This window comes from Streptomyces sp. NPDC057854, assembly GCF_042797055.1.
Lineage (GTDB): Bacteria > Actinomycetota > Actinomycetes > Streptomycetales > Streptomycetaceae > Streptomyces.
Window position 1 is genome coordinate 1 of record NZ_JBHVMF010000025.1, and the last position, 112,991, is coordinate 112,991.

Annotated in this window: 104 protein-coding genes, 2 tRNA genes, 1 pseudogene and 1 riboswitch (1 of these 108 running past the window's edge); of the genes and pseudogenes, 49 read left to right on the forward strand and 58 right to left on the reverse strand. The window is 71.6% G+C overall.

The annotated features are described in order from the left end of the window. Nucleotides 1-182: 182 nt before the first annotated feature. From ACFVQZ_RS29480 to ACFVQZ_RS29500, 5 genes are all read right to left on the reverse strand, one after another. The gene (locus tag ACFVQZ_RS29480; RefSeq protein WP_030493738.1) at nt 183-860 is read right to left on the reverse strand and encodes a class E sortase; all 678 of its coding nucleotides are present in this window, start codon (nt 858-860) and stop codon (nt 183-185) included. A 36-nt stretch (nt 861-896) separates the two neighbouring features. Further along, a complete protein-coding gene (locus ACFVQZ_RS29485) occupies nt 897-2,120 on the reverse strand; it encodes a class E sortase (protein ID WP_383627728.1) in 1,224 nt (407 codons plus the stop codon). After that, nucleotides 2,117-2,755, reverse strand: a complete 639-nt coding sequence (locus ACFVQZ_RS29490; RefSeq protein ID WP_030493740.1) for an aminodeoxychorismate/anthranilate synthase component II — start codon at nt 2,753-2,755, stop codon at nt 2,117-2,119. Before ACFVQZ_RS29490 ends, ACFVQZ_RS29485 begins: the two co-directional genes overlap by 4 nt. Further along, a complete protein-coding gene (locus ACFVQZ_RS29495; RefSeq protein WP_030493741.1) occupies nt 2,752-2,913 on the reverse strand; it encodes a hypothetical protein in 162 nt (53 codons plus the stop codon). Before ACFVQZ_RS29495 ends, ACFVQZ_RS29490 begins: the two co-directional genes overlap by 4 nt. Before the next feature lie 109 nt (nt 2,914-3,022). Then, the gene (locus tag ACFVQZ_RS29500) at nt 3,023-3,802 is read right to left on the reverse strand and encodes a DUF881 domain-containing protein (protein ID WP_383627731.1); all 780 of its coding nucleotides are present in this window, start codon (nt 3,800-3,802) and stop codon (nt 3,023-3,025) included. Nucleotides 3,803-3,942: 140 nt separating this feature from the next. Here ACFVQZ_RS29500 and crgA point away from each other — a divergent pair, with 140 nt between their 5' ends. Next, nucleotides 3,943-4,197 carry a cell division protein CrgA gene (crgA, locus tag ACFVQZ_RS29505; RefSeq protein WP_030493743.1) on the forward strand — a complete coding sequence of 85 codons (255 nt, stop codon included), beginning with the start codon at nt 3,943-3,945 and terminating at the stop codon, nt 4,195-4,197. A gap of 327 nt (nt 4,198-4,524) precedes the next feature. On the opposite strand, the gene ACFVQZ_RS29510 is transcribed toward crgA, so the two are convergent. Together ACFVQZ_RS29510 and ACFVQZ_RS29515 are read right to left on the reverse strand one after the other, a co-directional pair. After that, on the reverse strand, nt 4,525-5,391 hold the full coding sequence (locus tag ACFVQZ_RS29510) for a rhomboid family intramembrane serine protease (RefSeq protein WP_030493744.1): 867 nt from the start codon (nt 5,389-5,391) through the stop codon (nt 4,525-4,527). Nucleotides 5,392-5,414: 23 nt separating this feature from the next. Then, nucleotides 5,415-5,933: a peptidylprolyl isomerase gene (locus tag ACFVQZ_RS29515; protein ID WP_030493745.1), complete on the reverse strand. Its 519-nt coding sequence runs from the start codon at nt 5,931-5,933 to the stop codon at nt 5,415-5,417. A 237-nt stretch (nt 5,934-6,170) separates the two neighbouring features. Here ACFVQZ_RS29515 and ACFVQZ_RS29520 point away from each other — a divergent pair, with 237 nt between their 5' ends. Further along, nucleotides 6,171-6,923: a DUF5324 family protein gene (locus ACFVQZ_RS29520; RefSeq protein WP_383627734.1), complete on the forward strand. Its 753-nt coding sequence runs from the start codon at nt 6,171-6,173 to the stop codon at nt 6,921-6,923. Between the two features lie 97 nt (nt 6,924-7,020). On the opposite strand, the gene ACFVQZ_RS29525 is transcribed toward ACFVQZ_RS29520, so the two are convergent. Continuing rightward, entirely contained in the window at nt 7,021-7,386 is a 366-nt protein-coding gene (locus tag ACFVQZ_RS29525) for a DUF6344 domain-containing protein (RefSeq protein WP_030493747.1), read from the reverse strand. A 299-nt stretch (nt 7,387-7,685) separates the two neighbouring features. Here ACFVQZ_RS29525 and ACFVQZ_RS29530 point away from each other — a divergent pair, with 299 nt between their 5' ends. From ACFVQZ_RS29530 to ACFVQZ_RS29540, 3 genes are read left to right on the forward strand one after another with little or no spacing between them, the layout of a single operon-like run. After that, complete coding sequence (locus ACFVQZ_RS29530; RefSeq protein ID WP_383627736.1) at nt 7,686-8,885, forward strand: NAD(P)/FAD-dependent oxidoreductase; 1,200 nt, start codon at nt 7,686-7,688, stop codon at nt 8,883-8,885. Nucleotides 8,886-8,925: 40 nt separating this feature from the next. Next, on the forward strand, nt 8,926-9,825 hold the full coding sequence (locus tag ACFVQZ_RS29535) for an RNA polymerase sigma-70 factor (RefSeq protein ID WP_383627738.1): 900 nt from the start codon (nt 8,926-8,928) through the stop codon (nt 9,823-9,825). Between the two features lie 24 nt (nt 9,826-9,849). Beyond that, a complete protein-coding gene (locus ACFVQZ_RS29540) occupies nt 9,850-10,257 on the forward strand; it encodes a hypothetical protein (protein ID WP_383627740.1) in 408 nt (135 codons plus the stop codon). Nucleotides 10,258-10,341: 84 nt separating this feature from the next. Here ACFVQZ_RS29540 and ACFVQZ_RS29545 read toward each other — a convergent pair whose 3' ends face one another. Further along, on the reverse strand, nt 10,342-10,929 hold the full coding sequence (locus ACFVQZ_RS29545; protein WP_030493751.1) for a TetR/AcrR family transcriptional regulator: 588 nt from the start codon (nt 10,927-10,929) through the stop codon (nt 10,342-10,344). A gap of 212 nt (nt 10,930-11,141) precedes the next feature. Between ACFVQZ_RS29545 and ACFVQZ_RS29550 the strand changes: the two genes are divergently transcribed. The 7 genes from ACFVQZ_RS29550 (at nt 11,142) to ACFVQZ_RS29580 (ending at nt 17,160) form a co-directional block, all read left to right on the forward strand. After that, nucleotides 11,142-11,918, forward strand: a complete 777-nt coding sequence (locus ACFVQZ_RS29550; RefSeq protein WP_383627742.1) for an AfsA-related hotdog domain-containing protein — start codon at nt 11,142-11,144, stop codon at nt 11,916-11,918. Beyond that, complete coding sequence (locus tag ACFVQZ_RS29555) at nt 11,911-12,603, forward strand: HAD family hydrolase (protein ID WP_383627744.1); 693 nt, start codon at nt 11,911-11,913, stop codon at nt 12,601-12,603. The genes ACFVQZ_RS29550 and ACFVQZ_RS29555 overlap by 8 nt, the downstream gene beginning before the upstream one ends. 92 nt (nt 12,604-12,695) lie before the next feature. Continuing rightward, entirely contained in the window at nt 12,696-13,316 is a 621-nt protein-coding gene (locus ACFVQZ_RS29560) for a hypothetical protein (RefSeq protein WP_383627746.1), read from the forward strand. Further along, entirely contained in the window at nt 13,313-14,143 is an 831-nt protein-coding gene (locus ACFVQZ_RS29565) for a hypothetical protein (protein ID WP_383627748.1), read from the forward strand. The genes ACFVQZ_RS29560 and ACFVQZ_RS29565 overlap by 4 nt, the downstream gene beginning before the upstream one ends. Before the next feature lie 101 nt (nt 14,144-14,244). Further along, nucleotides 14,245-14,976: an SDR family NAD(P)-dependent oxidoreductase gene (locus ACFVQZ_RS29570; protein ID WP_383627750.1), complete on the forward strand. Its 732-nt coding sequence runs from the start codon at nt 14,245-14,247 to the stop codon at nt 14,974-14,976. 47 nt (nt 14,977-15,023) lie between these two features. Continuing rightward, a complete protein-coding gene (locus ACFVQZ_RS29575) occupies nt 15,024-16,001 on the forward strand; it encodes a DMT family transporter (protein WP_383627752.1) in 978 nt (325 codons plus the stop codon). Nucleotides 16,002-16,101: 100 nt separating this feature from the next. Then, nucleotides 16,102-17,160, forward strand: coding sequence for a 3-oxoacyl-ACP synthase III family protein (locus ACFVQZ_RS29580; RefSeq protein ID WP_383627754.1), 1,059 nt, complete (start codon nt 16,102-16,104; stop codon nt 17,158-17,160). Between the two features lie 84 nt (nt 17,161-17,244). Here the strand turns inward: ACFVQZ_RS29580 and ACFVQZ_RS29585 are convergent. Next, nucleotides 17,245-17,317 (reverse strand) — tRNA-Ala (locus ACFVQZ_RS29585). Nucleotides 17,318-17,445: 128 nt separating this feature from the next. Between ACFVQZ_RS29585 and ACFVQZ_RS29590 the strand changes: the two genes are divergently transcribed. Together ACFVQZ_RS29590 and ACFVQZ_RS29595 are read left to right on the forward strand one after the other, a co-directional pair. Continuing rightward, nucleotides 17,446-17,997, forward strand: coding sequence for a DNA-binding protein (locus ACFVQZ_RS29590; RefSeq protein ID WP_030493753.1), 552 nt, complete (start codon nt 17,446-17,448; stop codon nt 17,995-17,997). 52 nt (nt 17,998-18,049) lie between these two features. After that, the gene (locus tag ACFVQZ_RS29595; protein WP_383627756.1) at nt 18,050-19,489 is read left to right on the forward strand and encodes a serine/threonine-protein kinase; all 1,440 of its coding nucleotides are present in this window, start codon (nt 18,050-18,052) and stop codon (nt 19,487-19,489) included. A 4-nt stretch (nt 19,490-19,493) separates the two neighbouring features. On the opposite strand, the gene ACFVQZ_RS29600 is transcribed toward ACFVQZ_RS29595, so the two are convergent. From ACFVQZ_RS29600 to dnaA, 13 genes and pseudogenes are all read right to left on the reverse strand, one after another. After that, nucleotides 19,494-20,825: a hypothetical protein gene (locus ACFVQZ_RS29600; RefSeq protein ID WP_383627758.1), complete on the reverse strand. Its 1,332-nt coding sequence runs from the start codon at nt 20,823-20,825 to the stop codon at nt 19,494-19,496. A gap of 22 nt (nt 20,826-20,847) precedes the next feature. Continuing rightward, a complete protein-coding gene (locus ACFVQZ_RS29605; RefSeq protein WP_383627760.1) occupies nt 20,848-22,752 on the reverse strand; it encodes a VWA domain-containing protein in 1,905 nt (634 codons plus the stop codon). A gap of 277 nt (nt 22,753-23,029) precedes the next feature. Then, the gene (locus tag ACFVQZ_RS29610) at nt 23,030-23,164 is read right to left on the reverse strand and encodes a DLW-39 family protein (RefSeq protein ID WP_208809277.1); all 135 of its coding nucleotides are present in this window, start codon (nt 23,162-23,164) and stop codon (nt 23,030-23,032) included. Between the two features lie 160 nt (nt 23,165-23,324). Continuing rightward, a tRNA-Ile gene (locus ACFVQZ_RS29615) sits at nt 23,325-23,398 on the reverse strand. Nucleotides 23,399-23,520: 122 nt separating this feature from the next. Continuing rightward, entirely contained in the window at nt 23,521-24,081 is a 561-nt protein-coding gene (locus tag ACFVQZ_RS29620) for a DUF3566 domain-containing protein (RefSeq protein WP_030493757.1), read from the reverse strand. A gap of 105 nt (nt 24,082-24,186) precedes the next feature. Beyond that, nucleotides 24,187-26,781, reverse strand: a complete 2,595-nt coding sequence (gene gyrA, locus ACFVQZ_RS29625) for a DNA gyrase subunit A (protein ID WP_030493758.1) — start codon at nt 26,779-26,781, stop codon at nt 24,187-24,189. Between the two features lie 41 nt (nt 26,782-26,822). Beyond that, complete coding sequence (gyrB, locus tag ACFVQZ_RS29630) at nt 26,823-28,853, reverse strand: DNA topoisomerase (ATP-hydrolyzing) subunit B (RefSeq protein ID WP_030493759.1); 2,031 nt, start codon at nt 28,851-28,853, stop codon at nt 26,823-26,825. A gap of 324 nt (nt 28,854-29,177) precedes the next feature. After that, nucleotides 29,178-29,738, reverse strand: a complete 561-nt coding sequence (locus ACFVQZ_RS29635) for a DciA family protein (RefSeq protein ID WP_030493760.1) — start codon at nt 29,736-29,738, stop codon at nt 29,178-29,180. Then, nucleotides 29,735-30,856, reverse strand: coding sequence for a DNA replication/repair protein RecF (gene recF / locus ACFVQZ_RS29640; protein WP_030493761.1), 1,122 nt, complete (start codon nt 30,854-30,856; stop codon nt 29,735-29,737). The genes ACFVQZ_RS29635 and recF overlap by 4 nt, the downstream gene beginning before the upstream one ends. A gap of 59 nt (nt 30,857-30,915) precedes the next feature. Beyond that, nucleotides 30,916-31,791: a phosphogluconate dehydrogenase (NAD(+)-dependent, decarboxylating) gene (gene gnd, locus ACFVQZ_RS29645; protein WP_030493762.1), complete on the reverse strand. Its 876-nt coding sequence runs from the start codon at nt 31,789-31,791 to the stop codon at nt 30,916-30,918. A 180-nt stretch (nt 31,792-31,971) separates the two neighbouring features. Beyond that, entirely contained in the window at nt 31,972-33,102 is a 1,131-nt protein-coding gene (gene dnaN / locus ACFVQZ_RS29650; protein ID WP_030493763.1) for a DNA polymerase III subunit beta, read from the reverse strand. A 537-nt stretch (nt 33,103-33,639) separates the two neighbouring features. After that, nucleotides 33,640-33,909, reverse strand: a pseudogene (locus ACFVQZ_RS29655) (hypothetical protein); the annotation flags it as partial. 147 nt (nt 33,910-34,056) lie between these two features. Further along, a complete protein-coding gene (gene dnaA / locus ACFVQZ_RS29660; protein WP_081958963.1) occupies nt 34,057-35,835 on the reverse strand; it encodes a chromosomal replication initiator protein DnaA in 1,779 nt (592 codons plus the stop codon). A 356-nt stretch (nt 35,836-36,191) separates the two neighbouring features. On the opposite strand from dnaA, the gene rpmH reads away from it, so the two are divergent. The 9 genes from rpmH to ACFVQZ_RS29705 all read left to right on the forward strand — a co-directional run bounded on the left by rpmH (nt 36,192) and on the right by ACFVQZ_RS29705 (nt 42,876). Beyond that, nucleotides 36,192-36,329 (forward strand): 50S ribosomal protein L34, encoded by a 138-nt coding sequence (gene rpmH, locus ACFVQZ_RS29665; protein WP_015659252.1) that lies wholly within the window; start codon nt 36,192-36,194, stop codon nt 36,327-36,329. Between the two features lie 20 nt (nt 36,330-36,349). Beyond that, the gene (gene rnpA / locus ACFVQZ_RS29670) at nt 36,350-36,721 is read left to right on the forward strand and encodes a ribonuclease P protein component (protein WP_043222725.1); all 372 of its coding nucleotides are present in this window, start codon (nt 36,350-36,352) and stop codon (nt 36,719-36,721) included. Beyond that, nucleotides 36,718-37,044, forward strand: coding sequence for a membrane protein insertion efficiency factor YidD (gene yidD / locus ACFVQZ_RS29675; RefSeq protein WP_030493766.1), 327 nt, complete (start codon nt 36,718-36,720; stop codon nt 37,042-37,044). The genes rnpA and yidD overlap by 4 nt, the downstream gene beginning before the upstream one ends. Before the next feature lie 3 nt (nt 37,045-37,047). Continuing rightward, complete coding sequence (yidC, locus tag ACFVQZ_RS29680; RefSeq protein ID WP_030493767.1) at nt 37,048-38,331, forward strand: membrane protein insertase YidC; 1,284 nt, start codon at nt 37,048-37,050, stop codon at nt 38,329-38,331. 41 nt (nt 38,332-38,372) lie between these two features. After that, a complete protein-coding gene (locus ACFVQZ_RS29685; RefSeq protein ID WP_030493768.1) occupies nt 38,373-38,885 on the forward strand; it encodes a R3H domain-containing nucleic acid-binding protein in 513 nt (170 codons plus the stop codon). A gap of 118 nt (nt 38,886-39,003) precedes the next feature. Beyond that, on the forward strand, nt 39,004-39,720 hold the full coding sequence (gene rsmG, locus ACFVQZ_RS29690) for a 16S rRNA (guanine(527)-N(7))-methyltransferase RsmG (protein ID WP_030493769.1): 717 nt from the start codon (nt 39,004-39,006) through the stop codon (nt 39,718-39,720). 238 nt (nt 39,721-39,958) lie between these two features. After that, nucleotides 39,959-41,038, forward strand: coding sequence for a ParA family protein (locus ACFVQZ_RS29695; protein ID WP_081958964.1), 1,080 nt, complete (start codon nt 39,959-39,961; stop codon nt 41,036-41,038). Then, nucleotides 41,035-42,093 carry a ParB/RepB/Spo0J family partition protein gene (locus ACFVQZ_RS29700; RefSeq protein WP_383627766.1) on the forward strand — a complete coding sequence of 353 codons (1,059 nt, stop codon included), beginning with the start codon at nt 41,035-41,037 and terminating at the stop codon, nt 42,091-42,093. Before ACFVQZ_RS29695 ends, ACFVQZ_RS29700 begins: the two co-directional genes overlap by 4 nt. A 165-nt stretch (nt 42,094-42,258) precedes the next feature. After that, complete coding sequence (locus tag ACFVQZ_RS29705; protein ID WP_383627768.1) at nt 42,259-42,876, forward strand: GNAT family N-acetyltransferase; 618 nt, start codon at nt 42,259-42,261, stop codon at nt 42,874-42,876. A 101-nt stretch (nt 42,877-42,977) separates the two neighbouring features. On the opposite strand, the gene trxA is transcribed toward ACFVQZ_RS29705, so the two are convergent. The 7 genes from trxA to ACFVQZ_RS29740 form a co-directional block, all read right to left on the reverse strand. After that, nucleotides 42,978-43,310: a thioredoxin gene (gene trxA, locus ACFVQZ_RS29710; protein WP_030493773.1), complete on the reverse strand. Its 333-nt coding sequence runs from the start codon at nt 43,308-43,310 to the stop codon at nt 42,978-42,980. Nucleotides 43,311-43,353: 43 nt separating this feature from the next. Next, on the reverse strand, nt 43,354-44,319 hold the full coding sequence (gene trxB / locus ACFVQZ_RS29715) for a thioredoxin-disulfide reductase (protein ID WP_030493774.1): 966 nt from the start codon (nt 44,317-44,319) through the stop codon (nt 43,354-43,356). A gap of 217 nt (nt 44,320-44,536) precedes the next feature. Continuing rightward, on the reverse strand, nt 44,537-45,484 hold the full coding sequence (locus ACFVQZ_RS29720; protein WP_383627770.1) for a hypothetical protein: 948 nt from the start codon (nt 45,482-45,484) through the stop codon (nt 44,537-44,539). Continuing rightward, the gene (gene sigM, locus ACFVQZ_RS29725) at nt 45,481-46,182 is read right to left on the reverse strand and encodes an RNA polymerase sigma factor SigM (RefSeq protein ID WP_030493776.1); all 702 of its coding nucleotides are present in this window, start codon (nt 46,180-46,182) and stop codon (nt 45,481-45,483) included. The genes ACFVQZ_RS29720 and sigM overlap by 4 nt, the downstream gene beginning before the upstream one ends. 27 nt (nt 46,183-46,209) lie before the next feature. Next, complete coding sequence (locus tag ACFVQZ_RS29730; protein ID WP_383627773.1) at nt 46,210-47,904, reverse strand: protein kinase family protein; 1,695 nt, start codon at nt 47,902-47,904, stop codon at nt 46,210-46,212. A 117-nt stretch (nt 47,905-48,021) separates the two neighbouring features. After that, the gene (murJ, locus tag ACFVQZ_RS29735) at nt 48,022-50,310 is read right to left on the reverse strand and encodes a murein biosynthesis integral membrane protein MurJ (protein ID WP_383627775.1); all 2,289 of its coding nucleotides are present in this window, start codon (nt 50,308-50,310) and stop codon (nt 48,022-48,024) included. A gap of 45 nt (nt 50,311-50,355) precedes the next feature. Continuing rightward, a complete protein-coding gene (locus ACFVQZ_RS29740; protein WP_383627777.1) occupies nt 50,356-52,776 on the reverse strand; it encodes a DUF6049 family protein in 2,421 nt (806 codons plus the stop codon). A gap of 237 nt (nt 52,777-53,013) precedes the next feature. On the opposite strand from ACFVQZ_RS29740, the gene ACFVQZ_RS29745 reads away from it, so the two are divergent. Continuing rightward, complete coding sequence (locus tag ACFVQZ_RS29745) at nt 53,014-54,456, forward strand: CCA tRNA nucleotidyltransferase (protein ID WP_030493780.1); 1,443 nt, start codon at nt 53,014-53,016, stop codon at nt 54,454-54,456. Between the two features lie 68 nt (nt 54,457-54,524). Here the strand turns inward: ACFVQZ_RS29745 and ACFVQZ_RS29750 are convergent, their stop codons facing one another. The 3 genes from ACFVQZ_RS29750 to ACFVQZ_RS29760 all read right to left on the reverse strand — a co-directional run bounded on the left by ACFVQZ_RS29750 (nt 54,525) and on the right by ACFVQZ_RS29760 (nt 57,674). Beyond that, nucleotides 54,525-55,784, reverse strand: coding sequence for an MFS transporter (locus ACFVQZ_RS29750; protein WP_383627779.1), 1,260 nt, complete (start codon nt 55,782-55,784; stop codon nt 54,525-54,527). Between the two features lie 84 nt (nt 55,785-55,868). After that, complete coding sequence (locus ACFVQZ_RS29755) at nt 55,869-56,951, reverse strand: inositol-3-phosphate synthase (protein ID WP_030493782.1); 1,083 nt, start codon at nt 56,949-56,951, stop codon at nt 55,869-55,871. 48 nt (nt 56,952-56,999) lie between these two features. Further along, the gene (locus ACFVQZ_RS29760) at nt 57,000-57,674 is read right to left on the reverse strand and encodes a helix-turn-helix transcriptional regulator (RefSeq protein ID WP_030493783.1); all 675 of its coding nucleotides are present in this window, start codon (nt 57,672-57,674) and stop codon (nt 57,000-57,002) included. A 421-nt stretch (nt 57,675-58,095) separates the two neighbouring features. On the opposite strand from ACFVQZ_RS29760, the gene ACFVQZ_RS29765 reads away from it, so the two are divergent. Together ACFVQZ_RS29765 and ACFVQZ_RS29770 are read left to right on the forward strand one after the other, a co-directional pair. Then, the gene (locus tag ACFVQZ_RS29765; RefSeq protein ID WP_051787648.1) at nt 58,096-60,954 is read left to right on the forward strand and encodes a transglycosylase domain-containing protein; all 2,859 of its coding nucleotides are present in this window, start codon (nt 58,096-58,098) and stop codon (nt 60,952-60,954) included. Nucleotides 60,955-61,173: 219 nt separating this feature from the next. Further along, nucleotides 61,174-62,736 (forward strand): glycosyltransferase family 87 protein, encoded by a 1,563-nt coding sequence (locus tag ACFVQZ_RS29770; protein ID WP_383627782.1) that lies wholly within the window; start codon nt 61,174-61,176, stop codon nt 62,734-62,736. Nucleotides 62,737-62,761: 25 nt separating this feature from the next. Here the strand turns inward: ACFVQZ_RS29770 and ACFVQZ_RS29775 are convergent, their stop codons facing one another. The 3 genes from ACFVQZ_RS29775 to ACFVQZ_RS29785 form a co-directional block, all read right to left on the reverse strand. Beyond that, on the reverse strand, nt 62,762-63,793 hold the full coding sequence (locus tag ACFVQZ_RS29775) for an alanine racemase (protein ID WP_030493786.1): 1,032 nt from the start codon (nt 63,791-63,793) through the stop codon (nt 62,762-62,764). A 94-nt stretch (nt 63,794-63,887) separates the two neighbouring features. After that, the gene (locus ACFVQZ_RS29780; protein WP_030493787.1) at nt 63,888-65,006 is read right to left on the reverse strand and encodes a peptidoglycan bridge formation glycyltransferase FemA/FemB family protein; all 1,119 of its coding nucleotides are present in this window, start codon (nt 65,004-65,006) and stop codon (nt 63,888-63,890) included. 117 nt (nt 65,007-65,123) lie between these two features. After that, entirely contained in the window at nt 65,124-65,438 is a 315-nt protein-coding gene (locus tag ACFVQZ_RS29785; RefSeq protein WP_030493788.1) for a hypothetical protein, read from the reverse strand. 240 nt (nt 65,439-65,678) lie between these two features. Between ACFVQZ_RS29785 and rpsF the strand changes: the two genes are divergently transcribed. The 4 genes from rpsF (at nt 65,679) to rplI (ending at nt 67,396) form a co-directional block, all read left to right on the forward strand. Beyond that, nucleotides 65,679-65,969, forward strand: coding sequence for a 30S ribosomal protein S6 (gene rpsF, locus ACFVQZ_RS29790; RefSeq protein ID WP_004950685.1), 291 nt, complete (start codon nt 65,679-65,681; stop codon nt 65,967-65,969). A gap of 72 nt (nt 65,970-66,041) precedes the next feature. Next, nucleotides 66,042-66,629 carry a single-stranded DNA-binding protein gene (locus ACFVQZ_RS29795; protein WP_030493789.1) on the forward strand — a complete coding sequence of 196 codons (588 nt, stop codon included), beginning with the start codon at nt 66,042-66,044 and terminating at the stop codon, nt 66,627-66,629. A 65-nt stretch (nt 66,630-66,694) separates the two neighbouring features. Continuing rightward, nucleotides 66,695-66,931, forward strand: coding sequence for a 30S ribosomal protein S18 (rpsR, locus tag ACFVQZ_RS29800; protein WP_005315025.1), 237 nt, complete (start codon nt 66,695-66,697; stop codon nt 66,929-66,931). An 18-nt stretch (nt 66,932-66,949) separates the two neighbouring features. Then, nucleotides 66,950-67,396, forward strand: a complete 447-nt coding sequence (gene rplI, locus ACFVQZ_RS29805) for a 50S ribosomal protein L9 (protein ID WP_030493790.1) — start codon at nt 66,950-66,952, stop codon at nt 67,394-67,396. Nucleotides 67,397-67,507: 111 nt separating this feature from the next. Here the strand turns inward: rplI and ACFVQZ_RS29810 are convergent, their stop codons facing one another. Beyond that, the gene (locus ACFVQZ_RS29810; RefSeq protein WP_383627786.1) at nt 67,508-68,845 is read right to left on the reverse strand and encodes an MATE family efflux transporter; all 1,338 of its coding nucleotides are present in this window, start codon (nt 68,843-68,845) and stop codon (nt 67,508-67,510) included. 443 nt (nt 68,846-69,288) lie between these two features. Here ACFVQZ_RS29810 and dnaB point away from each other — a divergent pair, with 443 nt between their 5' ends. Both dnaB and ACFVQZ_RS29820 read left to right on the forward strand, forming a co-directional pair. Next, nucleotides 69,289-70,776: a replicative DNA helicase gene (dnaB, locus tag ACFVQZ_RS29815; protein ID WP_030493792.1), complete on the forward strand. Its 1,488-nt coding sequence runs from the start codon at nt 69,289-69,291 to the stop codon at nt 70,774-70,776. 44 nt (nt 70,777-70,820) lie between these two features. Continuing rightward, nucleotides 70,821-72,203: a serine hydrolase domain-containing protein gene (locus ACFVQZ_RS29820; RefSeq protein ID WP_383627788.1), complete on the forward strand. Its 1,383-nt coding sequence runs from the start codon at nt 70,821-70,823 to the stop codon at nt 72,201-72,203. A gap of 115 nt (nt 72,204-72,318) precedes the next feature. Here the strand turns inward: ACFVQZ_RS29820 and ACFVQZ_RS29825 are convergent, their stop codons facing one another. Genes ACFVQZ_RS29825 through ACFVQZ_RS29835 form a run of 3 tightly spaced genes read right to left on the reverse strand, consistent with a single transcriptional unit; the run spans nt 72,319 to nt 74,167 of the window. Beyond that, nucleotides 72,319-72,771: a GNAT family N-acetyltransferase gene (locus ACFVQZ_RS29825; protein WP_030493794.1), complete on the reverse strand. Its 453-nt coding sequence runs from the start codon at nt 72,769-72,771 to the stop codon at nt 72,319-72,321. 18 nt (nt 72,772-72,789) lie between these two features. Continuing rightward, the gene (locus tag ACFVQZ_RS29830) at nt 72,790-73,248 is read right to left on the reverse strand and encodes a MarR family transcriptional regulator (RefSeq protein WP_030493795.1); all 459 of its coding nucleotides are present in this window, start codon (nt 73,246-73,248) and stop codon (nt 72,790-72,792) included. Nucleotides 73,249-73,303: 55 nt separating this feature from the next. Continuing rightward, on the reverse strand, nt 73,304-74,167 hold the full coding sequence (locus ACFVQZ_RS29835; RefSeq protein ID WP_383627791.1) for a GNAT family N-acetyltransferase: 864 nt from the start codon (nt 74,165-74,167) through the stop codon (nt 73,304-73,306). Nucleotides 74,168-74,366: 199 nt separating this feature from the next. On the opposite strand from ACFVQZ_RS29835, the gene ACFVQZ_RS29840 reads away from it, so the two are divergent. Beyond that, nucleotides 74,367-75,599, forward strand: a complete 1,233-nt coding sequence (locus ACFVQZ_RS29840) for a globin domain-containing protein (RefSeq protein WP_383627793.1) — start codon at nt 74,367-74,369, stop codon at nt 75,597-75,599. On the opposite strand, the gene ACFVQZ_RS29845 is transcribed toward ACFVQZ_RS29840, so the two are convergent. The 4 genes from ACFVQZ_RS29845 to ACFVQZ_RS29860 form a co-directional block, all read right to left on the reverse strand. Beyond that, the gene (locus ACFVQZ_RS29845) at nt 75,531-76,010 is read right to left on the reverse strand and encodes an NUDIX hydrolase (RefSeq protein ID WP_030493798.1); all 480 of its coding nucleotides are present in this window, start codon (nt 76,008-76,010) and stop codon (nt 75,531-75,533) included. The two genes, ACFVQZ_RS29840 and ACFVQZ_RS29845, sit on opposite strands and share 69 nt — an antisense overlap. A 151-nt stretch (nt 76,011-76,161) precedes the next feature. Continuing rightward, nucleotides 76,162-77,322 carry a cystathionine gamma-lyase gene (locus tag ACFVQZ_RS29850; RefSeq protein WP_383627795.1) on the reverse strand — a complete coding sequence of 387 codons (1,161 nt, stop codon included), beginning with the start codon at nt 77,320-77,322 and terminating at the stop codon, nt 76,162-76,164. 4 nt (nt 77,323-77,326) lie between these two features. Then, nucleotides 77,327-77,845 carry a low molecular weight protein-tyrosine-phosphatase gene (locus ACFVQZ_RS29855; RefSeq protein WP_030493800.1) on the reverse strand — a complete coding sequence of 173 codons (519 nt, stop codon included), beginning with the start codon at nt 77,843-77,845 and terminating at the stop codon, nt 77,327-77,329. 9 nt (nt 77,846-77,854) lie between these two features. Continuing rightward, on the reverse strand, nt 77,855-78,232 hold the full coding sequence (locus ACFVQZ_RS29860; protein WP_030493801.1) for a phage holin family protein: 378 nt from the start codon (nt 78,230-78,232) through the stop codon (nt 77,855-77,857). 50 nt (nt 78,233-78,282) lie between these two features. On the opposite strand from ACFVQZ_RS29860, the gene ACFVQZ_RS29865 reads away from it, so the two are divergent. The 4 genes from ACFVQZ_RS29865 (at nt 78,283) to ACFVQZ_RS29880 (ending at nt 80,685) form a co-directional block, all read left to right on the forward strand. Further along, a complete protein-coding gene (locus ACFVQZ_RS29865) occupies nt 78,283-78,600 on the forward strand; it encodes a cupin domain-containing protein (RefSeq protein ID WP_030493802.1) in 318 nt (105 codons plus the stop codon). Between the two features lie 237 nt (nt 78,601-78,837). Then, nucleotides 78,838-79,056 (forward strand): DUF5326 family protein, encoded by a 219-nt coding sequence (locus ACFVQZ_RS29870; protein WP_383627798.1) that lies wholly within the window; start codon nt 78,838-78,840, stop codon nt 79,054-79,056. Nucleotides 79,057-79,341: 285 nt separating this feature from the next. Beyond that, complete coding sequence (locus ACFVQZ_RS29875) at nt 79,342-80,106, forward strand: IclR family transcriptional regulator (RefSeq protein ID WP_383627800.1); 765 nt, start codon at nt 79,342-79,344, stop codon at nt 80,104-80,106. Nucleotides 80,107-80,244: 138 nt separating this feature from the next. Next, on the forward strand, nt 80,245-80,685 hold the full coding sequence (locus ACFVQZ_RS29880; RefSeq protein ID WP_030493805.1) for an SsgA family sporulation/cell division regulator: 441 nt from the start codon (nt 80,245-80,247) through the stop codon (nt 80,683-80,685). A gap of 127 nt (nt 80,686-80,812) precedes the next feature. Here the strand turns inward: ACFVQZ_RS29880 and ACFVQZ_RS29885 are convergent, their stop codons facing one another. After that, nucleotides 80,813-82,237, reverse strand: a complete 1,425-nt coding sequence (locus ACFVQZ_RS29885) for a YibE/F family protein (protein ID WP_081958966.1) — start codon at nt 82,235-82,237, stop codon at nt 80,813-80,815. A gap of 71 nt (nt 82,238-82,308) precedes the next feature. Continuing rightward, nucleotides 82,309-82,459: riboswitch (TPP riboswitch) on the forward strand. On the opposite strand from ACFVQZ_RS29885, the gene thiC reads away from it, so the two are divergent. Further along, nucleotides 82,453-84,228: a phosphomethylpyrimidine synthase ThiC gene (thiC, locus tag ACFVQZ_RS29890; protein ID WP_383627803.1), complete on the forward strand. Its 1,776-nt coding sequence runs from the start codon at nt 82,453-82,455 to the stop codon at nt 84,226-84,228. Its footprint overlaps the riboswitch before it by 7 nt. A gap of 62 nt (nt 84,229-84,290) precedes the next feature. Here the strand turns inward: thiC and ACFVQZ_RS29895 are convergent, their stop codons facing one another. The 3 genes from ACFVQZ_RS29895 to ACFVQZ_RS29905 all read right to left on the reverse strand — a co-directional run bounded on the left by ACFVQZ_RS29895 (nt 84,291) and on the right by ACFVQZ_RS29905 (nt 87,881). After that, nucleotides 84,291-84,905, reverse strand: a complete 615-nt coding sequence (locus ACFVQZ_RS29895; protein ID WP_107645405.1) for a hypothetical protein — start codon at nt 84,903-84,905, stop codon at nt 84,291-84,293. Nucleotides 84,906-85,073: 168 nt separating this feature from the next. Continuing rightward, nucleotides 85,074-86,432, reverse strand: a complete 1,359-nt coding sequence (locus ACFVQZ_RS29900; protein WP_383627805.1) for a metallophosphoesterase — start codon at nt 86,430-86,432, stop codon at nt 85,074-85,076. A gap of 342 nt (nt 86,433-86,774) precedes the next feature. Then, nucleotides 86,775-87,881: a LacI family DNA-binding transcriptional regulator gene (locus tag ACFVQZ_RS29905; protein ID WP_081958967.1), complete on the reverse strand. Its 1,107-nt coding sequence runs from the start codon at nt 87,879-87,881 to the stop codon at nt 86,775-86,777. A 391-nt stretch (nt 87,882-88,272) separates the two neighbouring features. Here ACFVQZ_RS29905 and hisC point away from each other — a divergent pair, with 391 nt between their 5' ends. Next, the gene (gene hisC / locus ACFVQZ_RS29910) at nt 88,273-89,370 is read left to right on the forward strand and encodes a histidinol-phosphate transaminase (RefSeq protein WP_030493811.1); all 1,098 of its coding nucleotides are present in this window, start codon (nt 88,273-88,275) and stop codon (nt 89,368-89,370) included. A gap of 61 nt (nt 89,371-89,431) precedes the next feature. On the opposite strand, the gene ACFVQZ_RS29915 is transcribed toward hisC, so the two are convergent. Further along, nucleotides 89,432-89,806 (reverse strand): cyclophilin-like fold protein, encoded by a 375-nt coding sequence (locus ACFVQZ_RS29915; protein ID WP_030493812.1) that lies wholly within the window; start codon nt 89,804-89,806, stop codon nt 89,432-89,434. A gap of 203 nt (nt 89,807-90,009) precedes the next feature. On the opposite strand from ACFVQZ_RS29915, the gene ACFVQZ_RS29920 reads away from it, so the two are divergent. From ACFVQZ_RS29920 to ACFVQZ_RS29935, 4 genes are all read left to right on the forward strand, one after another. Then, nucleotides 90,010-91,527: a cytochrome ubiquinol oxidase subunit I gene (locus ACFVQZ_RS29920; RefSeq protein WP_030493813.1), complete on the forward strand. Its 1,518-nt coding sequence runs from the start codon at nt 90,010-90,012 to the stop codon at nt 91,525-91,527. Nucleotides 91,528-91,545: 18 nt separating this feature from the next. Beyond that, entirely contained in the window at nt 91,546-92,547 is a 1,002-nt protein-coding gene (cydB, locus tag ACFVQZ_RS29925) for a cytochrome d ubiquinol oxidase subunit II (protein WP_383627808.1), read from the forward strand. A gap of 81 nt (nt 92,548-92,628) precedes the next feature. Next, the gene (gene cydD / locus ACFVQZ_RS29930) at nt 92,629-96,177 is read left to right on the forward strand and encodes a thiol reductant ABC exporter subunit CydD (RefSeq protein WP_383627837.1); all 3,549 of its coding nucleotides are present in this window, start codon (nt 92,629-92,631) and stop codon (nt 96,175-96,177) included. Nucleotides 96,178-96,197: 20 nt separating this feature from the next. Further along, nucleotides 96,198-97,913 (forward strand): GAF domain-containing protein, encoded by a 1,716-nt coding sequence (locus ACFVQZ_RS29935; RefSeq protein WP_030493816.1) that lies wholly within the window; start codon nt 96,198-96,200, stop codon nt 97,911-97,913. Between the two features lie 32 nt (nt 97,914-97,945). Here ACFVQZ_RS29935 and ACFVQZ_RS29940 read toward each other — a convergent pair whose 3' ends face one another. Further along, nucleotides 97,946-98,836: a Cof-type HAD-IIB family hydrolase gene (locus tag ACFVQZ_RS29940; protein ID WP_030493817.1), complete on the reverse strand. Its 891-nt coding sequence runs from the start codon at nt 98,834-98,836 to the stop codon at nt 97,946-97,948. A 171-nt stretch (nt 98,837-99,007) separates the two neighbouring features. On the opposite strand from ACFVQZ_RS29940, the gene ACFVQZ_RS29945 reads away from it, so the two are divergent. Continuing rightward, complete coding sequence (locus ACFVQZ_RS29945; protein WP_383627811.1) at nt 99,008-99,910, forward strand: LLM class flavin-dependent oxidoreductase; 903 nt, start codon at nt 99,008-99,010, stop codon at nt 99,908-99,910. 37 nt (nt 99,911-99,947) lie between these two features. On the opposite strand, the gene ACFVQZ_RS29950 is transcribed toward ACFVQZ_RS29945, so the two are convergent. From ACFVQZ_RS29950 to ACFVQZ_RS29970, 5 genes are all read right to left on the reverse strand, one after another. Then, nucleotides 99,948-100,400: a hypothetical protein gene (locus ACFVQZ_RS29950; RefSeq protein WP_383627813.1), complete on the reverse strand. Its 453-nt coding sequence runs from the start codon at nt 100,398-100,400 to the stop codon at nt 99,948-99,950. A 44-nt stretch (nt 100,401-100,444) separates the two neighbouring features. After that, nucleotides 100,445-100,987 carry an RNA 2'-phosphotransferase gene (locus ACFVQZ_RS29955; RefSeq protein WP_383627815.1) on the reverse strand — a complete coding sequence of 181 codons (543 nt, stop codon included), beginning with the start codon at nt 100,985-100,987 and terminating at the stop codon, nt 100,445-100,447. Nucleotides 100,988-101,082: 95 nt separating this feature from the next. Further along, entirely contained in the window at nt 101,083-102,006 is a 924-nt protein-coding gene (locus ACFVQZ_RS29960; protein ID WP_383627817.1) for a MerR family transcriptional regulator, read from the reverse strand. A gap of 145 nt (nt 102,007-102,151) precedes the next feature. Continuing rightward, nucleotides 102,152-103,951, reverse strand: a complete 1,800-nt coding sequence (locus tag ACFVQZ_RS29965; RefSeq protein WP_383627819.1) for an SDR family oxidoreductase — start codon at nt 103,949-103,951, stop codon at nt 102,152-102,154. Further along, the gene (locus ACFVQZ_RS29970) at nt 103,951-104,796 is read right to left on the reverse strand and encodes a M24 family metallopeptidase (RefSeq protein WP_030493823.1); all 846 of its coding nucleotides are present in this window, start codon (nt 104,794-104,796) and stop codon (nt 103,951-103,953) included. The genes ACFVQZ_RS29965 and ACFVQZ_RS29970 overlap by 1 nt, the downstream gene beginning before the upstream one ends. 297 nt (nt 104,797-105,093) lie before the next feature. Between ACFVQZ_RS29970 and ACFVQZ_RS29975 the strand changes: the two genes are divergently transcribed. From ACFVQZ_RS29975 to ACFVQZ_RS29990, 4 genes are read left to right on the forward strand one after another with little or no spacing between them, the layout of a single operon-like run. Then, nucleotides 105,094-106,059, forward strand: a complete 966-nt coding sequence (locus ACFVQZ_RS29975) for an ABC transporter ATP-binding protein (protein WP_383627839.1) — start codon at nt 105,094-105,096, stop codon at nt 106,057-106,059. Further along, a complete protein-coding gene (locus ACFVQZ_RS29980; RefSeq protein WP_030493825.1) occupies nt 106,056-106,958 on the forward strand; it encodes a membrane protein in 903 nt (300 codons plus the stop codon). The genes ACFVQZ_RS29975 and ACFVQZ_RS29980 overlap by 4 nt, the downstream gene beginning before the upstream one ends. Continuing rightward, complete coding sequence (locus ACFVQZ_RS29985; protein WP_030493826.1) at nt 106,955-107,866, forward strand: ABC transporter ATP-binding protein; 912 nt, start codon at nt 106,955-106,957, stop codon at nt 107,864-107,866. Before ACFVQZ_RS29980 ends, ACFVQZ_RS29985 begins: the two co-directional genes overlap by 4 nt. 16 nt (nt 107,867-107,882) lie before the next feature. Next, complete coding sequence (locus tag ACFVQZ_RS29990) at nt 107,883-108,602, forward strand: ABC transporter permease (RefSeq protein WP_030493827.1); 720 nt, start codon at nt 107,883-107,885, stop codon at nt 108,600-108,602. 17 nt (nt 108,603-108,619) lie between these two features. Here the strand turns inward: ACFVQZ_RS29990 and ACFVQZ_RS29995 are convergent, their stop codons facing one another. Both ACFVQZ_RS29995 and ACFVQZ_RS30000 read right to left on the reverse strand, forming a co-directional pair. Beyond that, complete coding sequence (locus tag ACFVQZ_RS29995; RefSeq protein WP_383627841.1) at nt 108,620-109,858, reverse strand: CynX/NimT family MFS transporter; 1,239 nt, start codon at nt 109,856-109,858, stop codon at nt 108,620-108,622. 59 nt (nt 109,859-109,917) lie between these two features. Continuing rightward, on the reverse strand, nt 109,918-110,613 hold the full coding sequence (locus ACFVQZ_RS30000; RefSeq protein ID WP_383627820.1) for a FadR/GntR family transcriptional regulator: 696 nt from the start codon (nt 110,611-110,613) through the stop codon (nt 109,918-109,920). A 154-nt stretch (nt 110,614-110,767) separates the two neighbouring features. On the opposite strand from ACFVQZ_RS30000, the gene lpdA reads away from it, so the two are divergent. Continuing rightward, complete coding sequence (lpdA, locus tag ACFVQZ_RS30005) at nt 110,768-112,171, forward strand: dihydrolipoyl dehydrogenase (protein ID WP_030493830.1); 1,404 nt, start codon at nt 110,768-110,770, stop codon at nt 112,169-112,171. A 274-nt stretch (nt 112,172-112,445) separates the two neighbouring features. On the opposite strand, the gene ACFVQZ_RS30010 is transcribed toward lpdA, so the two are convergent. Continuing rightward, nucleotides 112,446-112,991, reverse strand: partial view of an HAD family hydrolase gene (locus ACFVQZ_RS30010; RefSeq protein WP_030493831.1) — the 3' portion only. It continues 261 nt past the right edge of the window; 546 of the gene's 807 nt are visible here — the last part of the coding sequence; its start codon lies beyond the right edge, outside the window; the stop codon is at nt 112,446-112,448.

The window sequence follows — 112,991 nt, forward strand, 5'->3', positions numbered from 1 at the left end:
CCGCCCTCTGGGCATCAGTGACAGACAACGGCGGAATCTTCGGACCCGGACGACTCATGCCCAACTAACGACGAATCTCCGACTCAGGTCACTAGCCCCGCCTCGCGCGTACGAAGGGGAGAGCCCCGGAGTCCTGTCACAGGTACAGGAATCCGGGGCTCTCCCCTTCTGTCGCTCGCGGCTCAGCGGAGTTCGGCCGGCGGGGTGCGGTTCGCGTCGACCTTCTCGGTGCGGGCCAGTTCGCCCCAGACGATGAAGCGGTAGTCCGAGGTGTACATCGGGGTGCAGGTGGTGAGGGTGATGTACCGGCCGGGCTTCGTCTTCCCGGACTCCTTCGGGACCGGCTGGAGGACGTCCACGTTGTACTTCGTGGTCTCCGGGAGGGTCTTGTACACCTTGTAGACGTACCAGGTGTCCTTGGACTCGAAGACGATCGGGTCGCCGTTCTTCAGCTTGTGGATGTTGTGGAACTTGGCGCCGTGGCCGTCGCGGTGGGCGGCGAGGGTGAAGTTGCCCTCCTCGTCCTGCGGAAGGGCGGACTTGACCGGCTCGGTGTAGTAGCCGGCGACGCCGTTGTTGAGGACGGAGCTCTCCGTGCCGCGCTTCACGAGGATCTCGTCGCCGCCGAAGGCGGGGACGTGCAGGAAGCCGAGGCCGCCCTTGGTGTCGAGGGCACCGGGTCCCTGGTCGGCCCATTCGCCGCGGACCTGGGCGCCTTCCTTGTCGGCGGCGCGGTCGGCGAGGACGTTCGTCCACCACAGCGAGTAGACGACGAAGAGTCCGAGCACGAGGCCGGCTGTGATGAGGAGTTCACCGAAGACGCTGATGATCCCGGCGATCCGGTTGCGCGCACGTGACACTGGGTCGGCCCTCGTCCCTTCTGGAGGTGTGGGGTCTCAGCCTACGAGCGCGCTCGGCTTTCCCTTGCTGCGCGGCCGTTCCTCGACCAGCTTTCCCCAGACGATCATGCGGTAGGTGCTGGTGAACTCGGGCGTGCAGGTGGTCAGGGTGATGTACCGGCCGGGTTCGGTGAAGCCGGAGCCCTTGGGGATCGGGTCGATGACGGCGATGTTGGAGGGCGCGGTCTGCGGCAGGATGCTCGCCATCGCGTAGGTGTAGTAGGCGTCCTGGGTCTCGACCACGATCGGATCGCCGGGCTTGAGGCGGTTGATGTAGCGGAACGGTTCTCCGTGGGTGTTGCGGTGGCCGGCGACCGCGAAGTTGCCCTGCTTGTCGGAGGGCATGGCGGTCTTCAGCTTGCCCTCGCCGTAGTGGCCGACCATGCCCTTGTCGAGGACCTTGGTCTTGTCGATGCCCTCGGCGACGGGGACGACGACGTCGAGCTTGGGGATGTGCATGATGGCGAAGCCCTCGCCGGGGGCGAAGACGTCCGGCTTGGACTCGCCCTTGGCCCAGGTGTCCTCGATCCGTTCCTTGGCCTGGTTGGTCTCCTGGCCGGCGAGGACGTTCGTCCACCACAGCTGGTAGGCGACGAAGAGGAGCATGACGACGCCGAGGGTGATGAACAGCTCGCCGACGACGACGCCGACGCTGTCCTTGGCCGCCTTCGCCTCGCGGGCGGCCCGGCGGGCCTCGACGCGGGTGAGGGGGCGTGCCGGGGCGTCGCCACCGGTTCCGGCGGCCGGTGCGGCGGCCTTGCGGGGCTTCCCGCGGCCCTGCTTGGCGGCGGCCCGGCGCCGCTCGGCCCGTCCCGGCCCGGGAAGGGTCTCCACGGGCCGCGGCGCCTCCTCGACGACCTCGGGCAGCTGCTGGGTCTCCCCGGCCCCGTACGCCTCACGTATGGGCTCGTACGCGGCCTCCCGCGCGGCCTCGGGGACGTGCGGCGCGTGTGGCACCCGCGGGGCCTGCGGGGCGGGGGTGGCGTGGGGAGCCTGCGGGGTCCCGTACGCGTACGGCGCCCGGTCGGCCGCGTACCCGCCGTCGTAGCCCTCGTAGCCCTGGTGCGGGGCCTGGGCGTACGGCTGCGTCCCCTCCTGGTACGGGTGGGGATACGGCTCCTGCTGCCCGTACCCGTACGGCTGCGGGGCTCCCTGCTCCTCGGGTATCGGCTCGTCTCCCGGCTGCCCCGAGGGCCGGAACCACGGCGAGCCCGTCGTCACGCGACGGCCTTGCCCACCACCGGCGCGAGCCCCGCCGACCGGCCGACCGCTCCCTCGTCTCCGCACTGCTCCAGCCAGTTGGCGAGCATCAGGTGGCCGTGCTCGGTGAGCACCGACTCGGGGTGGAACTGGACGCCCTCGACGGGCAGTTCGCGGTGGCGGAGGCCCATGATGATGCCGTCCTCGGTCCGCGCGGTCACTTCGAGCTCGGCGGGGAGGTCGGCCGGTTCGGCGGCCAGCGAGTGGTAGCGGGTGGCGGTGAACGGCGAGGGGAGGCCGGCGAAGACGCCCTTGCCCTCGTGGAGGACGGGGGAGGTCTTGCCGTGCAGCAGCTCGGGGGCGCGGTCGACGACGCCGCCGTAGGCGACGGCCATGGACTGCATGCCGAGGCAGACGCCGAAGACCGGCACCCCGGTGGCGGCGCAGTGCCGGACCATGTCGATGCAGACGCCGGCCTGCTCGGGGGCGCCCGGGCCGGGCGACAGCAGCACGCCGTCGAAGCCGTCCTGCGCGTGGCTCAGCTCCACCTCGTCGTTGCGGAGCACTTCGCACTCGGCGCCGAGCTGGTACAGGTACTGCACGAGGTTGAAGACGAAGCTGTCGTAGTTGTCGACGACGAGAATTCGCGCGCTCACTGGCCGTCCACCGTCACATCGTTGAACGGAAGCAGAGGCTCCGCCCAGGGGAACACGTACTGGAAGAGCACGTAGACGACCGCGAGGACCAGCACGACCGAGATCAGCGCCTTCACCCAGGCGTTGCCCGGCAGATGCCGCCAGATCCATCCGTACATGACGTCCGACGCCCCTTCCGTTCGTTACGGGCACCAGAGTACGGGGCGCGGGGGGCGCCGTGGGGAAGCTGTCCGAAGCCTGTGGACAACCGGGCTCGGGCGGCGCTGCTCAGGCGGCGGGCTCGGCGTAGTGGAGGTCGACGGCGCCGGTGTAGCCGGGGAGGGTCACGTTCTTGTGGTCGTCGACCTTCCAGCCGAGCCCGTACGCCTTCACGTAGAGCTGGTAGTTCTGGAGCGCCGGCGAGTCGGCGAGGGCCTTGTCGAGCTTCCCCCGGTCGCCGACGGCGGTGATCTTGTACGGGGGCGAGTAGACGCGGCCCTGGAGGATCAGGGTGTTGCCGACGCAGCGGACCGCGCTGGTGGAGATGAGCCGCTGGTCCATGACGCGGATGCCCTCGGCGCCGCCCGCCCACAGGGCGTTGACGACGGCCTGGAGGTCCTGCTGGTGGATGACCAGGTCGTTGGCCTGCGGTTCGGGGTAGCCGGGGGCGGCCTGGGCACCGGGCGGGGCGTCGTTCAGGGTGACGGTGAGGCCGGCGCCGGAGACCTCGGCGGTGCCCGCGGCGGCCTCCAGGGCCTTCAGCCTGCGGTCCTCGGCGGCGGTGGAGCCGTCGTCGCGGGCGGCCAGGGAGTCGACCTCGCCGCGCAGGGCGGCGGTGGTCTCGTCGAGGCCGGCGTTCTTGTGGCTGCGCTCCTCGATGAGGTCGGAGAGCCGCAGCAGGGAGCCGTCGGTGCGGAGGTTGGTGCCCTTGGCGGTGTTGAAGCTCGTGACGAAGAGCAGGCCGGCGAGGGCGAAGACGGCAAGGGTCAGCAGCCGGACGGGGCGCCACCTGGAGGTGCGGCCCGGTCCGGCGGGGGGTTCGCCCGGAGTGCCGGCGGAATTGCTCAACGTACCCTGATCCCCTTCTGCGCCGCGGAACCACTACGCTAACGGACGCCCGGGGGGCGCAGTCGAGCTGCTACGTCACATCCCGGCGCCAGCCACAGTTCCCTGCGCGGTCACGCAGCGCATCGACAGGAGAGTCCCTCGTGCCGAAGTCACGGATCCGCAAGAAGGCCGACTACACGCCGCCGCCGGCGAAGCAGGCCGCCAACATCAAGCTGACGAACCGCAGCTGGGTCGCTCCGGTGATGCTGGCGCTGTTCGCCATCGGCCTGGTGTGGATCGTGGTCTTCTACGTCACCGACGGTTCGCTTCCGATCGAGTCGATCCGGAACTGGAACATCGTGGTCGGCTTCGGTTTCATCGCCGCCGGGTTCGGTGTCTCCACCCAGTGGAAGTGAGCCCGTAGCGGCGGGGAAGCGAGCCGCGGCGACGGGCGCTTAGCGGGTCCGCCCGGCTGCCGTCAAGCTCACCCCAGAGTTTATCCACAGCGTTGTGCACAGCACTGGATAACTTACGAAGATCTGTGGATAACTCGCACCGGGTTGACGCCGGTATGACCGCGAGGACCGCCTCAGTATCGACGGACACCCCCTGCCTCCCGGGAGAAATCCCAGGTCAGAGGCAGGGGGCTCCGTCACACCCAGGGTGGTGGGGAGAACCCGCCGCACACTGTGGATAACTCTGGGGAAAGCTCTTCTCCCCAGCTCGTCCACAGGCCTCTGCGCTCAGGTGAGCGCCATCGTACGGGCCACGACCACGCCCGCCTCGATCAGCAGCAGCAGTCCACAGGCGCCGTACTGGATCAGCTCCCGGCGGGCCCGGGGCGCCTGCACGAGGACGTACGTCAGCACGAGACCGGCCACCAGTCCCCCCACGTGCGCCTCCCAGGAGATCCCCGGACGGGTGAATGTCAGCAACAGGGACAGGGCCACGAAGAGGGCCACCGGCCGCATGTCCTGACGGCGCCGGCGGGCCAGCACCACCCACGCCCCGATGAGGCCGTAGACGATGCCCGAGGCCCCCAGCGAGGGCTGGTTCGGCGCCGCGACCGTGTAGGCGAGGACCGATCCCGCCAGGCCGGTGATCAGGCACAGCAGCGCGTACCGGGACCGGCCCAGCTCGGGCTCGACGATCCCGCCGATCACCCACAGGCCCAGCAGGTTGAAGAGGATGTGCCACGGCTCCTGGTGCAGCACCGTGGCGGTGAGGAGCCGGTACCACTCGCCGTCCGCGACGCCCACGACCTCGCCGAGCAGCGGGTTGTACGCGTACCCGATCAGCACCAGCTCGTCCACGAACCGGTCGCCGAGGATCAGCACCGGCAGGTAGACGGCCGCGCAGATCCCGATGAGGACCTTGGTGACCAGCCGGTCGTCCGTCCGGACCCGGCCGCCGGCCAGCGTCCGCGGCCGGTTCGCGTCCGCCGCGTGCCCGGTGCCGGACCCGCCGCGGACGCAGTCGGGGCACTGGAAGCCGACCGAGGCCGAGACCATGCACTGCGGACAGATGGGCTTCTCGCAGCGGGCGCACCGGATGCCCGTCTCGGTGTCGGGGTGGCGGTAGCAGGGCTGGAGTCCGGCCTGCGCGTCCATGGGCGGGGTCCCGTCCTTCCCGGTCAGCGCTGCTCGATCACCACGGACTCGACCACCACGTCCTCCAGCGGCCGCTGGGTCTGCGGGTCGGTGGGCACGGCCGCGATCGCGTCCACGACGGCCCGGCTCTTCGGGTCCACGACCTCGCCGAAGATCGTGTGCTTGCGGTTCAGCCAGGTCGCCGGGCCGACCGTGATGAAGAACTGCGAGCCGTTGGTGCCCGGCCCCGCGTTCGCCATCGCCAGCAGGTACGGCCGGTCGAACCACAGCTCGGGATGGAACTCGTCCGCGAACTCGTACCCCGGGCCGCCCGTGCCCGTGCCCAGCGGATCGCCGCCCTGGATCATGAAGTCGCCGATGACGCGGTGGAAGACCGTGCCGTCGTAGAGGGGGTCGGAGGAGACCCGGCCGGTGCCCGGGTGGGTCCACTCGCGCTCGCCCGAGGCGAGCTCGACGAAGTTGCGCACCGTCTTCGGCGCGTGGAACGGCAGCAGGCGCACCTCGATGTCGCCCGCGCTGGTCTTGAGGATCGCGTGCGGCATCGCCACGGTCCGCCCCTCCCTGATCGTGCGTCACGCCGCGGAACGGAACGCCTCACGCGCCGGCGGCTCTGGCGAGTCGATCCTCGCATGCCCCGGTACGGCCGTCGGCATGCCTCGCGTCCCTCGCATGCCCCGGATGCCCGCCCCGCATGCCGGACCGCGCTCCGGCAGGCATGATGCCGAAAAGGATGGAAAGGCGAAAACCCGACATCGCTCGCCACCGAGGAGGAGGAACCCGTGACTCGCATGGACAGCGTGCGCGCCGCTACGGATTCGGCGAAGGAGAGCGTCCTGCACGCCGCGGACGTGGTGGCGCCGTACGCCGGCACGGCCAAGGACCAGGCCGCGCACTATGCGCACGAGGCGCGGGCGCGGCTCGCACCCAAGGTGTCGAGCGCCGCTCGGCAGGCCCGTGCACAGGCCCGCGCGCAGTACGCGGCGCGGGTGGCGCCGCACGTGCCGCCGCGGGTCGACATGGCCGCGCAGCGCGCCGCGGCCCGGACCCGCTCGGTCGCCCATCAGGTGACGGACTACACCGTTCCGCGCGTCGAGCACGCGGTCGCCGCGACCGGTCCCGTCCTGGGGGAGGCCGGGTCGCGTACGCAAGCCGCCTGGTGCGCGCTGCGCGGCCAGGTGACGCCGGACGACGTCCGGAAGATCGTGAGGAAGCATGAGCGCCGGGCCAGGGCCGGGCGTCTGGTCAAGGGGCTCGCCGTGTTCGGCGTGCTGGTCGGCGGCGCGTTCGCCGCCTGGAAGTGGTGGGACAAGCAGTCCAACCCCGACTGGCTGGTCGAGCCGCCGGCTCCCACGGAGGTGGACGAGGGCTCGGGCATGCCGTCCGCGTCGGAGGTCTACACGGGCGCGGAGGCCGAGGCCGGTTCGGGCGTGGTCACGGAGGCCGGGAGCGACGTGGAGGTCGAGACCGGGACCGTGGCCGGGATCGAGGCGGAGACGGAGACCGAGTCGACGGAGCCCGACGAGCGCCGCTGACCTGGGGTCGTTCCGTACGAGGGCGGTCTGCACGGGGTGGATCGGTCCGGGCTGCGGGGCCTGAGGTGCGGGGAGCGAGGTGTGGTCTCCCCGCACCTCAGGCTGCCGTCGCGAGCGCCAGCTCCGTCAGCGCCGCCGGCTCGGCCGCGAGCGGGGCGGCGGGGCGCAGCTGCCGGACGGCGGGCGAGGAGCCGTGCGCCTCGGCACCGATCCGCTGCTTGATGGTGGGCGGCAGCGAACCGCGGCGGGCGGGTGCCCACGGTTCCGCCTGCCGCTGTGCCACGACGGTCGCGGCGCGCTCCGCGGCGGCGGGACGGGCGGCGGGGGCGGCCGGCTCCTCGGGCTGGGTCACCGGGGCCTGGCCCCGGGCGGCGGCGGGAGCCGCCAGGCCGACGGAGGCGAGCAGGGCGAAGAGGACGGAGATGAAGGCGGTCCAGAACTGCTTGACCTTGGCGGTGGCCATGGCCCCTCACTTTCGTGTACGCGGCGTTCAGATGCTTTGAGCGCTTCCCGAATGGTTCCTCTCGGGTTGCGCGCTTTTCATACCTTCCTCATGATCTGTACCGGGCCCGGGTTTCGGCGGAGCGACGCCGCCGCCGCGCAGTTCTTCCGATGAACACCACCCGTCCGGCCCAGAGCCGCCTCCCGCCCCCCTCCCCACCCCTGCCTCCGTGATGCCCGTCACACCCCTGTCACAGGCGACGGCCCCGCGGTGTCTTGAAGTCGCACCCCTGAGGACGGGGCGCACGGAGGAGGGACATCATGGGCCGCACCACCGAAGTGGTCGTGATCGGCGGCGGATACGCCGGGGTCATGGCCGCCAACCGACTCACCCGGCACGACGACGTGACCGTGACGGTGATCAACCCCCGTCCGTCGTTCGTCCCCCGGCTCCGGCTCCACCAGCTGGTCGGCGGCAGCCACCCCGCGGTCATGGAGTACGAGGAGGTGCTGACCGGACGGGCCCGGCGCGTGGTCGACTCCGTGGCCCGGATCGACGCCCCCGCGCGCGTGGTGACCCTGGCGTCCGGCGGCACCGTCCGCTACGACCACCTCGTGTACGCGGTCGGCAGCACGGTCGCCCGGCCCGACGTGCCCGGCGTCGCCGAACACGCCCACCACGTCGCCGAACTGGAGGCCGCCGAGCAGCTGCGCGCCGCCGTCGCGGCGCTGCCCGCCGGGGTCCCCGTCACCGTCGTCGGCGCCGGCCCCACCGGCATCGAGACCGCCGCCGAACTCGCCGAGGGCGGCCGCCCGGTGACGCTGGTCTGCGGCGGGCTCCTCGGCCCGTACCTGCACCCCAGGGCCCGGCGCTCGGCCGCCCGCCGGTTCGCCGCCCTCGGGGTCACCGTGCTGGACGGGCCCGGCACGAAGGTCACGGAGATGACCGCGGACACCGTCCGCCTCGCCGACGGCCGCACGGTCACCGGCGGACTCGCCGTCTGGACCGCCGGCTTCGGCGTCCCCGGCCTCGCCGCGCGCAGCGGGCTGACCACCGACGCCGACGGACGGCTGCTCACCGACGAGACGCTCACCAGCGTCGACGACGAGCGGATCGTCGCGGCCGGGGACTGCTCCGCCCCCTCCGGCCTGCCGTTCCGGATGAGCGCCTACGTCGCCGGCTGCCTCGGGGCGCACGCCGCCGACACCGTCCTCGCCCGGATCGCGGGAGAGCAGCCCGAGCCCGTCGACCTGGCGTTCAACGCGATGTGCCTCAGCTTCGGGCGCCGCACCGCGATCTTCCAGATCGCCCACAAGGACGACCGGGCGATGGCACTCTACGTCGGTGGGCGTGCGGGGGCGAAGCTCAAGGAACTCGGCTGCACGCTCAGCGTCAAGCACCGGACGGCGGAGGCCCGCGAGCCCGGTGCGCACTCCTGGCCCAAGGACGGAAAGCACCGGCCGCGGCTGCTGCGGGAGCGCGCGGTCCGCACCGCGGACACCCCCGAGCCCGCGGCCTGACCGCCGGCACCGCACACCGACGACGGGGAGAGACAGCGGCATGACGAGCGCGCACGGCACGGACCCGGCGACCGAGACCTTCGTCGCCCACCGGAACCTGCTGTTCACGGTGGCCTACGAGATGCTCGGCTCGGCCGCCGACGCCGAGGACGTCCTCCAGGAGACCTGGCTCCGCTGGACCGGCGTCGACCTGGAGCAGGTCCGCGACCGGCGGGCGTACCTGGTCCGCATCACCACCCGGCAGGCCCTCAACCGGCTGCGCACGGTGCAGCGGCGCCGCGAGGCGTACGTTGGGCAGTGGCTGCCCGAACCGCTGCTGACGACACCGGACGTGGCGGAGAACGTCAAGCTCACCGAGTCGGTGTCGATGGCGATGATGCTGGTCCTGGAGACCCTCACCCCCACCGAGCGGGCCGTCTTCGTGCTCCGCGAGGTGTTCCAGGTGGAGTACGAGGAGATCGCGGCGGCCGTCGGCAAGACCCCGGCCGCCGTCCGCCAGATCGCGCACCGCGCCCGCAAGCACGTCGACGCCCGCCGCCCCCGCACCACGGTCTCGGCACGGGAGGCACGGGCGGTCGTGGACTCCTTCCGGCGGGCCCTGGAGACCCGCGACCCGCAGGACTTCCTGGCCCTGCTCGCCCCCGACGTCGTCCTCGTCGGCGACGGCGGCGGGATCAAGAAGGCCGCGCTGCGTCCGGTCGTCGGCGCCGACAAGGTCACCCGCTTCTACCTGGGCGGCTCCGACAAGGCCGGGGTCACGATCACCACCGAGCCCACCGTCGTCAACGGCTCCCCGGCGCTCGCGGTCCTCCTCGACGGCGAGCTGGACGGGGTCATGGCGATGCGCGTGGAGTCCGGCCTGATCACCGGCCTCTACTACGTGCGCAACCCGGAGAAGCTGACCCACCTCACGGCCGAGACCCCCCTCACCCTCCGCTGACCTCGTTCCGGGAAGGACCCCGAGATGCCCGCACCGAGCACCGCACCCGCCTCCGCCCCTTCCCGCGCGTACAACACCACCCTGAAGGTGGCCCTCGCGCTCCAGACCCTGGCGCTCCTGTTCCAGGCGGGCACGGCCGGCGCCCTGCTCGTCTCCTCCCAGGGCGCCCTCCTCCACGACGCCGGCTCCCGGGTGATGTACGGCGCCTCGATGCTGTACGTGATCGCCGCGGTCGTCGCCTGGCGGCCCGGCGGCGGCAGCCCCCGCCCGATCCTGTACGCGTCCGGGCTCCTCGTCCTGGCCTCGGCGCAGGTCGCCCTGGGCGTGGCCCACCTCCCCGAGTACCACGTGCCGCTGGGCGTCGTGATGGTCGCCCTCAGCACCCTGGACCTGGCCCGCGCCCTCACGACCGACCCCAGACCCGCACGCTGACCGCCGGCCCCGGGAAGCCCCTCCGCGGCCGGAGGGGCTTCCGCGTCCCCCGGAACGGTCCCGCGCCGCTCAGTCCCTGGCCGCTCAGTCCCGCGCCGCCGTCGCGTCGACCACCGCGGCTCCCTGCCGCACCAGGGAGGCCCGCAGCGCGTCCGGATCGCCGCCCTGGGACGTGAGCAGGACCCGCTGCTGCTCGGCGACGAAGGGCCACGTGGCGATGGCGATCAGGGTGAGGACGAGGTGCGCCGTCTCGCAGCGCCCGATCTCCCCCAGGGCGACGCTCAGCTTGCCGCACTTCTCGCGGTAGTACGCCGACCGCTCCTCCTGGCCGGGGAAGTCCTGCCCGCCGTAGTGGAGCCCTTCCCAGGCGATGAGCCGGGCCAGCGTGGGGTCCTTGGCGTGGTAGTCGAAGATGTCGCCGACGTAGCGCCGCGCGGCCTCCAGGGTCTCGGGGACCGGGACGTGACGACCGAGATCCTCGTAGGCCGCGCTGATGACGGCGGCGAACAGCCCTTCCTTGCTGCGGAAGTTCGCGTACAGGCGCTGCTTGTTCACCCCGGAGGCCGCGGCGATCCGGTCGACGCGCGCCCCGGCGATCCCGTGCCGGGCGAACTCCGCGCGGGCCGCGTCCAGGAGCTTCCTGCGGGTGATCTGGCTCTTCTCGGTCTGCATGCCGACCCACTATAGACATCAAACCAACCATCTAGTTAGTTTCAACAACAAGCAAAAAACCAACTAGATGGTTGCACTCGCCTCGCCGATCTTCGTAACGTCATCCCCACCGCAGGGGATGCGCAGCCGCAAACGGCGGTCCGCTTCTCCAACGTCCCTCTGCCAAGGGGCGGTTCGCGGTGTCCTGATGCTGCTAGGAGGGGGTTCTGAGCATGTCCACTACGGTTCGCGTGATCGTGGTCGTCGGGGACCGGTTCGCCGGTTTCGCCGCGCAGGAGGACGTGGTCACGGTGTCGCAGTTCCTCACGGAACTGCACGCCGGCACGTTCGAGGAAGGGCCCGAGCACGTGGTCCGCGCCGGCCAGGGGGTCGGGCGCTTCGAGTGGAACCTGGTGCGCGAGCGGGTCCGCACCCACGGACTGGAGCACCGGGTGCGGCTCGTGCTCCAGGAGGCGGAGCTCGCCACCCGCGCGGAGTGCCACAAGCGCAGCGAGCCCAACGCGCTCATAGCCGATCTGCGCCGTGTGGACGAGACGCTGTTCCATGCGTCCTTGCGACTGCACAACGACAACGAGCTGCTGCTGGACCACCAGACGGGCCAGCACGTCCAGGGCATGGTGGCGGTCGAGGCGGCGCGCCAGATGTTCCTCGCCGTCACCGAGCGCTACTTCGCCGCGGCCCACGGCGGGCGCCGGTACTACTACGTCATCGAGTCCCTGAACACGGACTTCGAGAACTTCCTGTTCCCGCTCGACGCGCAGATCGAGTACCGCGTCCTCACGTCGGACGTGAGCGACCCCGAGCGGCTGTCGTTCGCGGTGGAGGTGAGCCTGCTCCAGGCCGGCCGCAGGGCGTCCCTGTCGCGCATCACCTTCAGCGCCTTCGACGAGCGGGTGCTGAAGCCGAAGGAGCACCGCCGCGCGGCCCACGCCGTCGCCCACACCGTCGCGGACACCCCCGTCGACGCGAGGGAGCCCGTCGGTGTCTGAGAACGGAAACGGTGCCGCCCCCGAGGCCGCCTTCTTCGACGTCGACGAGACCCTGATCTCGGTGAAGAGCATGTTCCGGTTCCTCGACTTCTACCTGGAAGCCCGGGGAGAGGGGCCGGACACCTATCGGCGGCTGGCCGGCGAACTGCACCGGATGGCCGAGCTCGGGGCCGCGCGCGAGAACGTGAACCGCGCCTACTACCGGCTGTACGTCGGTGAGCCGGAGCGCCGTCTGGCACGCCTCGGCGCCCAGTGGTTCGCCAGGGAGAGCCGGGCCCAAGACTTCTGGCTGCCGGAATCCGTCGCCGAGCACGACCTGCTGCGGAAGCGCGGCACCCGGACCGTACTCGTCTCCGGGTCCTTCTTCGCCTGCCTCGACCCGATCGCCGAAGCCCTGGGCGCGACCGACGCCCTGGGCGCGCCGGTGACCGTCCGCGGGGGACTGCTGACCGGTGAGGTCGGCACGCCGATGATCGGCCAGGGCAAGGCACACGCCGCCCGGGACTGGCTGGCGCGCCACGGGCTGTCCCCCGCCCGCTGCGCGGCGTACGGAGACCACACCAGCGACCTGCCCCTGCTGGAGGCCGTCGGCACGCCGGTGGTGGTGGGCGACGAGCCGCAGATGGCGCGGCTGGCCGAGCGGCGGGGCTGGCGCCGGCTGCCGTACGCCCGCGCGGCGGCCTGAGCCGCCTCCGGCCGCGCACGCCGGCCCGAGAACCCTTCACCCGTTTTTTCACCATCAGTCCTCACGCAAACCATCCTCATGAGGGAGTACGCATGTCCGCTTCGCTGATCGTCACGTCCGAACTGTCCGTCAAGCCCGACCGCGCGGACGAAGCCGCTGCCGCCTGGCTCCGTCTGCACGCGGACGCCCCGGCCCGCGACCGCGCCCTGTACCGGGGCCTGGACGGGACGTCCCTCCTGGAGTTCACCGCGCTGTCCGCGGTCGCCGACGTCGAGGCGCTCCGGCCCGAGTGGCAGCGGCAGTTCGAGGGCCTCGCCGCGTACGCGGAGGGCGACTTCTCCCGCGAACTCCTGGAGTTCGTCGAGGCGCCCAAGCCCACGGACCGGGAACTGCCGCAGACGCGCTACGTCCAGATGCGGCACGTCGAGGTCAAGCCCGGCCAGTACCAGGCGTACCGGGCCTGGCGGGAGGCGACCATCTTCGACGTGGTGCGGGGCCACGACGACGCCGAGGTCTTCCTCGCCTACCACTCCCTGCTGAGCAGCGCCCCGGGCGTCATGTTCGTGTCCGGCTTCGACTGCCCGCCGGAGCAGTACAACACCGCCTTCACCTCGCCCCGCTACCAGGAGATCGTCCAGCAGGCCGGCGACCGGTACATCACCGGCGGCGACCGCGGCCTGTACACGAAGTTCTACGAGCGGGTGGAGCGGTGAGCCGCAGCCGCTCCTACGACCTGAGCGTCACCACGCAGGGACCGGCCTACCCGCCCAGCGAGGTGATGGACGAGAACGGCGACTTCGTCGTCATCGGCCGGCTCAACACGCCGTCCGGACCGCGCTGGGGGCGAGCTGTCGTCTCGGCGGCCAGCCCGGTGCCGCCGCTGGGCGAGGACCTGCCGTACACGGTCGTGCGGGAACTGCCGGAGCAGCTGGACGAACAGGACCGGCAGATGGAGCTGTACACCCTGCCGCTGCCGCTGCCGTGCAACAACTACCCGATGCTGTTCGCCCCCGAGCAGCGCCCGGACGCCCACTCCGTCGAACGCCCCAGTTACCCGCTGCACCGCGCGCCGATCCCCGACCTGCGGGAGGCCGACGGCCCGCGGCTGCGCGAACCGATCACCCTGGGGCAGTGGGTCAAGGCGCGGGGGCAGCTCGACGTCGAGGTGACGCCGGACGCGCGCCAGGCCCGCTTCACGTTCGCGTTCACCGGTCTGATCCCCGACAGCGTGTACACGGTGATGTCGCTGCGGGAGCGCGACCTCGACCCGGCGGGACCGACCCGCCCCGGCCCGCTGGGCGTGCCCAACGCCTTCTACAGCGACGGGAACGGCATGGGCCGCTACCAGGCGACCCTGCCCAACCCCTTTCCCGCACCGGGGACCCCCGGCGCGAACCGGGTCATCAACGTGGTGGTGCTGTGGATGAGCTACCAGCAGAACTACGGCGGCGCCATCGGCCACTTCGGGCTGGGCGGTGACATCCACGCCCAGCTCAAGCTGCGCGGACCGCACTTCGGCGAGTTCACGACGCGCGACTGACCCGCCGTGGCCGCGGGGTTCCCTCCTGCGGCCACGGCCACCCCGGCTCCCGCCTCTCTCCTCTCTCTCCCTCTCCCTCTCACGACACGAAAGAGTTCGTCATGCCCTCCCTCACTGGCCGTACGGCCCTCATCACCGGCGCGGACCGCGGCATCGGGCTCGCCCTGGCCCGGCGGCTCGGCGCGGAAGGCGCCAACCTCGTCCTGCACTCCCACGACGCGGAGAGCCTCCGGGACACCGTCGCGCGCGAGCAGTGGCCCGCCGAGCGCCTCCACACCAGCGTCCTGGACGTGGCGGACGCGGACGCCGTCCAGGCCGCGGTGGCCGAGGCGGCCGACCGCTTCGGCGGCATCGACTACCTGCTCAACGTCGCCGGCATCGTGCGCTTCGGCGGCATCGAGCGGTGCACCGTCGACGAGTGGCAGCAGACCCTCCAGACCAACCTGACCGGCTACTTCCTCATGGCCCGCAGCGTGCTCCCGCACATGCGCGAGGCCGGCTCCGGCGTCATCGTCAACATGTCGTCCATCTGGGGACGGCGCCCCGCACCGGCCACCCTGGCCTACTCCGTGTCCAAGTACGGCGTGGAGGGTCTGACCAAGTGCCTGGCCGAGGAGGCCCGCCCCTGGGGAGTGAAGGTCTCCAGCCTGGTCCTGGACAAGGTGGACACCGGCTTCCGCGACGCCATGGCCGAGCACGTCTCGTACGACGGCGAGCAGCGCGAGCGGATGCTCTCGGCGGACGACGTGGCCGACGCCACCTGGTCCATCCTCACCAGCTCGTCCCGCGCCCACCCGTCGTCCATCGAGCTGGACGCCTGGCGCTGGGTCTGACCCGTCCTCCTCCCGCGATCACCACGACTCCTGGAGTTCCCCCAGCCATGTCTTCTTCCAAGACCCTGAGCGGCGTGACGGGCGGCCTGGCCACCGCGCTGGCCTGGGGCGGCATGTTCGCCGTCGCCCAGTCCGCCTACCACCACCTGGACCCCTTCCACCTCACCGCCGCCCGCTTCGCCCTCGGCGCCCTGATCTTCCTCGCGCTCCTCGCCCTCAAGGAAGGGAGGACCGCGTTCCGGTACGAGGGCACCCTGGGCAAGCTGTGGATCCTCGGCACCGTGGGGTTCGCCGGCTTCAACCTGCTGACCTACGTCGGACTGCAGTCCATGCCCGCGCAGAGCTCGTCCCTGGTCGTGGCCACGATGCCGCTGGTCACCGTGATCGTGCTGTGGATCAGGACCAGGAAGGCCCCCGCGCCCCTGGCCCTCGCCTTCGTCGTCCTCGCCCTGATCGGTCTGACCATCGTCCTCGGCAACGGCAACCCGCTCACCGTGTTCTCCGGCGGCCTGGGCACCGGCGGGCTGCTCACCTTGATCGGCGTCGTCTGCTGGGTCGTCTACACCACCAGCGCCTCGCAGTTCCCCACCTGGTCACCCCTGCGCTACACCGCGCTGAGCTGCCTGCCCGGCACCGTCAGCATCCTGGTCGTCACCGCCGTCAGCCAGGCGGCGGGCTGGACCGGCAGCTTCGGCCCCGGCGACTACGCCGCCGCCTGGTGGCAGATCCTGTACGTGGCGATCCCCGCCACCGCCGTGGCCATCCTGACCTGGAACATCGCCAACCGGAACCTCGGCCCGACCAACGGGGTGCTGTTCATCAACCTCGTCCCCGTCACCGCGTTCGTCGTCTCCGCCTTCCAGGGCCACACCCCCACCGGAGCGGAACTGACCGGCATCTGTCTGGTGATCGCGTCCCTGATCGGCGCCAACATCGCCACCCGCCGGCACCTCGCCCGCGCGGGGACCGCCCCCGTCGCGGCGCGGCCCGCCGACCAGGCCACGGCCCCCGCCGCCGGCCGCTGACACCTCTCGCTGCGGGCGGGGCGGTGCGCAGCACCGCCCCGCGGCCCACCGGTCGCCGCCCCGCGGACCGCACATCCGGTGCACGGAAAGGTACGCACTCATGACCTGCAACAGCTCACCCTGCGTCTCCGGCGTCTGGTACACCCAGGGCGGCGAGCTCGAATCGCCCGCTCCCGCGACGCGCCGCCACGGCATCCTCGGCACAGGCTCCTACCTTCCCTCCCGCACGGTCGACAACGGCGAGATCGCCGCCGCCACCGGCGTCAGCGAGGAGTGGATCCTGCGCAAGACCGGCATCCGGGTCCGCCACTACGCGGCCGACGACGAGGCCACCTCCGACCTCGCCGCGCACGCGGCCCGGGCGGCCCTGGCCGACGCCGGCATACGCCCCGCGCAGCTCTCCTACATCGTGGTCGCCACCTCCACCCCCGACCACCCCCAGCCCGCCACGGCCGCGATCGTGCAGCACCTGATCGGCGCCGACAACGCCGCCGCCTTCGACATCAACGCCGTGTGCACCGGCTTCCTCTTCGCCCTCAACACCGCCGCCCGTGTCGTCCCCGAGGACGGGTACGGGCTCGTCATCGGCGCGGACGTCTACTCGCGCATCATCAACCCCACCGACCGCCGCACCGCCGTGCTCTTCGGCGACGGGGCGGGAGCCGTCGTCATCGGCCCCGTGGACGAGCCCGGCGGGATCGTCGCCACCACCCTGCGCACCTTCGGCGACCTGCACCGCACCATCGAAGTGCCCCTCGGGGGCAGCCGCTCGCCCGCGCGTCACCACGCCCCCGACGACCCCGCGCACTACTTCGCCATGCAGGGCCGAGCCGTCCGCGACTTCGTCACCGAGCAGCTCCCCGTGGCGGTCAAGGAGATCCTCCACCACAGCGGGACCTCCCCCGCCGACGTCCACCACTTCATCCCGCACCAGGCCAACGGCCAGATGCTGAGGGAGATCGCACCCACGATCGGTCTCGACGCCGCCCGCCACCACATCGTCGTCGAGGACACCGCCAACACCGGCGCGGCCTCCGTCCCGGTCACCCTGGACCTCGTCCACCGCCGCGGCGACCTCGGCCGGGGCGACACCGTCCTGCTGAGCGCCTTCGGCGGCGGCATGTCCATCGGCGCGACGCTCCTCAGGTGGGCCCGCTGACGCCGACCGGCGCACCCTGGGGAAAACCCGTACGAGAAAAGCCCCTCCGGCCGCGTTTACGCAGGTCAGAGGGGCTATCGTTTGTGGAGCCTAGGGGAGTCGAACCCCTGACATCTGCCATGCAAAGACAGCGCTCTACCAACTGAGCTAAGGCCCCGGAACGAGGACAGCCTACCGGTTCCGCGCCTGTCCCGGGCAAAAGGTGGGGGCTCCCGGTGAACGACCACTCTCCGTAAGATGCTGACCGAGGTTCGCAGTGGCGAACCGCAGGGATGGGGAGAAGTGATGGACGCAGCGCAGCAGGAAGCCACGGCAAGAGCCAGAGAGCTTCAGCGCAGTTGGTACGGGGAGCCGCTGGGGGCGCTCTTCCGTCGGCTGATCGACGATCTCGGGCTCAACCAGGCCAGGCTGGCCGGGGTGCTCGGGCTCTCCGCGCCCATGCTGTCCCAGCTGATGAGCGGCCAGCGAGCCAAGATCGGCAACCCGGCCGTGGTCCAGCGCGTCCAGGCCCTCCAGGAGCTCGCCGTGCAGGTCGCCGACGGCAGCGTCAGCGCCGCCGAGGCCACCGACCGCATGGACGAGATCAAGAAGTCCCAGGGCGGTTCCGTCCTCACCGGCACCAGCGGGCAGACCGCCAACGGCTCCGGCGCACCGACCGTGCGGCGCGTGGTCCGGGAGATCCAGTCGCTGCTGCGCTCCGTGGCCGCCGCCGGCGACATCATCGACGCCGCCGACTCCCTCGCCCCGCACCACCCGGAACTGGCAGAGTTCCTCCGGGTCTACGGCGCCGGGCGCACCGCCGACGCGGTCGCCCACTACGAGTCCCACCAGAACTGACACGGCACACACGACGGACGACTGACGACGGACGGGGAGCGGGCGCAGCGCGATGGGTGAGGTCTTCGCCGGCAGGTACGAGCTGATCGATCCGATCGGGCGGGGCGGGGCCGGCGCGGTCTGGCGCGCCTGGGACCACCGGCGCCGCCGCTACGTGGCGGCCAAGGTGCTCCAGCAGAGCGACGCGCACACGCTGCTCCGCTTCGTCCGCGAGCAGGCGCTGCGGATCGACCATCCGCACGTGCTCGCCCCGGCCAGCTGGGCCGCCGACGACGACCAGGTCCTCTTCACGATGGACCTGGTCGCCGGCGGTTCGCTCGCCCACGTCATCGGCGACTACGGGCCGCTGCCGCCCCGGTATGTGTGCACGCTTCTCGACCAGCTGCTGTCGGGGCTGGCGACGGTGCACGCGGAGGGGGTCGTGCACCGGGACATCAAGCCGGCCAACATCCTGATGGAGGCCACCGGTACGGGCCGTCCGCACCTGCGGCTGTCGGACTTCGGCATCTCGATGCGCAAGGGCGAACCGCGGCTCACCGAGACCAACTACGTGGTGGGCACGCCCGGTTACTTCGCGCCCGAGCAACTCCTCGGCGCCGAGCCCGACTTCACTGCGGACCTGTACGCGGTGGGCCTGGTCGCGCTGTATCTGCTGCACGGCACCCGCCCGGACTCGCAGGCGCTGGTGGAGCACTTCCTGACGCACGGGACCCCGCCGGCGCCCGACAGCGTCCCCGAGCCGCTGTGGCAGGTCCTGGCCGGGCTGCTCCAGCCGGACCCGCAGGCCCGCTTCCGTACGGCCACGGGCGCGCGGAAGGCGCTGAACGCCGCCGCGGAGATGCTGCCCGAGCCGGAGGGCGGCGAGGAGCCGGTCGAGATCTTCGACCAGCTCGGCCCGCTGCCCGCCGGTTTCGGCCCCGACGGCCCGGTCGCCCGCCCGGTCCAGGACACCCCGCCACCGGCCCAGGACACGCCGCCGGCCCCGCAGGTCCCCGCCGCCACCCCGGTCCCGGCCGCCACCGCCCCGGCCCCGGCCGCCCCGGTCCCGGCCGCCACCGCCCCGGCCCCGGCCGCCCCGGTCCCGGCCGCCACCGCCCCGGCCCCGGCCGCCCCGGCCCCGCAGCCACAGCAGCAGCCGCACACGCAGCCGCCCACGCCGCCCCTCCACGACCCGTACCGGCAGCCCTACCAGCAGCCCCAGCAGTCGCCCCACCAGGACCAGCAGCACAACCCGTACCGGCAGCCGGTGCCCGGGCCCTCCGAGACGGGCAGCTTCCACCTGCCCCCGCCGGTCGCCCATCCCGTGCCCCCCTTCGACCCCGCGGTGCCGCCGACCCAGCCGCAGCGGCACACCCCTACTGATCCATACACCGGACAGCCCGTTCAGGTTCCCGGACGGCGACCGGGACCGCCCCCGAAGGTGGCGGTCCCGGTGCTGCTGCTGGCGCTGGTGTCGCTGGCGGTCGGCTTCTGGGCGCTGACGCAGGTCTGACGGATCAGCGGGCCGCCCGGCGGGCCATCAGGGTCCAGGCGCCGAGCCCGACGAGCAGGACGGTGCCGAGGCCGAGGCCGCCCGCGGCAAGCCCGACCATCAGCGTGTCCCCGCCGGCCGCCTCGTCGGCGCCGGCACCGCTCGCCGCCGCCTCCCGGTCGTCGCCCGTCACCTGGAAGATGCCCGGGTCCGAGGCGTAGGCGGGCGCGGCCTTCTTCTCGCCCCTGACGTTGACCCGCAGGATCAGCGGCAGGGCCTCGTTCCCGTACTCCTCGGCGATCTCGGGGCTGAGCGTGGCGGTGAGGTAGTACCAGCCGGCGAACCGCATGCCGCTGGTGGCGGTCTCGGACGAACCGCGGTTCTCGTGGGCGACGGGCCGCTGCGGGGCGAGGGCCGCGGTGGCCGGGTCGCCGCTGTAGCTGACCGTCTGGAGGTCGACGTAGCCGCGCGCCGGGTTGTCGAGGCCGAGCGCGAGCGCGTTGCTGACGGAATCGTCACCGGCGGTGCTGCTGCCCAGCTCGGCGGTGGCGAAGATCTGCTGGCCCCAGTCGACCGGCACCCGCCAGAAGAGCGTCTGGCCGGGCCGGATGTCCGCCCGCCACTCGCCCTCCCGGAGCGAGACGGCCGCGTGGAAGCCGTCCCCGCCCTGGCGGACCTGCGGCCCTCCGGCGGGCGGCCCGGGCGTCCCGGACGGCCAGGACTCGGGCAGCTTGTCCGGGCCGTTCTCGCGCAGCAGCGGCTCGGTGACGTGCTGGAGCTCCAGCTCCCAGTCGTCCGGGGCGGAGGTGGCGTCCGACTCGCGCTCGACGAGCACGTAGTACGTCCCGGCGTCCTGGCAGGCGGACTCGTCCGGGTCGACGATCCGGCGCGCGTACCCCGCCAGCGGGCGGACGTGGTCGCCGGTGGCGAAGTTGACCTCCTGGTAGCCGCACTGCGTGCCGCTGCCGTCCTGGATCTCGATCCGGAAGCCGTCGCCGTACGCGGCCTTGCCGCCCGGCTTGGGGACGGCGACGGCGGAGACGTACGAGTTCTTCGTGGTGTCCAGGTTGAGCCGGTAGTAGACCTTGCCGTCCTTCTTGAGGGTGTCCCGGTACGTCCTGCCGGGCTCCAGCACGTCGGCGTCGGCGCTGGACGCGGCGCCCTCGATCCGCTGCCCCGCGGGGTCGAAGGCGTACGCGGGCAGGGCAGGCCCTTCGGCCGCCCACGCGGGCAGCGCGGTGAGCGTGCCCACCGCGGCGGCGGCCGTGAGGAGCGCCGCGGCCTTCCGTGTCCTGGCCGCGGTCCTCCCCCGCCGTCCGGTCCCTGCCCCGGCCGTGGCCCCCGCCTGCGTGCTCACGCGCTTCTCCTCGTCGTGTCCGTCATCGCGCCCGGCCCCGGGCCCGCCGGACGCCGAGGACGACCCCCGTGAGCAGGAGGAGCGCCCCGCCGCCGACCGCCAGGGCCGTCGTGCCGGACCATCCTGCCCCGCTCGTGCCCCCGGTGTCCGCACCGGGGGCGGATTCGCCCCCGGCCGCCGGCGCCTCGGGGGCCACCACGCGCGCGTGGTGCTCGGGACCGGCCTTCTCCTCGCCGAGGACGCCGATCCGCAGGACGAACCCGATCTCGGGGTCGCCGGGGATGCGGGCGGCGTCGGCGCCGAGGGTGACGGCGATGTAGTGGGCGCCGGGGAGGTGGACGGCGGTCACGTTCGGGTCGGGCTCGTAGCGGTTGCTCCAGGCGACGGGGACCGTGGCCATGCGCAGCTCGGCCGGTTCGCCCGTGTACGCGGTCCGCGAGGTGAAGCCGGAGCCGGTGCCGACCGGGTGCCGGGTGGGCGTGTACACCTCGGTGGCGACGTAGGAGCGGACGGTCGTGCCGGTGCCGGCGGCGGCCGGTACGTTGCCGAACTCGACGTCGTAGCGCAGCTGTCGGCCCCAGCCGACGGGCACCTTGTACCAGCGGGTCTGGGCGGGCAGCAGCCGGTCGCGCCAGGCGCCGGCCGAGAGTTCCGCGGCGTCGTTGAAGCCGGTTCCGCCGTGGACCTCGCGCGGCTCGCCCGAGCGCACCGGGGCGTCGAGCCCGGCGCCGTACTCGGGCTCCGACTGCGCGGGCACGGTCCCGGCCGGCAGCGGCTTCTCGACGTCGAGGAGCAGCTCCAGCGGCCAGCGGGCGGCGTCCGAGCCGGGCTTGCTGGTGCGCTCGACGGTGAGCCAGTAGCGGCCGGGCCGGTCGCAGGCGGAGTACCGCTTCTGGGTGGGGACGCGGGCGACGGAGGAGGTGAGCGGCACCGCGCCCTCGTCCTGGTGGAAGATCTCGCTCCGGGTGCCGCAGGAGCCCTCGTCGCCGATGGAGGAGAGCCAGACGACGCTGGTGGTGATCTTGTCGACGGTGTCGACGGCGGAGCCGGGCTGCGGGACGGCGGTGGCCGAGAAGTGGGCGGTGGAGTCGGCGTCGAGGTCGGTGGCGTAGTAGCGCTTCTCGCCGGGGCCGATGCTGTCGAGGTACTGCCCGGGGGCGAGATCGGGCGCGCCGGAGCGTCCGGGGGTGCCGCGCACCGGGGTGCCGTCGAGCCGGTAGCCGTCGGCGGAGAGCCGGGCGGCGCGCTGGAGCTGGCGGGCGAGGGCGTCAGCGTCGGGGGCGTCGTAGTAGCGGCCGTTGCCGGCCTCGGCGACGCACTCCAGCTGTTCGCGGGCCTTGCCGGCGACCTGGAAGCCGACGGCGTCGACGCGCAGGCCGATGCCCTGGCGGGCGAGCTCGGCGGCGACCTCGCAGGGGTCGGGGGTGCCGCAGGTGTCCTCGCCGTCGGAGACGAGCAGGATCGTGCGGGTGGCGGGGGCGCCTCCGGCGGGCTTCGGCAGGTCCTCCGCGGCCTTGCGGAGGGAGAGGCCGATGGGGGTGTCGCCCTTGGGGGTGACCGCGGCGACGGCGGCCTTGAGGCCGGCCCGGTCGAGCGGGGCGACGGGCCGGGCGAGGCGGGTGTCGTCGCAGCCGCTCGCCTTGTCGGCGCCGTAGACGCGCAGTCCGGTGGGGTGGCCGTCGGGGAGGCCGTCCACGACGGTCCCGAGGGCGTCCCGGGCCGCCGCCATCCTCGTACGGCCTCCTGAGCCCGGGCCGCCGACCGGCTCGGCCATGGAGCCGGAGGAGTCCAGCACCATCACCAGGGCTCCGCCGGGGGCGGTCCCGGGGCCCTCCTCGGCCGCCGCCTGCGGTGCCGGGCCGAGCAGCAGCGCGAGGACGCCGGCCAGCGCGCCTCCCGCCGCGGTCCTTCGTCGTCCTGTCGTCACGGTGTCCCCCTGGACGTCCTCGGCCGCGAACGGACGCGTCCCTGTTCCCTTACGGACGGGTGCTTGTCCCCCTACGGACGCGCACTCGCTCCCGTACGGACGCGCCCTTGTTCGCGAGCACTCAACTTTGCCATCGCAAGCTAATGATTTGCTCAGGCGAATTCAAGGACTTTCTGTCACGACCGCGCAACAGCCCGTCCCGCAGGTGGGGTCCGGAAACGCCGAGATCCCGGTCGCGCGAGGCGCGGCCGGGATCTCGGTTTCAGATGGGTGGGTCTCAGACACCGGAACCGGACGGCACGGAGTCGGTCGCCTCCGTCCACAGGTCCTGCTCGGCGCGATCCGCCTGGATCTGGCGGTACACGAGGAGCCCGCCGATGGCGGCCAGTGCGACCAGGAGCAGCTTCTTCACCGCGCGACCTCGTCTTTCGTTGACGTAGGAGACTTCTGACGCCCACTCTACACATCGACCGATACCGATCGGTGACCTGTGCGAGCGCCAAACGTCACACACAAACCCGCCGCAACGAGAACGACCCGGACGGAGGAACCGTCCGGGTCGTTCTTCTGTGTGGGGCTAACAGGATTTGAACCTGTGGCCTCATCCTTATCAGGGATGCGCTCTAACCAACTGAGCTATAGCCCCGCCGCGCTTCTCGGTGTTTCTCCGTCGCGCTGACTCCTGAACATTAGCGCACGTGGGGGCCAGTCCCAAAATCGCCCGGAGCGGCAGGCTCCGGAAGGGCGCGGCACCGGCCCCCTCGCGGGCTACTCGTCCTCGGCCAGGGTCAGCTCGACGCCGCCGACGAACCCGGCGGACAGGTTGTAGATGAACGCGCCGAGCGTCGCCAGCGCGGTCATCAGGACCACGTCGATCACCGCGATGACCGAGGTGAACATCAGGACCCGCGGCAGCGACAGGAACGACTGCAGGTCGAAGCCGTTGGACTCGTTCGAGCCCGTCGCCTCGCTGATCGTCCCGCCGACCGTCGAGAAGACGCCCATGGCGTCCATGACCATCCACAGCACGGCCGCCGCGACGACCGTGCAGATGCCCAGGGCGATGGAGAGCAGGAAGCTCACCTTCATGACCGACCACGGGTCGGCCTTCGCGACCCGGAGCCGCGCCTTGCGGGTGCGCGGCGTCGTGCGCGCGCCCGTCCGGGGCCGCCGCACCGCGCCGCCGCCCTGGGTCTGGCCGCCGCCCTGCGGGCCGTCGTAGGCCCGCGGCGGGTGGTACGCGCCCGCCGGTGCCGCCGCCGGGCGCTCGCCCGGCAGGGCACCGTTGTAGGCCTGGTAGGGGGGCTGCTGCCCCCGAGTGTCCGTCACCGCAACCCCCTGGGAGTCCGTGGCCGAGCCACGTGCGCCGTGCGCTCCAGCACCTGCAGAAGCTCCGGCGGCCGCCGATCCGGCGCCCGTGGCTCCACTCACGCTCTACTCCTCGTGATCCCCGGCCGCGGGCTCCGTGCCCCCGACCGATGCCTCGGCCTCGGATGCCTCCAGGGCACCCTCGGCGTCGTCGACCTCTTCGTCCTCGCTGCCGGCCTCGGCGTTCCGTGCGATGCCGACGACGGCATCGCGCTTGCCCAGGTTGATCAGCTGGACGCCCATGGTGTCACGGCCGGTCTCCCTGACTTCGTTGACTCGCGTGCGAATCACACCGCCGGACAGCGTGATGGCGAGGATCTCGTCGGTCTCCTCCACCACCAGCGCGCCCACGAGCGAGCCGCGGTCCTCCACGATCTTGGCGGCCTTGATGCCGAGGCCGCCGCGGCCCTGGACGCGGTACTCGTCGACGGGGGTGCGCTTCGCGTACCCGCCGTCGGTCGCGGTGAAGACGAACGTACCGGGCCGGACGACATTCATCGAGAGCAGTTCGTCGTCCTCGCGGAAACTCATGCCCTTGACGCCCGAAGTGGCGCGTCCCATCGGACGCAGCGCGTCGTCCGTCGCGGTGAAGCGGATCGACTGCGCCTTCTTGGAGATCAGCAGCAGGTCGTCCTCGGCGGAGGCCAGCTCGGCGCCGATCAGCTCGTCGTCGCTGCCGTCCTCCCGCTCCCGCAGGTTGATGGCGATGACACCGCCGGAGCGCGGCGAGTCGTAGTCCTTCAGCGCGGTCTTCTTCACCAGGCCGGAGCGGGTCGCGAGGACCAGGTACGGCGCGGCCTCGTAGTCGCGGATCGCCAGGATCTGCGCGATCTGCTCGTCCGGCTGGAAGGCCAGCAGGTTGGCCACGTGCTGGCCGCGGGCGTCCCGGCCGGCGTCCGGCAGCTCGTACGCCTTGGCCCGGTAGACCCGGCCCTTGTTGGTGAAGAAGAGCAGCCAGTGGTGGGTGGTGGAGACGAAGAAGTGGTCGACGATGTCGTCCTGCTTCAGCTTCGTCCCGCGCACGCCCTTGCCGCCGCGCTTCTGCGAGCGGTAGTCCTCGGTCTTGGTGCGCTTGACGTAGCCGCCACGCGTGATGGTGACGACGATGTCCTCCTCGGCGATGAGGTCCTCGATGGACATGTCACCGTCGAAGGGCACCAGCTTGGAGCGGCGGTCGTCGCCGAACTTCTCGACGAGGGCGGCGAGTTCCTCGCTGACGATGGCCCGCTGCTTCTCCGGCGAGGCCAGGATCGCGTTGTACTCGTTGATCTTCGCCTGGAGCTCGTCGTGCTCGGCGATGATCTTCTGCCGCTCCAGGGCGGCGAGCCGGCGGAGCTGCATCTCCAGGATCGCGTTCGCCTGGATCTCGTCGATCTCCAGCAGGCCCATCAGGCCCTCGCGCGCGACCTCGACGGTGTCGCTGCGGCGGATGAGGGCGATGACCTCGTCGATCGCGTCGAGGGCCTTGAGGAGGCCGCGCAGGATGTGGGCGCGCTCCTCGGCCTTGCGCAGCCGGAACTTCGTCCGGCGGACGATGACCTCGATCTGGTGCGTCACCCAGTGGCGGATGAACGCGTCCAGGGAGAGGGTGCGCGGCACGCCGTCGACGAGCGCCAGCATGTTGGCGCCGAAGTTCGTCTGGAGGTCGGTGTGCTTGTACAGGTTGTTGAGGACGACCTTGGCGACCGCGTCCCGCTTGAGGACGATGACCAGGCGCTGGCCGGTCCGGGACGAGGTCTCGTCGCGGACGTCGGCGATGCCGCCGATCTTGCCGTCCTTCACCAGGTCGGCGATCTTCTGCGCGAGGTTGTCCGGGTTGACCTGGTACGGGAGCTCCGTGACCACCAGGCACTGGCGGTTCTGGATCTCCTCGACCTCGACGACCGCGCGCATGGTGATGGAGCCGCGGCCGGTGCGGTACGCCTCCTCGATGCCCTTGCGGCCGACGACGAGCGCGCCGGTCGGGAAGTCGGGGCCCTTGATGCGCTCGATGAGCGCGTCGAGGAGCTCCTCGTGGCCGGCCTCGGGGTGGGCCAGGTACCACTGGGCGCCCTCGGCGACCTCGCGGAGGTTGTGCGGCGGGATGTTGGTCGCCATGCCGACCGCGATGCCGGCCGAGCCGTTGACCAGCAGGTTCGGGAAGCGCGACGGGAGGACCGTCGGCTCCTGGTTGCGGCCGTCGTAGTTGTCCTGGAAGTCGACGGTCTCCTCGTCGATGTCCCGGACCATCTCCATCGACAGCGGCGCCATTTTGCACTCGGTGTAGCGCATGGCGGCGGCCGGGTCGTTGCCCGGGGAGCCGAAGTTGCCGTTGGAGTCGACGAGCGGCATCCGCATCGACCACGGCTGGGCCAGGCGGACCAGCGCGTCGTAGATGGAGGTGTCGCCGTGCGGGTGGTACGTGCCCATGACGTCGCCGACGACGCGGGCGCACTTGTAGAAGCCCTTCTCGGGCCGGTAGCCGCCGTCGTACATCGCGTACAGCACGCGCCGGTGGACGGGCTTGAGGCCGTCCCGGACGTCGGGCAGCGCGCGGGACACGATGACGGACATCGCGTAGTCGAGGTACGAGCGCTGCATCTCGGTCTCGAGCCCGACGGGCTCGATGCGCAGCACCGGCTCTTCTTCTTCGGTGGTCACAGGGGGGTTCTCGTCGGCCATTGCTGGTCGTCAGTCCTTTCGTACGGTCAGCTGAGACCGACTCAGATGTCGAGGAAGCGAACGTCCTTGGCATTGCGCTGGATGAAGGAGCGCCGGGCCTCGACGTCCTCGCCCATCAGCACCGAGAACAGGTCGTCGGCCTGGGCGGCGTCGTCCAGGGTGACCTGGCCGAGCACCCGGTGCTCGACGTCCATGGTGGTGACGCGCAGCTCCTCGGCGTTCATCTCGCCGAGACCCTTGAAGCGCTGGATCGAGTCTTCCCTGATCCGCTTGCCGTTCTGCTTGCCCAGCTCGACCAGCGCGTCGCGCTCGCGGTCCGAGTAGGCGTACTCGAAGTCGTCCCGGCCCCACTTGATCTTGTAGAGCGGCGGGCGGGAGAGGTACACGTGCCCGTGCTCGATCAGCGGCCGCATGAAGCGGAAGAGGAAGGTCAGCAGCAGGGTGTTGATGTGCTGGCCGTCGACGTCGGCGTCCGCCATCAGGATGATCTTGTGATAGCGGAGCTTCTCGATGTCGAAGTCCTCGTGGACCCCGGTGCCGAAGGCCGAGATCAGCGCCTGGACCTCGGTGTTCTGCAGGATCTTGTCGACGCGGGCCTTCTCGACGTTCAGGATCTTGCCGCGGATCGGCAGGATGGCCTGGTACATCGGGTTCCGGCCGGACTTGGCGGAGCCGCCGGCGGAGTCACCCTCGACGATGAAGATCTCGCACTTGGTGGGGTCGTTCGACTGGCAGTCGGACAGCTTGCCCGGGAGGGACGCCGACTCCAGCAGGCCCTTGCGGCGGGTGAGGTCGCGGGCCTTGCGGGCGGCCACGCGCGCGGTGGCGGCCGTGATGCCCTTGCGGACGATGTCCGCGGCCTCGTTCGGGTTCCGGTCGAACCAGTCCGTCAGGTGCTCGTGGACGACCTTCTGCACGAAGGTCTTCGCCTCGGTGTTGCCGAGCTTCGTCTTGGTCTGGCCCTCGAACTGCGGCTCGCCGATCTTGATCGAGATGATCGCGGTCAGACCCTCGCGGATGTCGTCGCCCGTGAGGTTCTCGTCCTTCTCGCGGAGCAGCTTCTTCTCGCGCGCGTACTTGTTGACGAGCGTCGTCAGCGCGGCGCGGAAGCCCTCCTCGTGGGTGCCGCCCTCGTGGGTGTGGATCGTGTTCGCGAAGGAGTACACGCCCTCGCTGTACGACGAGTTCCACTGCATCGCGATCTCGGCGCTGAGCAGGCGGTCCTTGTCCTCGGCCTCGATGTCGATGACCGTCGGGTTGATCAGCTCGCCCTTGCGCGAGTTGAGGTACTTCACGAAGTCGACGATGCCGCCCTCGTAGTGGTACGTCACCGTGCGCGCGGCCGGCTCGGCGGCGGCCTCGGCGTCCGGGTCGTCGGCGCCGACGGTGGCCTTCGCGGACTCGCGCTCGTCGGTGAGCGTGATGGTGAGGCCCTTGTTGAGGAAGGCCATCTCCTGGAAGCGGCGGGAGAGCGTCTCGAAGGAGTACTCGACCGTCTCGAAGATGTCCGGGTCGGACCAGAAGGTGACCGAGGTGCCGGTCTCCGAGGTCTCCTCGTGCCGGGCGAGGGGCGCGGTCGGTGCGCCCATCTTGTAGTCCTGGGTCCACCGGTAGCCGTCGGTCCTGATCTCCACCGAGACCTTGGTGGAGAGGGCGTTGACGACGGAGACGCCGACGCCGTGCAGACCGCCGGAGACCGCGTAGCCGCCGCCGCCGAACTTGCCGCCCGCGTGCAGGACGGTCAGCACGACCTCCACGGCCGGCTTGCCCTCGGACTCGACGATGCCGACGGGGATGCCGCGGCCGTTGTCGACGACGCGGACGCCGCCGTCGGCCAGGATCGTCACGTCGATGGTGTCCGCGTAACCGGCCAGGGCCTCGTCGACCGAGTTGTCGACGACCTCCTGCACCATGTGGTGGAGACCGCGCTCGCCGGTCGAGCCGATGTACATGCCGGGGCGCTTGCGCACCGCATCCAGGCCCTCCAGGACCTGGATGTTGCTGGCGGTGTACTGGGTGTTCTCGTTGGGGTTGCCGGAATCGGCCACGAAGCGCCCTTTCTGGCACAGCACAGGCCGTGCTCCGGGCATAGAGGAGCCGGCTGCGTCGTTCGACAGTTCCGCAGTGTGGCGGGATTGTCTCCCAGTCTACCGGTACCGCCGACAGTCATGGGGGTTTGCGGGTACCTGAAAGCGCATGTGCCGCCCTGAGCGACCCCGAGACGACTCCCCATATCCGGACAGGGTCTCCAGGGGCCTCTGACGGCCACCTAGCGCTTCGGCCCGTAGCTCGTTGTGGAGGTCCGGCCCCCGGAGGCCGTACCGGCCGGTAGGCAGCCCGGCGCACGCCCGCCCGGCCTGCCGGAACCGGCACCCCGCACCCGCGCCCGGGCCGGCTCAGCCGTAGGTGTCCCCGGGGCCGACGGACCCCGGCGCCCGCAGCGGCCCGTAGCGCCGGGCGCCCGCGCCCGGCCCGAGCACCTTGATCAGGCGTACGGTGCCGTGCCCCAGGTCCTCGTTGAGCCGCGCGACCAGCGTCGGCGCCAGCAGCCGCAGCTGCGTGGCCCAGGCCGTCGAGTCGCACTGCACGGTGAGCACGCGCGCGTCCGGCTCCTCCTCGTACTTCACCGGTACGCAGTGCTTCGCCAGGTCCTCGCCGACGATCTGCGGCCAGCGCCCCATCACCCCGCCGACGGCCGCCGGGGTCTCCCACCCGCGCTCGGCGAGCAGCCGGTTGATCGCCGCGCCCAGCGCCATCGGGTCGCGCCCGTCGGCGCGCGCGCCGGAGCGCAGGCCGCCCCCGCGCCGGGCCTGCTTCTTCTGCTGGGCCGCGGCGCCACGCGCGCGTGCCTGCTCCTTCGCGGCGCGCAGCGCGACCCGGGCCAGGTCCACCCCCGACGGCTCGGGAGCCGCGGGCTTGTCCACAGGCTGTGGGGAGAATTCCTCGGCGCCGCTCATGCGCGCTCCACCGCCCCTCCGCTCACCGCGTACCGCGTCCCGGCCAGCACGTCCGGCACGTCGTCGTCGACCGCCGCCGTCACCAGCACCTGCTCGCCGTGGGCCACCAGCTCGGCCAGCCGCTCGCGCCGGCGCGCGTCCAGCTCGGCGAAGACGTCGTCGAGGACAAGGACCGGCTCGTTGCCCTCGGAGCGCAGCAGGTCGTACGAGGCGAGCCGGAGCGCCAGCGCGTACGACCAGGACTCGCCGTGGCTCGCGTACCCCTTGGCCGGCAGCTCGCCGAGCCGCAGCAGCAGCTCGTCGCGGTGCGGGCCGACGAGGGTGACGCCGCGCTCGATCTCCTGCTTGCGGGCCTCCGCGAGGGCGGCGATCAGCTGCTCGTACAGCTCCTCGCGGGTCTGCCCGGTGCCGGGCGCGGACGGCCGGTACTCCAGCAGAATCGGTCCGCCGCCGGGCGCCAGCTGTTCGTACGCCTTGTCCGCGAGCGGCTGGAGGGTGTGGACGAGGTCGAGCCGCTGGGCCAGCAGCTCGGCACCGGCCCGGGCCAGGTGCTGGTCCCAGACGTCGAGGGTGGACAGGTCCATGCCCCGGCCACCGTGCCGACGGGCCATCGCGGCGGACTTCAGCAGGGTGTTCCGCTGCTTCAGCACGCGCTCGTAGTCGGAGCGCACGCCCGCCATGCGCGGCGCGCGCGCCGTGATCAGCTCGTCGAGGAAGCGCCGGCGCTCCCCGGGGTCGCCCTTGATCAGCGACAGGTCCTCGGGGGCGAACAGCACGGTCCGCACGATGCCCAGCACGTCCCGGGGCCTGACCTGCGAGGACCTGTTGATGCGGGCGCGGTTGGCGCGCCCCGGGTTGAGCTCCAGCTCGACCAGCTGGGAGCGCTCGCCCTGGGTGACGGCGGCCCGGATGACCGCCCGCTCGGCGCCCATCCGCACCAGCGGCGCGTCGGAGGCGACGCGGTGGCTGCCGAGGGTGGCGAGGTAGCCGACGGCCTCGACAAGGTTGGTCTTGCCCTGGCCGTTCGCCCCCACGAACGCGGTGACGCCCGGGTCGAGGGGTACCTCGGCCCGGGCGTACGAGCGGAAGTCGGCCAGCGAGAGATGCGTGACGTGCATGGTGGGCGCCGGCCTTCCCCCGGTCGCTGTGCACCGGACGGTGCACAGCCTGTGGATTGCTACTTCTTCTCGACCGCGTGGCCGCCGAACTGGTTGCGCAGCGCGGCGATCATCTTCATCTGCGGCGAGTCGTCCTGACGGGACGCGAACCGCGCGAACAGCGACGCGGTGATCGCCGGGAGCGGTACGGCGTTGTCGATGGCGGCCTCGACCGTCCACCGGCCCTCGCCGGAGTCCGAGGCGTAGCCGCGCAGCTGGTCCAGGTGCTCGTCCTCGTCGAGGGCGTTGACCGCGAGGTCGAGCAGCCAGGAACGGATGACCGTGCCCTCCTGCCAGGACCGGAAGATCTCGCGGACGTTCTCGACGGAGTCGACCTTCTCCAGGAGCTCCCAGCCCTCGGCGTACGCCTGCATCATCGCGTACTCGATGCCGTTGTGGACCATCTTGGCGAAGTGGCCCGCGCCGACCTTGCCGGCGTGGACGGAGCCGAACTCGCCCTCGGGCTTGAGCGCGTCGAAGATCGGCTGGACCTTCGCCACGTTCTCGGCGTCGCCGCCGTACATCAGCGCGTAGCCGTTCTCCAGGCCCCAGACGCCGCCGGAGACGCCGCAGTCGACGAAGCCGATGCCCTTGGCGGCGAGCTCCTCGGCGTGCTTCTCGTCGTCGGTCCAGCGGGAGTTGCCGCCGTCGACGACGACGTCGCCGGGGGAGAGCAGTTCCGCCAGCTCGTCGATGGTGGACTGGGTCGCCGCGCCGGCGGGGACCATGACCCACACGACGCGCGGACCCTTGAGCTTGTTCACAAGCTCTTCGAGGCTGTGGACATCGGCGAGGTCCGGGTTGCGGTCGTATCCGATGACGGTGTGGCCTGCGCGGCGGATGCGCTCGCGCATGTTGCCGCCCATCTTGCCGAGACCGACGAGACCGAGCTCCATCAGAGTGTTCCTTTAGCGTCGTGTGCGGTTCCTACCCGGGTCCGAGCCTACGCCCGGACCCGGCCGCACACCTGTGGGGTCAGCCGCTCAGTCGAACCCCTCGCCCGCAGGTCAGCCGCACGGCCGCGGCGGCCCGCGGCGCGGTCCGGGGGACGCCCCCCGGACCTCCGGCGAAGGGCGTCAGCCGCTCAGCCGCACCGGCATGATCAGGTACTTGTACGCGTCGTCCGCCTCCGCGTCGACGGCCGGGCGGCCGCTCAGCAGGGCGGGCTTGGTGGACGTCGTGAAGGACAGCTGGGCGACCGGGGAGTCGATCGCGCTGAGGCCGTCCAGCAGGAAGGTCGGGTTGAAGGCGATCGAGATGTCGTCGCCCTCCAGCTGCGCGTCGACCCGCTCCACAGCCTGTGCGTCGTCGCTGGAGCCGGCCTCCAGGATGAGGACGCCCTGCTCGAAGCTGAGGCGGACGGGCGTGTTGCGCTCGGCGACGAGGGCCACGCGCTTGACGGCCTCCACGAAGGGGGCGGTCTCGATCACCGCGACCGAGTTGAACTCGGTGGGGAAGAGCGTGCGGTACTTCGGGAGGTCGCCCTCCAGGAGGCGGGTGGTGGTGCGGCGGCCCGCGCCCTCGAAGCCGATCAGGCCCTCGCCCTTGCCGGAGCCGGAGAGCGCCAGGGTGACGGTGTCGCCGCTGGTGAGCGCCTTGGCGGTGTCCAGGAGGGTCTTCGCGGGCACCAGGGCGACGGCGGAGGCGTCCGGGGACTCCGGCTTCCACAGGAACTCGCGGACCGCGAAGCGGTAGCGGTCGGTGGAGGCCAGGGTGACCGTGTCGCCCTCGATCTCGATGCGCACACCGGTGAGGACGGGCAGCGTGTCGTCACGGCCGGCGGCGATGGCCACCTGCGCGGCGGCGGCGGCGAAGACCTCGCCGGGGACGGTGCCGGTCGCGGTGGGCATCTCCGGCAGCGCCGGGTACTCCTCCACGGGGAGGGTGTGGAGGGTGAAGCGGGAGGAGCCGCAGACCACGGTCGCCCGTACACCGTCTGTGGAGATCTCCACCGGACGGTTGGGGAGGGCGCGGCAGATGTCGGCGAGGAGGCGGCCGGAGACGAGGACGGTGCCGTCCTCCTCGACCTCGGCCTCGACGGAGACGCGGGCGGAGACCTCGTAGTCGAAGCTGGAGAAGCTCAGCGCGCCGTCCTCGGCCTTCAGCAGAAGGCCCGCGAGAACGGGCGCCGGCGGACGGGCCGGAAGGCTGCGGGCCACCCACGCCACCGCCTCCGCGAGTACATCGCGCTCCACCCGGATCTTCACCGGAACCGCCTCCTGCTTGTTGCTGGCTCTTCGTCGACTGCGGGATCCAGTCTGACGTACGCCGCCGACACTCGGTGCGGCTCGGGGTCAAGTCGTGACGAGAGCACGTCGGGGCTCCGGCGCCGAGTTGTGCACAGGCCCCGCTTCCAAACGATTCCCGGGCTAACTATGAGTGGGAGTAGTAGTAGGGCCTGTGGAAACGGTGGATAACGCCGTCTGCGCAGGTCAAGCCCGGTTTTTTGTCCACTGCCCCTGTGGGTGGAACCGGTGGACAACCACGGCTCTCTGTGGACATCAGAAAGTTCTGCACACCCGATACACAGGCAGGGGGTAGTTCTCCCCAGTGCTGTCCCCAGCTTTCCCCAGGTTCCCCACAGGCCAAACGTCTCCCTTGGTGTGACGCCTTTCACTCCGGCCGGTGAGGCGGGGTGTTTTGTTGCCGAACAGTGGACAGCGGTGTGGAGAAGCTGTGGGCAACCGACCCGTCCCTGTGGGCAGCCGGTGGACAACTCTCCGGAGCCCCTGTGGACGAAAGATTCATCCACAGGCTGTGGAGATCGGTTGCCAACAAATCCACACCCCTCTGAGCTGCCGTGATGGTCTGTCACCAGCCCGGCCTGTGGACACATTCCGGATAACTCGGCAGTCCCCACCCTGTGGACGGGAGATCATCCCCCAATCTGTGGAGAACCTGCCACCGGAACGGAGTAATCGAACACGCCCATCCGGGTCATGGCGGGCGGATGGCCTCCCGATGGCGTCCCGACGCCACCGAAACCGCCGCCCGGACGCCCGGAACGTCCGCGTCGGTCGCCCGGAACGCCCGCGTCGGAGGGCCGACCGAGCCGCCCCGCCCCCGGGAACGCCGAAGGGCGCCCCGGGAGGTGTCCCGGGGCGCCCTGGAAGCCGTACGGAAGGCTTACGGAGGCCCTGCTGAAGTCCTGCTGGGGCCGGTCAGCCGTTCTTGATGCGGTTGGTCAGCTCGGTGACCTGGTTGTAGATGGAGCGGCGCTCCGCCATCAGCGCGCGGATCTTGCGGTCCGCGTGCATGACGGTCGTGTGGTCCCGGCCGCCGAACTGCGCGCCGATCTTCGGCAGCGACAGGTCCGTGAGCTCCCGGCAGAGGTACATGGCGATCTGGCGGGCCGTCACCAGCACCCGGCTGCGCGAGGAACCGCAGAGGTCCTCCACCGTCAGCCCGAAGTAGTCGGCCGTGGCCGCCATGATGGCCGGCGCCGTGATCTCCGGCGAGGAGTCTTCGCCGCCCGGGATCAGGTCCTTGAGGACGATCTCCGTCAGCCCCAGGTCCACCGGCTGCCGGTTGAGGCTCGCGAAGGCCGTCACCCGGATCAGCGCGCCCTCCAGCTCACGGATGTTCCGCGAGATCCGGGAGGCGATGAACTCCAGCACTTCCGGCGGCGCGTTCAGCTGCTCCTGCACCGCCTTCTTGCGGAGGATCGCGATGCGCGTCTCCAGCTCGGGCGGCTGCACGTCGGTGGTGAGACCCCACTCGAAGCGGTTGCGCAGCCGGTCCTCCAGGGTCACCAGCTGCTTCGGCGGCCGGTCCGAGGAGAGCACGATCTGCTTGTTCGCGTTGTGGAGCGTGTTGAAGGTGTGGAAGAACTCCTCCTGCGTCGACTCCTTGCTCGCGAGGAACTGGATGTCGTCGACGAGCAGGATGTCCACGTCGCGGTAACGCTTGCGGAAGGCGTCGCCCTTGCCGTCGCGGATCGAGTTGATGAACTCGTTGGTGAACTCCTCGGAGCTCACGTACCGCACGCGCGTGCCGGGGTAGAGGCTCCGCGCGTAGTGCCCGATGGCGTGCAGCAGGTGCGTCTTGCCGAGCCCGGACTCGCCGTAGATGAAGAGCGGGTTGTACGCCTTCGCCGGCGCCTCGGCCACCGCGACCGCGGCCGCGTGGGCGAACCGGTTCGAGGAACCGATGACGAAGGTGTCGAAGAGGTACTTGGGGTTCAGGCGCGCGTGCGGCTCGCCGGGCCCGCCGGAGCCCGTACCGGAGGAGCCGAGGGAGCCCTGGCCGATGCCCGGCCCCACGCCCTGGCCGCCCGCGCCGGGCCCGGGGCGCGGACCGGCCCCCGGCGGCTCCGGCAGCTCGGCGCGCTCGGGCCGCTGCGGCTGCTCGTAGCCGCGAGACGGCTCGTCGTAGCGCGGCATCCCCGACTGATCCGGCGCGGGGCCGGTGTACGGGGCGCGCTCCGGGAAGCCGCCCAGGCGCGGCTGCTGCCAGGAGAGGTCCTCCTGGGTGCGCGGCCAGGCGCCCGGCTCCGGGCGGGGCGGCTGCGGGTAGTCCGGGTAGGCGGGACGCGCGGTGGGCAGCCCGTCGTCGGGCATGGCCCGGTGGCCGTACCCGTCGTACTTCTCGTACGGCTCCGGCTGCGGGCGCTCGTCGTAGCGCGGCTGCTGCGGCCGGCCGGGGGAGGGCGCCGGGGGCTGGTCGCCGACGGAGTCGTCGACGGTGATCGCGATCCGGATCGGGCGCCCGCACTCGCGGCTGAGGGTCTCGCTGATCAGCGGGGCCAGCCGGCCCTCCAGGACCCGCTTGCCCCATTCGTTGGGGACGGCGAGCAGGGCCGTGTCGGCGACCAGCGCGAGCGGCTGGCAGCGCTCGATCCACTGCTTGTCCTTGGGCTCGATGCCCTGCTGTCCTTCTCCCAGCAGCTGGTCGAGCACGCGTGGCCACACTGCGGCAAGATCGGCAGGTACGTCAGCCACAGGGCACGCTTTCTCGCAGGTCCCACGAATGTGTGGTTCTCGGGACGACAGGAACAGAACGGAAGAGACAGTCGAGTCCAGTCACGGTAGTCGCGGCGGCTGACGTGGTTCAAGTTGTTGTCCACAGCCTGTGCACAAGGGGCCCCGTTGACGGGTCGGTTTGACCGGATGGCGTAACCGCGCGTACCGTAACCAGGTCGAGTTGTCGATGGCTGCTGCCGCCTGCCTCCGATGGGCAAAGATCACCTAGTGTGGTCGCGTAGCGGTGCACTCGAGCGTATGCGAGCTACTCGTGGGCGCACGGTGACAGCCAGGCGATGTCCCGCCATGACCCGAATCATTTCTGGAGCCCCCGAGTGAGCAAGCGCACCTTCCAGCCGAACAACCGTCGTCGCGCGAAGACCCACGGTTTCCGCCTGCGCATGCGTACCCGTGCCGGCCGCGCCATCCTGGCGAACCGCCGTGCCAAGGGTCGCGCGAGCCTGTCCGCCTGATCCACTAAACAGGTCATGACGTGCTGCCTACCGAGAATCGGCTGAGGCGGCGCGAGGACTTCGCAACCGCGGTACGCCGAGGGCGCCGGGCCGGTCGCCCGCTCCTCGTCGTCCACCTGCGTAGCGGTGCCACGGACCCGCACGCGCCTGGGGAGAGCGCTCCTCCGACGCGTGCGGGTTTCGTCGTGAGCAAGGCCGTGGGCGGTGCGGTCGTCCGCAACCAGGTGAAGCGTCGTCTGCGCCACCTCGTCCGCGACCGGCTGTCCGCGCTGCCCCCCGGTAGCCTGGTGGTCGTACGGGCGTTGCCCGGAGCCGGTGACGCCGACCACGCCCACCTGGCCCGCGACCTGGACGCCGCTCTCCAGCGGCTGCTGGGAGGGGGTACGCGATGAAGTACCCGTTCCTCGCCCTCATCAAGCTGTACCAGTGGACGATCAGCCCGCTCCTGGGCGACGTCTGCCGGTACTACCCGTCGTGTTCCCACTACGGATTCACGGCCATAGACCGGCATGGCGCGATCAAGGGCATCGCCCTGACCGCCTGGCGCATCCTGCGGTGCAACCCGTGGTCGCCCGGCGGAGTGGACCATGTCCCCCCGCGGAAGCGTCCGCGCTGGCACGAGATGCTCAGGAACGCGCTGCGCGGCGACAAGGGCGGGATCTCCGCCGAGACGAGCCCGGCCGCAGAGACCTCGCCCAATGCTCAAGGAGCCTGATTAGTGGACACGATTGCCAGTCTGTTCAGCTTCATCACCTGGCCCGTTTCCTGGGTCATCGTCCAGTTCCACAAGCTGTACGGGGCGATCTTCGGCCCCGACACGGGCTGGGCCTGGGGCCTGTCGATCGTGTCCCTCGTGGTGCTGATCCGTATCGCGCTGATCCCGCTCTTCGTGAAGCAGATCAAGGCGACCCGGAACATGCAGGCGCTCCAGCCGAAGATGAAGGCGATCCAGGAGCGCTACAAGAGCGACAAGCAGCGTCAGTCCGAAGAGATGATGAAGCTGTACAAGGAGACGGGCACCAACCCGCTCTCCTCGTGCCTTCCCATCCTCGCCCAGTCGCCGTTCTTCTTCGCCCTGTACCACGTGCTGTCCAACATCGCGTCGGGCAAGAAGATCGGTGCCCTCAACCAGGAGCTGGTCGACAGCGCCCGTGAGGCGCACATCTTCGGTGCCCCGATCGCCTCGAAGTTCATGGACTCCCCCGAGGCGGTGGCCGCCCTCGGCGCCTCGCTGACCGATGTCCGCATCGTCACCGCGATCATGATCGTCCTGATGTCGGCCTCGCAGTTCTTCACCCAGCGCCAGCTGATGATGAAGAACGTCGACCTCACGGTGAAGACCCCGTACATGCAGCAGCAGAAGATGCTCATGTACATCTTCCCGGTGATCTTCGCCGTCATGGGCATCAACTTCCCCGTCGGTGTCCTCGTCTACTGGCTGACCACCAACGTGTGGACCATGGGCCAGCAGATGTACGTGATCAACCAGAACCCGACCCCGGGCAGCAAGGCGCAGGACTCCTACCTGCAGCGCCTGCTGAAGAGCGTCACGCACCACGGTGAGGTCCGCAGCCGGCGTCACAAGGCCGTCGTCAAGGCGATCGTCGCCAAGGGCTCCGACCGCAACGAGAACGAGCGCCGCTTCATCGGCGCCCTCGCCAAGGCCGGCTTCGCCGCCCAGGCCGACGGCACCGTCGTGAAGAGCGACACCGCGGTCGCCGAGGCCGAGGGCACCGCCTCCAAGCGCCAGCAGCCCAAGCGTCAGACCAAGGCCCAGCGGCAGGCCGCCGCCCAGCAGGCCAAGGGCGACGAGACCGTCGCGGAGACCGCCGAGGAGTCCGCGGGCGAGACCGCCGAGGACACCGGGGCGAAGACCTCGCTGGAGAAGAAGCCCGCGACGCCCGCCAAGGGCGGCGGCGCCCAGGGCCGCAGCCGCGCCAACTCCGGCTCCCGCCAGCGCAAGGGCCAGCAGCGGCCCAAGCACCCGTCCTCGAAGAAGTAGAAGCGCCCCGTAGCTTCCCCGTAGCTAGAAGGAGTCCATCCGTGACGGAAGGCACCACCTCCGCCGCCGCCGAGGGTGGCGACACCCTGACCCGCCTGGAGCAGGAGGGTGAGATCGCGGCCGACTACCTTGAGGGTCTGCTCGACATCGCCGACCTCGACGGCGACATCGACATGGACGTCGAGGCGGACCGGGCCGCGGTCTCGATCATCAGCGACTCCGGCAGCCGCGACCTGCAGAAGCTCGTGGGCCGCGACGGCGAGGTGCTGGAGGCGCTTCAGGAGCTGACCCGCCTGGCGGTCCACCGCGAGACCGGTGACCGCAGCCGGCTGATGCTCGACATCGCCGGTTTCCGCGCGCAGAAGCGCACGGAGCTGGCGCAGATCGGCGCCAAGGCGGCGGACGAGGTGAAGTCCAGCGGCCAGCCGGTCAAGCTGGACCCGATGACCCCGTTCGAGCGCAAGGTCGTGCACGACGCGGTCGCCGCCGCCGGTCTGCGCAGCGAGTCCGAGGGCGAGGAGCCGCAGCGCTTCGTCGTCGTCCTCCCTGCCTGACCCCTCTCATCGCGTCGGCCCCGTCTGTTCGCAGACGGGGCCGATCTTTGTCAGCCTGATAGTTCAGCCACCACAGTGCGCTCGCACGGTACGCGTGCGGTACGGAAGGACGGTCCCCGTGACGGAGGCAGCGGAGCTCCCCGAGGCGCCGGAGCAGGCACGGAAGGTCTTCGGTGAGTACTTCCCCGAGGCCGTGCGGTACGCCGAACTGCTCGCGGACGCCGGAGTGAAGCGCGGGCTCATCGGCCCCCGTGAGGTCCCGCGCCTGTGGGAGCGCCACCTGCTGAACTGCGCCGTGCTCTCCGAGGTCGTCCCCGAGGGCGTGACGGTGTGCGACGTCGGTTCCGGTGCCGGTCTGCCCGGCATCCCGCTGGCGCTGGTGCGGCCCGACCTGAAGATCACGCTGCTGGAGCCGTTGCTGCGCCGCATCAACTTCCTCCAGGAGGTCGTGGAGCTGCTCGGCCTCGACCACGTGACCGTCGTGCGCGGCCGGGCCGAGGAGATGCTCGGCAAGCTGCCGCAGGTCCACGTCGTGACCGCCCGGGCCGTGGCACCCCTGGACCGGCTGGCGGGCTGGGGCGTTCCGCTGCTCCGCCCCTACGGCGAGATGCTGCTGCTGAAGGGCGACACCGCACAGGAGGAGCTGGACGCCGCCCGGGCCGCGCTGTCCAAGCTGGGCGTGGTGGAGACCTCCGTGCACCACGTCGGCGAGGGGATCGTCGATCCGATGTCCACCGTGGTCCGGGTCGAGGTCGGGGAGAGCCCCGGCGGTGTGCGGTTCGCGGCGAAGCGGGCCAAGGCCGCCCGGACGAGCAAGACCCGCCGGCGCCGCTGAGCGCCGCATTCGTCCGCTTTCACGGAGTGTCGGCCGGTCCCGGCCGGACCGCAGGGGCATCGTGTTTCACGTGAAACGTCGCTCCCTGCTCCAGGGCATCATCAGCCGCGGGCGTGCGGCTGCCACCCCCCGGGACCGCCGACCCCGTGTGAAGCCACCCGCGAGGGTTACGGAGTTTTCCACAGAGGTGGATTCACCCACAGATCCACCGACCTCGCTGGTTCCGGACCCCGCGGGCATGGCAGGCTCTTCCCATCGCGAGCTTGATGCCGAGGAGAGTGAATCCTTGCGGTCCGACGCCAACATCGCGGGACCGATGACCGATCCGGTCCCCGGTCCCCGAACCGAATCGGCGGGGGAGGATGTTTCACGTGAAACACCGCCCCCGATGGACGACACCCCCATTGGCCGTGCCGCTCAGATGGCTGTAGAGGCGCTGGGCCGGGCCGGGGAGGGACTGCCCCGTCCCGAGCAGACCCGCATCATCGTGGTGGCCAACCAGAAGGGCGGCGTGGGCAAGACGACCACGACCGTCAACCTGGCCGCCTCGCTGGCGCTGCACGGCGCCCGTGTCCTCGTCATCGACCTGGACCCGCAGGGCAACGCCTCCACGGCGCTGGGCATCGACCACCACGCCGACGTCCCCTCCATCTACGACGTCCTCGTCGACAGCCGGCCGCTCTCCGAGGTGGTCCAGCCGGTCCTGGACGTCGAAGGTCTCTTCTGCGCCCCGGCCACGATCGACCTGGCCGGCGCGGAGATCGAGCTGGTGTCGATGGTGGCGCGGGAGAGCCGGCTCCAGCGGGCGATCCAGGCGTACGAGCAGCCGCTGGACTACGTCCTGATCGACTGTCCGCCGTCCCTCGGCCTGCTCTCGGTGAACGCCCTGGTGGCGGGCGCCGAGGTGCTGATCCCGATCCAGTGCGAGTACTACGCGCTGGAGGGCCTGGGGCAGCTCCTGAAGAACGTCGACCTGGTCCGCGGGCACCTCAACCCGACGCTGCACGTCTCGACGATCCTCCTGACCATGTACGACGGCCGGACCCGGCTCGCCTCGCAGGTCGCCGAGGAGGTCCGCACCCACTTCGGGAAGGAGGTGCTCCGGACCAGCATCCCGCGGTCCGTCCGCATCTCCGAGGCGCCCAGCTACGGCCAGACCGTGATCACCTACGACCCCGGCTCCAGCGGAGCGCTGTCGTACATCGAAGCGGCGCGCGAGATCGCCTTCCGGGGCGTCGCCGTCCACTACGAGCCCCAGCAGCACGGCCGCGTGGGGCACCAGAACAACCAGCACAGCATGGCGGAGGAACTTCAGTGAGCGACCGACGTAGGGGACTGGGACCGCGGGGGCTCGGCGCGCTGTTCGCCGGCGCCCCCCAGGACCCGCAGGCGCCGGAGACCGGCGCCGTCTCCACGCTCCCCGGGAGCGGCGCGGCACGCCTGTTCCCCCAGGGAGCGCCGCAGCCCGAGACCGCCGCCGTACCGGAGGAGACCGGGCCGGCGCTGGTCGCCGGGGCGTACTTCACCGAGATCCCGATCGGCGACATCGTCCCCAACGCGCAGCAGCCGCGAAAGGTCTTCGACGAGGACGCCCTCGCCGAGCTGGTCACCTCCATCAAGGAGGTCGGCCTGCTTCAGCCCGTGGTCGTCCGCAAGACCGAGGGCGGACGCTTTGAACTGATCATGGGCGAGCGGCGCTGGCGGGCCTCCGACGAGGCCGGCCTGCGGACCATCCCCGCGATCGTCCGGGCCACCGACGACGAGAAGATGCTCCTGGACGCGCTCCTGGAGAACCTCCACCGGGCCCAGCTGAACCCGCTGGAGGAAGCCGCCGCCTACGAGCAGCTGCTCACCGACTTCAACTGCACCCACGACCAGCTCGCCGACCGGATCGGACGCTCGCGCTCGCAGGTCTCCAACACGCTGCGGCTGCTGCGGCTCTCCCCAGCGGTCCAGCGCCGGGTCGCCGCCGGGGTGCTCTCGGCCGGCCACGCCCGGGCCCTCCTCGGTGTGGAGGACCCGGAGGCGCAGGACCAGCTGGCGCAGCGGATCGTCGCCGAGGGGCTTTCGGTCCGTTCGGTCGAGGAGATCGTGCGGCTCATGAGCTTCGAGGAGCCGGCCGCCGCCAAGACGCGGAAGCCCCGGGCCGGCGGCCGCGTCTCGCCGGTCCTCTCGGACCTGGCCACCCGGCTCTCCGACCGGTTCGAGACCCGGGTGAAGGTCGACCTGGGGCAGTCGAAGGGCAAGATCGTCGTCGAGTTCGCCTCCGTGGAGGACCTGGACCGGATCCTCTCCACGCTGGCTCCCGGCGAGGACAACGTGAAGCGCAGGCTGAAGGCCGAGCAGGAGGGGGATGAGGAGGACGACGCGTAGTCGTCCTGCGGACCCCTCCAGGGCGGGTCGTGTTCCGTTCGCCATCGGGACGCGACCCGCCCTTTGCCTGTGTGCGGTGTCGCCCCGACAGCCCGCTGGTTACGATTCCGAGAGCCGTATCCGTGCTCGATGGCCGTCCGGCGGCCAGGGAAGCGAGGGGCAGCCGTGGGGCGTCGGCTCGTACCGCTCACACTGGACAATCTTCCGCACCTTCCGAAGCGCTGCCGGTCCTGTGTCTTCTGGGAGCTGGATCCGGTGAGCGGGGAGGCCGCCGTGAGGGCGGCGCGCGCGGAGGCCGAGAAGGAGGCGTGGATCTCCGCCGTCCTGCTGGAGTGGGGGTCCTGCGGCCGGGTCGCGTACGTGGACGAGGTGCCGGTCGGCTATGTGCTCTACGCTCCCCCGGCCTATGTGCCGCGGTCGACGGCCTTCCCCACGAGCCCGGTGGCGGCCGACGCCGTCCAGCTGATGACGGGCTGGATCATGCCGGAGTACCAGGGACAGGGGCTGGGCCGGGTGCTGGTGCAGACGGTCGCGAAGGACGTGCTGCGGCGGGGGTTCAAGGCGATCGAGGCGTTCGGCGACGCCCGCTGGAAAGAACCGGCCTGTGTGCTGCCGGCCGACCACCTGCTCGCCGTCGGCTTCAAGACCGTACGGCCGCACCCCGCCTTTCCCCGGCTCCGCCTGGAACTGCGGACGACGCTCTCCTGGAAGGAGGACGTCGAGATGGCCCTGGACCGGCTGCTCGGCGCGGTCCAGAAGGAACCGGCGCTCCGGCCGCTGTGACCCCGGCCCTCGCGCAAGCGAAACGGTGAACCGGCCCCGCGCAAGCGAAACGGCCCGCCCCTGTTCCGGGGGCGGGCCGTTTCACGTGAAACAGTGCGGGGTCACTTCGCCTGGACGAAGGGCTCCAGGTCGCGCAGGATCGCGGCCTTCGGCTTGGCGCCGACGATGGTCTTCACGACCTCGCCGCCCTGGTAGACGTTGAGCGTCGGGATGGACATGACGCCGTACTTGGCGGCCGTGGCCGGGTTCTCGTCGATGTTGAGCTTCACGACCTCGATCTCGCCGTGCTCGGCCGCGATGGCCTCCAGCGACGGGGCGATCTGACGGCACGGGCCGCACCAGGCCGCCCAGAAGTCCACCAGGACGGGCTTGTCGCTCTTGAGGACGTCCTCTTCGAAGGAAGCGTCGGTCACGTTCTTCAGGGCGCCGGCCACGGCGGCCTCCTTAACTTCGCGGGGTGTGGGGTGGGGAGTCGGGTCAGACCGCGGGGGTCTCGGCCAGCTTCTCGCTGTCGGCGAGGGCGGCCAGGAAGCGCTCGGCGTCGAGCGCGGCGGAGCAGCCGGTACCGGCGGCCGTGATGGCCTGGCGGTAGGTGTGGTCGACGACGTCACCGGCGCCGAAGACACCCGTCAGGTTGGTGCGGGTGGACGGGGCGGCGACCTTGAGGTAGCCCTCCTCGTCGAGGTCCAGCTGGCCCTTGAAGAGCTCGGTCCGCGGGTCGTGGCCCACGGCGATGAACAGACCGGTCACCGGCAGCTCGCTGGTCTCGCCCGTCTTGGTGTTGCGCAGGGTCAGACCGGTGAGCTTCTGGTCGCCGTGGATCTCGGCGACCTCGCTGTCCCAGGCGAACTTGATCTTCGGGTCGGCGAAGGCGCGCTCCTGCATCGCCTTGGAGGCGCGCAGGGTGTCACGGCGGTGGACGATCGTCACCGACTTGGCGAAGCGCGAGAGGAAGGTCGCCTCCTCCATCGCGGTGTCGCCGCCGCCGACGACGGCGATGTCCTGGTCCTTGAAGAAGAAGCCGTCGCAGGTGGCGCACCAGGAGACGCCGCGGCCGGAGAGAGTGTCCTCGTTCGGCAGACCCAGCTTGCGGTGCTGCGAGCCGGTGGTGACGATGACGGCCTTGGCGCGGTGCACGGTGCCGGCGGTGTCGGTGACGGTCTTGATCTCACCGGTGAGGTCCACGGCGACGACGTCGTCCGGGACGAGCTCGGCACCAAAGCGCTCGGCCTGCGCCCGCATGTTGTCCATGAGGTCCGGGCCCATGATGCCGTCACGGAAACCGGGGAAGTTCTCGACCTCGGTGGTGTTCATCAGGGCGCCACCGGCGGTCACGGCGCCTTCGAAGACCAGCGGGTTCAGCGACGCGCGGGCCGTGTAGAGCGCGGCGGTGTATCCCGCGGGCCCCGAGCCGATGATGATCACGTTACGGACGTCGCTCACGGGTTTCTTCCTCGTCTCTGCAGACTGCCTACTGCCTACGGGGCGGTGTCTCGGTCACTCTCACCCCACCCAACGGATCCTAAGGGGCCAGCATTCCCGAGGGCGCCGCGCGGCGCGTGGGTGAGACGGAGAGTGAGACGCGCGCGTGAGACGGACGCCACGCCGCGGAGCCGTCGAGGAGTCGTGGAGGAGCCGTCGAGGAAGGGGGACGGGTGGCTCAGGGCTTCGGGTAGGAGGCCGTCTGGAGCAGCCGGCCCGGGGTGTCCCCGGTGCAGGAGGCGGCCACGACGTACGCGTCGACCCGGTCGGTGTCGGCCCGGTCGGGGAGGACGAGCAGATACGCGGCGACACCGTCGAACTCGCCGCGCTCCGAGGCCAGGACGGGGTCCTGGCGTCCGGTGCCCGCCACGACACAGCCGGGGAGGGCCGCGCCGCTGTTCCGCTGGGCGGGGCCGACGTCCTGTGTCTTCTCGGCCGCGAGCGATTCGGGCTGCTCCGCCCTCGGGGCCCGGGCGGTGAGGTCGCCCGTGAGCAGGCCCCGGACGCGGTCCTCGACCGGCTCGCCGGAGAAGCTGCTCACCCGCCCGCTCGCCGCGGTGTCCGCCGTGGCCCCGTGACCGTCCGGCGAACCGTTCTGGCTGAGTGCGTAGAGGGTGACGGCGCAGAACGCGGCGACGAGCGTGCCGCCGATCCCCGCGAGGGCGGCGATACGCCCCCGGCGGCGGGCGCGTCCGCGCCCAGCGGGACCGGTGGCGGCTGCGGGGCGGCCCTGCGGGCGGTCGGTCGCCCCGGTCCGCCCGCCGACGGCGCGGGCCTCGGACGCCGTCCGCGGTGTTTCACGTGAAACATCGTCCTGGGCGTCCGTGGTTTCACGTGAAACAGCCCGGGAGGACTCCGGAGCCGTGGCGTCGAGCAGCGCCTCGGCGGCGAGCGCGGCGTCGATCCGGCCGGCGATCTCGGCGGGCATGCGCGGCGGGCCCGGGAGGGTGCCGAGAAGTCCGCGGATCTCTTCGAGGGAGCTGCGGACATCGGCGCAGAGGGGACAGCCGTCGAGGTGCCGGCGGATCGTGGCGGAACGGCTCGGGGGGAGCAGTCCCTCGGTCAGGTCGGAGATCTCCGAGACGTCCGGGTGCTGTGCTGTGTCGGCCTTGTCGGTCGTGGTCACGCGCGCCCACCTCCGCCCTTCACAGCAGCTGGATCGATCGGTCCGGTTTCCGTCGGCCCCGACACCGGTGGGACGGATGCCCCCGGCGTCCGGTTCCTTCCCCCTTCGGGAGCCTCGTTACCCACCGTGTCCGCGCGCAGATGAGTGAGCATCGGCAGCAGCCGGGCCCTGCCGCGTGCGCAGCGGCTCTTCACCGTGCCGGTGGGAACGCCGAGGATACGGGCCGCCTCTGCGACCGGATATCCCTGCATGTCGACGAGGACGAGCGCGGCGCGCTGGTCGGGGGCGAGGGTGGCGAGCGCCGCGAGGAGCTGCCGGTGGAGGTCCTCGCGCTCGGCGGGTGCCTCGGCGGACTCGTGCGGTTCGAGGAGCTGCTCGAAGCGGTCGGCGTCGTTCACCGGCGAGGTCCTGCGGCCGGCGCTCTTCCGCAGGCGGTCCAGGCAGGCGTTGACGGTGATGCGGTGGAGCCAGGTCGTGACGGCCGACTGGCCCCGGAAGGTGTGGGCCGCCCGGAAGGCCGAGAGGAGGGCGTCCTGGACGGCGTCGGCGGCCTCCTCGCGGTCGCCCAGGGTACGGAGCGCCACCGCCCACAGGCGGTCGCGGTGGCGCCGTACGAGCTCACCGAAGGCGTCCGGGTCCCCGGCGACATGACGCGCCAGGAGTTCCCGGTCGTCTGCGGCGTCTATCGGACGGTCCAACGGTGCCAGCCCCTCCCCCTGTGGACGTCAGCCCATGACCTTGATCTCGGCGAGTTTGCCGCGGTAGTTGCCGGTCTCGCTGGCGGGCAGGTCCGTCAGCCAGACGAGCACGTAGCGGGTCGTCACCGGCTTGCCGGGCTTCAGCGTCAGCGTGGACCCGGTGTCCGACGCCTGGGTGGTGAACGAGTCGAGCGACGTGGGGGCGGAGGACGTGCCGGCGGGAGCGGTGCGCAGCTCCACGGAGGTCCGGCCGACGAAGGAGACGTCGACCGAGTCGACTTCCTGCTCCTTGCCCAGGTCGACGACGACGCCCACGCCGTCCTTCAGGTTCCCGAACTTCGAGAACCCGATGTAGTCCATCGTCTGCCAGTACGTGCCGGGGTCCCCGTCGTACGCCTTCGGGACGTCGCCGGGGCTCTCCCGGCCGTCGTCGCTGAACGGGTCGAAGTCGTAGGCGGACTCGATGGCGAGCTGCTTCGGCGGCTCGGGCTTCTCGTCGGTCGTGGGCTGGACGACCGGCGTCTCGTCCTTGGTCTCCTTGGGTAGCAGCCGGTCGGCGATCTGCCAACTGCCCAGGCCCAGGGCGGCGATGAGGAGCGCGCCGACGGCCCACTTCAGGGCCTTGCCCGTGCGGCTCTCCAGTGGCGCCGGCGGCTGCGGGATGGGCTGGGTGACCATCGGGCGCGGCTGGGGGCGTCCGTACGTGCCCTGCTGGTACGTGGTGCGCTGGTACTCGGAGGGTGCGGGGAACTCGGGCTCCGGCGGCTTGACGCGGGGCATCGCGGCGACGGCCTTGGCGAGTTCGTCCGGCGTGGTGCAGGGCGGTTCCTGACGGGACGCGGTGGCACCGTCGTTGGCGAGGGCGCGCATGGCGATCTCGGAGAGGCCGCGGTGGACGCCGGCGCGCACCTGGTCCGGCGGGATGAGGCCGACGCCCTTGGGGAGTCCGGAGAGGCCGTAGGCGTCGCTCTCGTACGGCCAGCGCTGGGTGAGCGCCGCGTAGAGGAGGGCACCGATGGCCTCGGTGTCGGTGCGCTGCGGGCGGTCGGCGGTGATGCCGCGCAGGGCGGCGTTCACGGCGAGGCCGCGGATGCGGTACTGGCCGGTCGAGCTGCGCAGGACGGCGCTGGGGGTGAGGCGCAGGTGGGCCAGGCCCTCGCGGTGCGCGGCGGCCATGGCCTGGGAGACCTGCGTGACGAGCTGGTAGGCGTCGTGGGCGGGGAGCGGGCCGTCGGCGAGGAGCGCGGTCAGCTCGGTGGTGTCCGGAAGCCATTCGTGGACGACGTAGACGAGGTCGTTCTCCTCGACGGCGTCGAGGACCTGGACGAACCGGGGGTCGCCGAGGAGGGCCGCCGAGCGGGCGGCGGCCAGCACGGAGCGGGCGCGCGGGTGGTCGGCGGGGAGCAGGTGCACGCCGACGGCGCGCCGCAGCTTCTCGTCGACGGCACGCCAGCTGCTGAATCCGTCCAGACGGGTGACGCATTCCTCCAGGCGGTAGCGCCGGGCCAGTTTGTGGCCGCTGTGGAGTTCGGGCGCTGTGAGGGAGGGCTGTTCGCCGTTCTTCCGTTCGACCGCCTTCTGTTCGGGGGCCCCGGCGGGCTCCTCCGACGTCTTCCGCTCTTCCGCCACCCCGTCGGTCGCGGCCGTGTCCGCCTGCGCGGTCAGCGGGTCGTCTCCGCTGTTGTCGGCCACGTCGACGGCAGCCGTGCTACGTTCCGCCACCGTCGTTCCTGCCTCCCCATCCGTTGCGCCACATCCAACAGCCAAGCCAATTGTGCCCACAGTCGGACGCTATGCACGACACACGGTTCCCCCCGATGGTTGTCCTGGGGGACGGGATCAGCGTCCCAGGCGTCCCCGCACCATGCCCACGAGGGTGTTCAGTTCGGTGATCCGCATCCGGCGCGCGGCGACGAAGAAGACCCCGAGGAGCACGGCGCCGCCGACGACGAGCGCGACCAGCGACCCGAGGGCGCCCTCGCCGAGCAGCTTCAGCAGGCCGAATCCGGCGGCGCCGGCCAGCACCGCGGCCGGCAGCGACGCCATGCAGAGGCGGGCGTAGGTGCGCAGGACGTGGGCGCCGTCCAGGTCGCCGCCGAGGCGGTTGCGGAGCCGGCGCCAGGCGATGCCGACGCCGACGGCGTAGGCGAGGCCGTAGGAGCCGGCCATGCCGACCACGGCCCACTGGGCGGGCAGCACGACGTAGCAGAGCGCGGAGGCCGCCGCGTTGACGGCGGCGACGATGACCGTGTTGTAGAAGGGGGTGCGGGTGTCCTCGTAGGCGTAGAAGCCGCGGAGGACCACGTACTGCACCGAGTACGGGATCAGGCCGAGGCCGAACGCCATCAGGATGAAGCCCATGCCCTGGGCGGCCTCGACGCCGCTGGAGGCGTACAGCAGGGTGCACATCGGGACGCCGAGGGCCAGGAAGGCGAAGGCGACCGGGACGATGGCGACGGCGGAGTTGCGCAGGCCCTGGGAGATGTCGTCGCGGACGGCGGCCGGGTCATCGTCGCTGGCGGCGCGGGAGATCCGGGGCAGCAGGGCGGCCATGACGGAGACCGTGATGATGGCCTGCGGCATGCCCCAGATCAGCTGCGCGTTGGAGTACGCCAGGAAGCCGGCGCCGTTCTTGCCGGACTCCTCGCCGGCCGCGGTGGCGAGCTGGGTGACGACCAGGACGCCCGCCTGGTTGGCGAGGACGAACAGGACGGTCCACTTGGCCAGCTTCACGGTCTTGCCGAGGCCGTGGCCCTTCCAGTCGAAGCGGGGCCGGAAGCGGAAGCCCGCCTCGCGCAGGTACGGGATCATCGCCAGCGCCTGGACGACGAGGCCGAGCAGGGTGCCGACGCCGAGGAGCCGGATGCCCTCGTCGGGGATGGTCTGGACGCCCATGTGGGACTCGGCGGAGGTGCCGTAGACCCAGATGAACAGGCCGAAGGTGATGATCATGACGATGTTGTTGAGGACCGGGGTCCACATCATCGCGCCGAACTTGCCGCGGGCGTTGAGGATCTGGCCCATCACCACGTGCACGCCCATGAAGAAGATGGTGGGCAGGCAGTAGCGGGCGAAGGTGACCGCGACGCTGTTCGCGGCGGCGTCGTCGGCGATGGTGTTCGACATCAGCCGGATCAGGACGGGCGCCGCGAAGACGGCGGCGACCACGATCAGGCCGAGCGCCACCATGACGAGGGTGAGCAGCCGGTTGGCGTACGCCTCTCCGCCGTCCTCGTCGTCCTTCATCGAGCGGACCAGCTGCGGCACGAAGACCGAGTTGAGGCCGCCGCCGACGGTGAGGATGTAGATCATCGTCGGCAGGGTGTACGCGACGGTGAAGGCGTCGCCGAGCAGCGCGGCGCCGAGGGCGCCGGTGATGACCAGCGAGCGGACGAAGCCGGTGAGCCGGGAGACGAGGGTGCCGGCGGCCATCACGGCGCTCGACTTCAGCAGCCCGGAGGCGCGGCCGGTCCGCTTCGGCGCGGGCGCCGGCAGCGGATCGGGCTCCGCTGCGGGGCCGGGCACCTGGCCCTGCTGGTCGCGGTAGAGGTGGGCGAAGGCGTCCTGTCCGGGCCGGTCGTCCTCGCTCGCCCGGGTCACCAGGTCGTCGACGCCGGTGAACTGGACCGTGCGGGCGTCGTCGCCGTACGGCAGGTGGCGCGACGGACCCTCGGGCTCGGGCGCCGGGGTGTGCGCCCAGACCCGCGGGTCCGGAGCGTACGGGGGCGCGGCGGGCTGCTGGTAGAGCGCGGCGGGGTCCTGGTACGTGCCCGGCGGGGGCGGCGGGTGGGCGGCGCGGTCGTACAGCGCCTCGCCCACCGGGTCCTGCGCGGACAGGTCCTGGGCCCGGTACGGGTCGTGGGCGTAGGCGTCCTGGACGTAGGGGTCCTGGGCGTACGGGTTCTCGGGGTGCGCGGACGGGTCCTGCGGCGGCGCCTGGTACGGAGCCTGCCCGTAGGGGGCCTGCCCGTAGGGCTGCTGCGGCGGGTAGCCGGGGTGCTGCTGCCCCTGCGGCGGGGGCGGCGGGGCCGGCTGCCCGCCCTGCGGGCCGGGTGCCGGGGGCGTGCCGCCGGACGGTGCGGCGCCGCCCGCACCCTGGCCGCGGTCAGCGTCGTACGGCGCGTTCATGGATACCCCACCTCATCGTCCCCGGCCGACCGGCCACGACATCGCTCAACGGTCCACTTTCTCACCCGGGCCCGACGGGTCGCCGCTTTCGGAGCCGGTGTCCGCGTCCGGGTCACTCGGGTGCCCGGCTCGGCCGGCCGTGCCGGCGTCGGCGCCGGCCGGTTCGGCCGCGACCTGGACCCCGGCTTCGGTCCCGGCCTCGGCTTCGGCCCGGTGCTCGGCCTCCGCCTCGATCCCGGCCTCGACGTCGGCCCGGTTCTCGGCTTCGGCCTCCGCTTCCGCCTCGGCGGCGCGGGCGGCCAGGCGCTTGCGCTGGGTGTACATGCGGACGCCCGCGAGGACGAGCAGCAGCACACCGCCGGCGATGACCAGCATCACCGTCGGGGTCATCTCGGAGACCCGCACGGTGAAGGTCATCGGGGCGCCGTAGGGCGTGCCGTCCACCGTGTAGAGCTGGGCGGTCATCGAGACCTGGCCGTTGGCGTTGGCCGAGGCGGGGAACTTCACCGACTGGCTGTGCCCGGCGCGGACCGTGATGGGCAGCTCCGCCGAGCCCTCGCCGTCGACCTTCAGCCGTGTCTTGTTGCTGGAGGACAGCCGCAGGACCAGCCCCTCCACGTCCTGGAGCAGCTTGTTCTGCACCGTGACCGGGATGGTCGCGCTGCGACCCGAGAGGGTCAGGTCGGACTTGTCGACGAGGACCACGCTCTTGGTGAGCCGCTGCAGGACCTCCCGGACGTCGACGCGGTAGATCGCCGCCGCGCTCGCCCGGCCGCGCCAGGACGTCGACATCTCCCGGTTGATCGCGTTGCCGACCGGCGGCACGACGCGGGTCGCGTCCGTGAGGACGACCTTGAAGTCGTCCAGCTCGTCGCGGGTGGTCTTCATGTCCCGGAACGCCTGCACCGGAAGCTCGCTCTCCCGGAGCTGCTTCGGGTACTGCGAGCCGCGCGGCACCGTGGTGGAGGCGTCCGGGTCGGGCTTGACCGCCGCCGCGGCGACCAGGTCGAGCGGCTGCGTCCAGCGGCGCGCCGCGAGCCCGCGCACCGCCGCGGCCATCGCCTGCGCCTGTGCCACGGTGGGGCGGCGCTGCGGCGCCACCACGACGCTGCGCTGGTCCTGCGGCTGCTCCAGGGTGATCGCGAGGGTCTGCGCCAGGAACTCCTGCACGGCGAGCGTCGCGTTCTCGGAGCGGACCATGTCGCCCTGGAAGGCGGTCGACAGCTCCGCGTCGCTCACCACCGCCGTCGTCCCGCCGCCCAGGGGGCGGGCCGCGGTCGGCGTGTACGAGAGGTCGTCGTCCTCGATGCTGTCGCTGCGGGCGATCACCTTGCGGGCCCCGGCCGAGGTCGCGACCGACATGATCGAGGGATCGACGGCCCCTTCGACCGGCCAGGCGAAGTCGGTGGCCGGCTGGACGTGGAGGATCGTCTCGACGGTCGATCCGGCCAGCTCCGTCGCAGACTGGAGGTGTTCCAGCGAGCCGGGGACGGCCTTGCCGTGGTGGGCGAGGGACGCGAGGTCGGGGTCGGCGAAGGGCAGCGCGACCACCTTGCGGCCCTGCACCGCCTTTTCCAGCATGCCGAGCCAGCGCTCGGCCAGCTTCCTGTTCGCCTCCGTGCCCGCGGTGTGGCCGGTGCCGTCCTTCACCCGGTAGCCGTTGGCCATGGCGTCGACGGAGGCGAGCAGGTCGGGGTCGATCACCCAGGTGACCGGGAGGCCCTGGCCCAGGGTGACCAGCTCGTCGAGCCGGCCGCCCGGGCGGAGCTCCGCGGCCAGGTCGTCGTCCTGGAAGACGGGGGTCTGCTGGTCGTCCGGGGCGGTGTCGGCCGAGATGTGCGCCGAGGACATCAGCGGCCAGAGGTACGTGAGCTGGGTCCGCTTGTCCGTCGGCTCCGGCTGGTACGGCAGGAAGGTCCGCTCGATGCCGAGGACGCGGTCGTACCGCGCGTCGGAGGTCTGCCCGGTGACCGAGACGCCCAGCTGGTACACGCCGCCCTCGTCGTCGAGACCCAGCTTGGACACCGGCACGGAGATCCGGAAGTCGCGGGAGACACCGACGTCCAGCCGGGGGACGTCGATCTCGGGGGTCTCCAGCGGCTGCGGGTCGCTGTCCGAACGGAAGCCCTTCCGCCGGGCGACCTGGTCGATCTCGCTGCGGCTGTCCATCCGCGGGCCGACCCGCAGGTTCACCGTGGCGTCGGTGATCGCCCGCTTGCCGCGGTTGGTCATCGTCCCCGTGACGGTGACGGTGTCCCCCTCGACCGGGGCGTTCGGGGTGAGCGTGTCGATCGACACATCCACCGTCCGCGACACCTGGCCCTCCTCCGGTGCCCGCGCCGACGCCGACGGATGGTGGAGGAGACCGGCGAGGAGCGGCGCTCCGACGGCGACGGTGAGGGTGCGCCGCAGCCATCGGCGGGCAGGTGAGGGACCGGTTCCCTGGAAAGCTGCCGCCTCAGCCACGCGTTCGCCCGTCCTCGTCGTTGTCGGTGGTGCCAGTGGTGCCCGGTTGCTGTGTCCAGGCATGGTAACGAGGCACGGCGGGGCCGGGTGCCGGGGACTCCTCCAGCCGATGGCCCGGGAAGAGGCCGTTTTCACAGGAACCCCACAGACGACTTCCGCCGGGGTGGCGGGGCCCGTGGGGCGGGGCCGGGAAAACGGGGACGTCGCGGTGGGGCGGGGCACGTACCCTTTTCTGTTGTGCCGAACGCCAACGAAGACACCTCGACCGAACTGAGCCAGGTGCAGCGCCGCGCCGTCAGCGAACTGCTGCGCGTGTCCCCTGTCGCCGACGACCTCGCGCGCCGTTTCCAGGAGGCCGGATTCCGCCTCGCCCTGGTCGGCGGCTCGGTACGGGACGCCCTCCTCGGCCGGCTCGGCAACGACCTGGACTTCACCACGGACGCCCGCCCCGAGGACGTCCTGAAGATCGTCCGCCCCTGGGCCGACGCCGTCTGGGAGGTCGGGATCGCCTTCGGGACCGTCGGCTCGCAGAAGGACGGCTACCAGATCGAGGTCACGACGTACCGCTCCGAGGCGTACGACCGCACCTCCCGCAAGCCCGAGGTCTCCTACGGCGACTCCATCGAGCAGGACCTCGTCCGGCGCGACTTCACCGTCAACGCGATGGCCGTGGCCCTCCCCGAGAAGGAGTTCGTGGACCCGTACGGCGGCCTGGAGGACCTCGCCGCCCGGGTGCTGCGCACCCCCGGCACGCCCGAGGAGTCCTTCTCCGACGACCCGCTGCGCATGATGCGGGCCGCCCGCTTCGCCGCCCAGCTCGACTTCGAGGTCGCCCCCGAGGTCGTCACCGCGATGACGGAGATGGCGGACCGGATCGAGATCGTCTCCGCCGAGCGCGTCCGGGACGAACTGAACAAGCTGCTGCTCTCCGCCCACCCGCGGAAGGGCCTCGGCCTGCTCGTCGAGACCGGCCTCGCCGAGCACGTCCTCCCCGAGCTGCCCGCGCTGCGGCTGGAGAGCGACGAGCACCACCGGCACAAGGACGTGTACGAGCACTCCCTCACCGTCCTCGACCAGGCGATCGACCTGGAGGAGGACGGCCCCGACCTGGTGCTGCGCCTCGCCGCGCTCCTCCACGACATCGGCAAGCCGCGCACCCGCCGTTTCGAGAAGGACGGCCGGGTCTCCTTCCACCACCACGAGGTGGTGGGCGCCAAGATGACCAAGAAGCGCCTGACCGCGCTGAAGTACTCCAACGAGATGGTCAAGGACGTCTCGCGCCTGGTGGAGCTGCACCTGCGCTTCCACGGGTACGGGACGGGCGAGTGGACCGACTCGGCCGTGCGCCGCTACGTCCGCGACGCCGGCCCGCTCCTCTCGCGCCTGCACAAGCTGACCCGCTCGGACTGCACCACGCGCAACAAGCGCAAGGCGTCCGCGCTCTCCCGCGCCTACGACGGCCTGGAGACCCGCATCGCCCAGCTCCAGGAGCAGGAGGAGCTGGACTCGATCCGCCCGGACCTCGACGGCAACCAGATCCAGGAGATCCTGGACATCAAGCCGGGACCGGCCGTCGGGCAGGCGTACAAGTTCCTCCTGGAGCTCCGCCTGGAGAACGGTCCGATGGAGCACGAGCAGGCGGTCGCCGCGCTCAAGGAGTGGTGGGCCGCGCGCGACTGACGCGCGGGCCATGTTTCACGTGAAACACCGCCCGGCGGAGCGCCCCGGCCGGTGTTTCACGTGAAACATCACCGTTCCGCGCGCTCACCGCGCAGCAGCAGGGCAATCACCGCGTAGCCGGCCGCCACCAGCACGATCAGCAGCGGCGAGCGGCCGTCGGGCGGCAGCATCAGGGCGGCGACCCCCGCCGCCGCCACGAAGGCGACGTTGAACAGCACGTCGTACAGGGAGAAGACGCGCCCCCGGAAGGCGTCGTCCACGTGCGTCTGGACCACGGTGTCGGTCGCGATCTTCGCTCCCTGGGTGGCGAGGCCCAGAACGAAGGCGGCGACGAGGAACGGCGCGGGCGCGAACGGCAGGGCGAGCGCCGGGACGAGGACGGCGGCCGAGGCCGAGCACACGATCATCCACCCGAACGGGCCGAACCGCCCCACCGCCCAGGGCGAGAGGACGGCTGCGGCGAAGAAGCCCGCGCCGGAGGCGGCGACGGCGATCCCCAGGAGCCCCAGCCCCTCGGACTCGGTGGTGCTCCAGGCGTACCGGCAGAGCATCAGCACGGTCACGAGCAGCGCGCCGTAGCAGAAGCGCATCAGGCCGACAGCGGTGAGCGCCCGGGCGGCGGGGCGCCGTTCCGCGAGGTGGCGCAGTCCGGCGGCGAGGCCCCGGGCGGTGGAGGCGAGCGCCGCGGAGAGCCGCGGCGGCACCTGGTCCGGGTCGGGGCCGAGGAGCGGGCGCGGGATGCGCAGCGAGGCGAGGGCCGCGCCGAGGTAGAGGACGGCGCCGAGGGCGACGACGGCCGCGTCGGAGCCGTCCGCGAGCAGCCGGACGCCGAAGGCGAGGCCGCCGCCGAGGGTGGCGGCGAGGGTGCCGGCGGTGGGGGAGAGGGAGTTGGCGAGGACGAGCCGTTCGTCGTCGACGACCCGGGGCAGGGCGGCGGAGAGGCCGGCGAGGACGAAGCGGTTGACCGCCGTGACGGAGAGGGCGGAGGCGTAGAAGAGCCAGTCGGGGACGGCGGCCAGGACGAGCAGGGCGGTTCCGCCGGCGAGCAGCGCGCGGAGCAGGTTGCCGTACAGGAAGACCTGGCGGCGCTGCCAGCGGTCCAGGAGGACTCCCGCGAAGGGGCCGACGACGGAGTACGGGAGCAGGAGCACGGCCATGGCGGAGGCGATGGCGGCGGGGGAGGTCTGCTTCTCGGGGGAGAAGACGACGTACGTGGCCAGGGCCACCTGGTAGACGCCGTCGGCGCACTGCGAGAGCAGCCGGACGGTGAGCAGGCGCCGGAAGTCGCGCAGGCGCAGCAGTACGCGCAGATCACGTACGACGGACATGACAGCAAGACTCACATAAGGCGAGGGCCCCCGGGCAGTGCCGCGGGGACCCTCGTCAGGTGAAACGCCTCGGACCTCGGAGGGTCAGCGCTCGACCTCGCCCTTGATGAACTTCTCGACGTTGGCCAGGGCCTCGTCGTCGAAGTACTGCACCGGCGGGGACTTCATGAAGTAGGACGACGCGGAGAGGATCGGGCCGCCGATGCCGCGGTCCTTGGCGATCTTCGCGGCGCGCAGGGCGTCGATGATGACACCGGCCGAGTTCGGGGAGTCCCAGACCTCGAGCTTGTACTCCAGGTTCAGCGGGACGTCACCGAAGGCGCGGCCCTCGAGGCGGACGTACGCCCACTTGCGGTCGTCCAGCCAGGCCACGTAGTCCGACGGGCCGATGTGGACGTTCTTGTCGCCCAGCTCGCGGTCCGGGATCTGCGAGGTGACGGCCTGCGTCTTCGAGATCTTCTTGGACTCCAGGCGCTCGCGCTCGAGCATGTTCTTGAAGTCCATGTTGCCGCCGACGTTGAGCTGCATGGTGCGCTCGAGACGGACACCGCGGTCCTCGAACAGCTTCGCCATCACGCGGTGCGTGATGGTGGCGCCGACCTGCGACTTGATGTCGTCGCCGACGATCGGGACACCGGCCTCGGTGAACTTGTCCGCCCACTCCTTGGTGCCGGCGATGAAGACCGGGAGGGCGTTGACGAAGGCGACCTTGGCGTCGATGGCGCACTGGGCGTAGAACTTCGCCGCGTCCTCGGAACCGACGGGCAGGTAGCAGACGAGGACGTCGACCTGGCGGTCCTTCAGGATCTGGACGACGTCCACCGGCTCCTCGGCGGACTCCTCGATGGTCTGGCGGTAGTACTTGCCGAGACCGTCGAGCGTGTGACCGCGCTGGACGGTGACGCCCGTGTTCGGGACGTCGCAGATCTTGATGGTGTTGTTCTCGCTGGCGCCGATGGCGTCGGCGAGGTCGAGGCCGACCTTCTTCGCGTCGACGTCGAAGGCGGCGACGAACTCGACGTCACCGACGTGGTAGTCGCCGAACTGGACGTGCATCAGGCCGGGCACCTTGGTCGCCGGGTCGGCGTCCTTGTAGTACTCGACGCCCTGCACCAGCGAGGCGGCGCAGTTGCCCACGCCGACGATGGCTACGCGAACCGAACCCATTCCGGTTGCTCCCTGTTGTGATCGTGGAAGCCCTGCTGGCGCAGGGTTTCACTTGGTGGTGTCGTCGGACGGATCCGGCCGGGTACTGCCCCCGTGCCGGGGCAGGCCGCCCGTCTCTCCAGAATCGTTGTCGTGCGGAGCGTCGGTGCCGGGCCGCTGGTCGCGGCCCGCCCGCTCGCTCTCGATGAGCTCGTTCAGCCAGCGCACTTCGCGCTCCACGGACTCCATTCCGTGGCGCTGGAGCTCAAGCGTGTAGTCGTCGAGGCGCTCGCGCGTCCGGGCCAGCGAGGCGCGCATCTTCTCCAGGCGCTCCTCCAGCCGGCTGCGGCGGCCTTCGAGCACCCGCATCCGCACCTCGCGTTCGGTCTGGCCGAAGAACGCGAAGCGGGCGGCGAAGTGCTCGTCCTCCCAGGCGTCGGGGCCGGTGTGGGAGAGGAGCTCCTCGAAGTGCTCCTTTCCTTCCGGCGTCAACCGGTAGACGATCTTGGCCCGGCGCCCTGCGAGTGACGAGGCCAGGGCCTCCTCGGGGGCGCTGCCCGGCTCCTCGATCAACCAGCCGTTGGCGACCAGCGTCTTGAGGCAGGGGTAGAGCGTCCCGTAGCTGAACGCCCGGAAGATGCCGAGCGAGGTGTTGAGGCGCTTGCGCAGCTCGTAGCCGTGCATCGGGGCCTCGCGCAGCAGGCCGAGAACGGCGAACTCGAGGATGCCGGAGCGTCTGCTCATCCGTCGCCTCCTCCGTCCCGCGATCCGTGCTCGGCGGGCGCCGTGCCGGAGCCCTGTACCGAAGCAGTGTGCCGAAGCTTTATGCCGTGCTGATGTATCGACTCGATACATCACGACGATAGAACGGCCCGAGAGGTCCGACAAGTGGGGGTGCCGTGACCGGCGTCACATCGTCAATTCGCCGCGTGCGACTTGCCTGATTTGGGGTGAACTCCGGCGCAAGAGGGGTTTTGGCCGTGCGTAGTCTGTGCGGCATGCACACCACCGGGAACCAGGAGCCGCGCTGGGGCGTCAGTGCAGCGGGTGACCGGCTGCGATACGAAAGGGGCCTCCGATGGGCTCCGGTCGTGCGCATTTCGGGGGGACCGGAACTCAACTGCCGCTTCCAGGCGTACGCGCCTGCCCGAGGAGTAGTCGTTCGATGAGCGAGCACCGTCGCAGGATGCCGTCGCAGGAGCCGCCGACGGGCGGCCGCGCGGCGGCACGACGCGCCGCCCAGCAGCCGGCGGGCCGCAGGCCGGCCCCTGCCCAGCAGCCCGGTACGGGGACGCCCCCGTACGGAACGCCGGCCCCTTACGGGTCGTCCGGAGCGTACGGGGGGGCCTCGTCCTCCCACGGGGAGGAGGCGCGTCCGTACGGCGGTCGCGCGGAGGCCCGGCGCGCCGCCCAGCGGGGCGGGCGCCGGCGTGCGCCCGCGGCCGGGCCCGGCGGGCCCAACGGTCCTGCCGGCGGTGGCCGCCGTGGCGGTGGGGGCGGTGGCGGTCGTGGTGGTCGCGGCGGCGGTCCGGGCGGTCGTCCGCCGGGCAAGAAGCGGATCATCGACTACCCGCGCCACGACAAGGACGGCTGGCGTCGCTGGCTGCCGTCCTGGCGGCTGGTGACGGGGGCGTTCCTGCTCTTCTGCGTCCTCGTCATGGGCGGCGCGGTCATCGCGTACTCGCAGGTGGGCATCCCCAAGGTGGACGCGACCGCGACCTCGCAGAACAACATCTACTACTGGTCCGACGGCAGCCGCATGGTGGCCACCGGCGCCGGCCAGAACCGCCAGATCATCGGCATCGACCAGATCCCGATGGTCATGCAGGAGGCCGTGATCTCGGCCGAGAACAAGACGTTCCGCACGGACTGGGGCGTCGACCCGATGGGCATCGGCCGCGCCGTGTGGAACATGGCGAAGGGCGGCGAGACCCAGGGCGGCTCGACCATCACCCAGCAGTACGTGAAGAACGGCCTGCTCGCCGACCAGTCGCAGACCCTGTCGCGGAAGGTGAAGGAACTCTTCATCTCCATCAAGGTGGGCAACGAGGTCGAGAAGCCGGAGATCCTGGAGGGCTACCTCAACACGGCCTACTACGGCCGCGGCGCCTACGGCATCCAGGCCGCCTCCCGCGCGTACTTCAACAAGGACGCCAAGCACCTCAACGCCTCCGAGTCGGCGGTCCTCGCCTCCGTGCTGAAGGGCGCCACCTACTTCGACCCGGCCGGCTACCCCGAGGTCGACCCCAACGCGACCCCCGCGAACAACCTGGCCCGCCTCAACGAGCGCTGGTCCTGGATCCTCGACGAGATGGTCAAGGACGGGAAGATCACGGCCGAGGAGCGGGCGAAGTACACGGCCCTGCCGAAGATCCAGAAGCCGAGGCAGGACGCCCAGCTGAGCGGCCAGATCGGTTACCTGGTCGCCACCGCGAAGGCCAACTTCCGCAGCAAGTACGACATCAGCGCCGAAGCCCTGGAGCTGGGCGGCTACGAGATCCACACCACCTTCGACAGGAAGAAGGTGGAAGCGATGGAAGACTCGGTCAAGAAGATCTACGACGAGTACATCGACGAGAAGAAGCGCCCGGAGGACGACACCCACGTCGAGTTCGGCGGCGCCTCCGTCGACGTCAAGACCGGTGCCCTCGTCGCGCTCTACGGCGGCCAGGACGCGACCAAGCACTACACCAACAACGCCGACACCACCGGCGCACAGGTCGGTTCGACGTTCAAGCCCTTCGTGCTCGCCGCCGCGATGCGGGACGGCGTCCGCGACCCGGAGGGACCGAAGGTACAGGGACCCTCCACGCGCACCCTGGTCGATCCCGACAAGAGCCGCTACAGCGGCAAGGACGACCTCAAGGTCCGCACCTACGACGGCGAGATCTGGCACAACGAGGAGGGAGAGGAGTGGGAGCAGGACAACGAGGGCGACCAGAGCTACGGCAACATCAGCCTGCGCCGGGCGATGATCGTCTCCGCCAACTCCCCCTTCGTGCAGCTGGGCATGGACGTCGGCATCGACAAGGTGCGTGAGGCGGCCGTCGACGCCGGCCTGCGCCCCGACTCCCTGGTGAAGGGCGAGGTCCCGTCGTTCTCGCTCGGTATCTCCAGCCCGAGCGCGATCCGCATGGCCGGCGCCTACTCGACCTTCGCCAACCAGGGCTTCCGGAACGAGCCCTACTCGGTGACCAAGGTCGTCAAGGGCGGCCAGGTCATCTACAAGCACGAGCCGAAGAGCGAGCAGAAGTTCTCCTCGGCCGTCTCCTCGAACGTCACCGACGTGCTCCGCAGCGTCGTCGAGGACCCGGACGGCACCGGTAACAACGCCGCGATCCCGGGCCGCCACGTGGCGGGCAAGACCGGTACCACCGACGACAACATGTCGGCCTGGTTCGTGGGCTACACCCCGCAGCTCTCGACGGCGATCGACATGTACCGCTTCGACGACGACGAGACGAAGAAGAACCGCAAGTTCCTGGAGATGTACGGCACGGGTGGCCAGGACTCGATCCACGGTTCGTCCTTCCCGTCCCAGATCTGGAACGACTACATGACGGACGCCGTCGCGGACCTGCCCGTCGAGGAGTTCCCGGAGCCGGAGAAGCTGCCGGACGCCAAGGCGGTCTACGGCGGTGGCGCCACGCCGAAGCCGACGGCCACCCCCACCCCGACCGAGACGGCGACGCCGACCGAGACGGCCACCACCGCTCCGACGACGACTCCCCCGCCGACGCCCTCCGACACGGTCCGCCCGACCACCAAGGAGCCGAAGCCCGACAAGACGACGTGCAGCGTCTGGTGGGGCTGCGACACCACCGGTGGTGGCGGCAACCCGGGCGGCAGCACCGGCGGCACCACGGAGCCGACGCCGACGGGCACCACGGAACCGACGCCGACGGGCACCACGACTCCCCCGGGCGGCTCGGGTGGCCCGGGCGGCGGTGGCGGCAACGGGAACGGCGGCAACGGCGGCGAGCCGACCGGCGACACGACAGGAGACGGAGGCCTCTTCGAATGAGGCGGCCGGGGTCGGCCGTGAGGTCTGACCCCGGCACAGCGAGGGCCGTCGTGGCCGCTCCGTGCGACACCCGTACGGAGCAGGCCGCGGCGGCCCTTCGTGTTTCACGTGAAACACTCCGTGCGCTCCACGGCACCCTCCGTGTTTCACGTGAAACAACGGCTCCCGCACCGGATTTCGGCCCTGGTCGCGGCCGGATTCCCAGGGCCGTACGGCAGGATGTCCCCCATGCCGAGCCTGAAGAAGACGAGCGGCCCCGTGGACGGGCCCGCGGCGCCGGACGAAGCACGTGCCGCCGAGCCGCCCGCCGTCGCCCCCACCCGGCGCGACGAGGTGGCCGCCGCGGGCAGCGAGCTCATCGGTGGCCGCTACGGGCGCCACGCCCTGCCCGGCAGCGGCCCCGCGGCCGGGCAGTTCACCCCGGTGCGGGTGATCGCCCTCGTGGCCATCGGCATGTTCGCCCTCGGCATGGTGCAGAAGCTGCCCTGCTACAACTGGGCCTGGTTCCGAGGCACCACCTCCCAGTACACCCACGCCTGCTACTCGGACATCCCGCACCTGTTCGCCGGGCGCGGCTTCTCCGAGGGCCTGGTGCCGTACTTCGACCGGCTCCCCGGCGACATACCGTTCCTGGAGTACCCCGTGCTGACGGGGCTCTTCATGGAGGTCGCGGCCTGGCTGACGCCGGGCGGCGAGCTCCAGGTGCAGGAGCAGACGTACTGGCTGGTCAACGCCGGCCTGCTGATGGTGTGCGCGGCCGTCCTCGCCGTCTGTGTGGCCCGGACCCACCGCCGGCGCCCCTGGGACGGCCTGCTGGTCGCGCTGGCGCCCACCGTGGCCCTCACCGCCACGATCAACTGGGACCTGCTCGCCGTGGCGCTCACCGCCGCCGCGATCCTCCTGTGGTCCCGCTCCCGGCCGCTCGCCGCCGGCGTCCTGCTCGGCCTGGCCGTCGCCGCCAAGTTCTACCCGGTGCTGATCCTGTGGCCGCTGCTGCTGCTCTGTGTGCGCGCCGGACGGCTGCGCGCCTTCGGCACCGCGCTGCTCGGTGCGGCGGGCTCCTGGCTCGTGGTCAACCTGCCGGTGATGCTCCTCGCACCCGAGGGATGGAAGCAGTTCTACCTCTTCAGCCGCGACCGGAACGTCGACTACGGCTCGGTCTGGCTGCTCGTCAGCCAGCGCGCCGGCGAGACGATCCCGCCCGAGCGGGCGAACCTGTACGCGGCTCTGCTGTTGGTGCTGGTCGCCGGCGGGCTCGGCTGGCTGGCCTTCGCCGCGCCGCGCCGGCCGCGGCTCGTGCAGCTGGCGTTCCTGATGGTCGCCGCGTTCGTCCTCACCAACAAGGTCTACTCACCGCAGTACGTCCTCTGGCTGGTGCCGCTCGCCGCGCTCGCCCGGCCGCGCTGGCGCGACTTCCTCATCTGGCAGGCGTGCGAGGTCGCGTACTTCCTCGGGATCTGGATGTACCTCGCCTTCACCGGCAGCGGCAACAAGCAGGGACTGCCGCTCGACGGCTACCACTTCGCGATCGTGGTGCACCTGCTCGGCACGCTCTACCTGTGCGCCATGGTCGTCCGGGACGTCCTCGCGCCCGAGAAGGACCCGGTCCGGCGGGACGGCTCCGACGATCCCTCGGGCGGCGTCCTGGACGGCGCCGCCGACGTCCTCGTCGTGGGCCGGGCCGCGCACCCGGCCCGGCACGCGGCCCCCGCGCCCGACTCCGGCACGCAGGAGCTGCTGGTGACATGGGGAACCCCCGGGGCCGAGGGCTCCCGGGGGTGATCCGAAGACGTGACGTACGGCCGGCTCAGCGCTCGACGAGCCGGTCGTACTGCGTCGTGGTGTGGCGCAGGTGCGCCACCAGCTCGTCGCCGACCTGGGGCTCCTGGGCGTCGGCCGGCACGAACAGGATCGACACCTGCATGTGCGGCGGCTCGGCGAACCAGCGCTGCTTGCCGGCCCAGACGAACGGCGACAGGTTTCGGTTGACGGTGGCCAGACCGGCCCGCGCCACGCCCTTGGCGCGCGGCATCACGCCGTGCATCGCCTTCGGGGCCTCCAGGCCGACGCCGTGCGAGGTGCCGCCCGCGACCACGACCAGCCAGCCGTCCGAGGCGGCCTTCTGCTGGCGGTAGCCGAAGCGGTCGCCCTTGGCGACCCGGGTGACGTCCAGGACCGAACCGCGGTACTCGGTGGCCTCGTGGTCGCCCAGCCAGAGCCGGGTGCCGATCCGGGCGCGGAACCGGGTCTGCGGGAACTGCTGCTGGAGCCGCGCCTGCTCGTCGGCCCGCAGGTGGCTCACGAACATGGTGTGCAGCGGCAGCCGGGCGGCCCGCAGCCGGTCCATCCAGGCGATGACCTCCTCGACGGCGTCCGTGCCGTCCGGGCGGTCGAGCGGCAGGTGCAGGGCGAAGCCCTCCAGACGGACGTCCTCGATGGCGGAGGCGAGCATCGCGAGCTCCTCCTCACGGACGCCGTGCCGCTTCATCGAGCTCATGACCTCGATGACCACCCGGGCGCCGACCAGGGCGTGCACCCCGTCCACGGAGGAGACGGAGCGGATCACCCGGTCGGGCAGCGGCACCGGCTCCTCGCCGCGCCGGAACGGCGTGAGGACCAGCAGGTCGCCGCCGAACCAGTCCTTGATCTTCGCGGCCTCGTACGTGGTCCCCACCGCGAGCATGTCGGCGCCGAACCGGGCCGTCTCCTCGGCGAGCCGCTCGTGCCCGAATCCGTAGCCGTTGCCCTTGCAGACCGGGATCAGACCGGGGAACTGGTCGATCACGGACTTCTGGTGCGCCCGCCAGCGAGCGGTGTCGACGTACAGGGTGAGCGCCATGGCCGGCCCGGAACCTTTCTGATGGCTGCGGTGGGAGATCGGAGACAGTCCGACTCCGCGGAACTACGAGGGTACGCAAGCCCCGAGGGGAGCGTCAGCGGCGCGACATGTAGATGTCCAGCGCCTTGTGCAGGAGCTTGTTCAGCGGGAAGTCCCACTCGCCGACGTACTCCACGGCCTCGCCGCCGGTGCCGACCTTGAACTGGATCAGGCCGAAGAGGTGGTCGGTCTCGTCCAGCGAGTCGGAGATGCCGCGCAGGTCGTAGACGGTAGCCCCCATCGCGTACGCGTCGCGGAGCATCCGCCACTGCATGGCGTTGGACGGGCGGACCTCGCGGCCGATGTTGTCGGAGGCGCCGTACGAGTACCAGACGTGCCCGCCGACGACGAGCATGGTCGCCGCGGAGAGGTTCACGCCGTTGTGGCGGGCGAAGTACAGGCGCATCCGGTTGGGGTCCTCGTTGTTGAGGACGGTCCACATGCGCTGGAAGTACGAGAGCGGGCGCGGCCGGAACTTGTCGCGGACCGCGGTGATCTCGTACAGGCGCTGCCACTCGGCCAGGTCCTCGTAGCCGCCCTGGACGACCTCGACGCCGGCCTTCTCGGCCTTCTTGATGTTGCGGCGCCACAGCTGGTTGAAGCCCTTGAGGACGTCGTCCAGGGAGCGGTTGGCCAGCGGGACCTGGAACACGTAGCGGGGCTGCACGTCGCCGAAGCCGGCGCCGCCGTCCTCGCCCTGCTGCCAGCCCATCCGGCGCAGCCGGTCCGCGACCTCGAACGCCTGCGGCACGACCTCGGTGGCCTGGACGTCCTTGAGGCGCTTGACGTCCGGGTCCTGGATGCCGGACTTGATCGCGGCGGCGTCCCAGCGGCGGATGACGACCGGCGGGCCCATCTTCACGGAGAAGGCGCCCTGCTGCTTGAGGTGGGCCAGCATCGGCTGGAGCCACTCGTCGAGGTTGGGGGCGTACCAGTTGATGACCGGACCCTCGGGCAGGTAGGCCAGGTAGCGCTTGAGCTTGGGCAGCTGGCGGTAGAGCACCAGGCCGACGCCGACGAGCTCGCCGGTCTTGTCGAACCAGCCGAGGTTCTCCGAGCGCCACTCGGTCTTCACGTCCGCCCACGCCGGGACCTGGCAGTGGCTCGCACCGGGCAGGCTCTGGATGTACGCCAGATGCTGCTCTCGGCTGATGGTCCTCAGGGTCAGGCTCATGCGGGGCGCTCCTCGGCAGGTGTGTCCCCATCGGTCAGGGGCTCCGGCTCTCGCGCCGAAGCCTACTGCGACCGGGGAGCGCCCCGAAGGGCCGCCGTGCCCCTGACGTGCTCGGTGTCAGTTGATCACGCCGGTGAAGAGCCCTCCGTGGGCCATGCCGAGGTAGAAGCCCACCGCGGCGGCGCCGAGGCCGATGATCAGGAAGAATCGTTCGCGGGTGGTGACGGAGATGAACTGTCCGTAGGCCCCGGTCAGGATGCCGATCAGACCCGTCCACGAGCTGAGCAGGTGCAGGTTGTGGAACTGCGCCGTGACGAAGGACAGCATGCCGAGCACCAGCGTCACCGCGAGCAGCGTGTCCTGGAGCGGGTGCGGCTTGCCGTCCGTCGCGAAGAGGGAGTGGCCGGGGTGGGGACGCATTGCCTGTGCCATGGGGCACCTCCTGGCGTGCCGTGCGGAGGGCGGCGCATCCTAGCGCCGCCGACGTCCGTTGTGTACAGATTGCGTCCCCTCCCCGGCGGATTTCAACCGCAAGGCGATGTGCGGGTACTCTGTACGGTCTGCGCCGGTGTCTGCCCTGGTCCTGCCAGCGGGACACCGACGCTCTACGCATCACGACCCTCCTGCCACGGAACGACCGTGGCCGCTGAGTCCAAAGGAGGTGGGTTCCACATGCGTCACTACGAGGTGATGGTCATCCTCGACCCCGATCTCGAGGAGCGCGCTGTCTCCCCGCTGATCGAGAACTTCCTCTCCGTCGTCCGTGAGGGCAACGGAAAGGTCGAGAAGGTCGACACCTGGGGCCGTCGTCGTCTCGCCTACGAGATCAAGAAGAAGCCCGAGGGCATCTACTCGGTCATCGACCTGCAGGCCGAGCCTGCGGTCGTCAAGGAGCTCGACCGCCAGATGAACCTGAACGAGTCGGTCCTCCGGACCAAGGTCCTCCGCCCCGAGACCCACTGAGCTTTCGCTCAGAGGTATCCGGGTCCGAGTAGCAGCAAGCAGCCAGAAGCAATCCCGCCGAGAGGTTCACCCATGGCAGGCGAGACCGTCATCACGGTCGTCGGCAATCTCGTCGACGACCCCGAGCTGCGCTTCACCCCGTCCGGTGCGGCGGTCGCGAAGTTCCGCGTCGCGTCCACTCCCCGCACCTTCGACCGGCAGACCAACGAGTGGAAGGACGGCGAGAGCCTGTTCCTGACCTGCTCGGTCTGGCGTCAGGCGGCGGAGAACGTCGCCGAGTCCCTTCAGCGAGGCATGCGCGTCGTCGTGCAGGGCCGGCTGAAGCAGCGGTCCTACGAGGACAACCAGGGCATCAAGCGCACGGTCTTCGAGCTGGACGTCGAGGAAGTCGGTCCCAGCCTGCGCAACGCCACGGCCAAGGTCACCAAGACCACCGGCCGCGGTGGCCAGGGTGGCGGCGGCGGCTTCGGCGGCGGCGGCCAGCAGGGTGGTGGCAGCGGCTGGGGTGGCAACTCCGGCGGCGGCCAGCAGGGCGGCGGAGCACCCGCCGACGACCCCTGGGCCACCGGTGGCTCCTCCGGCGGCGGCCAGCAGGCCGGCGGCGGTGGCGGCTGGGGTGGCAACTCCGGCGGCGGCTACTCGGACGAGCCCCCCTTCTAGGGATCCCACGGGACCCCGGAAGCGGGCTCGTACCCCACACTTCTTGATCACACAGGAGAAACACCATGGCGAAGCCGCCTGTGCGCAAGCCTAAGAAGAAGGTCTGCGCGTTCTGCAAGGACAAGACCGCGTACGTGGACTACAAGGACACGAACATGCTGCGGAAGTTCATTTCCGACCGCGGCAAGATCCGTGCCCGCCGCGTGACCGGCAACTGCACGCAGCACCAGCGTGACGTCGCCACGGCCGTCAAGAACAGCCGTGAGATGGCGCTGCTGCCCTACACGTCCACCGCGCGATAAGGGAAGGGTGACCGAAAAATGAAGATCATCCTCACCCAGGAAGTCTCCGGCCTCGGTGCGGCCGGCGACGTCGTCGAGGTCAAGGACGGCTACGCTCGCAACTACCTGGTCCCGCGCGGTTTCGCGATCCGCTGGACCAAGGGTGGCGAGAAGGACGTGGCGCAGATCCGCCGCGCCCGCAAGATCCACGAGATCGCGACCATCGAGCAGGCCAACGAGGTCAAGGCCAAGCTCGAGGGCACGAAGGTGCGCCTGGCCGTTCGCTCCGGCGACGCCGGCCGTCTCTTCGGCTCCGTGACCCCGGCCGACGTCGCCACGGCGATCAAGTCCGCCGGTGGTCCCGAGGTCGACAAGCGTCGCGTCGAGCTCGGTTCGCCGATCAAGACCCTGGGCTCGCACCAGGTGCTCGTGCGTCTGCACCCCGAGGTCGCCGCGAAGCTCGGCATCGAGGTCGTCGCCGCGTAACGCAGCGCTCAGCGCAGTACGGATGGGCCGCTCCCCGCTGGGGGGCGGCCCATCCGCCGTTCCAGGGGGCGGAGGCTCCCGCCGCTGTTTCACGTGAAACGGCGCCCGCGGTCAGCGGGTGGCGCCGGTGACGATCCAGCGGCCGGAGCGCATCCGGAACCAGAGGGTGCCCATCCGGACCGCCATCATCAGCGTCATCGCCCACCACAGCGCGGTCAGTCCGCCGCCGAGGACCGGGACCAGCAGGGCGACGGGCGCGAAGACCGCCAGCGTCAGCAGCATCGCCCAGGCGAGGTAAGGGCCGTCGCCCGCCCCCATGAGGACGCCGTCGAGGACGAAGACGACGCCGGAGATCGGCTGGGAGAGCGCCATCACGAGGAGCGCCGGGAGCAGGGTGGACCGGACGGCGGAGTCGCCGGTGAAGAGCGGGATGAAGAGCGGACGGGCCACGACGAGGGCCAGTCCGAGGACGACGCCGGAGACCACGCCCCACTGGACCATCCGGCGGCAGACCTGGCGGGCGCCCTCGGCGTCGTCCGCGCCGAGGTAGCGCCCGATGATCGCCTGGCCGGCGATGGCGATGGCGTCCAGGGCGAAGGCCATCAGGCTCCACAGGGAGAGGATGATCTGGTGGGCCGCGACCTCGGTGTCGCCCAGGCGGGCGGCGACGGCGGTGGCGATCATCAGGACCGCGCGCAGCGAGAGCGTACGGACCAGGAGGGGGGCGCCGGCCTGGGCGGAGGCCCGGATGCCGGTGGCGTCGGGCCGGAGCGAGGCGCCGTGGCGGCGGGCGCCCCGGACGACCACGACGAGGTACGCGGCGGCCATGCCGCACTGGGCGATGACGGTGCCCCAGGCGGAGCCCGCGATGCCGAGTCCGGCTCCGTAGACGAGGCCGACGTTGAGGGCGCCGTTGACGGTGAAGCCGCCGATGGCCACGTAGAGCGGGGTCCGGGTGTCCTGGAGACCGCGCAGGACGCCGGTGGCGGCCAGGACGATGAGCATCGAGGGGATGCCCAGGATCGAGATCCGCAGGTAGGTGGTGGCGTAGGGGGCGGCGGTGTCGGAGGCGCCGAAGACGTCGACGAGCCAGGGGGCCGTGGGCAGGGTGGCCGCGACGACGGCGAGACCGAGGAGGACGGCCAGCCAGATGCCGTCGATGCCCTGCCGGAGGGCGGCGGGCAGGTCGCCGGCGCCGACCCGGCGGGCGACGGCGGCCGTGGTGGCGTAGGCGAGGAAGACGAAGACGCTGACGGCGGTGGCGAGCAGGGTCCCGGCGATGGCGAGGCCCGCGAGCTGGGGCGTGCCGAGGTGCCCCACGATGGCGCTGTCGACCATCAGGAAGAGCGGTTCGGCGACGAGGGCGCCGAAGGCCGGCAGGGCGAGCGAGAGGATCTCGCGGTCGTGCCGGCGCAGGGCTGCCTTGGTGCGCGTGGGGGCCTGGGTCATGAGGTCAATCTAATCGTCCACAGGTAAGCGATGCAATGCCCTATCAGTCCTTACTTCGGAGGGGAGTGGGACTTCGGGTGTGAGTAGTTTGTTCTGATCGTGGCCCCGGGTGAAAAGTTTTTCTCCCCCACAGCCCGTGGATGGAAAAGGCGCAGGTCAGCGCGGTGATGGGAGGGGGGCTATGAGTTTGTCCACATGACTGTCCCCCGGTCCGTGCACAGGAACCGGCGGCTTATCCACAGCATTGGGGCCTTCACCCACAGAGCCTGTGGATAACCAGATTGGCCGACGGCCCTCGCGGGCCTACCGTGGACCGGCGCCCGACGCGCCAGAAGCGGACGCAAAAGCCACTCTTCGACCAAGGCCGTGGCGTAAGAAAGAGTGGCGCGGCGAGGTCCGCGGAGCGGACGGGAAGAGGTGGCCTGGTGAGCGTTCCCGAGCCCATGGACGACCCCTGGGCCGACGGCGGACCGAGCGACCGGCTGCCCGTACGCACCCGGGGCGAAGGCCGCGGGGACAACCGGGGCGAGGGCCGCGGGCGCGGCCGTGGCCGCGACGAGCAGCACGAGCGCGGCAGCGACGGCCCCTGGGACGGCGGACTCTCCGGCTTCGAGCGGGTCCCCCCGCAGGACCTCGACGCCGAGCAGTCCGTGCTCGGCGGCATGCTGCTCTCCAAGGACGCCATCGCCGACGTCGTGGAGATCATCAAGGGCCACGACTTCTACAAGCCCGCGCACGAGACCGTCTTCGGTGCGATCCTCGACCTCTACGCCAAGGGCGAGCCCGCCGACCCCATCACGGTCGGCGCCGAGCTCACCAAACGCGGCGAGATCAACCGCGTCGGCGGCGCCTCCTATCTGCACACCCTCGTCCAGTCGGTGCCGACGGCGGCGAACGCCTCGTACTACGCGGAGATCGTCCACGAGCGGGCCGTGCTCCGCCGGCTCGTGGAGGCCGGCACCAAGATCACCCAGATGGGATACGCGGCCGACGGCGATGTCGACGAGATCGTGAACTCGGCCCAGGCGGAGATCTACAAGGTCACCGAGCAGCGGACCACCGAGGACTACCTGCCGCTCGGCGACATCATGGAGGGCGCGCTCGACGAGATCGAGGCGATCGGCTCCCGTAGCGGCGAGATGACCGGCGTGCCCACCGGATTCAGCGACCTCGACTCCCTCACCAACGGCCTGCACCCGGGCCAGATGATCATCATCGCGGCCCGTCCCGCCATGGGTAAGTCCACGCTCGCCCTGGACTTCGCCCGGGCCGCGTCGATCAAGCACAACCTGCCCAGCGTCATCTTCTCCCTCGAAATGGGCCGCAACGAGATCGCGATGCGCCTGCTGTCCGCCGAGGCACGGGTCGCCCTGCACCACATGCGGTCCGGCACGATGACCGACGAGGACTGGACCCGGCTCGCCCGCCGCATGCCGGACGTCTCCCAGGCCCCCCTCTACATCGACGACTCCCCGAACCTGTCGATGATGGAGATCCGCGCCAAGTGCCGTCGCCTGAAGCAGCGCAACGGCCTCAAGCTCGTCATCATCGACTACCTCCAGCTGATGCAGTCCGGCGGCTCCAAGCGCGCCGAGAGCCGCCAGCAGGAGGTCTCCGACATGTCGCGAAACCTCAAGCTCCTCGCCAAGGAGCTGGAGCTCCCGGTGATCGCGCTCTCCCAGCTGAACCGTGGCCCCGAGCAGCGCACCGACAAGAAGCCGATGGTCTCCGACCTGCGTGAGTCCGGCTCCATCGAGCAGGACGCCGACATGGTCATCCTGCTCCACCGCGAGGACGCCTACGAGAAGGAGTCACCGCGCGCCGGCGAGGCCGACATCATCGTCGGCAAGCACCGTAACGGCCCGACGGCCACCATCACCGTCGCCTTCCAGGGCCACTACTCGCGCTTCGTGGACATGGCTCAGACCTGATCGGCCTGATCGTGCCCGGGACGGCCGGGCGGCATGATCGGGGCATGACCTCAGACTTCGAAGCCCTGCTGCCCACCACCGAGCGTTCGCTGCTGCACCGAGTGGCCCGCGCCCAGAGCGAGGGCCGCGCGCCCTCCTTCGTCGGCGCCGTCGCGCGCGGGGGAGCGATGGTGTGGAGCGGTGCGCGCTCCTGCGTCGACGGGCACGCGCCCGACGCCGACACGCAGTACCGGATCGGGTCGATCACCAAGGTGTTCACCGCCGTCCTCGTCCTGCGGCTGCGCGACGAGGGCCTGCTCGGTCTCGACGACCCGCTGGAGAAGCACCTGCCCGGCACGGGCGTCGGCGAGGTGACGATCGCCCAGCTGCTCGGGCACACCGGGGGGCTCGCCGCGGAGACCCCGTCGCCCTGGTGGGAGCGGACCCCCGGGTCCACCCGGCCCGAGCTCTCCGACGTCCTGGGGGAGGCACCCGTGGTGCGTCCGGCGGGCCGCGGCTTCCACTACTCCAACCCCGGCTACACGCTGCTCGGCTCCCTGGTCGAGGCGGTGCGGGGGGTCTCCTGGGAGGAGGCGCTGCGCACCGAGGTCCTGGAGCCGCTGGGCCTGCGCAGGACGACGTACGAGCCGGTCGCCCCGCACGCCGGGGGCTGGGCGGTGCACCCGTGGGCCGATGTGATGCTGCCGGAGCCCTCCGAGGACCTGGGGGTGATGGCGCCGGCCGGGCAGCTGTGGTCGACCGCCGCGGACCTGTGCAGGTTCGGCCACTTCCTCGCGGAGGGGGACGACCGTGTGCTGAGCGCCGCCACCGTCGCCGAGATGAGGGTGCCCGCCTCGCCGCCGGCCCCGGGGGACGCCCAGATGGGATACGGCCTCGGGCTGCAGCTCGCCCACGGGGAGAACGGCACGCTCATCGGGCACGGCGGCTCACTGCCCGGCTTCGTCGCCGGACTGTGGGTGGACGTGGCGGAGGGCCTGGTCGGCGTGGCCCTCGCCAACGCGACGAGCGGTCCGCAGCCCGGCGTCGTCGCCGCCGAGCTCGTACGGATCGTCGCGGAGGCCGAACCGCGGCTGCCCGAGCCGTGGCGCCCGCTGCCCGCGAGCGACGTCGACCAGGAGCTGCTGGCGCTGACCGGTCCCTGGTACTGGGGGACGTACTCCTACGGGCTGCGGCTCGGCGCGGAGGGCGAGGTGGTGCTGGAACCGCTGCGGGGCCCCGGCCGGCGGGCGCGTTTCCGGGCGCTGCCCGAGGGCGGCTGGCTCGGCCTGGACGGCTACTACGCGGGGGAGACGCTGCGGGTGGTCCGGCGCCCCGACGGACGGGTCAGCCATCTCGACCTCGGCTCCTTCGTCTTCACGCGGGAGCCGTACGAGCCCGGGGACGCGGTCCCGGGCGGGGTGGACGCGCAGGGGTGGCGCGGTCTCTGACGCGCCGTCGGGGCGTGCCCGGGAGCCCTGGGGTGCGCCGGTGCGCCCTCCGGGTGCCCGGAAGGCCCGTGTTTCACGTGAAACACGGGCCTTCTCCTTCGGCTGCCGGACGGTGTCAGAGGGCCCGCTTGAACCCCACGTGGCTCGCCTCGAAGCCGAGCCGCTCGTAGAAGCGGTGGGCATCGGTGCGGGTCGCGTCGGAGGTGAGCTGGACCAGCGCGCACTCCAGGCGCCGGGACTCCTCCACGGCCCATTCGATGAGCAAGGTTCCCAGACCGCTGCCGCGCTCCTCGGAGTGGATGCGCACCCCCTCGATGATCGAGCGGGTGGCGCCGCGGCGGGAGAGCCCGGGGACGATCGTCAGCTGAAGGGTGCCGACGACCTTCTCGGCGCGGACGGCGACGACCACGTGCTGGTTCGGGTCGTCCGCGAGCCGGGCGAAGGCGGCGAGGTAGGGCGCCAGGTCGTCCGGGGACTCCCGCTGGGCGCCGAGGGGGTCGTCGGCGAGCATCGCGACGATCGCGGGCAGGTCGTCCGCCGTGGCGGGACGGATCTCAAGATCGCTCATGCCCGCAGCGTACGGCGGTCAGACGGCGGTGGTCTCGCCTTCGACGACCCGGACCAGCGGGGCCAGCTCCGGGTTCTTCGCGGCCTCGTCCAGGGCCTCGCGCAGAGCCCGGTCGTGGGTGGGCCGTGCCTCGGCCAGGAGCGCCAGGCCGGCCTCGGTGACGTCGGTGTAGATACCGCGCCGGTCGGTCGCGCAGAGATAGCGGGTGAGCAGTCCGCGGTCCTCCAGGCGCGTGACCAGCCGGGTGGTGGCGCTCTGGCTGAGCACGACGGCGTCGGCGACCTGCTTCATCTGGAGGTGCCCGCCGGGGCCGTCGTGCTGGCGGCTGAGGACGTCGAGGAGCGAGTACTCGCGGGCGCTCAGACCGTGTCCGGACTCCAGCGCGCGCTCGACGCGGGACTCGATGCGGCCGTGCAGCAGGGAGAGGGCGCACCAGCGCTGGGCGAGCCCGGTGAGGGCGGGGTCCGTCGCGGTCATGGTCTCTCCTCGTCCCTGTCCTCGTCCGTGGGCCGCTGCGGCTCCAGGGTAGAGGTCAGCCCGCGGCGACCGTCAGCGGGGCGAAGCGGCGGTCGGCGTCGCCGGGCAGCGCGGGGGCCGAGCGGAGCATCATCGCGTTGACGGCGATCGGCTCCAGGCCGTTCTCCGTGAGCCAGTCGAGCAGGTCGGTGTGCCGGAGGTCGACGTCCGTGCGCAGCGGCCGGTCGCCGGCGGCGGCCAGCGAGGCCACCAGTGCCTGGGCGGTGGCGGTGTCGCGGGCGATCAGGGGGCCGACGACATGGGTGTCCATGTTGGGCCAGGCGGCGGCGAAGCCGGTGATCGCGCCGTCCTCGACGGCGACCCGCAGATGGTCGGCGAAGGCGGGGAGCCGGGTGAGAAGCGGCGTGCGGTCGAGCCCGAAGATCTTCTCGTCCAGGCGGAGCACCTCCTGGAGGTCCTCGGCGGTGGCCGGGCGGACCGGGACGCGCGGCGCGGGCACGGCACCGGAGAAGTGGCCCTTCACCATCTGCGAGCGGCCGATCTCGGTGAAACCGAGCTCCTCGTAGAGCGGCTGTCCGTTGGGAGTGGCGTAGAGCGACACGGGCGTCTCGCCGGTCTCCTCCAGGACGTGCCGCATCAGCCGGCGTCCGACGCCCCGGCGGGCGTAGCGCTCGGCGACGAGGACCATGCCGATGGCCGCGAGGCCGGGGCCGTACGAGGTGACCACGCAGCAGGCCAGCAGTCCGTCGCCGTCGGGGTCGTCGATGCCGTACCCGGTGCCCGCGGCGAGCAGCAGGCCCCACTTGTGCTCTTCGCGCGGCCAGCCGCGGTTCTCGGAGAGATCGGCGCAGGCCAGGAGGTCGTTCGGACCGAGGCGCCGCACGGGGAGCTGGGCGAGGGCGGTGGGGGAGATCGGCATGACGGCCAGGCTCTCCGACGGAGTGATCTTCCGTCCAGGGGTTTTCACGTGATGTTTCACGTGAAACGTGCCCGCGCCGAAAGAGTGGAGCCTAGTCCGCGCCCCGGGTCTTCGGCCCGGAAACGCCGCTTTCCGCCCGAAGTCTCTCCGGCGGCCGTCATGCTGCGAACACGGAAGCCGGCTGCGTGAGGCGAGGCACATGATGGATGGTCCGACCAGCACGACCGACGGGACGGGGGCCCGAATAGCGGAGCCTTCTCCCGATGCGGTGCTCGTCCGCCGCACCCTCGAGGAGATCGCCCCGGTCGCGGACAAGGTGACGTCGTACTTCTACGCGCTGCTCTTCGTCCGGAACCCCGCCCTGCGGGACCTGTTCCCGGCCGCGATGGACACCCAGCGGGACCGCCTGCTCAAGGCCCTGCTCACCGTCGCCGAGCGGATGGACGACAGCGCCTTCCTCGCCGAGTACCTGGGCCACCTCGGGCGCGGGCACCGCAAGTACGGCGTCGAGGCGGCTCACTACCCGGCGGTCGGCGAGGCGCTGATCGGCGCGCTGGTCCGGTACGCGGAGCGGCGCTGGGACGCGGAGACCGAGGCGGCCTGGGTGCGGGCGTACACGGTGATCTCGCAGACGATGATCGACGCGGCGGCCGAGGACGAGGTGAAGGCCCCCGCCTGGTGGCAGGCCGAGGTGGTCTCGCACGACCTGCGGACCCCGGACATCGCGGTGCTCACGCTGCGGCCGGCCGCGCCGTACCCCTTCCTCGCCGGGCAGTACACGACGCTGGAGACGCCCTGGTGGCCGCGCGTCTGGCGGCACTACTCCTTCGCGTCGGCGCCGCGCCCGGACGGGCTGCTCACCCTGCACGTGAAGTCCGTGCCGGCCGGCTGGGTCTCTCAGGCGCTGGTCCACCGGGCCCGGCCCGGGGACGTGCTCCGGCTGGGACCGCCGGCCGGTTCCATGACGGTCGACCACGCCACCGACACGGGGCTGCTGTGCCTGGGCGGCGGGACGGGCATCGCGCCGATCAAGGCGCTGGTGGAGGATGTCGCGGAGCACGGCGACCGGCGCAAGGTCGACGTCTTCTACGGGGCGCGCAGGGGCCATGACCTCTACGACATGGACACCCTGCTGCGGCTCCAGAAGACCTTCCCGTGGCTCTCCGTCCATCCGGTGACCGAGGCGCAGTGCCCGCTGCCGGAGGCGGTCCGGGAGGCGGGGCCGTGGACGGAGCGGGACGCCTATCTCTCGGGCCCGCTGGGCATGGTCCGGCAGGGCATCGACGTCCTGCGCGGTTCGGGGGTCCCCACGGAGCGGATCCGCCACGACTTCCTGGCGGAGCTCGCCGCCGTGGGGGCGGGGTCAGCCGAGGTCGGGGGCGTGCATGGCGCGCACCCCTTCGATGTTCCCGTCGAGGTAGTGGCGCAGTGAGAGCGGCACCAGGTGGACGGCGGCGATCCCGACGCGGCTGAACGGCACCCGGACGACCTCGTACTCGCCGACGGGTTCGTCGACCTCGGGCCCGTGGCGCATGCCGAGGTCCATGGAGACCAGCCGGCAGACGAAGAAGTGCTGGACCTTCACGCCGGAGACCCCGCCGTCGACGATGTGCTCGACGGTGTCGACGAAGCAGGGGACCACGTCGACGATCTTGGCGCCGAGTTCCTCGTGCACCTCGCGGTGCAGCGCTTCGACGACGGTCGAGTCGGAGGGCTCGACGCCGCCGCCGGGTGTGACCCAGTACGGATCCACCCCCGGCTTGGTGCGCTTGATGAGGATGAGGTCGTCTCCGTCGAGCAGGATGGCGCGTGCGGTGCGCTTGACCACGGGGCGTTCGGTCATGGGAAGAAAATGGCCCGTTCCCGAGCGGCTGAAACGCGCCGCTCCCCCGCGACCCGCCACGACGGCACCGCGCGACGGCACCGGCCGGAACGAGCCGCACATCACGGGCAGCCCCGCTCCCTGCCTCTCGCTCCGGCCGGTCCGCTTCCGGTCAGCTCGCCTTGCGTGCCGCGTCGAGCGCCCTCAGCACGTCGGCGATCAGGTCCTCCGGGTCCTCGGCGCCGACCGAGAAGCGGATGAAGCCCTCCGCGACCGCGTCCCCGCCCCAGCGTCCGCGCCGCTCCGCCGAGGAGCGGACCCCGCCGAAGCTGGTGGCGTCGTCGACCAGGCGCAGCTCGTCCAGGAAGCGCTCGGCCCGCGCGCGGTCGGCGAGCTCGAAGGAGATCACCGAGCCGAAGCGGCGCATCTGCCGGGCGGCGACCTCGTGCGAGGGGTCGTCGGGCAGCCCGGGGTGGCGCAGTCCGGTGACGTCGGGGTGGTCGGCGAGGACCCGGGCGAGTTCCAGGGCGGTGGCGCACTGGCGGTCGATGCGCAGCTGGAGGGTGGCCAGCGAGCGGTGGGCGAGCCAGGACTCCATGGGGCCGGGGATGGCGCCGACGATCTTGCGCCAGCGCCGTACCTCCGCGGCCCGGTGCGGGTCGCGGCAGCTGACGTGGCCCAGCAGGACGTCGCCGTGACCGGTCATGCCCTTGGTGTCGCTGGCGACCGAGAAGTCCGCGCCGAGCTCCAGCGGGCGCTGGCCGAGCGGGGTGGCGAGGGTGTTGTCGACGGCGACGAGCGCCCCGCCGGCGTGGGCCGCGGCGACCAGCCGGCGGATGTCGCAGACGTCGAGGCCGGGGTTGGACGGCGTCTCGATCCACAGCAGTCCGGCCCCGTCGAGGACGTCGAGCTGGGCGTCGCCGCCGGTTGGGGCGGTGCGCACCTCGATCCGGTACGCGCGCAGCTGCTCGTGGAGGAGCGGCAGGGCCTGGTAGCCGTCGGACGGCAGCACGACGGCGTCGCCGGCGGAGAGCTGCGAGAGGAGGACGGCGGAGATGGCGGCCATGCCGGAGGCGAAGACGACCGTCTCGACCGAGGCGTCCCCGGGCGCTTCCAGGGTGCCGATGGCCCGTTCCAGGTGGGTCCAGGTCGGGTTCTCGTCGCGGCCGTAGGTGTACGGGCCGGTCGGCTCGCCCGGGAGGTGGAAGTGGGCGGCGAACACGGGGCCCGGCAGGGTCGGTTCGTACTTGACGGGCTCGGGCAGTCCGGCCCGCACGGCGAGGGTCCCGTCGCCGGGGGCCTCGCCGTGGTGCTGGTGTTCCTGGGGGGTCACGGGTTCACGGAGTCCTTTCCTCGATCTCGTCCCCCGGTGTGCCGGCCCGGAGTCCGGCCCGGACGGCGGCGAGCAGTCCCTCGCTCGCGTCCTCGGTCATGCGCAGGCATTCCTCGAACCCCTCCGGTCCGCCGTAGTACGGGTCGGGGACGTCGAGCGCGTCCCCGGCGGCGGGGTCGTACGAGCGGAGCAGCCGGATCTTCGCCGCCTCGTCGGGGGTGCGGGCGAGGCGGCGGAGTTCGCGGAGGTGGCCCTCGTCGAGCGCGACCACGAGGTCGAGGTCCGCGAACCAGGAGGCATGGAACTGACGGGCGGTGTGCGCGGAGGTGTAGCCGTGTTCCGTCAGCACGGCGACGGTGCGCGGGTCCGCCGCCTCGCCCTCGTGCCAGCCGCCCGTGCCCGCGCTGTCCACCTCGACCGCACCGCCGAGGCCGGCCTCCTCCACGCGCGCGCGGAAGACGTGCTCGGCCATCGGGGAGCGGCAGATGTTTCCGGTGCAGACGAAGCAGACGCGATAGGTCATGGCGGGCGCTCAGTCCCCGTCCGGGAGCACGACGTTGAGCGCCCACGAGACGACGGAGATGATCAGGCCGCCGAGGACGGCGGTCCAGAAGCCCTCCACGTGGAAGCTGAGGTCGAACTGGTCGGCCAGCCACGAGGTGAGGAGCAGCATCAGGGCGTTGACCACCAGGGTGATCAGGCCGAGGGTCAGGATGAAGAGGGGCAGCGTCAGGAGCTTCACGATCGGCTTGACCAGGAAGTTGACGAGGCCGAAGACGAGGGCGACGAGCAGCAGGGTGACGACCTTCTTGCCCGTGCTCTCACCGGTCAGGGTGATGTCCTGGAGCAGCCAGATGGCGACCGCCAGGGCGCCCGCGTTGGCGAGCGTCTTGACTACGAAATTCTTCATGTGTCTGATCGTGGCAGAGACGATCGGGCCAAGGGCAGGGGCGAACGGCAGTGAAGGCATTCCGGCTGGACGATCTGGAGGCGGAGCGCGTCGCCAATCAGGGGGCGTACCTCCAGTTCCTGCGCGAGCGGAACATGTCGGTGGGGTTGTACGCGCTCGACGCGGGCGAGCGGGATCCGCAGTCGCCGCACGGCCAGGACGAGGTGTACTTCGTGGTGTCCGGCCGGGCGGCGATCACCGTCGGGGAGGAGACGACGCAGGTGGCGCGGGGCAGCGTCGTCTACGTGCCGGCCGGGGTGCCGCACCGCTTCCACCACATCAGCGAGGACCTGCGGGTGCTGGTGGTCTTCTCGCCGCCGGAGGCGTGAGCGGAGGCCGGCGGGCCGGGGCCTGCGGTCTGTGGGCCGTGGCCGGTGGGCCTGTCGGCATTGACCGGAGGGGGATCCGAGGCCGGCACTCCGGGGTGAGGCCCTGATTCCCCTAGGGGGTGCATCAGGGGAGAGCCCGGGCCTCCGGGGCTCCTGGGGCGGCGGTTCGCCGCCTAGCCTTGAGGTGTCCGGGAGGAAGGCTCCCGGACACGGGCTTCGAGAGCGAGGGAGAGAACCATGGCCGTGCAGGAGATTCTCGCGGGGCTGCCGTGGTGGGTGAAGTGGGTGGTGATACCCGCTCTGGTCCTGCTCGTCTTCGGCGGATTCATCACCAGCGTCCTCACCTTCGTCATCAGCCTGCTGTTCAAGGTGCTGCTGTTCGTCGCCCTCGTGGCCGGACTCATCTACGCCGTACGGAAGTTCGGCGGCCCGAAGAAGTCGGACCGCGACTGGTAGCACAAGCTACTCATCGGTATTCGGCGACGGCCGGGCGTTAGCCCGGCAGGGGGAACGCGCTGGTGGAAACGGGGTGGGGGGCGAGGGCGAGCCACTAGAGTGACAGATCTCCGCCGAGTCGGGGCCTACGGGCGTAGATCTCCGGCAGACCAGCGGTTTCCCGCTCGTCCCTGAAGGGTCCGGTCCGTCCGGGCCCTCGGTGTCCCAGGTCGGCGGGAGCGCGGGGGCGGCCCCCGCGAGCGGGTGCGTGCATCCGTTGTCACGCCTGGGGGTGAACCTTTGGCCATGGCTACGCAGACAGCTGCGCCGACCCTGATCGCCTCGGTGCAGCGGGCGCTGAGACTCCTGGAGGCCGTGGCCTCCCACCCGGACGGCGCCCCCGCCAAGCAGCTCGCCCGGGAGACGGGCCTTCCGCTGCCCACGACGTACCACCTCCTCCGCACCCTGACGCACGAGGGCTATCTGCTCCGCGACAAGGGTGCTTTCTATCTGGGGGAGGCAGCCGCCCGGCTGGCCGGCGGCGGGGCTGTGCAGAATCGTCGCACCAAGATCGAGGACTCCCTCGCCCACTGGCGGGACGAGATCGGTGTGCCGGTGTACTTCGCCCTCTACCGCGACGGCGAGATCGAGCTCGTCTCCGTCGCGGACACCCCCAACTCCCCCGCCGTCGAGGAATGGGCGGATTTCCGGGAGACCGGGCACGCGCACGCGATCGGGCAGTGCCTGCTCAGTCAACTCGATCTGAAAAGTCGTCAAGACCACCTCGACCGCTACCCGGTCACGCCCATCACTCCGTATACGGTGCGTAACCGCCAGGCGCTTTTGGAGCGTTTGGGTGGTTTGGGGCGAATGGAGCCCCTGGTGGAGCGCCAGGAATATGCGCTCGGCACGGTTTGCGCGGCCATCCCCATCACGGCGGGTTCCGCAGCGGCCACTCTGGCCATTTCTCTCCCGCTTCACCAGGAAGAACGGTTGCTCCCAGCAGTCGAGCGGCTACGTACCGAGATCGGAAGCCTCTTCAGTTCGCTCGCCTTCTCTATCAGTATCTGAAAAATCACTCCTTGTGATCTGCTAGCGCGTACAGCACGATTGCGTCAAGAGGGCCACGGGGGATCATTCCTGGCCGTTTCGGTCACAGCTTTCAGCAGCTGTGTTTACACAACTGCTCCATCTACTGCGGGGTACATGATGCGAGAGTCGGTTCAGGCAGAGGTCCTGATGAGCTTCCTCGTTTCGGAGGAGCTCTCCTTCAAGATCCCAGTTGAACTGCGCTACGAGACCCGGGATCCCTACGCGGTGCGGATGACCTTCCACCTTCCCGGAGACGCGCCCGTGACCTGGGCGTTCGGCAGGGAGCTGCTGCTCGACGGGATCAACCGCCCGAGCGGCGACGGCGACGTCCACATCGCCCCGACGGACCCCGAGGGCCTGTCGGACGTCTCCATCCGGCTCCAGGTGGGCGGCGACCGCGCCCTCTTCCGCGCCAGCGCCCCGCCGCTCGTCGCCTTCCTCGACCGCACGGACAAGCTGGTCCCGCTCGGTCAGGAACAGACACTGGGCGACTTCGAGGACAGCCTGGAGGCCGCGCTCGGCCGGATCCTTGCCGAGGAGAGCGCCGGTCCGGCCTGAACCCGGCGCTCCCCTCCGTACGGATCCGGCACGCTCGCGTACGGCCTGCGGTTCCGGCCGACCCTCCCGCTGACGGGCCGACGGCCGGCGGCTGCGGCGTTCGTGCCGTACGGCCGCCGCGCGGGCGTCACTTGGCGCGGCGGCGGCGTCCGCCGCGGGCCGGTGTGCGGGCGGCGGATTCCCCCGCCGGGCGGTCGGCGGACACGACCAGCGCGGCCAGCGCCGTCGTGACCGGCACCGAGGCGACCAGACCGATCGAGCCGACCAGGGTGCGGACGATCTCCTCCGCCACCAGCTCGCTGTTGGCCACCGTCCCCATGCTGCTCTGCGCGATGGTGAAGAGCAGCAGCAGCGGGAGCGCGGCACCGGCGTAGGCCAGGACCAGGGTGTTGACCACCGAGGCGATGTGGTCGCGGCCGATCCGGATCCCGGCCCGGTAGAGCGCGCGCGGACCCATGCGGGGATCGGCCTGGTGCAGTTCCCAGACCGCGGAGGTCTGGGTGACCGTCACGTCGTCCAGGACGCCGAGCGAACCGATGATCACACCCGCGAGCAGCAGACCGGACATGTCGATCCCCGGGTAGAGACCGTGGATGAGCCCGGTGTAGTCGTCGGTGTTGCCGCTCAGCGAGGCCCAGCCGATGAAGAAGGACCCGAGCAGTCCGATCAGCAGCAGCGAGATCAGCGTGCCCAGCACCGCGACCGACGTACGGGCCGACAGCCCGTGGCACAAGTAGAGCGCGAGCAGCATGATCGCGCTCGATCCGACCACCGCCACGATCAGCGGGTTCGAACCCTCCAGGATCGCGGGCAGGATGAAGAGCGTCAGCACCACGAAGCTCACCGCGAGCGCGATCAGCGCCATCACGCCGCGCAGCCGGCCGACGAGCACGACCGCGAGCGCGAAGATGCCGGCGAGGACCGCCATCGGCACCTTGCGGTTCACGTCGGTCACCGAGTACTGCAGGTCCTTCGGGGCGTCGGGGGCGTAGGCGACGACCACGCCCTGGCCCTCGTCCAGTTGGCGCGGGGCGTCCGGCTGCACGATCTCGGTGAACGTACGGCCCTGGTCCGGACCGCTCGTGACCTCGATCGTCGCCTTCTCGCACTGGCCCTGCTGCCCGTTGACCGCCTCGCGGCCCTGCGGGGTGGTGGTGTCGCCGGTGGGCGGCACCTGTGCGGCGTTCACGTCCTTGCAGTCGACCTGCTCGACCGCCACGACCTTGCCCTGTTCGGTCTGCCGGTCGAAGCCGACGCCGGTCCGCTCGTGCGCGGGCGTCCCCCCGGGCCAGAGCACGACGAGACCGACGACCACGGCGGTGGCGAACGGGATGAGCACGGCCGCGATGACTCTGCGCAGATGGCGGGAGACGGGCGCGGCGGGGCCGTGGCTGTGCGTGTGGCCGTGCCCGAGACCGGCGCCCTGGCCGGGACCGGCACCGTGACCGTGCTCATGGCCAGGCCCGTGCCCGTGCCCGTTCTCGGGCCCGTGTCCGTGCTCGGGGCCGTGGCCGTGGCCGTGCGGATCGGGGGACTGCTGCGAGGAAGTCACCGACCGATCATCGCAAGAACGACGGGGGCCCACTGTTCAGCACGCCCGGGAGGACGCTAGCGTGGTGGCACCTTTGCACACGCGGGAGCTCGGAGCACCGGGCTGAGAGGGCGCTGATCACCGTACGCGCGTACTGACGACGTACGTACGGGAGGAGGCTGCGCCGACCGCCGAACCTGTTACCGGGTAATGCCGGCGTAGGGAGATCAGGTCTCATGACCCTTCAGGATGCACGCACGCCTGCCACCAGCCAGGACGAGCGCAAGCCGGGCTGGCACAAGGGATACGTCGAGGGCTCCCGCCCCGACATCCGGGTGCCGGTCCGCCAGGTGCACCTCACCAACGGCAAGGACGTGACGCTGTACGACACGTCCGGTCCGTACACCGACCCGGCGGTCGACACCGACGTCCGCCGGGGACTGCCCCCGCTGCGCGAGAACTGGATCATCGCGCGCGGCGACACCGAGGAGTACGCGGGCCGCCCCGTCCGCCCCGAGGACGACGGCATCAAGCACACCTCGCCGCGCGGCGGCGGGCTGAAGAACCTCGACGCGGTCTTCCCCGGCCGCCCCCGGCTGCCCCGCCGGGGCCGCGCCGGGCAGGCCGTGACCCAGCTCGCGTACGCCCGCCGGGGCGAGATCACCCCGGAGATGGAGTACGTGGCGATCCGGGAGAACGTCTCCCCGGAGGTCGTCCGCGAGGAGATCGCGGCCGGGCGCGCGGTGCTGCCGGCCAACGTCAACCACCCGGAGATCGAGCCGATGATCATCGGCAAGCGGTTCCTGGTGAAGGTCAACGCCAACATCGGCAACTCCGCCGTCACCTCCTCCATCGAGGAGGAGGTGGAGAAGATGACGTGGGCGACCCGCTGGGGCGCCGACACGGTCATGGACCTGTCCACCGGCCGCAACATCCACACCACCCGCGAGTGGGTGCTGCGCAACTCCCCCGTGCCGATCGGCACCGTGCCGCTCTACCAGGCCCTGGAGAAGGTCGACGGCAAGGCCGAGGAGCTGACCTGGGAGATCTACAAGGACACGGTCATCGAGCAGGCCGAGCAGGGCGTGGACTACATGACCGTGCACGCCGGCGTGCTCCTGCCGTACGTGCCGCTCACCGCGCGCCGCAAGACCGGCATCGTCTCGCGCGGCGGCTCGATCATGGCGGCCTGGTGTCTCGCGCACCACAAGGAGAACTTCCTCTACACGCACTTCGAGGAGCTCTGCGAGATCCTGGCGGCGTACGACGTCACCTACTCGCTCGGTGACGGGCTGCGCCCCGGCTCGATAGCGGACGCCAACGACGACGCCCAGTTCGCGGAGCTGCGCACGCTCGGCGAGCTGAACACGATCGCCAAGCGCCACCACGTGCAGACGATGATCGAGGGCCCGGGCCACGTCCCGATGCACAAGATCAAGGAGAACATCGACCTCCAGCAGGAGATCTGCGAGGAGGCGCCGTTCTACACGCTCGGCCCGCTGACCACGGACGTCGCGCCCGCGTACGACCACATCACCTCCGGCATCGGCGCCGCGATGATCGCCTGGTGGGGCACGGCGATGCTCTGCTACGTCACGCCCAAGGAGCACCTGGGCCTGCCGAACCGCGACGACGTGAAGACCGGTGTCATCACGTACAAGATCGCGGCGCACGCGGCGGACCTGGCGAAGGGCCACCCGGGCGCGCAGGAGTGGGACGACGCGCTCTCCGACGCGCGCTTCGAGTTCCGCTGGGAGGACCAGTTCAACCTGGCCCTCGACCCGGACACCGCCCGCGAGTTCCACGACGAGACGCTGCCGGCGGAGCCCGCGAAGACGGCCCACTTCTGCTCGATGTGCGGCCCGAAGTTCTGCTCGATGAAGATCTCGCAGGACATCCGCCGGGAGCACGGCGGTGATCTGAAGGCGGACGAGATCGAGGCCGGCATGGCCGAGAAGTCCGCCGAGTTCGCGGCCTCGGGCAACCGGGTCTACCTGCCGCTGGCGGACTGACCCCGGAAACGGGAGACAACGGGCGGGTTCCGAGCCTCCACGGGTTCGGGACCCGCCCGTCGTCAGTGGTCGGGGTCGGGGTCGGTGGCCGTGAGGGCGGCGTGGAGGAAGGGGATGACGCCGCGTTCCAGGAGGGCGTGGCGCCAGGCGGCGCGGGCGCGGGTGAGTTCGTCGTCGGGGGCGCCGGTGTCGGCGGGGCTGTTGCGGAGGGCGGTGCGGAGCAGGCCGGCGCCCGCGCCGAGGAGGCCGGCGGCGGCGAGGGCGCCGAAGACCAGGCCGGCGGTGAGCAGGGTGGTGCCGAGGGCGGCTGTCGGGGCGAGCAGCCGGACGGCGGCGCCGACCAGCAGGAAGATCGCGGCGGCCGTGCCGGCGAGGACGGGGACGAGGACGGTGAGGACGGCGACGGCGCCCGGGGACTCGTCGGGCGCGGCGGGCCGGGGGCGGTTGGACGCGGCGCGGTGCTGCTCGCGGACCTTCACGAAGTGCTCGTACTCGCTCGCCGCGGCCGTGGTGATCAGCGCTGTCGCGTTCAGGGCCATGGCGCGCAGCTGGGCGGCCGTCAGCCGGGTGCCGGTTCCGGCGAGTTCCGGCCGTTCCGGTGCGGTGCGCAGTGCGTCGTCGAGGACGCGCTCGTACTCGGCGCGGTCCTCGGTCAGCAGGTGCGGAGCCACGTTCATGTGCATCCCCCGATGCGCGGTGGGCCGGGACCGGCCGTGGCGCACGGGCGGTCCGGGCGGAAGCGGAGGAGAGCCTGCCTACCTGGGGAGACCGATGGTAGGGCCGTGACCGGGCGCGCTGACAGGGGGTTTCCGGAAATCGCCTGCCGCGGATGCGGGGGGTGAGGGTCAGTCCCCCAGGGGGAGTTGGACCACCAGCAGCTTTCCGGCCATGGTGACGCCGCCGTCCATGGCGATGGCCAGCCCGTCGGCGTAGACGTGCGGGCCGTCGACGGCCGGGCGGGACTCCTCCTCGCCGTCCTCCGTGCCGACCTGGCCGAGGAGGTACGGGATGGGACTGTGGCCGTGCACGACGCGCGAGCCGCCGTAGGTGCCGAGCAGCTCCTGGACGGCCTGGGGGCCGGCCTCGTCGCGGAAGGCGAAGCGCTTGGTGAACTTCCGGAAGAGGTCCCAGACCTCGTCGGCGTCGTTGCGCCGCAGGATCTCGTGGACGGTGTCGTTGACGTCCTCGATGGTCTGGCCGTAGTCGAGGTACGCGGTGGTGTCCGAGTGCAGCAGCAGGTGGTCGTCCTCGCGGACGACGGCGTCGAGCCGGGACATCCACTGGAGGTGCACGTCCTGGAGGCGGTCCATGTCGTGCTTCTGCCCGCCGTTGAGCAGCCAGGCGGCCTGGAAGGTGGCGGTGCCCGCCCCGGAGTTGACCGGGGTGTCGCCGAAGCGCTTGGCGCCGATGAGGAGCAGTTCGTGGTTGCCCATGAGGGCCTTGCAGTAGCCGCCGGCGGCGGCGGCCTCGGCGGAGAGCCGCATGACGAGGTCGATGACGCCGATGCCGTCGGGACCGCGGTCGGTGAAGTCGCCGAGGAACCACAGCCGGGCGTTGCCCGCGGCCCAGCCGCCGTTCTCGTCGACGAGGCCCTGGGCGCGCAAGGCGTCGACGAGTTCGTCCAGGTAGCCGTGGACGTCGCCGACGACGTACAGCGGACCGGGGCCGTCCCCGGCGGGCGCGGGCGCCGGTGCGGCGGCCGGGGCGACGGGGACCTGGACGGTGTCGCCGCGCTGGATGACCGGGAGGTCGCGCTCGGTGGGGGTGTAGCCGTCCGGGAACGCGTCGGGGTAGCCGTCGCCGGGGTGCACCGCGGTCACGGTGACGCCGGACTTCCCGTACGGCGCCGGAGCGGGGCCGGCGTACCCGGAGGGCTCGGGGCGCGCCGGCGGCTCGGGGTACGCGGTGGGTTCGGGGCGCGGGCGCGGGTCGGCGTACGGGGGCGGTTCCGGGTGCGCGACGGGTTCCGGGTGCGTCGGGGGGGCTGTCTGGCGGGTGGCCGGGGCGGGGAAGCCGGCCGGTTCCGGGAACGTCGCCGGGCGGGTGCCCAGGTGGAGGGTCGGGTCCGCGGGCGCGGCGGCGGCGGGCGCGGCGGGCGGCTCGGCCGCGTGGCCCTGGACCGGCACGCGGGCGTACGGGGGTACGCGGAAGTCACGCAATGTCGCCGTGCGCTCCACGGGATCCTGCCCGGCCCCCTGAGTCATCGACCCCTCCACCACCGTCGCGATGCCCTGCACATCGCGGACCGGCCTGGTCGGGGTGGTCCGCGGTGTCGTGCGCCCATCATAGGAATGAGGGTCCGCCTGTGTGACGCACCAGGGGTGGTGAATCCGGGTTCGCTCCGGGTTCACCGGTTGTTTCGCCCGAATTGAGAAGGTCCAGTCCAGGGTCGGGTCCGGCGGGGTGGCCGGTTTCGGCGTCTCCGCCCACGGGCAGGGGGCGGGACGACGGCTCACTCGTTCTGTTTCCAGGGCGTACGTGGTCGCTGGCGTGCTGTCGTGCGTCCGGCCGCTCTTTCGGCGCGGCCGGAGTCCGGCGGGGTGCCGTCAGTCCTTCGCGGGCGAGCGCGGCGGGCTGACCGTCGTCCGCGGCGAGCGGCGCTGGGAGGAGGTGCGGACGATGAGTTCGGTCGGTATCACCTGCTCGACCGGACCGTCGCTCTCGATCCCCTCGATGGCGTCGATGAGGAGCTGGACGACGGCGGTGCCGATGCGGCGCGGTTTGAGCGAGAGCGTGGTGACGGGCGGTTCGGTGGTGGCGTACACGGTGGACTCGCTGCAGCACACGATGAGCAGGTCGTCGGGGACGCGCAGGCCGTAGCGGCGGGCGGCTGCGAGGAGGTCGGTGCCGTTGGGGTCGAAGAGGCCGTAGACGGCGTCGGGCCGGTCCGGGCGGGCGAGCAGCCGGTCGGCCGCGACGGCGCCCGCGCACGGATCGTGCGCCGGGTATGCCTCGTAGACGGGGTCCTGTCCGACCCGCTCGCACCAGTTGAGGTAGGCGGTGGTGGAGAGGCGGGTGTAGGTGTCGGTGGTGGTGCCGGTGAGGAGGCCGATGCGGCGGGCGCCGGCGTCGGCGAGGTGGTCGAGGAGGTCGAGGACGGCGGCCTCGTGGTCGTTGTCGACCCAGGCGGTCACCGGGAGCGTGCCGGCGGGGCGTCCGTCGGAGACGACGGGGAGGCCCTGGCGGACGAGCTCGGTGACGACGGGGTCGTGGTCGGAGGGGTCGATGACGACGGTGCCGTCGAGGGCGACGTTCGACCAGACGTCATGGCGTGAGGTCGCGGGGAGGATGACGAGGGCGTAGCCGCGGGCGAGCGCGGCCGACGTGGCGGCCCTGGCCATCTCCGCGAAGTAGGCGAACTCCGTGAAGGTGAAAGGTTCATCCCCGTAGGTGGTCACGGTCAGGCCGATGAGTCCCGACTTGCCGGTGCGGAGCGTGCGGGCCGCCGCGGAGGGGCGGTAGCCCAGCCGGTCGGCGACCTCGCGGACGTGCCGGCGGGTGGCGTCCGGGAGTCGGCCCTTGCCGTTGAGCGCGTCGGAGACAGTCGTGATGGAGACCCCGGCGGCGGCGGCCACGTCCCGGATCCCTGCCCGGCCCTGTCGGCTTCCCCGGGTCTGTGCCCTGGTCACCTGGTGCTTCCCTGCTGCTGTCATGGCGAGCCGATAGTAGGGCGACGGGGGGTGGGGGAGACGGCCGCATATGCGGGCGTTGACAGGCACGTTTCTGCAAGGTCATGACACGTCAGAATCCCTTACTTCCAAGGTAGTTGGGGGATTCTGCATAGGAGTCGATGCCCTGCGGTGGGATGGGCCTGGCCTGGGGGCGAGGTCTCGAAGAGGTCTCAACTCACCTCTACGGGGGATGCGCGCCACGGCGCTCGCCACCGGCGCGCGCCACCCATGCGCGCGCCCCTTCGGGCGGGGAGGACCGCCGGGCGGGTTTTCCACAGCGTTGCCGGGCTGTTGTCCACAGCCCATTCGCAGCGAGCGGGAATCCTCATAAAGTGAGGAGCATTGGCGGTACGGACGGTCGAGGAGGCCACCTGTGAGCGAGACCAGCGGGACGAGCAAGCCCACCCCGAAGCTGCGCGCCGAGCTGGACGGCGTTCCCACCTACAAGCCGGGCAAGCCGGCCGCCGCGGGCGGCCCGGTCGCCTTCAAGCTGTCCTCGAACGAGAACCCCTACCCGCCGCTGCCGGGCGTGATGGAGAGCGCGCTGGCCGCCGCGGCGTCCTTCAACCGCTACCCGGACATGGCCTGCACGGAGCTGTCGGCGGAGCTGGCCGACCGCTTCGGCGTCCCGGTCTCCCACATCGCCACCGGCACCGGCTCGGTCGGCGTCGCCCAGTCGCTGCTCCAGGCGACCTCGGGCCCGGGTGACGAGGTGATCTACGCCTGGCGCTCCTTCGAGGCGTACCCGATCATCACCCAGATCAGCGGGGCCACCTCGGTGCAGGTGCCGCTGACCGCGGACGAGACGCACGACCTCGACGCGATGGCCGCGGCGGTCACCGACCGGACCCGGCTGATCTTCGTCTGCAACCCCAACAACCCGACGGGCACCGCGGTCCGCCGGCAGGAGCTGGAGCGCTTCCTGGACCGGGTGCCCTCCGACGTCCTGGTCGTGATCGACGAGGCGTACAAGGAGTTCGTCCGCGACACCGACATCCCGGACGGCGTCGAGCTCTACCGCGACCGGCCGAACGTGGCGGTGCTGCGCACCTTCTCCAAGGCGTACGGCCTGGCGGGCCTGCGGGTCGGCTTCGCGATCGCCCACGAGCCGGTGGCGGCGGCGCTGCGCAAGACGGCGGTGCCGTTCGGAGTGAGCCAGCTGGCGCAGGACGCGGCGGTGGCCTCGCTGCGGGCCGAGGACGAGCTGCTCGGGCGGGTCGGCGCGCTGGTGGCCGAGCGCGAGCGGGTCCGCGCCGGGCTTGTGGCCCAGGGCTGGACGGTGCCGGACGCGCAGGCGAACTTCGTCTGGCTGCGGCTCGGCGAGCGGACCGTGGACTTCGCGGCGGAGTGCGAGCGGCACGGCGTGGTGGTGCGGCCGTTCGCGGGGGAGGGCGTGCGCGTCACCATCGGTGAGACGGAGGCGAACGACCTGTTCCTCAAGGTGGCGGAGGGCTTCCGCCAGGGGGCCTGACGGGCCGGGGCGCCTGACGGGTCAGGGCTCCTGACCACACGGTCAGGGCGTCTTGCGTGGGTCAGGCGCGTTCGACGCGGATCGGGTCGCCGTCGCGGACGGTGGCCAGGATCCGCGGATCGCCGTCGAGCGAGCCCAGCAGGTTGCAGGGGCTCGCCAGCCGGCACTCCTCGCCCCGGGAGATCGGGGTCGGCCCGTAGGGGAGGGCGAGGGCGTCGCCGTCGGTCCAGAAGGCGACCGTGCCGGGATCGACGACCTGGCGCGCCCCCTCCTCGCGGGGGACGGAGACCGGGGTGTCGAAGTAGACCTCCTCGCCCCAGGTGCGGGCGGTGGAGACGATCGGAAGGGCCCCCAGGAGCGCGGTGCTCGTGGGGGTCTCGTCGAGGGTGGCCGTGGTGTGTCCGGCCGGCCAGGTGAGGCGTATCCGAAGGGTCATGGCCCGGATTCAACAATATGTTGAAGGTCTTGGGAAGGTGTGACCTTCGGTACAGCCCCCCGCCCTGCAATACGGATTTCGTATGAGTCATAATGCTTGTGAATGTGAACGCGTTCACAAGCGTGTCCCTGTTCGTCCCGTAATCGGTGGGATTGAAGGGGCAGACTGCCGATGTGACCACGGCGATGTAAGGAGAAGACGACGTGGACCTCGCTTTGGCGCCCGAGACTCTGGCGCGCTGGCAGTTCGGCATCACCACCGTCTACCACTTTCTCTTCGTCCCGCTGACGATCTCCCTCGCCGCACTCACCGCCGGTCTCCAGACCGCCTGGGTCCGGACCGAGAAGGAGAAGTACCTCAGGGCGACGAAGTTCTGGGGAAAGCTCTTCCTCATCAACATCGCGATGGGCGTCGTCACCGGCATCGTCCAGGAGTTCCAGTTCGGCATGAACTGGTCGGACTACTCCCGCTTCGTCGGTGACATCTTCGGCGCCCCGCTCGCCTTCGAAGCGCTCATCGCGTTCTTCTTCGAGTCGACCTTCATCGGCCTGTGGATCTTCGGCTGGGACAAGCTGCCGAAGAAGATCCACCTCGCCTGCATCTGGATGGTGTCGATCGGCACCATCCTCTCCGCGTACTTCATCCTGGCCGCCAACTCCTGGATGCAGCACCCCGTCGGCTACCGGATCAACGAGGACCGGGGCCAGGGCGCCCGCGCGGAGCTCACCGACTTCTGGGCGGTGCTCACCCAGAACACCGCCCTCACCCAGTTCTTCCACACCATGACGGCCGCCTTCCTCGTCGGCGGCGCCTTCATGGTCGGCATCTCCGCCTTCCACCTGGCGCGCAAGCGGCACGTCCCGGTGATGCGGACCTCGCTGCGGCTCGGCCTGATCACCCTGATCATCGCCGGCCTGGGCACCGCCATCAGCGGTGACGTGCTCGGCAAGGTCATGTTCAAGCAGCAGCCGATGAAGATGGCCGCCGCCGAGGCGCTGTGGGACGGCGAGGCGCCCGCCCCCTTCTCGATCTTCGCGTACGGCGACGTCGAGAAGGGCCACAACAAGGTCGCCATCGAGGTCCCCGGCATACTGTCGTACCTCGCCAACGGCGACTTCGACTCGTACGTCCCCGGCATCAACGACATCAACAAGGCCGAGCAGGAGAAGTACGGCCCCGGCGACTACCGGCCCAACATCCCCGTCGCCTACTGGGGCTTCCGCTGGATGATCGGCTTCGGCATGGCGTCGCTCACCCTCGGCGTCATCGGCCTCTGGCTGACCCGCAAGAAGTTCCTGCTCTCCCCCGGCCTGAGGACCGGTGAGGACGAGGTGCCGAACCTCGTCCTCTTCAAGAACAAGGCGCTCAGCCCCAGGATCGGCAAGTGGTACTGGATCGTGGCCCTCTGGACCATGCTCTTCCCGCTGATCGCCAACTCGTGGGGCTGGATCTTCACCGAGATGGGCCGGCAGCCCTGGGTCGTCTACGGCGTGATGCGCACCAGCGCGGCCGTCTCCCCCGGCGTCTCGCAGGCCGAGGTGCTCACCTCGATGATCGCCTTCACCAGCCTGTACGCGATCCTCGCCGTCATCGAGGTCAAGCTCCTCGTGAAGTACGTGAAGGCCGGCCCGCCGGAACTCACCGAGAACGACCTCAACCCGCCCACCAAGATCGGCGGGGACACCCGTGACCCCGACCGGCCCATGGCCTTCTCGTACTGAGGCTCAGGAGATCGAGGCATGGAACTCCACGACGTCTGGTTCGTACTCATCGCCGTCCTCTGGACCGGCTACTTCTTCCTGGAGGGCTTCGACTTCGGGGTCGGCGTCCTCACCAAGCTGCTCGCCCGGAACCGGCCCGAGAAGCGGGTCCTCATCAACACCATCGGACCCGTCTGGGACGGCAACGAGGTGTGGCTGCTGACCGCCGGCGGCGCGACCTTCGCCGCCTTCCCCGAGTGGTACGCGACCCTCTTCTCCGGCTTCTACCTGCCCCTGCTGATCATCCTGGTCTGCCTCATCGTCCGCGGCGTCGCCTTCGAGTACCGCGCGAAGCGGCCCGAGGAGAACTGGCAGCGCAACTGGGAGCAGGCGATCTTCTGGACCTCGCTCATCCCCGCGATCCTGTGGGGCGTGGCCTTCGGCAACATCGTCCGGGGCGTGAAGATCGACGGGAACATGGAGTACGTCGGCGGGTTCTGGGACCTGCTCAACCTGTACGCGCTCCTCGGCGGACTGGTCACGCTCACCCTCTTCACCTTCCACGGCACGGTCTTCGTGGCCCTGAAGACGGTCGGTGACATCCGGGTCAGGGCCCGGGCGCTCGCCCTGAAGCTGGGCCTGGTCACGGCGGTGCTCGCGGTCGCCTTCCTCCTCTGGACCCAGGCCGACAAGGGCGACGCCTGGAGCCTCGCCGCGATGCTGGTCGCCGCGGTCGCGCTGGTCGGCGCCATCGGGGCCATCAAGGCGGGACGCGAGGGCTGGTCGTTCGCGCTCTCCGGGGTGACGATCGCCGCCGCGGTCGCCATGCTGTTCCTGGCGCTCTTCCCGAACGTCATGCCGTCCTCGCTCGACCCCGCGTGGAGCCTGACGGTGACGAACGCGTCGTCGAGCCCGTACACGCTCAAGATCATGACCTGGTGCGCGGCCGTCGCCACGCCGCTGGTGCTGCTGTACCAGGGCTGGACCTACTGGGTCTTCCGCAAGCGGATCGGAACCCAGCACATCGCCGACGCCCACTAGGGCACCCGCCGGCGCCTGCCAGTGCCGTCGTCGCCCGGGTCCGCGAGGGCCCGGGCGCTCATGCAGAGGGGCATGTTGCACGTGAAACCGATCGACCCGCGACTCCTCCGGTACGCCCGGGCGACCCGCTACTTCCTCGTCGCGGTCGTCGTCCTCGGCCTGGTCGGGGCGGCGCTGGTGATCGCCCAGGCGATGCTCATCGCCGAGATCGTGGTGGGCGCCTTCCAGCGGGGCCTCGCGGTCCGGGACCTCACCACTCCCCTGCTGCTGCTCGCCGGCGTCGCGCTGGCGCGCGGGCTCGTCTCCTGGCTGACCGAGCGCGCCGCCCACCGGGCGAGCGCGGCGGTCAAGTCCGAACTCCGCGGCCGGCTCCTGGAGCGGGCCACCGCCCTCGGGCCCGGCTGGCTCGGCGGACAGCGCACCGGCTCGCTCATCGCCCTCGCCACCCGGGGCGTCGACGCGCTCGACGACTACTTCGCCCGCTACCTGCCCCAGCTCGGCCTGGCGGTCGTCGTCCCGCTCGCGGTCCTCGCCCGGATCGTCACCGAGGACTGGGTATCGGCCGCGATCATCGTCGTCACCCTGCCGCTCATCCCGGTCTTCATGATCCTGATCGGCTGGTACACCCAGGCCCGGATGGACCGGCAGTGGAAGCTGCTCTCCCGGCTCTCCGGCCACTTCCTCGACGTCGTCGCCGGACTGCCCACCCTCAAGGTCTTCGGCCGGGCCAAGGCCCAGGCCGCCTCGATCCGCGCCATCACCGCCGACTACCGGCGGGCGACCATGCGCACCCTCCGGATCGCCTTCCTGTCGTCCTTCGCCCTGGAACTCCTCTCCACCCTGTCGGTGGCGCTCGTCGCCGTCACCATCGGCATGCGGCTCGTCCACGGCACCCTCGACCTCTACACCGGCCTCGTCATCCTGGTCCTCGCACCCGAGGCGTATCTGCCGCTGCGCCAGGTCGGCGCCCAGTTCCACGCGGCGGCGGAGGGACTGGCGGCGGCCGAGGAGATCTTCGATGTCCTGGAGACCCCGGTGCGGAGCGGCGGCACGCGGGCGGTGCCGGCCGAGCCGCGGCTGGAGCTGGACCGGGTGACGGTACGCCACCCGGGGCGCGCCGAACCCTCGCTCGCCGGGGCGAGCCTGACCGTCGAGCCGGGGGAGACGGTGGCGCTCGTCGGGCCGAGCGGCATCGGGAAGTCCACCCTGCTCGACGTCGTCCTCGGCTTCACGGAGCCGGAGGAGGGCGGGACCGTACGGATCGGGGGCGTCGACCTGGCGGAGCTGGACCTCGACGCCTGGCGGTCGCGGATCGCGTGGGTGCCGCAGCGGCCGTACCTCTTCGCCGGGACGATCGCGGAGAACGTGCGGCTCGCCCGGCCGGACGCCGGGGACGAGGAGGTGCGGCGGGCGCTGCGGGACGCCGGCGCCGACTCCTTCGTGGACGGCCTGCCCGAGGGCGCCGGGACCGTGCTCGGCGAGGACGGCGCCGGTCTCTCGGCCGGACAGCGGCAGCGGCTCGCGCTAGCCCGGGCCTTCCTCGCCGACCGGCCGCTGCTGCTGCTCGACGAGCCGACGGCGGCGCTGGACGGCGAGACCGAGGCGGGGATCGTCGACGCGGTGCGGCGGCTCGCCGCGGGGCGGACCGTGCTGCTGGTCGTGCACCGGCCGGCCCTGCTCGCCGTGGCGGACCGGGTCGTGACGATCGAGGCTCCGGAGCCGGGCCGGGCGGGGGCCGCCGCCGTACGCCGGGAAGCGGGCCCGGCGGCGTCCCGGCCCGTGCCCGCCGCGCCTCCGGTGGACACGCGCGTCGTGGGAGCGGAGCCCGTACCGGCCTCCGGGCGCGGGGTGTTCGGGCGGGTCCGGGCGATGGCCGGGGAGCTCAGGGGGCGGATGGGGCTCGCGCTGCTGCTCGGCAGCCTGGCGCTCGGCTCCGCCGTGGGACTCATGGCCGTCTCCGGATGGCTCATCTCGCGGGCCTCCGAACAGCCGCCCGTCCTGCACCTGATGGTCGCCGTCACCGCCACCCGCGCCTTCGGCATCGGCCGCGCCGTCTTCCGGTACGCCGAGCGGCTGGTCTCGCACGACGCCGTGCTGCGGATGCTCGCCGAACTCCGCGTCTCGGTCTACACCCGGCTGGAGCGGATCGCCCCCGCCGGACTGCGCCGCACCCGCCGCGGCGACCTGCTCGCCCGGCTCGTCCACGACGTCGACGCCCTCCAGGACTACTGGCTGCGCTGGCTGCTCCCGGCCGGTGCCGCGCTCGTCGTCGGGCTCGGCTCGGTCGGCTTCACCGCCTGGCTGCTGCCCGAGGCGGGCGCCGTGCTCGCGGCCGGCCTGCTCGTCGCGGGTGTGCTCGTGCCGCCGCTGGGCGCCGCGCTGGCCCGCCGGGCCGAGCGGCGGCTGGCCCCGGCGCGCGGGATGCTCGCGACCGCCGTCGCCGATCCGCTGCGCGGCTGCGCGGAGCTGACCGTGGCCGGGGCGCTGCGGGACCGGCTCGACCGGGCCCGGGCCGCCGACCGCGTCCTCACCGGGATCGCCTCCCGGCAGTCCGCGGCGACCGCGGTCGGTGCCGGGCTCTCCGCCCTGGTGTGCGGCCTGACCGTGGTCGCCGCCGCCGTCGTCGGCGTGCAGGCGGTGCGGGACGGGCGGCTCGACGGGGTCGCCCTCGCGGTCGTCGTCCTCACCCCGCTCGCCGCGTTCGAGGCCGTGACCGGTCTGCCCCTGGCCGTCCAGTACCGGCAGCGGGTCCGGCACAGCGCCGAGCGGGTCTTCGAGGTGCTGGACGCGCCCGTCCCCGTACACGAGCCGGCCGTGCCCGCCGCTCCCCCGGCCGGGCCGTTCCCGCTGGAACTCGCCGGGATCGGGGCCCGGTACGCCGGGCAGGACCGGCCCGCGCTCGACGGCTTCGCGCTCACCCTGGAGGCCGGGCGGCGGGTCGCCGTCGTCGGCGCCTCCGGCTCGGGCAAGACCACGCTCGCCCAGGTGCTGCTGCGGTTCCTGGACGTGGAGGCGGGAACGTACCGGATCGGCGGGGTGCCCGCCCGGGAGCTCGACGGCGACGACGTACGCCGCCTCGTCGGGCTGTGCGCGCAGGACGCGCACCTCTTCGACAGCTCCCTGCGGGAGAACCTGCGGCTGGCGCGGACCGACGCGAGCGACGAGCAGCTGCGGGAGGCGCTGCGCCGGGCCCGGCTCCTCGACTGGGTGGACGGCCTGCCGGACGGGCTCGACACCCTCGTGGGCGAACACGGCTCGAAGCTCTCCGGCGGGCAGCGGCAGCGGCTCGCGCTGGCCCGCGCGCTCCTCGCCGACTTCCCGGTCCTCGTCCTCGACGAGCCGGCCGAGCACCTGGACCTGGCCACCGCCGACGCCCTGACGGACGACCTGCTGCGCGCCACCGAGGGGCGCACCACCGTCCTCATCACCCACCGGCTGCGCGGACTCGACGCGGTCGACGAGGTGGTGGTCCTGGACGGCGGCCGGACCGTGCAGCGCGGACCGTACGCCGAGCTCGCCGCCGCGGACGGGCCGCTGCGGCGGATGCTGGAGCAGGAACGGGCCGCCGACCTCCTCCTCGAAGGAACCGCCGCGACCGGAGACGACCGTCCGACTTTTCTCTCCAAATAGGACTAACTAGGCTCGGGGCCATGAGCGCCCCCGCCACGCCCGATTCCCCGGATCCCCTGGTCGCCGCGACCGAGGCCACCCGCAGCCTCCAGGGGCTCTCCACGGAGCTGACCGCCCGGGTGCCGCAGCTGCTCGAAGCGATGCGTTCGGTGGGCACCGGTCTGGAGCTGCACACCACCCTCGACCGGATCTGCGAGACGGCGGCCGAGCTGGCCGGCGCCCGCTACGCGGCCATCGGGGTCGTCGACGAGGAGGGCAAGGGGCTCTCGGACTTCGTCACGTACGGCGTCGGCGACGACGTGGCCCGCGTCATCGGGCGCCGCCCCGACGGGCACGCCGGGTTGCTCGGCGCCCTCATCCGCGAACCGCGCACCATCCGGCTGGCCGACCTCTCCGCCGACCCGCGGTCGGCCGGCTTCCCGCCGGGCCACCCCGTGATGCGGACCTTCCTCGGCGTCCCCATCCGCGTCCAGGGCGAGATCTTCGGCAACCTCTACCTCGCGGAGAAGAGCGGCGGCGAGGAGTTCAACGACTACGACGAGCACATGGTCCGGGTCCTCGCCACCGAGGCCGGCATCGCCATCGGCAACGCCCGCCTCTACGAGGCCGCCCGCCAGCGCGAGCGGTGGATCGACGGCTCGGTCGCCGTCACCACCGCGCTGCTCTCCGGCGGCGACGCCGACGACGCCCTCGCCGTCGTCGCGGAGCAGGCCCGGCGGCTCGCCGACGCGGACGCCGGGATCGTGCTGCTCCCGGCCGACGAGGGCGGCCTGGAGATCGTCGCCGTGTCCTCGCCGCGGCCCACCAAGTCGCTCGGCGTGGTGATCCCGCCGGAGAGCGAGATCGTGGAACTGCTGCTGGACGGCGAGGCGGTCTTCGTCCAGGACGCCTCCACCGATCCGCGCATGCTCAGCCGGCTGAACACGGTGTACGGGCCGAGCATGCTGCTGCCGCTGCAGAGCGGCGGGCGGGTGCTGGGCGCGCTCGCGATGCCGCGCGCCCGGGGCGCCCGGCCGTTCACGGAGGCCGAGCGGACCCTCGCCACCCAGTTCGCCTCGCAGGCGGCGCTCGCGCTGATGATGGCCGAGGCGCAGCGCGACCGCGAGCGGCTGGCGGTCTTCGAGGACCGCGACCGGATCGCCCGCGACCTGCACGACCTCGTCATCCAGCGGCTCTTCGCCACCGGGATGATGCTGGAGAGCGCCCAGCGGAAGGCGGTCGTGCCGGCCGTCCAGGACGGCGTCGGCAAGGCCGTGGACGAGCTGGACGTGACGATCCAGGAGATCCGTACGGCGATCTTCGCGCTCCAGCAGGGGCCGGCGGAGGCGCCGTCGGGGCTGCGGACGCGGGTGCTGCGGGAGATCAACATGGCGGCGGTGCCGCTGGGCTTCAAGCCCGCGCACCGCTTCCTCGGCGCGATCGACGCCACGGTCGGCGAACTGACCGGGAAGAACCTGATCGCGGCGCTGCGCGAGGCGCTGTCCAACGCCTTCCGGCACGCCGGGGCGGGCCGGATCGAGGTCGTCGTCGACGCGACCGTGACGCTGCCGGACGGTTCGCCGGGGGTGCGGCTCACGGTCGCGGACGACGGTGTCGGCCTGCCGGAGGGCGGGCGGCGCAGCGGCCTGCGCAACCTCGCCCGCCGGGCCGAGTCCCTGGGCGGCGCGAGCTGGTGCGGCCCGGGCCTCGCCGAGGACGGCGGGGGGACGTCTGTGGTGTGGGAGGCGCCGCTCTAGCTCGTTCCCTGAGGGGACGGGCTCGGGCTTCGTCAGCCCTCCTCGGCCAGGGCGGCGGGGTCGGCGGCGAGCGCTTCGGCGACGAGCTGCTCGATGACGACGGCGACGCCGTCCTCGTTGTTGCCGACGGTACGGCCCGAGGCGGCGGCGATCACGTCGGCGTGGGCGTTGCCCATCGCGTACGAGCGGCCGGCCCAGCTCAGCATCTCGATGTCGTTCGGCATGTCGCCGAAGGCCGCGACCTCGTCCGCGGCGATGCCGCGCTCGGCGCAGCAGAGCGCGAGCGTCGACGCCTTCGACACCCCGAGGGCGCTGATTTCGATGAGGGCGGTGGGGCTGGAGCGGGTGAAGGCGGCCAGGTCGCCGGCGGCCTCCCGGGCCGTCGCGAGGAAGACGTCGGGGTCGAGCTCCGGGTGCTGGGCGAGCAGCTTGAGCACCGGCGCGGCGGCGCCCGGCTCCTCCTCGTAGAGCAGCTTCTCGGCGGTGGCGACGGAGGCGCCGGGGTCGAGGAAGAAGGGCGGGTACTGCGGTTCGTAGTGGATGCCCGTGGTCAGCTCGACGGCGAAGCTGGTGCCGGGGGCGGCGGCCCGCAGGGCGCGTACGACGTCGAGGGCGACGGGCCGCGGCAGCGGACGGACCTCCAGGAACGCGCCTCCCGCGTGCAGGTCGACGACGGCCGCGCCGTTGGCGCAGATGGCGAGGCCGTGGCCGTGCACGTGGTCGCTGACGACGTCCATCCAGCGGGCCGGGCGGCCGGTGACGAAGAAGACCTCGATCCCCGCGCGCTCGGCCGCGGCGAGGGCGGCGACGGTGCGCTCGGAGACGGACTTGTCGTCGCGCAGGAGGGTGCCGTCGAGGTCGGTGGCGATGAGCCGGACGGCGGGGCGGGCGGGGGCCGGGGAAGAGGGGCGGGGAGAGGTCACCTCCCCATGGTGCCGCACAAGGGCGCACGGGCGTGCGGGACCTCGCACATTTGAGTGCGTGGGCTTCTGCGGGAGACCCGGGGTGTGGCGGGGGTGGAACGGGGGACCGGTGGGGTGGCAGCGGCTGCCGCGCGGGAGGAGGCGCGGGAGGTTCCGACGTACGCTCGGGGCATGAGTCTGCGCCTGAGCACCGTGATCCTCCCCGTCGACCGCTGGCAGGAGGGGGGCCGGGCGAAGTGGCGGCGCGCCGAGGAACTCGGGTTCCACGCCGCGTACACCTACGACCACCTGTCCTGGCGCAGCTTCCGCGACGGCCCGTGGTTCGGTGCCCTGCCGACGCTGACCGCCGCCGCGACCGCCACGGACCGCCTGCGCCTGGGCACCCTCGTCACCTCGCCCAACTTCCGGCACCCGGTCACGCTGGCGAAGGAGCTGATCACGCTCGACGACGTCTCGGGCGGCCGGATCACCCTCGGCATCGGCGCCGGCGGCGACGGCTTCGACGCCACCGCGCTCGGGCAGGAGCCCTGGACGCCGAAGGAGCGGGCGGACCGCCTCGCGGAGTTCGTCCCGCTGCTCGACCGGCTGCTCACCGAGGACGCGGTGACGGAGCGCGGCACGTTCTACGCGGCCGACGAGGCCCGCAACATCCCCGGCTGCGTGCAGCGCCCCCGGCTCCCGTTCGCGGTCGCGGCGACCGGTCCGCGCGGCATGCGGCTCGCGGCCCGGCACGGGCAGGCGTGGGTGACGACCGGTGACCCCAAGCTGTACGAGACGGGTACGGCGGAGCAGTCCGCCGAGGCCCTGCGCGGCCAGATCGAGCGGCTCGGCAAGGCGTGCGCGGACCTGGGCCGGGACGTGGACGAGCTCGACAAGATCCTGCTCACCGGCTTCACGCCGGAGAAGAACTCCGTCCTCGACTCCGTGGAGCGGTTCGTGGACTTCGCCGGCACCCACCGCGACCTCGGCTTCACCGAGATCGTCGTCCACTGGCCGATCGCGGACTCGGTCTTCGCGTCCGACCCGTTCGTGTTCGAGGCCATCGCCACGGAGGCCCTCGGCCGCCTGGGCTGAGCGGCCGGCTACCAGGGGCGGGGGCGGTGGCCTGAGGTCAGCGGATCCGGCTGCTCAGCCAGGGGGTGAGCGTGAGCATCGGGACGAGTTCCTTGTACGTCTCGCCGCCGGGCACGGGGACGACGAGCCACTGTCCGGGCGGGAAGAACCGTCCCTTCACGTGCGCCAGGCCGGTGTGGACCGCCCGGACGAATCCGGGGACGGCGTCCCTCGGCACGTCCGCGAACTCCACGCCGTCGACGGTGATCCTGGCGTCGTCCTCGGGGTAGAGCTGCACGGTGAGGCTGGGCGAGCCGCCCAGCTCGATGTACGCCTCGTGCGGCAGCGAGCCGTCCTCGTCGAACACGGCGAACGCGCCGGCGGAGGTACGGCGGGAGGTCTGGTCCGCACCGATGTCGTCGCTGACCGTCATCTCCAGGCGGAACTCGTCGGCGAGCGCGCGGACGGCGGTCACGGCGGCCTGGGTGCTGGGCAGGTGCGGGAGAGCCATGATCCGATCATGCCTCAGGCCCCCGCGCTCGGGCCGTCGGTTCCTCAGCCCGGGAAGCGGATGAACTCGGGGGGTACGGCTTTGGTGAGCCACACCCCGTTCGCGCTGACCCGGAACTCGTGGCCGGCCCGGTGCATCGCCCCGGCGTCCACGCTCAGCACCACGGGCCGGCCGCGTCTCGCCCCCACCCGGGTGGCCGTCTCGCGATCGGGGGAGAGGTGGACGTCGTGGCGGGCCATGGGCCGCAGCCCCTCCGCCCGGATCGCGGGGAGCCGGTCGGCGACCGTACCGTGGTAGAGGTACGGGGGTGGTTCGGCGGCCGGCAGGTCCAGGTCGACGCTGATCGTGTGGCCCTGGCTGGCGCGGATCCGGGTGCCCTCGACGGCGAACCGTTTCTTGTCGTTGGTGGCGACCACGTGGTCCAGTTCGGCGCGGGTGATCGGGAAGCCGTGCGCGGCGGTGGCCGCGAGCAGCGCGTCGATCTCGGTCCAGCCGTGTGCGTCGAGCGTCAGCCCGATGCGCTCGGGCTGGTGCCGCAGGTGCTTCGACAGGTACTTCGACACCTTCACCGTGCGACGTTCGTCCATCGTTCTTCTCCTTCAGGTTTGATCCACAAGCAACGTGGGTTATCCACAGGCCAGTTGGCGATTCTGTGGACAACTCTCCTGAAGAAGCAAGTGCTTTAGCGAACTGTGGGAGATTTGGGAGAATTTACCGCCAATGCGTCCAATGTCCTTTTGTTGACCTCGCGTTCCGCTGCCGCCGCCACGAACGCCGCGACGCCCTCCGCGCCAACCAGCGCCTGTACGGCTCGTATCGTGCCGACCGGCAGGTGCACCGGACGCTGCTCGTCGTCCCTGGCCGGCGGTTCCTCCGGTGACAGATGGATCTGGAGGTGACGGGTCGCCAGGATGCGCATGGCACGGGCCAGTTCCGCATCGACGGTCTGCTGGGCGAGCGGCCGGAGCCGCCGCACCATGGTCGCCGCCTCCGCCGCGTCGGAGTCCGTCGGCGGCCGGTGCTCCAGATAGCGCGCGAAGACGTGCTCGGTGGTGAACTCCAGGAAACGGCCCGCTATGTGCTCGACCTGGTCCCGAAGCTCCCGCAGATGCCCGGTGATTGCGGACAGCGGCACGCCGGCGGCGTGCAACTCCACGGCCACGGCCAGCTCCTGGGGGCTCGGCACCAGGTACTCCTCGGTGTCCCGGCCCGGGATCGGCTCCAGCACCCCGAGCTCGACCGCCTCCCGCACCGCCTCCTCGTCCGGGGTGCCGCCGAAGCGGGCGTCGAGCTCCGCGCGGGTGATCCGGGCGGCCTCCTCGTCCGTCCACGGACCCTGGACCTCCGCCACCAGGCCGAGGACCCCGCCCAGCCCCCGGCCGGTGTCCCAGGCGTCCAGCAGCTCCTTGATCGAGGCCAGCGTGTAGCCCCGGTCCAGCAGGTCGGCGATCTGGCGCAGCCGGGCCAGATGGCTGTCCCCGTACACGTTGGACCTGCCCCGGCGCTCCGGGCGGGGCAGCAGGCCGCGGTCCTGGTAGGCGCGGATGGTCCGGACCGTGGCCCCGCTGTGATGGGCGAGATCCTCGATCCGGTACTCCGGTCGCACTGCTGACTGCTCGGACAAACCCGCTCCCACCGGCCGATCGCTCCACCCCGCACGGGGCCCCTCCTGCCAGGGATCGTACGACCGCCCGCCCCCGCGGACCCCCGGCCGGATCCCGGGCCCGCACCAGGACGGCCCGCGGTGCCCGCTACGCCGGCGGCTGCCAGCGGGCCAGGGCGCGCAGGGCGCCCGGGGCGAGCCGGGCCAGGGCGTGGGCGCCGCGCGCCTCCGGGGTGACCGGCACGACCGCGCGGTTGTGCAGCACCGCCCCCAGGACCGCGTCCGCGACCTTCTCCGGCGGGTAGTTCCGCAGCCCGTACAGCCGCGAGGCGTTCCGCCGCCGGCGCTTCTCCTCCGCCGGGTCCGACACCCCGGCGAACCGGGTGGTGGACGTGATGCCGGTGTTGACGATCCCCGGGCAGATCGCGCTCACCCCGATGGACCGCTCCGCCAGTTCGGCCCGCAGGCACTCGCTCAGCATCAGCACCGCCGCCTTCGAGGTGCTGTACGCGGGCAGCGCCCGCGACGGCTGGAAGGCCGCCGCCGAAGCCGTGTTCACGATGTGGCCGCCCTGCCCGCGGGCCGCCATCTGTGCCCCGAATATCCGGCAGCCGTGGATGACGCCCCACAGGTTGACGTCCAGGACCCGCTGCCACTCCTCGCTGGTGGTCTCGAAGAAGGAGCCGGTGAGCCCGATCCCCGCGTTGTTGACCAGGACGTCGACGATCCCGTAGTCGGCGGCCACCTTGGCGGCCAGCTTCTCCATCGCCTGCTCGTCGGAGACGTCCACCGTCTCGCCCCAGGCGTCCGGGGCGCCGATCAGCCGCGCCATCTCCGCCGTCCGGGCCGCGCCCTCGCCGTCCCGGTCCACCGCGACGACCCGGGCGCCCGCCTCCGCGAAGGCGAAGGCGGTGGCGCGTCCGATGCCGCCTGCGGCACCGGTGACCAGCACCAGCTGCCCGCCGAACCGCTCCGCGTACTCCGGCCGCACCCCGCTCCTCGCCGTCGTCTCCGCCACCGACCGCGGCGCCCGCGCCGCCGGGTCCTCGTGGGTGCGGACGAAGTCACCGATCCAGGCGGCCAGTTGATCGGGGCGGGTGCGCGGCACCCAGTGCTTCGCCGGCAGGGTGCGCCGGGTCAGCTCCGGCACCCAGGCGGCCAGGTCGTCGTAGAGCCGCTCGGAGAGGAACGCGTCCCCGGTCGGGGTGATCAGCTGCACGGGCACGTGCGCGTACGCGTCGGGTCGCGGCCGGGAGAGGCGGGCCCGGACGTTGTCCCGGTACAGCCAGGCGCCGTGGGCCGCGTCAGCGGGCAGCGAGGCGGTCGGGTAGTCGCCGGCCGGGACCTTCTCCAGCCGCTCCAGGAGCTTCGGCCAGCGCTTGCCGAGCGGCCCGCGCCAGGCCAGCTCCGGCAGGACCGGGGTGTGCAGCAGATAGACGTACCAGGACTTGGCGCCCTGCCCGAGGAGCTGCCCGACCCGGCGCGGGGTGGGGCGGGTCATGCGGCTCTTGATCCAGTGCCCGAAGTGGTCGAGCGAGGGGCCGGACATCGAGGTGAAGGAGGCGATCCGGCCCTCGGTGCGCCGCACGGTCGCGAACTCCCACGCCTGCACCGAACCCCAGTCGTGCCCCACGAGGTGGACCGGCCGGTCCGGGCTGACCGCGTCCGCGACGGCCAGGAAGTCGTCGGTCAGCTTCTCCAGGGTGAAACCGCCCCGCAGCGGCGCCGGCGCGGTCGAGCGCCCGTGGCCCCGCACGTCGTACAGCACGACGTGGAAGTCCTCCGCGAGCCGCACCGCGACCTCCGACCAGACCTCCTTCGAGTCCGGATAGCCGTGGACGAGCACCACCGTCGGCCGGTCGGCGTCGCCCAGCTCGGCGACGCACAGCTCGATGCCGCCCGTCCGGACCCGGCGCTCCCGCGCCCCCGTCAGTCCCGCGCCCGCCATCACACCGCTCCTTCGTTCCACCGCCGCACGTGCGGCAGGTCGTCGTCCAGCCAGAACGCGCTCTGTTCGGGGTCCTTGGAGTCGGTGACGACCAGGATCTCCTCGAACTTCGCGCCCGTCCCCCGGAATCCGAGGTGCGGCTCGACCGCCCAGAGGCCCGGAGCGGGCGGGTGGTCGGAGAACTTGTACGGGGACCAGAGCGGCGACCAGCCGTCCCGGTGGCCGTGCACGGCGTCGCTCAGCAGGCCCTTGAGGGACTGGGTGCCGAAGCCGAAGAGCGTCGGCGCGAACCGCCGCTCCCGGACCCGGTCGATCTTGTGGGCGATGACGCCGAAGGGATAGGCGCGGTGCCGGTTCGCGTACCCCTGGCGGACCATGAGCCGGTCCACGTCCTCGTATATCTCGCGCAGGCTGCGCCGCTCGCGCACCTCGCGGAGGATCAGCTCCCGGTGCGCGCGCAGATCGGCGAGGAGCTTGTCGTGCAGCGGGTTGAGCCCGAGGCAGCCGCTGTAGCCGACGTCCGCCGTGAACCCCTTGTACACGGGCGCCATGTCGAGGATGAACGGCATCCCCGCCTCCAGGCGCCGGTCGGTGGGGAAGAACTGGAGCGGGATCCTGAAGCCGGCGAAGGCGGTGCGGTCGCCGAACCAGGCGAACGGCCGGTGGAACCAGTCCTTCACCCCCCGCTCGTACAGCCACTCGCGCTGCATCCGGGCCGCCTCGCGCTCGGTCACGCCCGGCTTGAGCTGCGCCGCGACCGCTTCCGCGCAGGCGTAGGAGAGCTGCTGCACTTCCCTGAACCCCCGCAGTTCCGCGGTCAGTTCGCTTGCCACTGCTGAGGTCATGCCACCCGCCCGTCCGCCGTGAGCATCCGATTGCGCTACGCGTTCGTAATTTGACACCGATGAATGTGACAATGCCCGGCGGCTACGTCAAGAGGTGTGCGGGAGACCTGTGGAAAACCCGCCCCGCCGATCGGCCCGCCGATCGCCCGGCCGGTAGCCCTGCCGACCGCCCCGCCGACCGCCGCGACGACTTTCGTCGTTCGCCCCCTCCGGGTTCGTACGCCGGAAGTCGGAGAGGGTTCGATCCGTAGGGCTGACGACCGCTGTGGCATCCGCCACTACCGTCGAACCGTGACTGTGATCGCCACCGAAAGCCTCAGCAAGCGGTTCCCCCGGGTGACCGCTCTCGACCGGCTCTCCCTGGACATCGGGCCCGGTGTGACCGGACTGGTGGGTGCCAACGGAGCCGGCAAGTCCACGATGATCAAGATCCTGCTCGGCCTCTCCCCCGCCACGGAGGGCCGCGCCGAGGTCCTGGGCCTCGACGTCTCGACGCACGGGCCGGAGATCCGCGAGCGCGTCGGGTACATGCCCGAGCACGACTGCCTGCCGCCGGACGTCTCGGCCACCGAGTTCGTCGTCCACATGGCGAGGATGTCGGGGCTGCCGCCGACCGCCGCCCGCGAGCGGACCGCCGACACGCTGCGTCACGTCGGCCTGTACGAGGAGCGCTACCGCCCCATCGGCGGCTACTCGACCGGCATGAAGCAGCGCGTGAAGCTGGCCCAGGCCCTGGTCCACGACCCCAAGCTGGTCCTCCTCGACGAGCCGACCAACGGCCTCGACCCGGTCGGCCGGGACGAGATGCTCGGCCTCATCCGCCGCGTCTGGACCGACTTCGGCATCTCCGTGCTCGTCACCTCGCACCTCCTTGGCGAGCTGGAGCGGACCTGCGACCACGTCGTCGTCATCGACGGCGGAAAGCTGCTGCGGTCCAGCTCCACCAGCGACTTCACCCGCACCACCACGACCCTGGCGGTCGAGGTCACCGACTCCGACGCCCACCCCGACGGCACCGGCGCGCTGCGCGCCGCCCTCGCCGCGGCCGGCGTCCACCTCCACGAGGGCGTCGAGGAGGGCCTGCCCGGCGCCGGCCACGTCCTGCTGCTGGAGGCGCCCGGCGAGGAGACGTACGACCTGGTGCGCGACACCGTCGCCGAACTCGGCCTCGGCCTGGTCCGCATGGAGCAGCGCCGCCACCACATCGCCGAGGTCTTCCGTCCCGAGGCCGCCGCGCAGCACGAGGAGGTGAAGGCCCGATGAGCACCCCCGCCCCCGAGGCCGCCCCCGACACCACCCGGATCCACAACATCGGATACCGGTCCTACGACGGCCCCCGGCTCGGCCGCGCCTACGCCCGCCGCTCGCTCTTCTCGCAGTCCCTGCGGGGGGCGTACGGCCTGGGCCGCAGCGCCAAGTCGAAGGTGCTGCCGATGCTGCTCTTCGCCGTGATGTGCGCGCCCGCGCTGATCATCGTGTCCATCGCGGTGTACCTGAAGAGCGAGAAGCTCCCCATGCAGTACACCGAGTACGCGGTCTACCTGCAGCTCGTCATCGCCGTCTACCTGGCCTCCCAGGCCCCCCAGTCGGTCTCGCGCGACCTTCGGTTCCGCACCGTGCCGCTGTACTTCTCGCGGCCCATCGAGCGGGTCGACTACGTGCTCGCCAAGTACGGCGCGATGGCCTCGGCGCTCTTCGTGCTGACCGCCACCCCGCTGGTGATCATGTGGATCGGGTCGATGCTGGCCAAGATGGACTTCGCCGAGCAGGCGAAGATGTTCGGCCAGGGGCTCGTCTCCGTCGCGTTCCTGTCGGTGCTGTTCGGCGGCATCGGCCTGGTGATGGCCGCGCTCACGCCGCGCCGCGGGTTCGGCGTCGCCGCCGTGATCGCCGTCCTCACCATCACCTACGGCGCCGTCTCCACCCTCCAGGGCATCTCGTACGCCACCGAGAACACCGACGCCATCGCCTGGCTCGGCCTCTTCTCCCCGCTCACCCTCGTCATCGGCCTGCAGAACGCGTTCCTCGGCGCCCCCGCCTCCTTCCCCGGCGAGGTGCCGGTCGGGACCGGAGCCGGCGTGGTCTACCTGCTCGTCGTCCTCGGCCTCATCGCCGCCTGCTACGGCATCCTGATGCGCCGCTACCGAAAGGTCGGACTGTGAGTACCCTGCACATCGACCACGTCTCGCGCTGGTTCGGCAACGTCGTCGCGGTCAACGACGTCACCATGTCGATCGGCCCCGGCGTGACCGGCCTGCTCGGCCCCAACGGCGCCGGCAAGTCCACGCTCATCAACATGATGGGCGGCTTCCTCGCCCCCTCCACGGGCAGCGTGACCCTCGACGGCGCCCCGGTCTGGCGCAACGAGTCGGTCTACCGCTCCATCGGCGTCGTCCCCGAGCGGGAGGCGATGTACGACTTCCTCACCGGCCGCGAGTTCGTGGTGGCCAACGCCGAACTCCAGGGCCTCGGCGACGCGGAGGCGCAGCGGGCGCTGGCCACCGTGGAGATGGAGTACGCGCAGGACCGGAAGATCGCCACGTACAGCAAGGGCATGCGGCAGCGCGTGAAGATGGCCTCGGCCCTCGTCCACGAGCCGTCCGTGCTGCTGCTCGACGAGCCGTTCAACGGCATGGACCCGCGCCAGCGGATGCAGCTGATGGAGCTGCTGCGGCGGATGGGCGCCGACGGGCGCACGGTGCTGTTCTCCTCGCACATCCTGGAGGAGGTCGAGCAGCTCGCCTCCCACATCGAGGTGATCGTCGCCGGCCGGCACGCCGCCTCCGGCGACTTCCGTCGGATCCGCCGCCTGATGACCGACCGGCCGCACCGCTACCTGGTCCGCTCCAGCGACGACCGGGCGCTCGCCGCCGCGCTGATCGCCGACCCGTCGACGGCCGGCATCGAGGTCGACGCGGTGGACGGCGGGCTGCGGATCCAGGCCGTGGACTTCGGGCGGTTCACCGAACTGCTGCCGCAGGTCGCCCGCGCGCGGGGGATCCGGCTGCTGACGGTCTCGCCCTCCGACGAGTCGCTCGAATCCGTCTTCTCGTATCTCGTCGCGGCCTGAAAGGAGCCTGACCGATATGTACGACCCCACTGTCGCCCGGCTCACCTACCGGGCCCTCCTCGGCCGCCGCCGGGCGGCGATCCTGTTCCTCCTGCCCGGCCTGCTCCTGCTCATCGCGACCGCCGTCCGGGTCATCAACGGCGCGGACGACCAGGTCGCGGCCGACCTCCTCGGCGGCTTCGCGCTCGCCACGATGGTGCCGCTGATCGGCGTCATCGCCGGCACGGGCGCGATCGGCCCGGAGATCGACGACGGCTCCATCGTCTACCTGCTGTCCAAGCCGGTGAAGCGGCCGACGATCATCACCACCAAGCTGATCGTCGCGATCGCCGTGACGATGGCTTTCTCGGCCGTCCCCACGCTGATCGCCGGCTTCATCCTGAACGGCAACGGACAGCAGGTCGCCGTCGCCTACATGGTCGCCGCGCTGGTCTCCTCGATCGCCTACAGCGCCCTGTTCCTGCTGCTCGGCACCGTCAGCCGGCACGCCGTGGTGATCGGCCTGGTCTACGCCCTGGTCTGGGAGGCCCTGTTCGGCTCGCTGATCGCCGGCGCCCGCACCCTGAGCGTCCAGCAGTGGTCGCTCGCCCTCGCCGAGAAGGTCACCGGCGAGGGGCTGATCAGCTCCGACGTGGCGCTGCCGACGGCGGCGGTGCTCCTGGTCGCCGTCACCGTCGGCGCCACCTGGTTCGCCGGGCACAAGCTGCGCACGCTGACGCTGGCCGGCGAGGAGTAGGCCGGCCGGACGGAGCGTCAGACGGTACGGTCGCGGGCGGCGAGCAGGCCGACGCCCGCGGCCGCCGCGCACACCACCAGCACCAGCGAGATCGGCAGCGTCCACGCGCCGGTCGCCTGGTGCAGGGCGCCGGCCGCGAGGGGGCCGGCCGCGGCCATCAGATAGCCGACCGTCTGTGCCATCCCGGAGAGCCGGGCGGCCGTCGGGGCGTCCTCGGTCCGCAGCACGATCAGCGTCAGCGCCAGCCCCAGGGCGCCGCCCTGGCCGACGCCGAGCACGGCCGACCACAGCCAGGCACCCTCCGCGGGGGCGGCGAGCAGCCCCGCGTAACCGGCCGCGACCAGCGTCGTCACCAGGACCACCAGCGGGCGCTGGCTCCGCCTGCGGCCCGCGAGCAGCGGCACCACGAAGGCGCCGGCGACCTGGATCAGGTTGTTGAAGGCGAAGACGACACCGGCCTCGGAGCGGCTCATCCCGTGGTCGGTGAAGATCGTCGGCATCCAGGCGATCAGCACGTACGACCAGAGCGACTGCAGGCCCATGAAGAGGGTCACCTGCCAGGCCAGCGCGGAGCGCCACACGCGCGTGGGCGCGGTGCCGGCGGCCGGGACGGCCCGTACCTCGTGACCGGTACGGCCCCGGGCGATCAGCACCTGCGGCAGCCAGGCCACCGCCGCCACGACGGCGAGCAGCGACCAGGAGCCGAGCGAGCCCTGCCAGCCCCCGCCGAGCGCCTCCTCCAGCGGGACGGCCGCGGCGGCGGCGACCGTCGCGCCGGCCACCATCGCGCCCGTGTAGACGGAGGTCATGGTGGCGGCCCGGTCGGGGAAGTCCCGCTTGATCAGCCCCGGCATCAGCACGTTCAGCAGGGCGATCGCGGTGCCGACGAGGACGCCGCCGCCGTACAGCGCCGTCACTGACGGCAGCAGCCGCAGCAGGATGCCGCCGGCGAGCAGCAGCAGCGCGGCGAGGACCGTCCGTTCGGCGCCGAACCGGCGGCCCAGCCAGGGCGCGACCAGCGCGCCGAGGCCGAGGAAGAGCACCGGGATCGACGTGATGAGCGATCCGGCGGTCGAGGAGAGGCCGTAGGCCCCGGCTATCTCGCCGACCAGCGGTGCCACGCTCGCCAGCGCGACCCGCATGTTGAGCGAGGCCAGCACGATGCCGGCCAGCAGCAGCACCGGATGGGCGAGCAGCGCCCGCCGCGCGGCCGCTCCGGCGGCCGAGGGGCGTACGTCCGCCTCGGCGTCGACCAGCACACGCGCGGGACCCGCCTCCGGATCCTCCACGCGCGCGTGGCCCGTCTCCGTGCCCGTCACGCGCCCGCCTCCCGGTTCTCGCCCATCAGGGCCGCCACCGTCTCCGCCGGGACCCGCAGCAGCTCCCGGGCCTGGCGTTCGGCCGCGTCCGGGTCGCCGGCCTCCACGGCGGCGACCAGGGCCTCGTGGAGGTCGATGTCGACCGGCGGCATCGCGCGGTCGCCGAGCGCCTCGACCAGGACCTCGTGCACCTGGGCGGAGAAGAAGCGGTAGACCTCGATGAAGGCCGCGTTGTGGGTGGCGGCGACGACGGCGAGGTGGAAGGCGAGGTCGGCGTCGGCGTCCCGGTCGCCCTCCTCCCGCAGGGTGGTCAGCGCGGCCCGCAGCCGCAGCATGTCGTGGGTGTCCCGCCGCTCCGCCGCGAGCCGGGCCGCCTCCGCCTCCAGGGCGGTCCGCAGCTCCAGGACATCGCGCGCGCCCGCGTGCCGGACCCCGCGCAGCACGGCGGCCGGGTCGGCGGTGGAGCGGACGAAGGTGCCGTTGCCCTGCCGGGACTCCAGGAGCCCGGCGTGGACGAGGACCCTGATCGCCTCGCGGACGGTGTTGCGGCCGACGCCGAGCTGCTGGGCGAGCTCGTGCTCGGTCGGGATGCGGTCGCCGACGGCCCATTCGCCCTCCGCGAGCTGCGCCCGCAGCTGCTCCACCGCCGAGTCCACCAGCGAGGTCCGCCCCGCCGCTCTCAGTGCCGCCATCCGCCGCGTCCTCTCCCAAACATTCGCCCGGTTGCCCAGTCATCCTACAAGTCATCCACAGGAGTGCCCGTGATCACCGGGGCAGCCGCCCGGGACCGGACTACTGTGGCCTCGTACGTGCACCGAACACCCTCACCACCTTCGGGAGTCAGTCATGTCAGACCGCTTCGACGTCGTCGTACTCGGAGCTGGCCCCGGCGGCTACGTCGCCGCCATCCGCGCCGCCCAGCTGGGCAAGCGGGTCGCGGTCGTGGAGGAGAAGTACTGGGGCGGTGTCTGCCTGAACGTCGGCTGCATCCCCACCAAGGCGCTGCTCCGCAACGCCGAACTGGCGCACATCTTCCACCACGAGGCGAAGACCTTCGGCATCAAGGTCGACGGCACGGTGACCTTCGACTACGGCGACGCCTACCGCCGCAGCCGCACCGTCGCGGACGGCCGCGTCAAGGGCGTCCACTTCCTGATGAAGAAGAACAACATCACGGAGTTCGACGGCCGCGGCACCTTCGTCGACGCGAACACCCTCCAGGTGGCGAAGGCCGACGGCACGACGCAGACGATCACCTTCGACCACTGCATCATCGCCACCGGCGCCTCCCCGCGCCTGCTGCCCGGCACCTCCCTGAGCGACCGGGTCGTCTCCTACGAGCAGCAGATCCTCGCCGAGGACGCCCCGAAGTCGATCGTCATCGCCGGCGCCGGCGCCATCGGCATCGAGTTCGCGTACGTGCTGAACAACTACGGCACCAAGGTCACCATCGTCGAGTTCCTCGACCGGATGGCCCCGCTGGAGGACGAGGAGGTGTCGAAGGAGCTGGCGAAGCAGTACCGCAAGCTCGGCATCGACGTCCTCACCTCGACCCGCGTCGACGCCATCGACGAGTCCGGCCCGCAGGTCCGCGTCACCGTCACCGGCAAGGACGGCTCCCAGAAGGTCCTGGAGGCCGACAAGGTCCTCCAGGCCATCGGCTTCGCGCCGAACGTCTCCGGCTACGGCCTGGAGAACACCGGTGTCGCCCTCACCGAGCGCGGCGCCATCGACGTCGACGGCCGCTGCCGCACCTCCGTGCCGCACATCTACGCCATCGGCGACGTCACCGCGAAGCTGATGCTCGCGCACACCGCCGAGGCCATGGGCGTCATCGCCGCCGAGACCATCGCGGACGCCGAGACCATGGAGCTCGACTACGCCATGATCCCGCGCGCCACCTACTGCCAGCCGCAGATCGCCAGCTTCGGCTACACCGAGGCGCAGGCCCGCGAGAAGGGCTACGACGTCAAGGTCGCCAAGTTCCCCTTCATGGCGAACGGCAAGGCGCACGGCCTCGGCGACTCGACCGGCTTCGTCAAGATCGTCGCCGACGCCAAGTACGGCGAGATCATCGGCGCCCACCTGATCGGCCCCGACGTCACCGAGCTGCTGCCCGAGCTGACCCTGGCCCAGCAGTGGGACCTCACCGTCCACGAGGTCGCGCGGAACGTGCACGCCCACCCGACCCTCGGCGAGGCCGTCAAGGAAGCGATCCACGGCATCGCCGGCCACATGATCAACTTCTGAGGCCCGCCCGGCACGCCCCTCCGGCCCGCGGCCGCCGGCCCCTCTCCCGGCCCGGCGGCCGGCCGCCCGAAAACCGGTCGCACCCGAACGGCCGCCCGGCGCACACTGGTTGGGCGGGGGACACGGGGGATCCCCCGGTGGCGGCCGCTTCGAGCGCGCGGATCCCCGATCCGCGCGGGCCGCGACCGACGAAGGCCCGCTCCTCAGGGAGCGGGCCTTCGCTTCGGAACATCTGTCATGCGGAGCATCCGCCGTACGAAACGGCGGGGACGGCTCAGGCCGCCAGCAGTCGCTCCAGGACCAGCGCGATGCCGTCCTCCTCGTTGGAGGCGGTCACCTCGTCCGCGACCGCCCGCAGCTCCTCGTGCGCGTTGCCCATCGCGACCCCGTGCGCGGCCCAGCCGAACATCGGGATGTCGTTGGGCATGTCGCCGAAGGCGATGGTCTCCGCAGCCTTCACCCCGAGCCGGCGCGCCGCCAGCGAGAGGCCGGTGGCCTTGCTCAGGCCGAGCGGCAGGATCTCCACGATCCCCGGACCCGCCATCACCACGTCGACCAGACCGCCGACGGTGGCGCGCGCCACCGCCGTCAGCTCGTCGTCGGTCATCGACGGGTGCTGGAGGTAGAGCTTGGTCAGCGGCGCCGCCCACAGCTCGGCCGGGTCCTCGTACGGCACGTACGGCAGCGGCCCCTCCTGCGCCCGGTAGCCCGGGCCCATCAGCACCTCGCCCTCCAGTCCGTCGCGGCTGGCGGCCAGCGCCAGCGGGCCGACCTCCGCCTCGATCTTGGAGAGCGCGAGGCCGGCGAGCTGCCGGTCCAG

Coding starts and splice junctions, on each gene's coding strand:
- ACFVQZ_RS29495 (WP_030493741.1), bottom strand. CDS start 2,913: ATGTACGGATGGATCTGGCGGCATCTGCCGGGCAACGCCTGGGTGAAG.
- ACFVQZ_RS29510 (WP_030493744.1), bottom strand. CDS start 5,391: ATGGACGCGCAGGCCGGACTCCAGCCCTGCTACCGCCACCCCGACACC.
- ACFVQZ_RS29515 (WP_030493745.1), bottom strand. CDS start 5,933: ATGCCGCACGCGATCCTCAAGACCAGCGCGGGCGACATCGAGGTGCGC.
- ACFVQZ_RS29525 (WP_030493747.1), bottom strand. CDS start 7,386: ATGGCCACCGCCAAGGTCAAGCAGTTCTGGACCGCCTTCATCTCCGTC.
- ACFVQZ_RS29530 (WP_383627736.1), top strand. CDS start 7,686: ATGGGCCGCACCACCGAAGTGGTCGTGATCGGCGGCGGATACGCCGGG.
- ACFVQZ_RS29535 (WP_383627738.1), top strand. CDS start 8,926: ATGACGAGCGCGCACGGCACGGACCCGGCGACCGAGACCTTCGTCGCC.
- ACFVQZ_RS29540 (WP_383627740.1), top strand. CDS start 9,850: ATGCCCGCACCGAGCACCGCACCCGCCTCCGCCCCTTCCCGCGCGTAC.
- ACFVQZ_RS29545 (WP_030493751.1), bottom strand. CDS start 10,929: ATGCAGACCGAGAAGAGCCAGATCACCCGCAGGAAGCTCCTGGACGCG.
- ACFVQZ_RS29550 (WP_383627742.1), top strand. CDS start 11,142: ATGTCCACTACGGTTCGCGTGATCGTGGTCGTCGGGGACCGGTTCGCC.
- ACFVQZ_RS29560 (WP_383627746.1), top strand. CDS start 12,696: ATGTCCGCTTCGCTGATCGTCACGTCCGAACTGTCCGTCAAGCCCGAC.
- ACFVQZ_RS29570 (WP_383627750.1), top strand. CDS start 14,245: ATGCCCTCCCTCACTGGCCGTACGGCCCTCATCACCGGCGCGGACCGC.
- ACFVQZ_RS29575 (WP_383627752.1), top strand. CDS start 15,024: ATGTCTTCTTCCAAGACCCTGAGCGGCGTGACGGGCGGCCTGGCCACC.
- ACFVQZ_RS29580 (WP_383627754.1), top strand. CDS start 16,102: ATGACCTGCAACAGCTCACCCTGCGTCTCCGGCGTCTGGTACACCCAG.
- ACFVQZ_RS29590 (WP_030493753.1), top strand. CDS start 17,446: ATGGACGCAGCGCAGCAGGAAGCCACGGCAAGAGCCAGAGAGCTTCAG.
- ACFVQZ_RS29595 (WP_383627756.1), top strand. CDS start 18,050: ATGGGTGAGGTCTTCGCCGGCAGGTACGAGCTGATCGATCCGATCGGG.
- gyrA (WP_030493758.1), bottom strand. CDS start 26,781: ATGGCCGACGAGAACCCCCCTGTGACCACCGAAGAAGAAGAGCCGGTG.
- ACFVQZ_RS29635 (WP_030493760.1), bottom strand. CDS start 29,738: ATGAGCGGCGCCGAGGAATTCTCCCCACAGCCTGTGGACAAGCCCGCG.
- recF (WP_030493761.1), bottom strand. CDS start 30,856: ATGCACGTCACGCATCTCTCGCTGGCCGACTTCCGCTCGTACGCCCGG.
- gnd (WP_030493762.1), bottom strand. CDS start 31,791: ATGGAGCTCGGTCTCGTCGGTCTCGGCAAGATGGGCGGCAACATGCGC.
- yidD (WP_030493766.1), top strand. CDS start 36,718: ATGAAGTACCCGTTCCTCGCCCTCATCAAGCTGTACCAGTGGACGATC.
- ACFVQZ_RS29695 (WP_081958964.1), top strand. CDS start 39,959: ATGGCAGGCTCTTCCCATCGCGAGCTTGATGCCGAGGAGAGTGAATCC.
- murJ (WP_383627775.1), bottom strand. CDS start 50,310: ATGAACGCGCCGTACGACGCTGACCGCGGCCAGGGTGCGGGCGGCGCC.
- ACFVQZ_RS29750 (WP_383627779.1), bottom strand. CDS start 55,784: ATGTCCGTCGTACGTGATCTGCGCGTACTGCTGCGCCTGCGCGACTTC.
- ACFVQZ_RS29755 (WP_030493782.1), bottom strand. CDS start 56,951: ATGGGTTCGGTTCGCGTAGCCATCGTCGGCGTGGGCAACTGCGCCGCC.
- ACFVQZ_RS29760 (WP_030493783.1), bottom strand. CDS start 57,674: ATGAGCAGACGCTCCGGCATCCTCGAGTTCGCCGTTCTCGGCCTGCTG.
- ACFVQZ_RS29765 (WP_051787648.1), top strand. CDS start 58,096: ATGAGCGAGCACCGTCGCAGGATGCCGTCGCAGGAGCCGCCGACGGGC.
- ACFVQZ_RS29770 (WP_383627782.1), top strand. CDS start 61,174: ATGTCCCCCATGCCGAGCCTGAAGAAGACGAGCGGCCCCGTGGACGGG.
- ACFVQZ_RS29775 (WP_030493786.1), bottom strand. CDS start 63,793: ATGGCGCTCACCCTGTACGTCGACACCGCTCGCTGGCGGGCGCACCAG.
- ACFVQZ_RS29780 (WP_030493787.1), bottom strand. CDS start 65,006: ATGAGCCTGACCCTGAGGACCATCAGCCGAGAGCAGCATCTGGCGTAC.
- ACFVQZ_RS29785 (WP_030493788.1), bottom strand. CDS start 65,438: ATGGCACAGGCAATGCGTCCCCACCCCGGCCACTCCCTCTTCGCGACG.
- rpsF (WP_004950685.1), top strand. CDS start 65,679: ATGCGTCACTACGAGGTGATGGTCATCCTCGACCCCGATCTCGAGGAG.
- ACFVQZ_RS29795 (WP_030493789.1), top strand. CDS start 66,042: ATGGCAGGCGAGACCGTCATCACGGTCGTCGGCAATCTCGTCGACGAC.
- rpsR (WP_005315025.1), top strand. CDS start 66,695: ATGGCGAAGCCGCCTGTGCGCAAGCCTAAGAAGAAGGTCTGCGCGTTC.
- rplI (WP_030493790.1), top strand. CDS start 66,950: ATGAAGATCATCCTCACCCAGGAAGTCTCCGGCCTCGGTGCGGCCGGC.
- ACFVQZ_RS29810 (WP_383627786.1), bottom strand. CDS start 68,845: ATGACCCAGGCCCCCACGCGCACCAAGGCAGCCCTGCGCCGGCACGAC.
- dnaB (WP_030493792.1), top strand. CDS start 69,289: ATGGACGACCCCTGGGCCGACGGCGGACCGAGCGACCGGCTGCCCGTA.
- ACFVQZ_RS29820 (WP_383627788.1), top strand. CDS start 70,821: ATGACCTCAGACTTCGAAGCCCTGCTGCCCACCACCGAGCGTTCGCTG.
- ACFVQZ_RS29825 (WP_030493794.1), bottom strand. CDS start 72,771: ATGAGCGATCTTGAGATCCGTCCCGCCACGGCGGACGACCTGCCCGCG.
- ACFVQZ_RS29830 (WP_030493795.1), bottom strand. CDS start 73,248: ATGACCGCGACGGACCCCGCCCTCACCGGGCTCGCCCAGCGCTGGTGC.
- ACFVQZ_RS29835 (WP_383627791.1), bottom strand. CDS start 74,167: ATGCCGATCTCCCCCACCGCCCTCGCCCAGCTCCCCGTGCGGCGCCTC.
- ACFVQZ_RS29840 (WP_383627793.1), top strand. CDS start 74,367: ATGATGGATGGTCCGACCAGCACGACCGACGGGACGGGGGCCCGAATA.
- ACFVQZ_RS29845 (WP_030493798.1), bottom strand. CDS start 76,010: ATGACCGAACGCCCCGTGGTCAAGCGCACCGCACGCGCCATCCTGCTC.
- ACFVQZ_RS29855 (WP_030493800.1), bottom strand. CDS start 77,845: ATGACCTATCGCGTCTGCTTCGTCTGCACCGGAAACATCTGCCGCTCC.
- ACFVQZ_RS29860 (WP_030493801.1), bottom strand. CDS start 78,232: ATGAAGAATTTCGTAGTCAAGACGCTCGCCAACGCGGGCGCCCTGGCG.
- ACFVQZ_RS29870 (WP_383627798.1), top strand. CDS start 78,838: ATGGCCGTGCAGGAGATTCTCGCGGGGCTGCCGTGGTGGGTGAAGTGG.
- ACFVQZ_RS29875 (WP_383627800.1), top strand. CDS start 79,342: ATGGCTACGCAGACAGCTGCGCCGACCCTGATCGCCTCGGTGCAGCGG.
- ACFVQZ_RS29880 (WP_030493805.1), top strand. CDS start 80,245: ATGCGAGAGTCGGTTCAGGCAGAGGTCCTGATGAGCTTCCTCGTTTCG.
- thiC (WP_383627803.1), top strand. CDS start 82,453: ATGACCCTTCAGGATGCACGCACGCCTGCCACCAGCCAGGACGAGCGC.
- ACFVQZ_RS29895 (WP_107645405.1), bottom strand. CDS start 84,905: ATGAACGTGGCTCCGCACCTGCTGACCGAGGACCGCGCCGAGTACGAG.
- ACFVQZ_RS29900 (WP_383627805.1), bottom strand. CDS start 86,432: ATGACTCAGGGGGCCGGGCAGGATCCCGTGGAGCGCACGGCGACATTG.
- ACFVQZ_RS29905 (WP_081958967.1), bottom strand. CDS start 87,881: ATGACAGCAGCAGGGAAGCACCAGGTGACCAGGGCACAGACCCGGGGA.
- ACFVQZ_RS29915 (WP_030493812.1), bottom strand. CDS start 89,806: ATGACCCTTCGGATACGCCTCACCTGGCCGGCCGGACACACCACGGCC.
- cydB (WP_383627808.1), top strand. CDS start 91,546: ATGGAACTCCACGACGTCTGGTTCGTACTCATCGCCGTCCTCTGGACC.
- ACFVQZ_RS29935 (WP_030493816.1), top strand. CDS start 96,198: ATGAGCGCCCCCGCCACGCCCGATTCCCCGGATCCCCTGGTCGCCGCG.
- ACFVQZ_RS29945 (WP_383627811.1), top strand. CDS start 99,008: ATGAGTCTGCGCCTGAGCACCGTGATCCTCCCCGTCGACCGCTGGCAG.
- ACFVQZ_RS29950 (WP_383627813.1), bottom strand. CDS start 100,400: ATGGCTCTCCCGCACCTGCCCAGCACCCAGGCCGCCGTGACCGCCGTC.
- ACFVQZ_RS29955 (WP_383627815.1), bottom strand. CDS start 100,987: ATGGACGAACGTCGCACGGTGAAGGTGTCGAAGTACCTGTCGAAGCAC.
- ACFVQZ_RS29965 (WP_383627819.1), bottom strand. CDS start 103,951: ATGGCGGGCGCGGGACTGACGGGGGCGCGGGAGCGCCGGGTCCGGACG.
- ACFVQZ_RS29970 (WP_030493823.1), bottom strand. CDS start 104,796: ATGACCTCAGCAGTGGCAAGCGAACTGACCGCGGAACTGCGGGGGTTC.
- ACFVQZ_RS29980 (WP_030493825.1), top strand. CDS start 106,056: ATGAGCACCCCCGCCCCCGAGGCCGCCCCCGACACCACCCGGATCCAC.
- ACFVQZ_RS29990 (WP_030493827.1), top strand. CDS start 107,883: ATGTACGACCCCACTGTCGCCCGGCTCACCTACCGGGCCCTCCTCGGC.
- ACFVQZ_RS30000 (WP_383627820.1), bottom strand. CDS start 110,613: ATGGCGGCACTGAGAGCGGCGGGGCGGACCTCGCTGGTGGACTCGGCG.
- lpdA (WP_030493830.1), top strand. CDS start 110,768: ATGTCAGACCGCTTCGACGTCGTCGTACTCGGAGCTGGCCCCGGCGGC.